95 protein-coding genes, 1 pseudogene and 1 riboswitch (2 of these 97 cut by a window edge) are annotated in these 115,343 nt (G+C 37.8%); of the genes and pseudogenes, 81 read left to right on the top strand and 15 right to left on the bottom strand.

Features of this window, described 5'->3' with window-relative positions; all coding sequences use genetic code 11:
* The 3 genes in view from JKP73_RS23025 to JKP73_RS03650 are tightly spaced (at most 19 nt apart) and all read left to right on the top strand, a layout consistent with a single transcriptional unit that may run on beyond the window.
* A protein-coding gene (locus JKP73_RS23025; protein WP_231378656.1) for a BglG family transcription antiterminator crosses the window boundary here: on the top strand, window positions 1-753 show its final stretch. 1,356 nt of this gene lie to the left of the window's left edge; the window shows 753 of its 2,109 coding nt (coding positions 1,357-2,109); the start codon falls outside the window, past its left edge; the stop codon is at window positions 751-753.
* Between the two features lie 19 nt (window positions 754-772).
* A complete protein-coding gene (locus JKP73_RS03655; protein ID WP_021289596.1) occupies window positions 773-1,210 on the top strand; it encodes a PTS mannitol transporter subunit IIA in 438 nt (145 codons plus the stop codon).
* Window positions 1,211-2,353, top strand: a complete 1,143-nt coding sequence (locus tag JKP73_RS03650; RefSeq protein ID WP_160806759.1) for a mannitol-1-phosphate 5-dehydrogenase — start codon at window positions 1,211-1,213, stop codon at window positions 2,351-2,353.
* 57 nt (window positions 2,354-2,410) lie between these two features.
* Here JKP73_RS03650 and JKP73_RS03645 read toward each other — a convergent pair whose 3' ends face one another.
* From JKP73_RS03645 to fabF, 4 genes and pseudogenes are all read right to left on the bottom strand, one after another.
* Window positions 2,411-4,621: a collagen-like domain-containing protein gene (locus tag JKP73_RS03645; RefSeq protein WP_234447049.1), complete on the bottom strand. Its 2,211-nt coding sequence runs from the start codon at window positions 4,619-4,621 to the stop codon at window positions 2,411-2,413.
* A gap of 265 nt (window positions 4,622-4,886) precedes the next feature.
* Window positions 4,887-5,366: an acyl-CoA thioesterase gene (locus JKP73_RS03640; protein WP_021289593.1), complete on the bottom strand. Its 480-nt coding sequence runs from the start codon at window positions 5,364-5,366 to the stop codon at window positions 4,887-4,889.
* Window positions 5,367-5,399: 33 nt separating this feature from the next.
* The gene (locus tag JKP73_RS03635; protein WP_200410936.1) at window positions 5,400-7,136 is read right to left on the bottom strand and encodes a class I adenylate-forming enzyme family protein; all 1,737 of its coding nucleotides are present in this window, start codon (window positions 7,134-7,136) and stop codon (window positions 5,400-5,402) included.
* A gap of 30 nt (window positions 7,137-7,166) precedes the next feature.
* Window positions 7,167-8,389 (bottom strand): annotated as a pseudogene (fabF, locus tag JKP73_RS03630) (beta-ketoacyl-ACP synthase II).
* A 510-nt stretch (window positions 8,390-8,899) separates the two neighbouring features.
* Here fabF and JKP73_RS03625 point away from each other — a divergent pair.
* Together JKP73_RS03625 and JKP73_RS23710 are read left to right on the top strand one after the other, a co-directional pair.
* The gene (locus JKP73_RS03625; RefSeq protein WP_021289590.1) at window positions 8,900-9,244 is read left to right on the top strand and encodes a YxeA family protein; all 345 of its coding nucleotides are present in this window, start codon (window positions 8,900-8,902) and stop codon (window positions 9,242-9,244) included.
* Window positions 9,245-9,279: 35 nt separating this feature from the next.
* Window positions 9,280-9,576: a DUF4870 domain-containing protein gene (locus JKP73_RS23710; protein WP_081674609.1), complete on the top strand. Its 297-nt coding sequence runs from the start codon at window positions 9,280-9,282 to the stop codon at window positions 9,574-9,576.
* 312 nt (window positions 9,577-9,888) lie between these two features.
* Here JKP73_RS23710 and JKP73_RS03615 read toward each other — a convergent pair whose 3' ends face one another.
* From JKP73_RS03615 to JKP73_RS03605, 3 genes are all read right to left on the bottom strand, one after another.
* On the bottom strand, window positions 9,889-10,650 hold the full coding sequence (locus tag JKP73_RS03615) for a glucose 1-dehydrogenase (RefSeq protein ID WP_160806755.1): 762 nt from the start codon (window positions 10,648-10,650) through the stop codon (window positions 9,889-9,891).
* Window positions 10,651-11,050: 400 nt separating this feature from the next.
* Window positions 11,051-11,185 carry a PspC domain-containing protein gene (locus JKP73_RS03610; RefSeq protein ID WP_234447048.1) on the bottom strand — a complete coding sequence of 45 codons (135 nt, stop codon included), beginning with the start codon at window positions 11,183-11,185 and terminating at the stop codon, window positions 11,051-11,053.
* Between the two features lie 143 nt (window positions 11,186-11,328).
* Window positions 11,329-12,399, bottom strand: a complete 1,071-nt coding sequence (locus tag JKP73_RS03605) for a C40 family peptidase (protein WP_160806754.1) — start codon at window positions 12,397-12,399, stop codon at window positions 11,329-11,331.
* A gap of 452 nt (window positions 12,400-12,851) precedes the next feature.
* Here JKP73_RS03605 and JKP73_RS03600 point away from each other — a divergent pair, with 452 nt between their 5' ends.
* From JKP73_RS03600 to JKP73_RS03490, 23 genes are all read left to right on the top strand, one after another.
* The gene (locus JKP73_RS03600; RefSeq protein ID WP_160806753.1) at window positions 12,852-13,622 is read left to right on the top strand and encodes a YveK family protein; all 771 of its coding nucleotides are present in this window, start codon (window positions 12,852-12,854) and stop codon (window positions 13,620-13,622) included.
* Entirely contained in the window at window positions 13,597-14,298 is a 702-nt protein-coding gene (locus JKP73_RS03595) for a CpsD/CapB family tyrosine-protein kinase (RefSeq protein WP_200410935.1), read from the top strand. Before JKP73_RS03600 ends, JKP73_RS03595 begins: the two co-directional genes overlap by 26 nt.
* A gap of 231 nt (window positions 14,299-14,529) precedes the next feature.
* A complete protein-coding gene (locus JKP73_RS03590; RefSeq protein WP_160806752.1) occupies window positions 14,530-15,294 on the top strand; it encodes a tyrosine-protein phosphatase in 765 nt (254 codons plus the stop codon).
* Window positions 15,295-15,412: 118 nt separating this feature from the next.
* Window positions 15,413-16,084: a response regulator transcription factor gene (locus JKP73_RS03585; protein ID WP_160806751.1), complete on the top strand. Its 672-nt coding sequence runs from the start codon at window positions 15,413-15,415 to the stop codon at window positions 16,082-16,084.
* A 123-nt stretch (window positions 16,085-16,207) separates the two neighbouring features.
* On the top strand, window positions 16,208-16,876 hold the full coding sequence (locus tag JKP73_RS03580; protein ID WP_160806750.1) for a helix-turn-helix transcriptional regulator: 669 nt from the start codon (window positions 16,208-16,210) through the stop codon (window positions 16,874-16,876).
* Window positions 16,876-18,699 carry a polysaccharide biosynthesis protein gene (locus tag JKP73_RS03575; RefSeq protein WP_160806749.1) on the top strand — a complete coding sequence of 608 codons (1,824 nt, stop codon included), beginning with the start codon at window positions 16,876-16,878 and terminating at the stop codon, window positions 18,697-18,699. Before JKP73_RS03580 ends, JKP73_RS03575 begins: the two co-directional genes overlap by 1 nt.
* A gap of 63 nt (window positions 18,700-18,762) precedes the next feature.
* Window positions 18,763-20,076, top strand: a complete 1,314-nt coding sequence (locus tag JKP73_RS03570) for an O-antigen polymerase (RefSeq protein WP_160806748.1) — start codon at window positions 18,763-18,765, stop codon at window positions 20,074-20,076.
* 15 nt (window positions 20,077-20,091) lie between these two features.
* Window positions 20,092-21,534 carry an oligosaccharide flippase family protein gene (locus tag JKP73_RS03565; protein ID WP_200410934.1) on the top strand — a complete coding sequence of 481 codons (1,443 nt, stop codon included), beginning with the start codon at window positions 20,092-20,094 and terminating at the stop codon, window positions 21,532-21,534.
* An 11-nt stretch (window positions 21,535-21,545) separates the two neighbouring features.
* Window positions 21,546-22,628, top strand: coding sequence for a glycosyltransferase (locus JKP73_RS03560; protein ID WP_160806746.1), 1,083 nt, complete (start codon window positions 21,546-21,548; stop codon window positions 22,626-22,628).
* 5 nt (window positions 22,629-22,633) lie between these two features.
* Window positions 22,634-24,124: an asparagine synthase-related protein gene (locus JKP73_RS03555; protein WP_160806745.1), complete on the top strand. Its 1,491-nt coding sequence runs from the start codon at window positions 22,634-22,636 to the stop codon at window positions 24,122-24,124.
* Window positions 24,125-24,147: 23 nt separating this feature from the next.
* Window positions 24,148-25,266 carry a glycosyltransferase gene (locus tag JKP73_RS03550; protein ID WP_160806744.1) on the top strand — a complete coding sequence of 373 codons (1,119 nt, stop codon included), beginning with the start codon at window positions 24,148-24,150 and terminating at the stop codon, window positions 25,264-25,266.
* Between the two features lie 12 nt (window positions 25,267-25,278).
* Window positions 25,279-26,292: an NAD-dependent epimerase gene (locus tag JKP73_RS03545; protein WP_160806743.1), complete on the top strand. Its 1,014-nt coding sequence runs from the start codon at window positions 25,279-25,281 to the stop codon at window positions 26,290-26,292.
* Entirely contained in the window at window positions 26,292-27,572 is a 1,281-nt protein-coding gene (locus JKP73_RS03540) for a nucleotide sugar dehydrogenase (RefSeq protein ID WP_160806742.1), read from the top strand. Before JKP73_RS03545 ends, JKP73_RS03540 begins: the two co-directional genes overlap by 1 nt.
* A gap of 3 nt (window positions 27,573-27,575) precedes the next feature.
* Window positions 27,576-28,727: a glycosyltransferase family 4 protein gene (locus tag JKP73_RS03535; protein ID WP_160806741.1), complete on the top strand. Its 1,152-nt coding sequence runs from the start codon at window positions 27,576-27,578 to the stop codon at window positions 28,725-28,727.
* A 104-nt stretch (window positions 28,728-28,831) separates the two neighbouring features.
* Complete coding sequence (locus JKP73_RS03530; RefSeq protein ID WP_160806740.1) at window positions 28,832-29,842, top strand: NAD(P)-binding domain-containing protein; 1,011 nt, start codon at window positions 28,832-28,834, stop codon at window positions 29,840-29,842.
* Window positions 29,814-30,446: a sugar transferase gene (locus JKP73_RS03525; RefSeq protein ID WP_234447047.1), complete on the top strand. Its 633-nt coding sequence runs from the start codon at window positions 29,814-29,816 to the stop codon at window positions 30,444-30,446. Before JKP73_RS03530 ends, JKP73_RS03525 begins: the two co-directional genes overlap by 29 nt.
* A 293-nt stretch (window positions 30,447-30,739) precedes the next feature.
* Window positions 30,740-32,881 carry a BglG family transcription antiterminator gene (locus JKP73_RS03520; RefSeq protein WP_200416061.1) on the top strand — a complete coding sequence of 714 codons (2,142 nt, stop codon included), beginning with the start codon at window positions 30,740-30,742 and terminating at the stop codon, window positions 32,879-32,881.
* Window positions 32,882-32,886: 5 nt separating this feature from the next.
* Window positions 32,887-33,330 carry a PTS sugar transporter subunit IIA gene (locus JKP73_RS03515; protein WP_160806738.1) on the top strand — a complete coding sequence of 148 codons (444 nt, stop codon included), beginning with the start codon at window positions 32,887-32,889 and terminating at the stop codon, window positions 33,328-33,330.
* Window positions 33,330-33,599 (top strand): PTS sugar transporter subunit IIB, encoded by a 270-nt coding sequence (locus JKP73_RS03510; protein ID WP_021289581.1) that lies wholly within the window; start codon window positions 33,330-33,332, stop codon window positions 33,597-33,599. Before JKP73_RS03515 ends, JKP73_RS03510 begins: the two co-directional genes overlap by 1 nt.
* A 22-nt stretch (window positions 33,600-33,621) precedes the next feature.
* The gene (gene ulaA / locus JKP73_RS03505; protein ID WP_021289580.1) at window positions 33,622-34,917 is read left to right on the top strand and encodes a PTS ascorbate transporter subunit IIC; all 1,296 of its coding nucleotides are present in this window, start codon (window positions 33,622-33,624) and stop codon (window positions 34,915-34,917) included.
* A gap of 75 nt (window positions 34,918-34,992) precedes the next feature.
* Window positions 34,993-35,985, top strand: coding sequence for a phosphotriesterase family protein (locus JKP73_RS03500; protein WP_160806737.1), 993 nt, complete (start codon window positions 34,993-34,995; stop codon window positions 35,983-35,985).
* 110 nt (window positions 35,986-36,095) lie between these two features.
* Entirely contained in the window at window positions 36,096-36,827 is a 732-nt protein-coding gene (locus tag JKP73_RS03495; RefSeq protein ID WP_031335122.1) for a creatininase family protein, read from the top strand.
* A complete protein-coding gene (locus JKP73_RS03490) occupies window positions 36,827-37,555 on the top strand; it encodes an SIS domain-containing protein (protein WP_188944048.1) in 729 nt (242 codons plus the stop codon). The genes JKP73_RS03495 and JKP73_RS03490 overlap by 1 nt, the downstream gene beginning before the upstream one ends.
* 75 nt (window positions 37,556-37,630) lie before the next feature.
* On the opposite strand, the gene JKP73_RS03485 is transcribed toward JKP73_RS03490, so the two are convergent.
* Entirely contained in the window at window positions 37,631-38,488 is an 858-nt protein-coding gene (locus tag JKP73_RS03485; RefSeq protein WP_200410933.1) for an alpha/beta fold hydrolase, read from the bottom strand.
* Between the two features lies 1 nt (window position 38,489).
* Complete coding sequence (locus tag JKP73_RS03480; protein ID WP_200410932.1) at window positions 38,490-40,130, bottom strand: sodium:solute symporter family protein; 1,641 nt, start codon at window positions 40,128-40,130, stop codon at window positions 38,490-38,492.
* A gap of 209 nt (window positions 40,131-40,339) precedes the next feature.
* Between JKP73_RS03480 and JKP73_RS03475 the strand changes: the two genes are divergently transcribed.
* The 9 genes from JKP73_RS03475 to JKP73_RS03435 all read left to right on the top strand — a co-directional run bounded on the left by JKP73_RS03475 (window position 40,340) and on the right by JKP73_RS03435 (window position 53,263).
* Window positions 40,340-41,515 carry a Zn-dependent hydrolase gene (locus tag JKP73_RS03475; protein WP_200410931.1) on the top strand — a complete coding sequence of 392 codons (1,176 nt, stop codon included), beginning with the start codon at window positions 40,340-40,342 and terminating at the stop codon, window positions 41,513-41,515.
* Window positions 41,516-41,660: 145 nt separating this feature from the next.
* Complete coding sequence (locus JKP73_RS03470; protein WP_200410930.1) at window positions 41,661-42,866, top strand: threonine synthase; 1,206 nt, start codon at window positions 41,661-41,663, stop codon at window positions 42,864-42,866.
* Between the two features lie 45 nt (window positions 42,867-42,911).
* Complete coding sequence (locus tag JKP73_RS03465; RefSeq protein ID WP_200410929.1) at window positions 42,912-44,261, top strand: M20/M25/M40 family metallo-hydrolase; 1,350 nt, start codon at window positions 42,912-42,914, stop codon at window positions 44,259-44,261.
* A gap of 265 nt (window positions 44,262-44,526) precedes the next feature.
* The gene (locus JKP73_RS03460; protein WP_200410928.1) at window positions 44,527-45,966 is read left to right on the top strand and encodes a M20 family metallopeptidase; all 1,440 of its coding nucleotides are present in this window, start codon (window positions 44,527-44,529) and stop codon (window positions 45,964-45,966) included.
* Window positions 45,967-46,033: 67 nt separating this feature from the next.
* Window positions 46,034-47,545 (top strand): AbgT family transporter, encoded by a 1,512-nt coding sequence (locus JKP73_RS03455; protein ID WP_200410927.1) that lies wholly within the window; start codon window positions 46,034-46,036, stop codon window positions 47,543-47,545.
* 60 nt (window positions 47,546-47,605) lie between these two features.
* A complete protein-coding gene (locus JKP73_RS03450) occupies window positions 47,606-48,901 on the top strand; it encodes an amidohydrolase (protein WP_200410926.1) in 1,296 nt (431 codons plus the stop codon).
* Between the two features lie 245 nt (window positions 48,902-49,146).
* Window positions 49,147-49,250: riboswitch (purine riboswitch) on the top strand.
* Between the two features lie 233 nt (window positions 49,251-49,483).
* Window positions 49,484-50,800: an NCS2 family permease gene (locus JKP73_RS03445; RefSeq protein ID WP_021289568.1), complete on the top strand. Its 1,317-nt coding sequence runs from the start codon at window positions 49,484-49,486 to the stop codon at window positions 50,798-50,800.
* Window positions 50,801-50,827: 27 nt separating this feature from the next.
* Window positions 50,828-52,594, top strand: a complete 1,767-nt coding sequence (locus tag JKP73_RS03440; protein ID WP_200410925.1) for an adenine deaminase — start codon at window positions 50,828-50,830, stop codon at window positions 52,592-52,594.
* Between the two features lie 279 nt (window positions 52,595-52,873).
* Window positions 52,874-53,263 carry a hypothetical protein gene (locus JKP73_RS03435; RefSeq protein WP_200410924.1) on the top strand — a complete coding sequence of 130 codons (390 nt, stop codon included), beginning with the start codon at window positions 52,874-52,876 and terminating at the stop codon, window positions 53,261-53,263.
* A 651-nt stretch (window positions 53,264-53,914) separates the two neighbouring features.
* On the opposite strand, the gene JKP73_RS03430 is transcribed toward JKP73_RS03435, so the two are convergent.
* Window positions 53,915-54,313: a hypothetical protein gene (locus JKP73_RS03430; protein WP_200410923.1), complete on the bottom strand. Its 399-nt coding sequence runs from the start codon at window positions 54,311-54,313 to the stop codon at window positions 53,915-53,917.
* 340 nt (window positions 54,314-54,653) lie between these two features.
* On the opposite strand from JKP73_RS03430, the gene JKP73_RS03425 reads away from it, so the two are divergent.
* The 9 genes from JKP73_RS03425 to JKP73_RS03385 all read left to right on the top strand — a co-directional run bounded on the left by JKP73_RS03425 (window position 54,654) and on the right by JKP73_RS03385 (window position 64,245).
* Window positions 54,654-55,073: a hypothetical protein gene (locus JKP73_RS03425; RefSeq protein ID WP_200410922.1), complete on the top strand. Its 420-nt coding sequence runs from the start codon at window positions 54,654-54,656 to the stop codon at window positions 55,071-55,073.
* Window positions 55,070-55,348, top strand: coding sequence for a YwqI/YxiC family protein (locus JKP73_RS03420; protein ID WP_200410921.1), 279 nt, complete (start codon window positions 55,070-55,072; stop codon window positions 55,346-55,348). The genes JKP73_RS03425 and JKP73_RS03420 overlap by 4 nt, the downstream gene beginning before the upstream one ends.
* 60 nt (window positions 55,349-55,408) lie before the next feature.
* The gene (locus tag JKP73_RS03415; protein ID WP_188944062.1) at window positions 55,409-56,983 is read left to right on the top strand and encodes a ribonuclease YeeF family protein; all 1,575 of its coding nucleotides are present in this window, start codon (window positions 55,409-55,411) and stop codon (window positions 56,981-56,983) included.
* Between the two features lie 7 nt (window positions 56,984-56,990).
* Entirely contained in the window at window positions 56,991-57,653 is a 663-nt protein-coding gene (locus tag JKP73_RS03410; RefSeq protein ID WP_200410920.1) for a DUF443 family protein, read from the top strand.
* A gap of 27 nt (window positions 57,654-57,680) precedes the next feature.
* The gene (locus JKP73_RS03405; protein WP_188944066.1) at window positions 57,681-57,983 is read left to right on the top strand and encodes a DUF4176 domain-containing protein; all 303 of its coding nucleotides are present in this window, start codon (window positions 57,681-57,683) and stop codon (window positions 57,981-57,983) included.
* Window positions 57,984-60,130: 2,147 nt separating this feature from the next.
* The gene (locus JKP73_RS03400; protein WP_200410919.1) at window positions 60,131-61,144 is read left to right on the top strand and encodes a TRAP transporter substrate-binding protein; all 1,014 of its coding nucleotides are present in this window, start codon (window positions 60,131-60,133) and stop codon (window positions 61,142-61,144) included.
* Window positions 61,145-61,219: 75 nt separating this feature from the next.
* On the top strand, window positions 61,220-61,741 hold the full coding sequence (locus JKP73_RS03395; protein WP_200410918.1) for a TRAP transporter small permease: 522 nt from the start codon (window positions 61,220-61,222) through the stop codon (window positions 61,739-61,741).
* Complete coding sequence (locus JKP73_RS03390) at window positions 61,738-63,000, top strand: TRAP transporter large permease (protein WP_021289553.1); 1,263 nt, start codon at window positions 61,738-61,740, stop codon at window positions 62,998-63,000. Before JKP73_RS03395 ends, JKP73_RS03390 begins: the two co-directional genes overlap by 4 nt.
* Before the next feature lie 300 nt (window positions 63,001-63,300).
* Window positions 63,301-64,245, top strand: coding sequence for a sugar-binding transcriptional regulator (locus tag JKP73_RS03385; protein ID WP_200410917.1), 945 nt, complete (start codon window positions 63,301-63,303; stop codon window positions 64,243-64,245).
* A 92-nt stretch (window positions 64,246-64,337) separates the two neighbouring features.
* Here the strand turns inward: JKP73_RS03385 and JKP73_RS03380 are convergent, their stop codons facing one another.
* Together JKP73_RS03380 and JKP73_RS03375 are read right to left on the bottom strand one after the other, a co-directional pair.
* A complete protein-coding gene (locus tag JKP73_RS03380) occupies window positions 64,338-65,375 on the bottom strand; it encodes a zinc-dependent alcohol dehydrogenase (RefSeq protein ID WP_021289551.1) in 1,038 nt (345 codons plus the stop codon).
* A gap of 16 nt (window positions 65,376-65,391) precedes the next feature.
* A complete protein-coding gene (locus JKP73_RS03375) occupies window positions 65,392-67,044 on the bottom strand; it encodes a glycerol-3-phosphate dehydrogenase/oxidase (RefSeq protein WP_200410916.1) in 1,653 nt (550 codons plus the stop codon).
* Window positions 67,045-67,249: 205 nt separating this feature from the next.
* On the opposite strand from JKP73_RS03375, the gene JKP73_RS03370 reads away from it, so the two are divergent.
* The 10 genes from JKP73_RS03370 (at window position 67,250) to lpdA (ending at window position 77,006) form a co-directional block, all read left to right on the top strand.
* The gene (locus tag JKP73_RS03370; protein ID WP_200410915.1) at window positions 67,250-68,197 is read left to right on the top strand and encodes a sugar-binding transcriptional regulator; all 948 of its coding nucleotides are present in this window, start codon (window positions 67,250-67,252) and stop codon (window positions 68,195-68,197) included.
* 94 nt (window positions 68,198-68,291) lie between these two features.
* Window positions 68,292-68,690: a transcriptional regulator GutM gene (locus tag JKP73_RS03365; protein ID WP_021289548.1), complete on the top strand. Its 399-nt coding sequence runs from the start codon at window positions 68,292-68,294 to the stop codon at window positions 68,688-68,690.
* Complete coding sequence (gene srlA, locus JKP73_RS03360; RefSeq protein ID WP_021289547.1) at window positions 68,678-69,223, top strand: PTS glucitol/sorbitol transporter subunit IIC; 546 nt, start codon at window positions 68,678-68,680, stop codon at window positions 69,221-69,223. The genes JKP73_RS03365 and srlA overlap by 13 nt, the downstream gene beginning before the upstream one ends.
* Before the next feature lie 27 nt (window positions 69,224-69,250).
* Window positions 69,251-70,303, top strand: coding sequence for a PTS glucitol/sorbitol transporter subunit IIB (srlE, locus tag JKP73_RS03355; protein WP_021289546.1), 1,053 nt, complete (start codon window positions 69,251-69,253; stop codon window positions 70,301-70,303).
* A 146-nt stretch (window positions 70,304-70,449) separates the two neighbouring features.
* A complete protein-coding gene (locus JKP73_RS03350; RefSeq protein WP_234447046.1) occupies window positions 70,450-70,821 on the top strand; it encodes a PTS glucitol/sorbitol transporter subunit IIA in 372 nt (123 codons plus the stop codon).
* Between the two features lie 30 nt (window positions 70,822-70,851).
* Window positions 70,852-72,144, top strand: a complete 1,293-nt coding sequence (locus JKP73_RS03345) for an NAD(P)H-dependent oxidoreductase (protein ID WP_200410914.1) — start codon at window positions 70,852-70,854, stop codon at window positions 72,142-72,144.
* A gap of 154 nt (window positions 72,145-72,298) precedes the next feature.
* On the top strand, window positions 72,299-73,279 hold the full coding sequence (locus tag JKP73_RS03340) for a thiamine pyrophosphate-dependent dehydrogenase E1 component subunit alpha (RefSeq protein ID WP_021289543.1): 981 nt from the start codon (window positions 72,299-72,301) through the stop codon (window positions 73,277-73,279).
* A gap of 12 nt (window positions 73,280-73,291) precedes the next feature.
* The gene (locus JKP73_RS03335) at window positions 73,292-74,275 is read left to right on the top strand and encodes an alpha-ketoacid dehydrogenase subunit beta (protein ID WP_021289542.1); all 984 of its coding nucleotides are present in this window, start codon (window positions 73,292-73,294) and stop codon (window positions 74,273-74,275) included.
* 12 nt (window positions 74,276-74,287) lie between these two features.
* A complete protein-coding gene (locus JKP73_RS03330; protein WP_200410913.1) occupies window positions 74,288-75,622 on the top strand; it encodes a dihydrolipoamide acetyltransferase family protein in 1,335 nt (444 codons plus the stop codon).
* A 10-nt stretch (window positions 75,623-75,632) separates the two neighbouring features.
* Window positions 75,633-77,006: a dihydrolipoyl dehydrogenase gene (lpdA, locus tag JKP73_RS03325; RefSeq protein WP_200410912.1), complete on the top strand. Its 1,374-nt coding sequence runs from the start codon at window positions 75,633-75,635 to the stop codon at window positions 77,004-77,006.
* A 257-nt stretch (window positions 77,007-77,263) separates the two neighbouring features.
* Here the strand turns inward: lpdA and JKP73_RS03320 are convergent, their stop codons facing one another.
* Window positions 77,264-78,283, bottom strand: coding sequence for a DUF3231 family protein (locus tag JKP73_RS03320; RefSeq protein WP_200410911.1), 1,020 nt, complete (start codon window positions 78,281-78,283; stop codon window positions 77,264-77,266).
* A 335-nt stretch (window positions 78,284-78,618) separates the two neighbouring features.
* Here JKP73_RS03320 and JKP73_RS03315 point away from each other — a divergent pair, with 335 nt between their 5' ends.
* The 3 genes from JKP73_RS03315 (at window position 78,619) to JKP73_RS03305 (ending at window position 83,194) form a co-directional block, all read left to right on the top strand.
* Complete coding sequence (locus tag JKP73_RS03315; protein ID WP_200410910.1) at window positions 78,619-80,028, top strand: Na+/H+ antiporter NhaC family protein; 1,410 nt, start codon at window positions 78,619-78,621, stop codon at window positions 80,026-80,028.
* Window positions 80,029-80,049: 21 nt separating this feature from the next.
* Complete coding sequence (locus JKP73_RS03310; protein ID WP_200410909.1) at window positions 80,050-81,228, top strand: saccharopine dehydrogenase family protein; 1,179 nt, start codon at window positions 80,050-80,052, stop codon at window positions 81,226-81,228.
* A 553-nt stretch (window positions 81,229-81,781) separates the two neighbouring features.
* Window positions 81,782-83,194 (top strand): Na+/H+ antiporter NhaC family protein, encoded by a 1,413-nt coding sequence (locus tag JKP73_RS03305; RefSeq protein WP_160806720.1) that lies wholly within the window; start codon window positions 81,782-81,784, stop codon window positions 83,192-83,194.
* Between the two features lie 372 nt (window positions 83,195-83,566).
* Here the strand turns inward: JKP73_RS03305 and JKP73_RS03300 are convergent, their stop codons facing one another.
* Window positions 83,567-85,684 (bottom strand): sigma 54-interacting transcriptional regulator, encoded by a 2,118-nt coding sequence (locus JKP73_RS03300; protein WP_038242548.1) that lies wholly within the window; start codon window positions 85,682-85,684, stop codon window positions 83,567-83,569.
* An 814-nt stretch (window positions 85,685-86,498) separates the two neighbouring features.
* On the opposite strand from JKP73_RS03300, the gene JKP73_RS03295 reads away from it, so the two are divergent.
* The 22 genes from JKP73_RS03295 to JKP73_RS03195 all read left to right on the top strand — a co-directional run bounded on the left by JKP73_RS03295 (window position 86,499) and on the right by JKP73_RS03195 (window position 114,411).
* A complete protein-coding gene (locus tag JKP73_RS03295; RefSeq protein ID WP_038242550.1) occupies window positions 86,499-87,590 on the top strand; it encodes an ABC transporter ATP-binding protein in 1,092 nt (363 codons plus the stop codon).
* Window positions 87,591-87,620: 30 nt separating this feature from the next.
* Window positions 87,621-88,697 (top strand): ABC transporter substrate-binding protein, encoded by a 1,077-nt coding sequence (locus tag JKP73_RS03290; RefSeq protein WP_021289533.1) that lies wholly within the window; start codon window positions 87,621-87,623, stop codon window positions 88,695-88,697.
* A 168-nt stretch (window positions 88,698-88,865) separates the two neighbouring features.
* Complete coding sequence (locus tag JKP73_RS03285; RefSeq protein ID WP_038242552.1) at window positions 88,866-89,660, top strand: ABC transporter permease; 795 nt, start codon at window positions 88,866-88,868, stop codon at window positions 89,658-89,660.
* A 1-nt stretch (window position 89,661) separates the two neighbouring features.
* Window positions 89,662-90,513, top strand: a complete 852-nt coding sequence (locus tag JKP73_RS03280; RefSeq protein ID WP_038242562.1) for an ABC transporter permease — start codon at window positions 89,662-89,664, stop codon at window positions 90,511-90,513.
* Between the two features lie 45 nt (window positions 90,514-90,558).
* On the top strand, window positions 90,559-91,842 hold the full coding sequence (locus JKP73_RS03275; RefSeq protein WP_051739013.1) for an NAD(P)/FAD-dependent oxidoreductase: 1,284 nt from the start codon (window positions 90,559-90,561) through the stop codon (window positions 91,840-91,842).
* Window positions 91,843-91,901: 59 nt separating this feature from the next.
* The gene (locus tag JKP73_RS03270; RefSeq protein WP_438874662.1) at window positions 91,902-93,431 is read left to right on the top strand and encodes a GNAT family N-acetyltransferase; all 1,530 of its coding nucleotides are present in this window, start codon (window positions 91,902-91,904) and stop codon (window positions 93,429-93,431) included.
* Window positions 93,432-93,741: 310 nt separating this feature from the next.
* Window positions 93,742-94,818, top strand: a complete 1,077-nt coding sequence (locus JKP73_RS03265; RefSeq protein WP_021289528.1) for an ABC transporter substrate-binding protein — start codon at window positions 93,742-93,744, stop codon at window positions 94,816-94,818.
* Window positions 94,819-95,987: 1,169 nt separating this feature from the next.
* Window positions 95,988-96,746 (top strand): amidohydrolase, encoded by a 759-nt coding sequence (locus JKP73_RS23470; protein ID WP_308436478.1) that lies wholly within the window; start codon window positions 95,988-95,990, stop codon window positions 96,744-96,746.
* Window positions 96,747-96,763: 17 nt separating this feature from the next.
* Window positions 96,764-97,633: an amidohydrolase gene (locus tag JKP73_RS23465; protein ID WP_308436477.1), complete on the top strand. Its 870-nt coding sequence runs from the start codon at window positions 96,764-96,766 to the stop codon at window positions 97,631-97,633.
* A gap of 1,022 nt (window positions 97,634-98,655) precedes the next feature.
* Complete coding sequence (locus JKP73_RS03255) at window positions 98,656-100,017, top strand: aminotransferase family protein (protein ID WP_021289523.1); 1,362 nt, start codon at window positions 98,656-98,658, stop codon at window positions 100,015-100,017.
* A 32-nt stretch (window positions 100,018-100,049) separates the two neighbouring features.
* Window positions 100,050-101,159: a C45 family autoproteolytic acyltransferase/hydrolase gene (locus JKP73_RS03250; protein WP_021289522.1), complete on the top strand. Its 1,110-nt coding sequence runs from the start codon at window positions 100,050-100,052 to the stop codon at window positions 101,157-101,159.
* A gap of 51 nt (window positions 101,160-101,210) precedes the next feature.
* Window positions 101,211-102,629 carry an NAD-dependent succinate-semialdehyde dehydrogenase gene (locus JKP73_RS03245; protein ID WP_234447045.1) on the top strand — a complete coding sequence of 473 codons (1,419 nt, stop codon included), beginning with the start codon at window positions 101,211-101,213 and terminating at the stop codon, window positions 102,627-102,629.
* Between the two features lie 74 nt (window positions 102,630-102,703).
* Window positions 102,704-103,354 carry a GNAT family N-acetyltransferase gene (locus JKP73_RS03240; protein WP_200410908.1) on the top strand — a complete coding sequence of 217 codons (651 nt, stop codon included), beginning with the start codon at window positions 102,704-102,706 and terminating at the stop codon, window positions 103,352-103,354.
* Window positions 103,355-103,488: 134 nt separating this feature from the next.
* Window positions 103,489-104,946, top strand: a complete 1,458-nt coding sequence (gene nhaC / locus JKP73_RS03235; RefSeq protein WP_021289519.1) for a Na+/H+ antiporter NhaC — start codon at window positions 103,489-103,491, stop codon at window positions 104,944-104,946.
* 351 nt (window positions 104,947-105,297) lie between these two features.
* Entirely contained in the window at window positions 105,298-106,026 is a 729-nt protein-coding gene (locus JKP73_RS03230; RefSeq protein WP_200410907.1) for an HAD-IA family hydrolase, read from the top strand.
* Window positions 106,027-106,254: 228 nt separating this feature from the next.
* Window positions 106,255-106,578, top strand: a complete 324-nt coding sequence (locus JKP73_RS03225; protein WP_200410906.1) for a DUF3870 domain-containing protein — start codon at window positions 106,255-106,257, stop codon at window positions 106,576-106,578.
* A gap of 204 nt (window positions 106,579-106,782) precedes the next feature.
* Window positions 106,783-107,943 (top strand): DUF819 family protein, encoded by a 1,161-nt coding sequence (locus JKP73_RS03220; RefSeq protein WP_200410905.1) that lies wholly within the window; start codon window positions 106,783-106,785, stop codon window positions 107,941-107,943.
* An 81-nt stretch (window positions 107,944-108,024) separates the two neighbouring features.
* Complete coding sequence (locus JKP73_RS03215) at window positions 108,025-109,095, top strand: dipeptide epimerase (RefSeq protein ID WP_200410904.1); 1,071 nt, start codon at window positions 108,025-108,027, stop codon at window positions 109,093-109,095.
* Between the two features lie 45 nt (window positions 109,096-109,140).
* Window positions 109,141-110,166 (top strand): C40 family peptidase, encoded by a 1,026-nt coding sequence (locus JKP73_RS03210; RefSeq protein WP_038244877.1) that lies wholly within the window; start codon window positions 109,141-109,143, stop codon window positions 110,164-110,166.
* 244 nt (window positions 110,167-110,410) lie between these two features.
* Window positions 110,411-110,842 (top strand): MarR family winged helix-turn-helix transcriptional regulator, encoded by a 432-nt coding sequence (locus JKP73_RS03205; RefSeq protein WP_021289513.1) that lies wholly within the window; start codon window positions 110,411-110,413, stop codon window positions 110,840-110,842.
* Between the two features lie 7 nt (window positions 110,843-110,849).
* Complete coding sequence (locus JKP73_RS03200; RefSeq protein ID WP_021289512.1) at window positions 110,850-112,049, top strand: MFS transporter; 1,200 nt, start codon at window positions 110,850-110,852, stop codon at window positions 112,047-112,049.
* Between the two features lie 88 nt (window positions 112,050-112,137).
* Window positions 112,138-114,411 (top strand): glycoside hydrolase family 84 protein, encoded by a 2,274-nt coding sequence (locus JKP73_RS03195; protein ID WP_200410903.1) that lies wholly within the window; start codon window positions 112,138-112,140, stop codon window positions 114,409-114,411.
* A gap of 58 nt (window positions 114,412-114,469) precedes the next feature.
* On the opposite strand, the gene JKP73_RS03190 is transcribed toward JKP73_RS03195, so the two are convergent.
* A protein-coding gene (locus JKP73_RS03190; RefSeq protein ID WP_200410902.1) for an endonuclease/exonuclease/phosphatase family protein crosses the window boundary here: on the bottom strand, window positions 114,470-115,343 show its 3' portion. The gene runs 35 nt beyond the window's last position; only the last 874 of its 909 coding nucleotides appear in the window; its start codon lies beyond the right edge, outside the window; it ends in the stop codon at window positions 114,470-114,472.

The following is a 115,343-nucleotide window of genomic DNA, read 5'->3' as shown; positions in this document are numbered from 1 at the left end:
GTGGATAATAAATCGATTTTTGACTTATCAAATACGGATTTAGCTGCGTATGACGTGATCGTATCGACCGTACCGTTAAAAGGGTATGATGTAGATTATGTGCTTGCTTCCCCAATGTTATCGCAAGCTGAAGCAGATCGAGTGAAGAAGAAAATAAGGCAGAAAAAAGTGACTTACACACCTTCCAGAGCTCGTCAGCCATCACAGCAAACGGGAATAGATTTTATTACAAAATTAGAGTCAAGACAAATTTACACAACAACAGTTTTACAACTGTTGCAATCCTTCCATATCGAACAGGTGGATGATAACTTAACCCTTGAACAAGTGCTAGATGCGATATGTACGGATTTAGAAAAGCAAGGTTATGTCACCGATAAGCAAACAGTTTACCAGAAATTAATAGAGCGGGCAAAACAAAGTGGTCTAGGTATTCCGAATACAGCTTTAGCCCTGTATCATACCCGTTCAAATGATGTGAGTGACGCCGTTTTCTTTATCTATGAGCTTGCTCATCCAGTGACCGTACAAGGAATGGATGGCGAAGATATGCAAATCACGCGTCTTCTGTTAATGGCAGCGCCACAGGTAACCCATAAGGAAGTCTTAGAAGTATTAAGCTTTTTGAGTAGTTTAATTATTATTCAAGGACAAGAAAGTATCGATCGCTTTGAATTAGGCAAAGAAATAGAGCTGAAGAACTTCTTATCGGAGCAGTTTCAGCAGTTCTTACAGGATAAAAATATACATTAAAAAGGGAGTGCATCACGTTATGACAAAACAAATATTAAGCCCAGCAACAATTGATTTACATGCGCAACTTACAAGTAAGGAAGCAGCCATCCGTCATACGGGGCAAATTTTGGTCGATCAAGGTTACGTTAATGCTGGTTATATAGATAAAATGCTGGAAAGAGAAGCGGTTACCTCCACTTTTATGGGCAATTATGTTGCTATTCCCCATGGTACAGAAGAAGGCAAGAAAGAAATTAAAGAGACAGGTATTTCTGTTGTTACGGTACCAGATGGTGTGGACTTCGGCGGCGGTAATATCGTTAAAGTATTAATTGGCATTGCCGGAAAAGGAGACGAACACTTAGAAATTCTTTCAAAAATAGCTATCATCCTTTCTGAAGAAGTGAATATTGATAATATCTTAGAAGCAACCTCGAAGGATGAGATTATCAGCCTATTTAATGAGGTGAATTAAATGTTAGCCGTCCATTTTGGAGCAGGAAACATTGGTCGAGGATTTATCGGAGCATTGCTCTATGAAGCAAAGTATCGAACCATCTTCGTGGACGTGAACCAGGAAGTTATCGACCGATTAAATAAGGAAAATCAATATGAAGTCATTCTTGCTGGAGCAACCAAGAAAAAGCAAGTGGTGAAGCAAGTATCGGGGATTAACAGTGTAACCAACCCTGTAGATGTTGTTGCTGCCATTGAAAAGGCAGATATCGTCACAACAGCTGTTGGACCAACCATATTAAAGGTAATTGCCAAGTTGATAGCTACTGGATTAGAAGCAAGAGTTGCAAAAAATGCTCAACCATTAAATATTATTGCTTGTGAGAATATGCTTGGTGGAAGCACGTTATTAAAAGAAGAAGTTCTTTCACATGTAACGGAAGAAATAAAGCATACAATTGAACAATATGTAGGTTTTCCAGATGCAGCTGTCGATCGGATTGTCCCAAATCAAGTGAATGATGATCGATTACAAGTCGCTGTTGAGCCGTATTATGAATGGGTTGTTGAAAAACCTGCATTAAAAGGAAAAACGCCAGTAATTGATGGTGTTACCTATGTAGAGGATTTGAAGCCATATATTGAACGAAAATTATTTACCGTAAATACAGGACATGCTGTTCCAGCTTATATTGGGCATCAAAAAGGGTATCCTACGATTTATGAAGCGATGCAGGATGAAGAAATTCAAGCCATCATTGACGGTGCTTTACAAGAATCCGGTGAAGCGTTGATTCAATTTTATGGATTTAACCGTCACGAGCATGCTGCCTATCGTTCGAAGATTATCGAACGATTTAAGAATCCACATATTTCTGATGAAGTGACTAGAGTAGGTAGAGGTCCGATCCGAAAGCTTGGAGCTAGGGATCGATTGATACGACCAGCTATACTTTATATGAAAAAAACTGGAAAAATTCCAAGCTATCTTGTAAAAACCATTGCAGCTGCTCTCACCTATGTTAATAATCAAGACAAAGAAGCAGTGAAGTTACAAGCTTTAGTGAATAAAGAAGGATATGCTAATGCATTGCAAATAGTTGCAGAACTATCGGCAGAACATCCGTTAGTGGATGCAGTAATAAAGGAAATCAATAAGTAAAAGAAATCCCGGCTTATTGGCCGGGATTTCTTTTACTAAGCTATTAGCATGGCATGGTTAACTAATTCGAGTTAAGCGAAAGGAAGCATTAACTATCGTTTGACCATCGGCTGTTGTACCAAGTGTGTCAGCAGTTGTACCTACATTCCGAAGCGTTATAGTAGCACCACTAGGAATTGTCAAAATAGCAGATCCTACTATTAACCTTGTTGTATTATTTGATCCACCAGCTTGCCCATAAATGGTAGAACTTTGAACGGTACCATTTAAAAAAGTTGCATAAGCTACAGCATTATTTGATCCTGAAAGTAATACCGTAACTTCATATGAAATTTTATACGTTCCACTGTTTGCAACAGTAATAGCTGCAGTTCCTGGAGTATGGGCAATTCCGCCAGCTAACGGACCACTTGTACTGAATACAACGCTACCGCCAGAAGCTACCGTTTGAGATCCAGTATTATAAACATAGCCATAACCTGTAGAGAAAGTGCCGGTAGGACCTGTAGATCCAGTACTTCCGGTAGCGCCAGTAGGCCCAGTCGCACCGGTCGGCCCAGTCGCACCGGTCGGCCCAGTCGCACCGGTCGGCCCAGTCGCACCGGTGGGCCCTGTGTCGCCAGCGGGTCCCGTTGCGCCGGTGGTACCAGTCTCGCCAGTAGGTCCCGTTGCGCCAGCAGGTCCGGTAGCACCTGTGGATCCAGTAGCACCGGTGGTTCCGGTTGTACCGGTAGTTCCAGTACCGCCAGTGGACCCTGTTGCGCCAGTAGGTCCAGTACCCCCAGTAGATCCCGTTGCGCCAGTAGGCCCAGTTTCCCCGGTGATTCCGGTTATGCCAGTAGGCCCTGTTACGCCGGTAGGTCCAGTTGAGCCAATAGATCCAGTCGCACCAGTGGCACCGGTCTCGCCCGTAGTGCCAGTGGTTCCCGTAGCACCCGTAGATCCGGTCGCACCGGTCGGTCCGGTCTCGCTGGTAGTCCCTGTTGCACCGGTGGGCCCAGTTGAGCCAGCAGGTCCGGTAGCACCTGTGAATCCAGTAGCACCTGTGGTTCCGGTTGTACCGGTCGGTCCAGTAGCGCCAGTGGACCCTGTGTCGCCAGTAGGTCCAGTAGCGCCAGTGGGCCCCGTTGCACCAGTAGGCCCTGTTACGCCGGTAGGTCCGGTCTCGCCGGTAGCACCAGTAACACCGGTGGAACCTGTGTCGCCAGTAGCTCCGATTGCACCAGTAGGCCCGGTAGCCCCTGTTGCACCTGTGGTTCCGGTTATGCCAGTAGTCCCAGTAGCTCCAGTGGTCCCCGTTGCACCAGTAGGCCCTGTTACGCCGGTAGGTCCGGTCTCGCCGGTAGCACCAGTAACACCGGTGGACCCTGTGTCGCCAGTAGCTCCGATTGCACCAGTAGGCCCGGTAGCCCCTGTTGCGCCAGTGGGACCAATTGTGCCAGTAGGCCCGGTAGCACCTGTGAATCCAGTAGCACCTGTGGTTCCGGTTGTACCGGTAGTTCCAGTACCGCCAGTGGGCCCTGTGTCGCCAGTAGGCCCTGTTACGCCGGTAGGTCCAGTTGAGCCAATAGATCCAGTCGCACCAGTGGCACCGGTCTCGCCCGTAGTGCCAGTGGTTCCCATTGCACCAGTAGATCCGGTTGCACCGGTCGGCCCAGTAACACCAGTGGGACCAGTTGAGCCAGCAGGTCCGGTAGCACCTGTGGTTCCGGTTGTACCGGTAGTTCCAGTACCCCCAGTAGATCCCGTTGCGCCAGTAGGCCCAGTAGCGCCAGTGGTCCCCGTTGCACCAGTAGGCCCAGTTACGCCGGTAGGTCCAGTTACGCCGGTAGGTCCAGTTGAGCCAGCAGGCCCGGTAGCACCTGTGGATCCAGTAGCACCTGTGGTTCCGGTTGTACCGGTAGTTCCAGTACCGCCAGTGGACCCTGTTGCGCCAGTAGGCCCAGTTACGCCGGTAGGTCCAGTTGAGCCAATAGATCCAGTCGCACCAGTGGCACCGGTCTCGCCAGTAGTGCCAGTGGTTCCCGTCGCACCCGTAGCTCCGGTAGCACCGGTCGGTCCGGTCTCGCCCGTAGCACCAGTAACACCGGTCGGCCCCGTCGGACCAGTAGCTCCTATGGGATCAATAATTGGCTCAATGATATCTTCGATCGGCTCTACTATAACCCTAAATAGTAGTTCTAGTAACAACTCAATAAGATTCGTGTTTAATTGCCTATATAAATTTTTGGTTTCTTCATAAGCCTCCTTATTTTTTCTCCGTACCAATAAAACCACACATCCTTCATTCTTAAATCCTTTAAACATAAACTATTCATTTATAAAAGGTAAAGTGTGGACAAAGAAACAGAGTTTGAAATATATTATAAAAAATCGAAAAGAAATAAGAAAAGATACATATACAGTAGCTGAGTTATCCGAAGATGATGATTGGTTCAAGCAGTTGTTAAGAAATTAAGACCTTATAACAGGATAACAATAGTGTTTAAAGAAAGAAGGCGACGAGTTACATACCTCGTCGCTTTTTCTAAATCTATGAATACATCATTTGTTCAATCTTTTGATATAAAGTGGGGTGGGTTTTAGTAAGCTTGGCAGGTTTCCAATTCTTATTCACCCACATATGTGTAGTGGAGCCTTTGGTTAATAATTTGCCATAAGGTTCGTTTACCATACTTACTTTATTGTTTTGCATGGAAGTAAATTCTACTTCCGTTATTTTTCTAGCTTCATAGTCAAATTCCATACGGATCGGTGAGAAATTGGCTAATTTGCTGAAAATAACCACGGGCTCATCAAAATGAGCAGATTGTTTATAAGATGCTTGTACATCAACGACAGGGAGCAGCAGCCCAATTGCCTCCATATCATGATAGGAGATGTCAAAATAGCGCATCCACTCGGTTCTGCCAACTTCAAACCAAGTAATATAATTACCATGATGTACGACTCCCATCTGATCCGTATCTTTGTATTGTACACGCATGCTATGCTGATGCCATTGTGTCGTCATAACTTCTACTCCTTTTTCCTACTTGCTATTATATTACAATTGCTGCAACTTTTCTTTCGCAATATCCTGCAGTTTGAATTTTTGAACCTTGCCGGTACTGGTTAATGGCCAATCATCCGTGGTTATAAACCATACATGTCGAGGGATTTTAAATCGAGCTAATTTCTCCGAACACCAGTGAATGACCTCTTTTCTGGTCATAGATTCTCCATCATTTAACTCAATAAAGGCACCGCCAATTTCAGTGGTAAGTTTATCGGGTACACCAATCACACTTACTTGTGCCACCACCGGATGTTCTGAAATAACGGTTTCTACTTCTCTTGGTGATACTAATTCCCCTGAAACTTTATACATTTCTTTACTTCGTCCAAGTAATTGAATGTAACCAAGTTCATCAATTCTCCCGACATCCCCTGTACGTAGCCAGCCGTCCTTATCAATCGTCTTTGCAGTTTCTTCTGGTTTCTTATAATAACCATGTGTTACAGTTACTCCTCTCACAGCAAGTTCACCAACTGAACCTTTGTTTAAAGCTGTACCTGTTTCTGGATCAATGGTTTTGTATTCTACAGCATGGTAATTGAATTCTGGCATGCCGCTAATACCTGCTAACTTCGGTCTGCCTACCCTTGTAGAAATGCGTTCTAATGGATCACCAATTTCTGTTGTTACTCCAGAGGATGCTACTTCTGTCTGGCCATATCCTGTAATGATTTCAGTGAGTCCAAGGGTGTCCACAGCGCGCTGCCATACCGGGATAGGGGCTGGAGCTGCACCACACCACATGGCAAATAAGTGTGATAAATCAAATTCATGAACTTTGGGATGATTTAATAACGGTACAAGTGTAGAAGGAACACATAGATAGTCATTTACCTGGTATTTCTCCATCAATTCTAATGAACGGAGTGGAGAAGCACCCAAGGCAGAAACGAAAGATCCCCCAACAAAGGACATCGCTAACATTGCTTCGATAATAGCAAAGCAATGGTAAAAAGGTAAGGGGGCAAAGGTAATCCGCTCTTTTTCTATTGCTCGACTAATACAAGTTCCATAAGCACATCGAAGTAGCATATCATGGGTAAGCATAACACCCTTTGGTCTCCCCGTTGACCCAGATGTATACATGATAATTGCTACTTCATCTGGATAATCCGAAGCATCCCATACGTTCATCACTCGTTCATATGGAATGTTTTCAGCACCTTGTACAAATCTCTCCCAAGAAATAAAATGGGAATCCATTTTTATTTTGTTTTCTGTTGGGATTAAGATAACTTGTTCAAGCTGCCTATTTTGCTGGAATTCATCCGATTGCAGTAATTCAGACACTGCTTTCCCATGCTGTTTTTCTTTTACAGACTCATGGATAAAGAGAAATTGACTGTCTGACTGCGATAGAATATACCCCAATTCATTTTTGGAAAGCATTGCATTAATTGGGATAAATACTGCTCCAAGCATGGAAGCAGCAATTAACAATGATGGATAGGTTGCATCATTATCCATTACTGTAGCGATGTGATCTCTTCGCTTTACTCCTAATTGGACCAATGCTTTTGCATATATAAGCGCTTGATCCCAAATGGTTTGATAGGTGTAGGTTTCCCCATGAATGTATAGATACGGTAATGTCCCATATTGATCAACCGCCTTGGAAAAGTGACGGGAAATCGTATTTCTTGGCCACGCTGGATAGCTGGATTCTAGTTCTTTTCTTCTTTCTGCAGCGGTTGGAAATGGAAGTTCAGGTTTGCTCTGGTACATGTTGATCTTCTCCTTTCGATGGTTTCTTCCCTAGTAGACTTTTTTAAATGCGAGCACGGCGTTATGACCACCGAATCCAAAGCCATTTGATAAGGCATAAGGAATAGCCCCTGCCGTAGCTTGATTAGCGACATAGTCTAAGTCAAGTTTAGGGTCTGGATTTTCCAAGTTGGTGGTAGGCAAAAAGATGTTTTCCTGCATACTTTTGATGGTAAGAATGGCTTCGACTGCGCCAGCGGCACCAAATAAATGACCGAGCATGGACTTGGTTGAACTAACTTTTAATTGTTTATAGGCATGCTTGCCAAATATGTGCTTGATTGCTTTGTTTCTGAGACGTCACCTGTTGGCGTACTTGTTCCGTGGGCGTTTATATAAGCAATATCTTCTTTGTTAATACCTGCGCGTTCAATCGCCAATTGCATGGCTTTTGCTGCTCCTCGATAATCTGGAGCGGTGATATGGTAGGCATCTGTCGTGCTTCCGTAACCGACGATTTCACCGAGTATCACAGCATCGCGTTGTTTCGCATGTTCGTATTCCTCTAAGAATAGTACCCCTGCACCTTCTGACATGACAAAACCATCACGGTCCTGGTCAAATGGTCGGGAAGCTTTTTCTGGCCTCTCGTTTTGTGTGGACATGGCACGCATCTTAGAAAAACCAGCGAAATAGAGTGGCGTAATCGTTGCCTCTGTACCACCAGCTAAAATGACATCGGAATAGCCGTGAGCAATATTTGTATAGGCTTCGCCGATTGTAGCATATGCGGAAACAGCGGCATAACTTGGTCCGCGGAAACCTGTCTGAATAGCTATGTAGCCGCTCGCCATATTATGGATCATTGCTGGGATAAGAAAAGGGGATACTCTTCTTTTTCCTTTTTCTAACATGGTCTGATGATTATCTAAGACGGTTTGTAAGCCGCCTGTTCCAGAACCAATATAGACACCTGCTCGATCTTTATCTAACGTTTCAAAATCGACATTCGCTTGCTCTAATGCTTGGATTGCTGCACTATAGGCGAACTGGGTAAATCGATCATATTTTTTCTGTTCTTTTGGCTCCATATATTGATCGATTGCTAAATCATCTACATACCCGGCAATTCTAGTAGAAATATCTTGAAACTCAGCTGCTTTTAATGTCTTGATGCCAGACTTTCCGTTTTTTGTACGTTTCCATAGTGTATTAACATCATTACCTAATGGTGAGACGACCCCCATACCAGTTACTACTACTCTGCGTTTCATATAATACTCCTTTCGATTATAGATGAATGCTGTTTGATTCCCAGTTATCCATATACGTAATTTATAGATCAAACTTTCTGAAGGCAACAAGTAATCAATTATCGTTATCTATTCCAAAATCATAACGTTTCCTATATAAAGAATGTTTTATATAAACTACCATTAGGATGATTTTTCTAAAAGTGTATCTTGGTTCGAAAAAACCCATCTGAATCTACCATTTTATCAAGCTAGCGATTTTTTAAAGTATATCATTATTGATGTCTAGATTTCATCCTCCTAGGAAGTGTTTCCTTCGATAGTTTCGGTACTCAGATTGATCTACAGTCATGATAGAACATGACAAAATTGTAATTTTTTATATGAAGGTTGAAAGAATAATCGATTTTCGTCTATGTGATTTCCCATCATAATAAAGTTATTGTCAGATTAGACGGGAATCTAGCATAGATGATGCTGATCATACACTACTAGCTTCTTTTCTAATAATCTAGGAAAGGTGGGTTTGTATTGAAACAATTCCGTATCGTATGCATAGCTATCAGCTTAACTTTACTGACTGCCTGTGGGTCAGAGATTCAAACAATTGGTTCGAGTGAATATTATGTGAAAATCTCAAATAAAGGTGAGAAGTATACGGAGCAAGAACATACTAGATACAAGTATCAACTGAAAGGTTTTAATGAAGAGGGCAACGATGAAAAACTCACCTTTACGAGTAATCATCGTTTAACAAGAGAAGCCTATTTACGGGTCTATTTCAAAAAAGGTGAAGTTATCACATATGAAGAGGTTGAACGTGATGACATTCCAAAAAAGCCTCAACAGTTGTTGGGCGTCGGTAACGATTCCTAAGAAAGTACGTTTAAATTCATCGAGAGGTGATTCATATGAAGGCAGAAAAACTTTTATCATCTTTATGTTATTTTAGTATCTTCTTTGCGCCATTTTTATTTCCAATTATTATATACGTTTTAACATCTGGAATTGTTAGACACCATGCAGGAAAATCATTATGGATACACTTGGTTCCTTATTTATCTTTCTTTATTGGTATAGGGGTTTTGGTATTGAATGGTGGGAACCAAATGTCATCGTTGATCATCATTTGTATTTTCACCGTGATTGGGGTCTATTATCTTATTTTGAACTTTGTAAGAGGAATAAAGGTATTAATAGTGAATTAACTGAGGAATTACAATGAAATAGCCCTCGAGTGGAGTACCATGTCATCATATCAATAATGATATATTTTCATATTACTCCTTTCAAGGACCCTATCAATTAATCCTGTTCTAGTTTGCTGGGAAAGTTTGAAAAATAGTTCAGTTGTTTGATCAATTTCCCCTTAAATATAAATATTCTAATAGGATGCGTTTCTTTCATGAAATGGAAAGGGATTTATCCTGAAGATAAACCAATACGTCTAGAAGACATAAAAAAAGCCTTAGCATCTTTTAAACAAAGCTAAAGCTTTAGATATATTATATACAATTAGTTTAATAAGCACTCCATCCAGCATCGGCAGCTAAAGCTACTCCATTAATATAGGCTGATTCTTCAGAGGCTAAAAATAGAGCAATATTTGCTATATCTTGTACTTGTCCAGCTTTAGGCATTAGGTTTACCCCGCGGGTAGCTATTTCCAGACCAAATGGATCAACATTGGTCATCCGTGCGGAAAACTCAGTTTCCACTTGTGCAGGGGCAATGGCGTTACAACGAATATGCTCTGGTCCATACTGTGATGCCACGTTTTTCGTCATGCCAACAACTGCGTGTTTGGATGCGGTATAAGCAAGTCCACCACGACCTCCAGTCAGTCCTGTAATGGAAGCCATATTAACAATGGTACCGCCTCCATTTTTGATAAATATAGGAATAATTGCACGTAAGGTATGCATCACCCCATTCACGTTTACATTCATGACACGTTCCCATGTTGCATCTTCTACATGAGCAGCAGCCTGCATATTGTCACCAACCCCAGCGTTGTTTACCAGGATATCAATCCTGCCAAAAGCTTCAACAGTATCATCAATCATTGCTTGAACCTCACTAGCTTCTGCCACATTCACTTTGACGCCTAGAGCATCATAACCTTGTTCTTGAAGTGCATTGACAGTTGTTTGCAGTGCTTTTTCATCAAAATCAGCAATAACCACTTTCGCGCCCTCTTGGGCATACGTACGGGAAATTTGCTTTCCAATACCGGCGCCACTTCCTGTAATAATTGCTATTTTATCTTCTAAGCGTTTCATGCGAATCACCTTTCTTTTTAAATATCGGGATATTTTTACTATAAACCACCTCATGATAGAACACAACTATTTTAATGATAGTATAACTATCATTAAATAAACAGAGGAGTAAAGCATCTTGTTGTTGAAAGTATTCTAGAGTTGAAGGAGGGGTAACTGATGGCAGGAACTTATTAATCCAGTATCCTTATGTGAAGCATTTGGAAGTCTAAATGAAGCAAGTATTGGTTGGGCTAGACAGCCAATTATGGATTGCAACTTATTCGGAAATATTGTCGTAGCTGATAATGGAGAGAAATTCGAATTCACCAATTATAGGACTGGCTGAAGATCACCAAGCAAAATGGTGGCTAAATAGAAGGTGGTTTACGCGGGTTTTCTGGAATAGCTATAGTGAGAATTACATAGAGGAATATTGATGCCGGTGTAAATAGGAAGAGGAGTCGTGTGAAAAAGGAAAAAACCCTGTGATTTCAGCAATCCCACCGCATACACCTGTGATCGATTTATCTGGGGATGATCGCAACTTTTTCATTTGTAAGTACTCCTTAAACATAAAAATTTACAAACCACCGTCCGCCAAGTTATTAGATTTGGCATAACATTTCTATAAACCATTGTAAAAAATCTAATATGAAAGCCTTAGCCCATATATAGAGCTAAGGCTTATTTAATTGATTAATAGAAGCGTTTATAACTATCGAAGTGTTTGCTCCAATAAGGGTTACTTAAACTACTTATTTGTACACCACTTGATCCGGCATGGATGAATTGATTATTTCCTAAGTAGATACCTAGATGTGAGATTCCTGGACGATAGGTACCTGCGAAGAAGACGAGGTCACCTACTTTAGGTTTACTTACATGATAAGATCGGTTATAGTAACCATCGCTTGAAGTTCGACTTATGCTCATTCCAGCTTTTTTATAGACATAATAGATAAACCCACTACAGTCGAAGCCAGATGGAGAGGAACCGCCCCATACATAACCTACGCCTTCATAACTTTTAGCCGTTTGAATAAGTTTATCGACATTATAGCTAACATTAGAAGGCTTTTCACTAGAGCTACCGCCTGATCCCGAACTTGAACTAGATCCTGAACTACTACCGATACTTAGTTTTTGGCCAATTAGAATTAAATCAGATGATAGGTTATTCCATTTTTTCAAATTAGCAACTGTCACACCATGTTTCGCTGCAATCACGGATAAGGAATCCCCAGATTTAACCACATAGGTTTTCGAAGCGCTGTTACCAGAACCTGATGAACCGGATCCTGAATTAGAGCTTGAATTATTTGAGCTATTCGAACTTGATCCGTTCTTACTTACAACAAACACATTTCCTGGGTAAATTAACGTGGAGTTTAAATTATTCCATTTCATTAAGTTACTTAAGGAGATATTATGTTTGGATGCAATTCCGCTTAACGTGTCCCCACGCTTTACGGTATATGTACTAGAAGAATTACTAGAGTTATTATTAGAAGAATTCGAAGAGCCTGAGTTAGAAGAAGACCCTTTTTTATCTGTCTCAATAATTTGGTTTGGGAAGATTAAGTCACTTGAGAGATGATTAATCGATTTTAATTTTGAAACACTCGTATTATACTTTTGTGCAATCGTCCATAACGAGTCACCACTTTTGACTTTATATGATGCAGCATCTGCTTCCTCAGCTGCAACAATCGATGCGGCAATTGCTGCTCCAGCAGTCACGGTCATAATTATCTTTTTATTCGCCAATGTTTGTTGCTCCCCTCTGTAATATAATTGTCAAAATGTGTTAGGAAATTAATTCCATTATAGCTTTTGTTACAAAAAAATGATAGATTTATAGGATATTTGTAATTGTTTTGTAATATAATGGGTGAAGGCGGTGACTTTTCACCTAAAAAGTCGTATTCTTCGAACTTTTTCACAAGTTTGATGGATCTAGTTACTTATTGGATTCAATGTAAAAGTCCCAAAGAATCATGGATCGAGGAACCAAATTTCTCTAAAAAAATAATTACAAATTATTTAATTGTGTTATAATTCTTAACTAGATTGTCGATATAAGGAGAAGCTGTGTTTAGGAAAAGGCAATTTTCGCTTGTATGCAGCTAATCAAATCAGTCCTCACACCTGTTAGCTTAAAGCGAGTGCGGAGATAAAATGATTCCATTGAAGACTACTATAAAATTGGAGGTACCATCATGGAAGAAACCATTTCCTTAAAGGAAATATTCGGTGTGCTGAAAAACCGGATTTTACTTATCTTGGGGTTTGTATTTGGGGCAGCTATTATCGCTGCTGTAATTAGTTATTTCCTGTTAACCCCCACCTATGAGGCCAATTCTTCATTTATCGTAAACCAGGGACAGCAAGATGCGGACGTGCCATATAATGTCAATGATATTCGAACTAATGTTGAACTAATTAATACATATAACGTAATTATTAAAAGTCCGCGAATACTTGGCGAGGTGGTAGAAGAATTAAATTTAGATCTAACAAGTGAGCAGCTTTCGAATAAAATACAAGTTTCTAGTGAAGAACAATCGCAAGTGGTGTCCGTTACTGCAACAGATGCTAGTCCAGAGTTAGCAGTACAAATAGCTAATACAACTGTAACAACGTTTCAAAATGAAATTCCGAATTTAATGAATGTTGACAATGTAAATGTCTTATCTGAGGCAGAAATGAATGCAAATCCATCCCCTGTCGCTCCTAACCCATTGCTCAATATTGCAATAGCTCTTGTATTAGGTGGTATGGTAGGTGTAGGCTTAGCATTTCTACTCGAATATTTGGATAATACGATTACAACAGAAGAAGATATTGAGAAGCATCTTGACTTGCCGGTACTTGGAATTATCTCGCATATCGATGATGCGGATATAAGTGGAAGTAAATTCATTATGCAAGCGAATAAGTCTAAAAAAGGAAGGGGGAATTACAGTGGCACGCAGAAAAAATCAGTCTAATGTAGGAACAAAAATGCGACATTTGATCGCCAAATTAAATCCAAAGTCTCCAATCTCAGAACAATATCGTACAGTTCGTACGAATATTGATTTTGCTTCTGTTGATCAAGAGCTACATTCAATCGTCGTTAGTTCTTCAGGTCCTGGTGAAGGAAAATCAATGACAACGGCTAATCTTGCCGTTGTCTATGCGCAACAAGGAAAACGCGTATTGCTGATTGATGCGGATTTACGAAAACCAACCGTCCATTACACGTTTCGATTAGATAACTTGAGGGGCCTAAGCAATATCTTAGTTGGTGAAAACACGGTTGAAGAAGTCATCAATCGCAGTGATGTAGACCACTTAGATGTCATGCCCTGCGGGCCAATTCCACCAAATCCAGCTGAATTGTTAGCTTCTAGAAAAATGAAGACATTACTAAATGAATTAAAAATGAGTTATGACATGGTTATCTTTGACTCCCCTCCTGTACTTGCAGTAACCGATGCCCAAATCTTAGCGAATATTGTGGATGGCTCCTTACTCGTTGTAAGAAGTAACCATACGGAAAAGGAAGCAGCACAAAAAGCAACCGATTCTTTAAAACCTGCCAAAGCAAAATTGTTAGGAACGGTGTTAAATGATCGAGAAAAGAAACAATCCAATTATTATTACTATTACGGTACAAAATAGGTAAAACTCCTTATTCCTCGGGATAAGGAGTTTTGACAATTGGAAGTAAAAATACCAAAAATGGAAATATTTATATACAGTAAATAAGGGTTTTGTTATACTAAATAGTACTTTATACCTGTTTAATTGAGAATAGGTCAGTAGGTGGTGCAAAATTTAGTTAATTTTGTTACAATTGATCTAATTATTTGAAAATATTATCTATTTAAACCGAATTAGGATGTGAATGGAATGATCGATATTCATAGTCATATTTTACCTGGTATCGATGATGGAGCAAACAATGAAGAAGACAGCCTAGCATTAGGAAGAGCTGCTATTGATCAGGGGATTCAAGTAATTGTTGCAACACCTCATCATCAGAATGGTGCTTTTAACAATTACCGTTGGGAAATTGAACGAAGTGTCGAGATTCTTAACAAGTTATTTTTGCGTGAAGGATTAGACTTAACTGTCCTACCTGGTCAAGAAGTGCGCATTCACGGGGAAATGGTAGAAGGGGTTCGAAAGAAAGAGTTACTTCCGATCAATTATAGCAAGTATTTATTCGTTGAATTTCCTTCTGCAGATGTTCCACGTTACACGACGCAATTGTTATTTGACTTGCAGGTAGAAGGCTATACACCCGTAATTGTTCATCCAGAACGAAATCGTGAATTGCTGGAGCATCCGAATAAATTATATGAATTTATTTCTAAAGGAGCCTTGGCACAATTAACAGCCGGTAGTCTGATTGGAAAATTCGGAAAAGATATTCAGAAGTTTTCTCAACAGTTAATTGGTTCCAATTTAATCCACTTTATTGCCTCCGATGCACATAACATTAAATCTCGGAAATACTATATGAGGGAAGCGTTTAACGAGATAAAAAAACAGTACGGAACCGAATATTACTACATGTTCTTAGAGAATAGCAATCTACTTATCGATAATGACAATGTCAATCGGTTTGAACCAATGCGAATCAAAAAAAAGAAATTCCTTGGTTTGTTTTAGATAAAGAGTACAACCAAATTATCAGTGAGTAAACGATTTAGATTCATAACAGCAATAGCCAGTAATATGATTACATTCGAGTAAGGGGAGATATATTTTTTATAAAGGGGAATCTGGAATGATAAGCGTAATGCTGGTAGATGACCAACAGCTATTTATTGACGGAATAAAAGCAATGCTTGATAACGAAGAAGACATGCAAGTAGTGACAACAGCAACAAATGGAAGGCAAGGAATATTACGTTTTATGGAATATCGGCCAGATATGGTATTAATGAATATCCATATGCCTCATACCGATGCAATTAAAGCGATCGTTCAAATGAAAGAGAATCACCCGACAACGAAAGTCATTGTTCTTACTACTTATGCGGATGAGGATCAAATTGTATCAGCTGTCTATGCGGGGGTAGACGGCTTTTTATTAAAGAAATTAGCTGGCAGCCATCTCATAACATGTTTACGTGATGCATGCCAAAATGAGACGGTTTTCTCTGGAGAAGTTTCTCGTATTTTAGCCAAGCGTATTTTGGAGCAACAATTTGATAAACGTGAACTATTAAAGAAAATATTACATAACCGTAACCTACACTTGTCAAATCGAGAGTTAGACATTGCTTATTTACTGGCGGAAGGTATCTCAAACAAACATATTGCCCAACGGCTATTTTTAAGTGAAGGAACGGTAAAAAACTATATTAGCGGCATCTATCAAATCTTTCAAATTCATAACCGAAAGCAGCTGATTGCCTACTTTCGACAACTACTAGATAAAAAAAATGCGATGTGAATTTTCCGATCTTTGAAATTATGACTTTTAATGTCAAAAGTAACTATAAATATGACTAGGTATTTAGTATGATTTATCTACCGCTAAAAACCTAGAGTATAGGTAAAGAATGAAGGTCATGACATGAGAAGAATCATTTGTATTTCTGATAGTCGATACTTAGAAGATCTTGCAAAGCATTTACGTTATGAGAAAGAGATTGATCTTTCCACATGGAAACGAAAACCGAAACGGAAATTAAAGAATACTATCGCCTTCCTAGATTTACAAGCTCAACCATTAGCGGAATCATGTGATTTAATAAGAGATTATAGAAAGAAGGATATCAAGGTTTTTGCTTTTACAGATCCTTCTGAACTCTCCGAAATTGGTAAAGTAGCTGAAATTGGTGTAAGCAGCATTCTAGATAAGAGTGAAAAAACAGCCGCAACAATTACTATTTTGGTTCAATATGTTATGAATGAACAATTTTTCTTATCAGAAACATTGGTACTCCCATTTTTGCGGGAATTACACACTCGTCAAGAGGAAAACAAACAACTATTTGCAACGTTATTAGATAAAGCTGGATATCCAATGACTTATAGAGAAATAGAAATCGCTTATCTATTAAAGAAGGGGTTGAAGAATAAAGAGATTGCCCATTTACTAAAGATCTCAGAGGGTACTACAAAGGTACATATTAGTAATATTTATGCGAAAATTGGAACAAAACGTCGAAAAAACGTACAAGAAATACTCGGTCGGATCATATCTGAAAAAGGGGTCGTACATGGGGAGGAGTCAAATTAATGGGATACAAACTAAGGCTTGGTCTGCTTATTTTGTTAGATTCCGTTATCGTAACAACAGCAATTTTTGTTGCCTCTTGGATCGTATACCCATATACATCTGTTGTAGATATGGATGCTATTATTATCAGCTCTATCGCATTACTTTTATTTCATCATATCTTTGCTTCCATATTTAATCTATACAACAAGGTTTGGGCTTACGCTAGTGTAGGTGAATTAATTGCAATTGTACAAGCAATCACATTATCTGTAATTGCAGCAGGTGTCGTTCAATACATCTTCAATGATTTTGCATTGTATAAACGGGCATTAATTGTAACGTGGATGCTGCATATTACTTTAATTGGTGGTTCCCGTTTTTTCTGGCGTATTTTCAGAGATCGCTATATCAAACAAGGAAGCAACCAAAAACGAACGCTTATTGTGGGAGCAGGTTCGGCGGGAGCAATGATTGCCAGGCAATTGAAAAATCAGAATCAAGCAGCAGAGTTATGGCCAGTAGCTTTTGTTGATGATGATATAACTAAACAGAAGATGCAATTATTTAATTTACCTGTTGCTGGTAAAGTAAAAGACATTCCAGAGGTTGTGAAAGAAAATGATATCGAGCATATTGTCATTGCTATACCATCACTGCGTAACGGCGAATTAAATAAAATTATCGATGCATGTAACAGGACGAATGCAAAGGTGCAGATGATTCCAAAGATTGAAGATCTAATGACTGGAAGAGTATCGGTCAGCCATTTAAAAAACGTCGAGGTAGAGGATTTACTTGGACGGGATCCTGTGAAATTAGATATTGCAGCTATCTCGGAATATGTAACAGGGAATACAGTAATGGTTACCGGCGCAGGAGGATCGATTGGATCGGAAATCTGTCGTCAGGTCATGCGTTTCAACCCTTCTAAAATTGTCTTGGTCGGTCATGGAGAATTCAGCATTTATAGTATTGATATGGAATTACGAGACACATTTGGAAGTGCAGGCGTAGAGATTATCCCGATCATTGGGGATGTTCAAGATCGAGATCGGATGTTTGAAATCATGGAAATGTATCGTCCTACTATTATTTATCACGCAGCCGCTCATAAACATGTGCCACTTATGGAACATAATCCTCATGAGGCTGTTAAGAACAATATTGTTGGTACGAAAAATGTCGCAGAGGCTGCAGATACATTCGGCATCCATACTTTCGTGATGGTATCCACCGATAAAGCAGTGAATCCAACGAATGTGATGGGTGCCACGAAACGGGTTGCTGAAATGGTCGTGCAAGATTTAGCCGCTCGCAGCAAGACGAAATTCGTTGCGGTTCGATTCGGTAATGTGCTTGGCAGCAGAGGAAGTGTTATTCCGTTATTTAAAAAGCAAATTGAACGCGGTGGCCCAGTTACCGTCACTGATCCAGAAATGACTCGCTACTTTATGACAATCCCTGAAGCTTCTCGGTTAGTCATCCAAGCGGGAACCCTAGCAAATGGCGGAGAAATCTTCGTTTTAGATATGGGCCAACCAGTGAAAATTGTAGAGCTAGCCCGCAATCTGATTCGATTATCTGGCTATAGCGAGGAAGAAATGCCTATCGAATTCTCGGGAATCCGACCAGGTGAAAAAATGTATGAAGAACTATTAGGCGAAGATGAGGTTCATCCTGATGAAGTTTATGAAAAGATTTATGTCGGAAGGACGGTTGAGGTGGATTACTCTATGTTGAATAATTTAATTGGTAAGTTCGAAGATTATACAATTGTTCAGTTGAAAGAAGCATTAATGTCAGTAGTTTATCCAAGAGAAGTTTTTTGGGAAAAGGTATAAAATAGTTAAAAAATAATTATTTAAGGTACTAGTAATAATGTTAATAAAAAAGTGGTGTGTAAAATGGGAATATACTCGACAATTTTTGCTGTAATTTTAGGTTTCTGTATTTTAATAAATGAATTTACAAGAAAAAAGGATTCAAAGCCATTCGATTTACTATCAGGAGTAAACCTTTTATTTTTTTTAAGCTTTGTTGTTACTCCTTTAAGTATATACTTTTTCAATCTAGAATTTTCATCTTGGACTTTTATAGTAGATGTTGAAAGCGGCTCATCTTTTAAAGCTCTATTTTATGTACTTGTTGGTTATTTATCTATGTTATTCGGTTTATCATTTTCTAAAAGATGGAAATTAGTAAAAAACTTACCATCTAAGTTTGAAGAGAACAACTGTATGGTTGAAAAATTTGCACATATAATTGGTGTTTTAGGTATAAGCTTCTTACTTGTCTTTATTTTTTCAGTTGGTGGAGTGGAAGCTTTTCTAAGTACTAATACTTTATATAGAAGTGGTTCAATAGATCCTACTCCATTAGCATTTGTGAGAAATTTAGCATTATTCATTCCAATATCCTGCTTTATTTTTTATGGGTTATCAAAAAACAGTAAAAGTAAATTTTTTAATAGATATCAATTATTTTTTATTATTTATTTTGTTGCTTCTCTACTATTATACTTTAATCGAGCAAGTAGGATGGGAGTATTAGTTTTTTTAATTAGTTTCTTTATATTAAATGTTATGTATTATAGAAAAAATATATTAAAATATATTCCTTTAATTATTGTAGTTTTTTTATTCTTAGTATACTTTGGAAAAAGTGTTTTTAATTATTTTTTTGTAGGTGATGTATCATTACAGGTTAGCGGTATAAAATTCAGTCAGATTATTGGAGAGTTTTCGTTTCCATTTTACACTCTAACACACGCAATGGAAAATTCCTTTTTCAACGGTGTTCCAAGGTTATTTTTTGACTTTCTCCTTGGTTTTTTTAACTTATTACCTTCTGCCATATTACCTTTTAGTGTTCCTATGAATGCAACCCAATTAAATACAGAATCTTTTTTAAATATGTCTGGTATTCCAATAGACCTTGTAAGTCTAGGTTTTTATAGTTTTGGTATAAGTGGAGTAATATTAATTACTTTTTTCTTTGGTATTACTATAGGTTGCGTAGAAAAGATATTGTCAGATAAGAATAATCTTCTAGTAGTTATATTCTATATACAGTTCATTTTCTTCTTTAGTCTAATAGTTCCTTATGCAAGTCCTACAAATGTGTACAAAAGTGATTTTTGTTTACTTTTTGCTTTTCTTATATTTATCTATTTTTTTAAGAGAAAAAAGAATGCTACTAACTTGCTATATAAAATATAAAGTCCAGGTGAAAAAATGATTAAATACTTACTGCATTATGCTCCAGCAAAAATAATTCCAGGTATAGTGAACTTTCTTGGATTGATGATATATGCACGGATCTTTACAAAAGAAGAATTTGGAAGATATGCATATGTATTTGCAATACTTGGACTAATTCAATCTATATTATTTCCATGGATAAGAATGAGCTGTTCTCGTTTTTATCAAAAATATTACAAAAAGAATAAAGAATATGAGTTTGAAAATTTCACGTTGTTTATATTCCTACTGGTAAGTATAGGTCTCTCGTTCTTATGGGTATTATTTCTCTGTATATACAATATTGAGAGTCAATTAAGGGATTTATATAGTTTAGGTTTAATTGTTATAATCTCACAAGCTTTATATGAGCAATTAATGGCTTTAGCGCGAGCTAAACTTCTATCAAAAGTATTTGCTTATAGTATGGTAACAAGAGCAATTCTAAAAATTACCTTTATAACAGCTTTGGTACTAATTTTTAATTTGAATGAAGAAGCAATTTTTATAGGTATAATAATTGCACAGACTATCCCAATAGCAATATATTTTAAGAAATATTTTAAATTTAACATACAGTATTTAAGCTTAAATAGAAGTTTTTTAAAAGAAACCTTTCAATATGGGTTTCCCTTAACCTTTTCATTTTTATTAGTATTTATTGTAAGTTCATCTGATAGAATTTTAATTGATTATTTTTTGGACGCTGAATCAGTAGGATTATATACTCTACCATATGAATTTTCTACCTTCACATTGACAAATGTGTTCATGGTATTTAGCATGGCTTTCTTTCCTATTTTTGTAAGAGAATTAGAGCACAATAGGATTAAAAAAATGAATCAGAGAATAAGACAATACGCAGAAGTTTTATTATCTATTACTTTACCATTTACTATTGCCATGTACATGTTGGCACCGTTTATAGCAGGTTTATTTTTAGGAAGTAATTATAATAGCCCTGAGGCTATAAGAATAATTCAGTTGATTTCAATTGCTTCTTTTCTAGCAGGTTTAAAAGCATATTTTTTTGATTACGCTTTTCAGTTAGGTAAAAGCACTTCCTCTCAAATTATCCCAGTGGCATTTGGTGCTCTATCAAATATTATTATCAATATAATATTAATACCTATATTAGGAGTCATAGGAGCAGTTGTTGCAACAATAGTATCTTATTTAATAGGAATTGTACTAAGTATATTAATTGGTTTTAAAATATTCCCAATGAGTATTCCGGGGAAACAAATAATTAAAATTATATTCTCTAACTTTATGCTATTTATTCTTTTAAGCTTTTTACCTATAAATAATGTCAGTTGGTTAAATTTAATTATTATAGTTCTTACTGGGGGCATTACCTATTTTATGTTTATGTTTATTCTGAATATTATTGGTGTTAGGGATTTAATTCTTTATAGATTAAAATTAAAAAGCTAGGAGGATATGTTATGAGAAGAAAGGTTTTTTTTATGATTCCTAGCCTAGCAGGTGGAGGAGCAGAAAGAGTATTTGTAAATTTAGTAAATGGAATTGATAAATCCGTTTTTGATGTTACGCTTATATATTTATCCGATGAAAGGAATGTGTATAACGTAACAGATAATATAAATGTTATAAATTTAAATAAAAAACGTTTAAGAAATTCACTATTTAAAATAATAAAGTTAATCCGTAATGAAAAACCTGAGTTAATTGTTTCAACGCACGGACATATGAACATTATATTACTCATATTAAAATATTTTTTTCCAATAAAAACTAAAATAATAGTGAGACAAACTAATATAATCTCTAAAAATACAAGTTCTAATCCTTTAATAAAATCATTAAAAAGTAGAATAACAAAATATTACAATAAAGCAGATAAAATAATATGTCAATCAGAATTGATGAAAGATGATTTCGTTGAATTTACGGGTGTAGATATTTCAAAAGTTATTAAAATCTATAATCCAATTGATATAAATTCAATTCTTTTGGATACTAGCGAAAATGTAAAAAATAAAATTAATTCACAATATAATAACATTTTTTTTGTAGGTAGATTAACTGAAGTTAAAGGAATTCCAAAGATTATAGATGCATTTTATGAATACTATAAACAAAATTCAAAGACTAATCTTTACATAATAGGGAAAGGTCCAAAAGAAAATAAATTGAAAGAATATGTTGAACAAAAGAGGTTATCCAAAAACGTGATCTTTTTAGGGTTTCAGATGAATCCATATAAATGGATTAAGCATGCTGATTTGTTTATTATGGCATCCAAACATGAAGGCATGCCTAATACACTTATTGAAGCACTGGCTTTGGAAGTACCTGTATTAATTCTAAAGCATCCTGGTGGAACCATAGACATATTGAAAAGCCTAAATTTAGAAAATAGATTTGTTGACAAGTTGATAATAAATGAAGATTCTTTTAAACAATATGATGACAAAGTTCTTCCTAAATTAATAGAACACTTTGGAATTGAAAGCGTAGTTAAGAAATATGAAAATGTATTTTTATCAGCTATAAAAGGGGAGTAAAATTTATGAGTAATTGGCCAATTTGGTTAACTACACAGGAATACATTGGGAGTCAATACCCTTACTATTCAATGGATAATGAGGAACCGTTCTTCAGTTTGAATTTTAATGAGGTTTTGAAGAATTCGCCAATAAGAAAACCTGAACTTGAATTACAGTCTGTAATAGAAATATTAATGAGAAGCTATGTAATAGGTGATAAAACTTTAATCAAGTCAATAAAAAGAGCACCCTGGTTGGCAAAATATAATGAACTATTGGCTGAATGGGAATATTTTGAAGTTCCTCCACACGACAAAAAAATTATCGATCCCAAAGAAGCAGCAATAAAGTTGAAAGAAATCGTATATGAAGAGATTTTAGATTATATTGGTGATGCTAAAAGAGTGGGGATTCTTTTATCAGGTGGAATGGATAGTAGAATTCTAGCAGGAGTATTAAGAGAAACTCAAATAAATAAGGATTTTAATGGGGATATAATTGTCTATAATTGGGGAGTTAATGACAGTCGTGACGTTTGGTATGCAAAACGAATTGCTAATATTTTTCATTGGGACTATAAACATTTTCCTTTAGACCCGGATACATTAAAGGAAAATTTCCATCTAGTACATAAAGTAGGGGCAGAGATTATCCCTTATAATTTACATGCCATGAATGCAGTAGCTAAAGATACAGATACTGATATTATATTAGCAGGAAGCTATGGTGATACACTAGGAAGAGCTGAGTACAATGGCACTTCTTTAAGTAACGCTCCTCCTGTCGTCTTTAAAAATGCTAATAAATTAGGTTTACTTAACGAGGAGCTGGTACAGGAATATTATGAAAAAATGAAAAAAGATTCTATGAGTTATAGAAACTCAATAGATAAGCATAACCGCGAAGAATATCAATATAGGGAAACAGAATATCAAAGAAATCACGCTCGAAGATATTTAACTACAGCAATGAGTATTATTGCTATGGAAAAACCCTTGTTTCAATTATTTACCTCACCAAAGGTTGTACGATTTCTATGGGGGTTAGATTTATCTATTAGATCAGATATATTATATGAAAATATATTACCACTGTTACCTGGTGAGATATCGGATATCCCTTGGGCGCGAACAGGTAAGGTTTTTGGTAGTGAAGAGAATGTAAGTGAAGATAATGGTAGACCATCTTCACATCATTATGGTACCTGGTTGAGAAACGATTTGAGGAGTTTTATAGAAAAAGAATTAGATTTTGATTTATTAATGGATTTAGGAATATTTAATGAGAAATCTCTTATAAAGATATATAAAATGTGGCCAAAAGCAACTACTAACAGTGTTAACAAAATTGATTCAACAATAAGTTGGTTAACGGTTTTTTCAATGTTTTTGAAAAAATATCATATAAATACTTATGTCAATTATGAAAATAGTTTTAAAGATAGATTAAATGCTTTAATTATACCTCCAAAAATTAGAGGTTATCAAACCTTGAGAAGTAAGCTTAGAAAATAGCATGGTTAAGAGATGTGATTAAAATGAGAAAATTAAAAATAACCCATATAATTACAGGCCTGAACATGGGTGGGGCAGAAACAATGCTGTATAAATTACTAAAATATACGAATCAAAAGAAATACGAAGTAAACGTAATATCAATGCTGGATGAAGGTATTTATGGTAAAAGAATAAAAGAATTAGGATTTGAAGTTATTAGTCTAAATATGAAACAAGGTATTCCAAGTGTTAGAGGGTTCAGAAAAGCAAAAAAACATATCAAAAATACGGATATAATTCAAACTTGGATGTATCATGCTGATTTGTTTGGATATCTAATGTACAGGTTTTCAAAGGTTAAAAAAATAATATGGGGGATTCGAAGAAGTAATTTAGACTCAAAATTAAATAAATCTACAACTATTATGGTGGCGAAGATTAATTCTAGGCTATCAAAGAGTGTTGATGTAATAGTTAGCTGTTCATATAAAGCAAAAGAAGTACATGAGAGATTCGGGTTCTCTAATAAAAATTTAGTTGTAATTCCGAATGGATTTGAGTTAAGTCAATTTAGCAAGGAAACCGAAGAAAAACAGTGTGCTAATAATACTATTAATAATAATGAGAATGTACCTCACATTGTACATGTTGGTCGGTGGAACATTTTAAAAGATCATGAAAATCTATTAAATGCATTAAAAATAGTTAAACAGAGGGGATTTAAATTTCATGCGTTTTTAATAGGTACGGATATTAATAGAGAAAATAAAGATTTAATGAAAATCCTGAATCAAAATGATCTAAATAATAATATTAACTTACTGGATAGAAGAGAAGATATACCTGCTTTAATGTCAGCTGCAGATATTTTTGTTTCTTCATCAAGAGATGAAGGTTTTCCGAACGTAATAGGAGAAGCTATGGCATGTGAGACACCTTGTGTTGTGACAGATGCAGGTGATTCAGCTTACATCGTTGGAGATACAGGCATTACAGTACCTACTAAAGATCCAATTTCTTTAGCAGATGGAATTACTGAAATGTTAATTAAGTCTAAAGATGAGAGAGAGCATTTAGGGTCTTTAGCTAGAAAAAGAGTAGTTAATAATTTTGATATTATTAAAGTTTCAAAGCAGTTTGAGGAATTATATAAAATTTAAGGTGGTTTCCAAATGAATAAAACAATATTAGTTACAGGTGCAGCAGGTTTCATAGGTTCACATTTATCCAAAAGATTACTTGAAGAAGGTCATCAAGTAATTGGTATTGATAATCTAAACGATTATTACGATCCTCATTTAAAAGAATATAGATTAAGTCAATTAACTAATAACTTTGTTTTTATTAAAGCGCATTTAGAGGACTTGGAAACAGTTAATAAAACGTTTGAAAAGTATAAACCAAATATAGTAATTAATCTTGCAGCACAAGCAGGAGTTCGCTATAGTTTGGAAAATCCGCATGCCTATATAAACTCGAATATAGTTGGCTTTACAAACATTCTTGAAGCGTGTCGTCATAATAATATAAAGCATTTAATTTATGCTTCTTCCAGTTCAGTATATGGTGCCAATTTAACAAAACCATTTTCAACAAGTGATAATATAGATCATCCACTAAGCTTATATGCTGCTACTAAAAAATCAAATGAATTGATGGCACATACATATAGCCATTTGTACGATATACCGACAACTGGTTTACGTTTCTTTACTGTATATGGTCCATGGGGGCGTCCAGATATGGCACTATTTTTATTTACTAAAGCAATTGTAAATGATGAGCCCATAAACGTATTTAACCATGGAAATATGATGCGTGATTTTACGTATGTTGATGACATTGTTGAAAGTATTTCTAGGCTAACGAAAAGACCAGCAAAACCAAATCCGGAATGGTCAGGTGTAAATCCGGATCCAGGATCAAGTTATGCGCCATACAAGGTCTATAATATTGGAAACAATAGCCCGGTTCGATTGATGGATTTTATTGAGGCAATAGAGAATAAGTTAGGTAAAAAAGCTAAGAAGAATTATTTACCTCTTCAAGCAGGAGATGTACCTGAGACATATGCTAACGTTGAAGACTTGTTTAGAGATATTAATTTTAAACCACAGACTTCCATTCAAGAGGGTGTAAATAACTTTATTGATTGGTATTTAGAATATTACGAGGTGAATTTATAATGGAACAAAGAGTAGCTGTAGTCGGATTAGGGTATGTAGGACTTCCCTTGGCAGTAGAATTTGGAAAAAAGCAAAATATTATTGGGTTCGATATAAATCCACAACGGATAGAAGAATTAAAGCAAGGTTATGATCGAACTAATGAAGTTGATGTTAAGGATTTAGAAGAAGCAGCAGTTGAATTTACTTCCAGTTCATCAGATATAAGTAAAGCAAATTTTATAATAGTTGCTGTACCGACACCAATAACAGATAATAAACAGCCAGACTTAATACCATTGGTTAAAGCATCTCAGACAATAGGAGAAAACCTAACAAAGGGAACAATTGTTGTTTACGAGTCCACAGTTTATCCAGGAGCAACGGAAGAAGAATGTGCCCCAGTACTTGAAAAAGCATCGGGATTAAAATGTGGTGAAGATTTCTTTGTAGGTTACTCTCCTGAGAGAATTAACCCTGGTGATAAAGAGCATACATTTACTACAATTACTAAAGTAGTTTCAGGCCAAAATAATGAAGTTCTCGAAACTATTTCTGATGTATATGGAGACGTTGTAAAAGCCGGTGTGCATAAGGCAAGTTCTATTAAAGTAGCTGAAGCAGCTAAAGTTATTGAAAATACACAAAGAGATTTGAATATATCACTTATGAATGAGCTATCCGTTATATTTGAAAAACTAGGTATTGATACAGCAGAAGTTCTAGAAGCAGCTGGTACAAAGTGGAACTTTTTAAATTTTTCACCAGGATTAGTAGGAGGACATTGCATAGGAGTAGATCCATACTATCTTACATATAAAGCGCAAAAAGTAGGTCATCATCCTGAAGTAATTTTAGCAGGTAGAAAGACAAATGATAATGTAGGAAAGTTTATAGCAACATCTTTAGTCAAACAAATGATTAAGAAAAATATGCCCGTTCAAGGTTCCACTGTTACCTTACTTGGTTTTACTTTTAAAGAGAATGTGTCAGACCTACGTAATACTAGAGTGATAGATATAGTAAAAGAACTAGAGGATTTTGATATAAATGTGCAAATAACCGATGCATATGCAGATGCTGAGGAAGCTTATAAAGAATATGAAATTGACTTAAGTCCATATAAAGAGTTAAAACCTGCTGAAGCAGTTGTTTTCGCTGTCCCACATAAGTCTTATTTGGATGAAGGTTGGGGGATGTTTGACCACCTACTAAAGCATGGAAAAGGAATAGTATTTGATGTTAAAAGTAAGTTGGATAAATCAGATTGTCCTGAAAATATAGAACTACGGAGATTATAGTTTATGAGAGGTAAAATTCTCCAGGTTTGCGCTGTATCAACAACGGTAGATAAACAACTTAAGCCATTAATTGATAAATCAATTAGTGAAGGTTATGAAGTCCATATTGCTTGTGCAGAAGATGGTAATTTAGAAGACTTAAGAAATCAAGGGTATATTGTACATGACATTCATATTGATAGAAAGATAAATTTTAATTCAAATATAAAATCGATAAAAGAACTATTTAAATTAATGAGAATTCATAAATATAATATTGTTCATGTTCATACTCCAGTAGCTTCAATCTTAGGTAGAATTGCAGCTAAATTAGCTAGAGTTGATAATATTATATATACAGCACATGGTTTTTATTTTCATGAGGGCATGTCAAAACAAGCGTATAATTTCTATTATAGAATTGAAAAGTATTTTGCCAAAATAGCTACAGATTATTTATTGTTACAAAGTAAAGAAGATTATCAACTAAGTGTAGTAAAAAAGTTCAAAAAGCCTAATGATATCATCCATCTTGGAAATGGTGTAGATATCTATAATAAGTTTAACCAAGAGAAAATAAAAGAAGAAGAAATAATAAATCTTAAAAAAAATCTAGGTATCAATCAAGAAGATTTTGTATTTGCCTTTATTGGTAGGCTTGTAAGAGAAAAAGGAATTTATGAGTTAGTTGAGGCTTTCAATAATGTGATCAAAGTAAATAAAAAAGTAAAATTATTATTGATTGGTGGATTGTCAAATTCTGAGAGGGACCAAGATATAAGTAATTCTATAGCTGATTGGGAGAAAAACGAAAATATTATTTTAACAGGAATTCGTAGTGACATAGATTGCTTATTAGCTGCTTCAGATACTTTTATATTACCTAGTCACAGAGAAGGTTTACCACGATCTATTATTGAAGCAATGGCAATGAGAAAGCCTGTTATCGCTACAAATATAAGAGGTTGCAGGGAAGAAGTTGAGCATGAGGAAACCGGTTATTTATTTGAAAAAGAGAATAAGGAAGAATTATATTCTTACATGCTTAAGATGACTAATAATCAAGGTTTAAGGATCAAGATGGGAAATAAAGCTAGGGAAATTGCTGAAAATGAATATGATGAAGAGAAAATATTAAGTAAGCAATTGGATTTATTTAATTCATTAATAAAATAATTTCGGTACTATATGTATTGGGTGTAATTTTTTAACTGTTTTATATTTTTTTAGTAAGCATCACGTAAAAAGCAAATAAGATAGAAGGATCGGGTGCATAAATAATGAGAATTAAAAAACTTCTTCAAACAGAATTATCTCACCTAAAAATTCATAAACAATCATCTATCATGATTAGTACAACAGCAAAACATGCACTCGACTTTAGAGTTCTACCTAGAAGAACTATTTCAAATACCACTATGTCTTGTTTTATGATTAATAGTGAAGAATATTTGAAGGAAACCATTACTTTTTTTGATGGAGAAGTTGATTACATATATATTGATATTGAACAAAAACAAGATTTAAATATTTTCGAACTTGCAAGAAATATCGTGAAAAAGTCAAAGTTAGTAACAGTTAAGCCAAATGATAATACATTAGAGTCTTGTGATCTATTAATTCGAAATCATTTAAAAGATGATCTATATAATAAAAAAGTGGTAGTAATTGGAACGGGTAACCTAGCTAGCAAAATTACTTTAAGATTGGCTGAGAGACAAGCATACGTTTATATAATGGGGAGAACAAATGAAAAAGAAAAGCGGATCTCTGAAGCTTTAAATTTATTCTTGCCAAAAAACTCACCTACTATTAAGACCATTGAACAAATGCAACTAAATGAAAAGGCTGATGTTGTTGTATCATTCTTATCTGGGCGAATAACTAAAGAGAAAGATTTATTACCATTCATCGGTTTAAATTCTTTTATAATTGATGGTGGAATAAATAATTTTAGCAGTAGTTTCATTCAAAATATGCTATCAAGAAATATCAAAATTACAAGATTGGATACGCGAATTGGTTTTTCTTATCAAATGCTTTTTGATAACGATTATACGCAGGACTTTTTTAATGAAATTTTTGGCCAAGCAAAGATAGGTCATGTAACAATTGCTTCCGGGGGATATATTGGTGCTGAGGGAACAGTTATTGTTGATAATATTACAGAACCAAGTCAAGTAGTTGGCATAGCAGATGGTGGTGGAGGTGTGAAGACAAGTGAACAGCTCAGTGAAACAGACAGATCCAGACTACATAAGGTTGAAGAAGCCATTTCAACTAGCAGTTAAACGCATGTTTGATATTGTATTTAGTTTAGTAGTTTTAATCGTACTTATTCCGTTATTTTTAGTATTGGCAGCGTTAATCGTAAAAGAAGATGGAAGACCAGTGTTTTTTAAGCAGCAGAGAAGTGGTAAGGACGACTTTTATTTTAAAATGTACAAGTTCCGTTCTATGAAAATAAAGCAAACTTCGAATAGCAAGAGTCAAGGAAGAATCTATGATTGGCAAAATGGTGTTCCTGATGACTTTGTTTTTAAAATAGGATCGGTTGATAATCCAAATGTAACAAGGATAGGGAAATTTATTCGGAAATATAGTTTAGATGAATTACCGCAACTTATTAACGTATTAAAAGGTGATATGAGCATTGTAGGGCCAAGACCAGAAATCATTGAAATTACTAGATGTTATAATATAGAGCAGAAAAAACGTTTGATAGTAAAACCTGGTATAACAGGATGGGCTCAAGCTAATGGAAGAAGCGAAATGAATCATGGAGAGAAAATTAAATATGACCTGTATTATGTCGACCATTTTAGTCTTTGGTTAGATATAAAGGTATTTATTAAAACTGTTTTTCAAGTTGTCGGAGGTAAAGGATCGTTTTAGTATCCTTCGATGTTGTACGGAGTACCCTGTAGCACTGTCTACAGGTTTTTTTAGTGTAACTATGTCAAAAATTCTCTACCTCTTTTTGGTAAATATCTAGCCTCAATAGAAGCGCATTTTGATAGATTTGTCTCGCATATTACTATTTGATCCCTTTCCAAACAATTTCCGTTTCTTTTTCAGTACAATTTTGCACATGCCCATGTGGTTCTTTTGGTCTTACCACGTAGATGCCTTCTTAGTATAATACAAGTATAGAACATGCTACTTATGAACTATTGATTAGGGGGATAATGATGGATCAACGTAGTATGGCTGTTTTAAATCAACTTTTGAAACAAGATGCATATATTACTGTTCAAGAACTGGCTGCATTGTTAAATGTGTCGCGCCGTACGATTTATAGTGACCTTGATAAAGTAAATGATTGGCTGCATGAATATCAGTTAGGAGAGATCAAGCAGGTAAGACGGCAAGGGTTATATCTAGAAACTGCGGTTAAAAAAGCAATCATTACGAAGTATCCTTTCTCAGGAATGACGTACTATGCGTATTCCCCTACGGAGAGAAGGGCATGGATTTATATTCATATTGTCGGTCAGAGTGAACCGTATTTTTTAGAGGATGTAAGAAAGCTCTTTCAAGTAAGTAGAAATACCGTTTTAGAAGATATTAAAAAACTGAAGAAGGAAATGAAGACATACCAATTAATTTTCTATTCAGATCGTAAGACAGGATATGCTATAGAGGGAAATGAAAACGATATCAGAAGGTTGTTGATTCATTTCTTAGCTATCGTCACTCCGAAAGAAGGATGGCACAGTTTCTTGTCTCTGGAGGAGACAGCGAACAAAGAAGATAACCAAATGATGGGACCATATTGTATATTCGATATTCCATTAATTCGGTTATTAAGTCAATCCTTACATGCATATGAGCAACGATTTATGGTTGAGTTTACCGATGAATTTTTGAATAATATCATCATTTGGTTTCATTTTTTCCTGAGGAGAATCGAGCAGCAATCATTTGTAGAAGTGGACGCAGTTGAAAGAGAAGTAATCAAAACGATGGATGAATACAAAGGAATACAGTCCCTATGTAATCATGTCGCTGATACATTTGATATGACGATTCCAGAGAATGAAATATATTATTTCGCGAAGTATCTGCTCAGTGCAAAAGTGAATTACAATTTTAGAACACACTTAGAAAGCAAAGAAATGACCACTTTGCTTCATGTGGTGGAAAAGATGGCTGCTGATTTTCAACGCTATGCAGCAATTGAGTTTAGAGAGCCGGAACAAATGATTCAAAACTTGCTGCTTCATTTAAAACCAGCATTCTACCGAATTAAATATGGCATTGAACTAGAAAATGATTTAAGGGATTTGGTTAAGAAAAATTATTCGGAAGTATTTCATTTAACGAAAAAAGTAGTACATCATTTTGAAAATATAATCGGTCAACCAATGAATGAAAATGAAGTTGCTCTGATTACAATGCATTTTGGAGGATGGCTTCGTAAAGAGGGTGTAATGCTTGAACCGACTCGTAAAAGCATGCTTCTTGTTTGTACGAATGGGTTGGGTACTTCAAGACTATTAGAAAGCCAGCTTGAAGGACTATTTTCTGATGTAGAAACCATTGGGGTAACCTCATTAAGGGAATATGAAAAAATGGATTTGCATGTTGATTTTATTGTCTCAACTATTCCACTAATGGATAGGGACGTGCCAGTTTTTGTAGTGAATCCTGTATTAGATAATGAAGATAAAGAGCAGTTATTGAAAAAAGTAAACAGTTTGTTTGAACATTCCTCCAAAAACCAAGTTTATTCTGTTGAAACGGTGATGGATATTGTCCGAAGATACGCAGTAATTCAAGACAAGGAATCCTTATCCAAGGAGCTTCGAAGTTATTTTCATGCACCAATAAATGTAGAAAATGAAGTAAAGAAACCGGGCCTAGCCAAGCTTTTACCATCAGATAGAATTGTGCTTAAAAAGCGGGTGGATCATTGGGAAGAAGCGATAAGCGTTGCTGCTGAATCATTGTTGAAGCAAGGGTATATCCAAGAAAGTTATGTTGTCGAGATGATCGAAAATGTTAAAAGGGTTGGTCCGTATATTGTGATATCTGATCATTTTGCTCTCCCCCATGCTAACCCAGAAGATGGAGTAATAAAAACAGGGATGAGTATGCTGCATTTGGAAGAAGCCACTGACATATTAGGAAAATCTGTAAACGTCCTGGTTGTTTTAGCTTCACGAGATAATGAACAGCATCTAAAAGCATTATCACAACTTACAAGACTATTTTCTAATAAAGAGATGAAGGAAAGTATGCTGAAGACAAAAGACAAACATCAACTAATCAAAATGATTCAATCATATTCAACGGAGATGAAATTACGCAAAGGGACAGGTGAGTGAATGCGATGAGGTTTTTAGAAGAAAGTATTGTGAAGGTTGGGGTGGAAGCAGCAAATGTAGAAGGTGCTATTGAAGCTGCTGGGGAGCTTTTATTAAAAGAAGGGTACATCGAAAAGTCATACATTGAAGCGATGAAGTATTCCTATAAGGAAAACGGACCTTATTTTGTACTAGCTCCAAGTATTGCGATTCCACATGCCAGACCCGAAGATGGAGTGAATGAAGCTTCTGTTTCACTGGTGCAATTAAAGGATCCAATTGTATTTGGTCACGCTTCGAACGATCCAGTTCGTCTTGTATTTGGTTTAGGTGCATCATCCAGTGAGGAGCATATCACCTTGCTTCGAAAATTAACGGGTCTTCTCAATGATCCGATGAATGTAGAAAAGTTAGCAACTGCAGGAACCTATGAAGAAATAAAAAAAATAGTGGAAATGGGGAGATCGTGATGAAAGTATTGACAGTTTGTGGATTAGGACAAGGTACGAGTTTAATTTTAAAAATGAATGTGGAGCAAGCGTTAGCAGACAAAGGGATTAGTGCAGAGGTGGAACATACCGATGTTTCTACAGCTTCAACAATGGAAGCCGATTATATAATAACGAGTAATGAACTAGCAGAAGGTCTGGTAGGTCATCGTGCTAAAGTTTTCATTGTAAATAACTACTTTGATATGGAAGAAATTAATAAGGCAATTGATGAGAACGTTGTGAGTTAAAACGATATAGGGGGGAACTCGAATGGATGTTATTTTTTGGATTGCGACGAATATTTTTGGACAAGCAGCGATTCTACTTGGATTTATCGTCCTTCTAGGGTTATTACTACAGAAAAAAAGCATGAGCCAGGTCATTAGCGGAACCTTCAAGGCAGTTATTGGGTTTCTAATCATTAGTGCAGGTTCAGGGGTAATTACAGATGCGCTGACGGTTTTTGAACCACTGTGGAAAGAAGTATTTAATTTATCCGCAGAACCACTGGGAGAATTCATGGGGCAAGAAACATTTAATGCTAAATATGGCAGTGCGGTTACATTAGCAATGACTCTAGGATTTGTTATTAACGTTTTATTAGCAAGGTTTACTAGATTTAAATATATCTATTTAACTGGTCATATGATGTTCTGGACAACCACCATCTTTGCAGGAATTGTGGTTCAAACTGCAGGTGATGTTTCATTTGGTAAGCTCGTTATCTTCCTAGCAGTATTTATGGGCTTATATTGGACCATTCAGCCTGCATTGACGCAGCCATTCATGCGGAAGATCATGGGGAATGACAATATTGCGCTGGGTCATACCTCGGCATCGGTATCTTTATTAAGTGCGCTGGCTGGTAAATATTTAGGCAATAAAGAAAATGATTCTGAAAAAATCAAGCTTCCGAAAGGCTTGGAATTTCTAAGAGATTCTAACGTTATTACAGCACTAACAATGGGACTATTATTTTTAATTGGTGCGATTATTATCTCCCTTAAGGATACACCAGGAGCGCAAGCGCTAGTGGAAGCTGCTGGAGATCAGAACTTCATCGTATATTCGATTATTCAGTCATTCACGTTTGCTGCTGGTATTGCTGTGGTGCTATTAGGTGTACGGATGTTCATTGGTGAAATGGTTCCAGCATTTAAAGGGATTGCAACCAAGATCGTACCTGGTGCGAAGCCAGCCTTAGATAGTCCAGTTGTATTTCCATTCGCACCAAATGCTGTCATTTTAGGATTTTTAGGCTCCTTTGTTGGGGCACTAATTTGGTTGATTGTTTTAGGAAATACAGTTAGTTATGTATTTGTGCCAACGATGATTGTACTGTTCTTCCATTCTGCAACTGCAGGCGTATTTGGAAATGCAACCGGTGGTGTAAGAGGTGCTGTTCTAGGTGGGTTCATTACCTCCACTGTTGTTGCATGGGGGCAGTTTGTGATGGTGAAAATGCTTCTACCTGACACCGTACCAGATACAGCCATGTGGGCAGCAGATTCAGATATGTTCATTTTAGGCCCGATTATTCGGTTTTTATCGCAACTATTTTTCTAGGTTGGATCCATCAGCGGGGATATAGCATCCCCGTTTTCCAATTGATCTATTAAACTTACATCAGGAGTGATATATATGAGTTTCATTAGAACATTTCATGGTGATATAGCTCCATCAAAATTAGGTTTTACCTATTCACATGAACACATTGTCTGTCGCCCTCCATATTGGGTGGAACAAGAAAACGATGATTTGCTTTTAGATGATAAAGAAAAATCCAAGCAGGATGTGCTAGACTTCAAAAACTTCGGTGGACAAGCAATTGTTGATGCAACTGCAGTGGACTATGGACGTGATGTGCAAGCAGTGAAAGAGATCGCAGAGGAAACGGATGTCACCATTGTGGGTACCGCAGGCTTCAACAAGAGTTTCCTTTGGGACGCGCAAATCCCTGAACACGTAAAAAAAGTAACAGGTGACTATCATACGTATTATGAATGGATAGATGCAACATCTATCAATAAGCTGGCTGATTTTGTTATCTGCGAAATTGAAGAGGGGATGGAAGGTACGAATATACGTGGCGGCCAGGTGAAATTTGGTACAGGCTATAACCGAATAACCCCGTTAGAGGAAAAAACACTACGTGCAGTAGCTCGAGCACATCATGAAACAAAAGCGCCATTGCACTCTCATACAGAAGCGGGGACAATGGCTCTGGAACAAATTGAACTACTGAAAAGTGAAGGCGTACATTTAGAACATATTAGCTTCGGTCATATGGATCGTAATCCAGATCCTTACTACCATGAGAAAGTAGCACAAACTGGTGCACTACTTTCCTTTGATGGTATCTCAAAAATTAAGTATGCCCCAGAAAGCACAAGAATTCAATGTATTTTAGAACTGGTTAGAAAAGGGTATGAGGATCAATTATTGGTGAGTGGCGACACAGCAAGAAAATCCTACTACAAACATTATGATTACGGGTTAGGTTTGGAAAATATTATTGGCAAGTGGGTTCCACGTTTTATTGATGAAGCGAATCAGAATGGTTTTGATGGTCAACGATTAATCGAAAAGTTTTTCATCCATAACCCGGCACGTTGCTTTGCATTTAAAAAATAGATGTGAAGTTGCGAGAGTTTTTGTGTAGACATAATCATCGTTTTGGAATGAACCGTTCGGGGGTTATTTCGATATAAACAATCATTGAAAAATTGGGGGCTTGAGGCATGGTGGAATTCCAAAATGAGAATTCATTTGAAATAAAAGAAAAAATGAATCAATCACAAATTGCTATATTACCAATCGGTGCAGTGGAGGCTCATGGTCCTCACTTACCGCTTGGTACGGATAATTTTCTGGCTGAGCGGTTATCCCAAAAATTGGCGGAACGTGTGAAGGCTTTTGTACTGCCGACATTACCTTATGGTCAGATATGGAGCCTCCGCAACTTTCCGGGAAGTATTAATGTAAGCAACAATTCATTGATCTCCTTTCTCGTTGATATCGGTGAAAGTCTTTATAAACAAGGATTTCGAACATTTGCTATGGTGAATGGGCATTTAGGGAACCAAACAGCATTAAAAGAAGCGGCGCGGGTATTGTACGAATCCTGCCCGGAAATGCGTGTGTTTTATTTCTTTTATCCAGGCATGAACAAGGCGGCAGCTGAAGTCAGAGAGAACAATTCAACCCATAACACTTACTTTCATGCCTGTGAAATCGAAACATCTTACATGCTGTACCTGGCTCCCGAATTCGTTGATATGGACAAGGCGCTTACGGATATTCCAAATATACCAATGCACGCTGATTCCACGCCTACACCTTGGGAGGAGTTTACCGAAACAGCTGTATTAGGAGATGCCAGCCTTGCGACAAAAGAAAAAGGGGAATATATTATCGAAACTGCCTTGGAGAATATGGTTAAGATAATCGAAGCATTCAAAGTGGAGGGGTTATAATGATTCAACAATACTTCAGTGAAATTACTAATTTACTAGCTATTGTCAAAAAAGAAGAACAGGAAGCATTAAATCATGCTGCTAAAAAAGTTGCCGATGTCATTCAAAATGGAGGTATTGTGCATTTATTTGGATGTGGACATTCGCATATCCTAACAGAAGAAGTTTATTATCGAGCAGGGGGATTAGTTCCAATACATCCTATTTTACATGAACCGCTAATGCTTCATGAAGGCGCTGTTCGTTCTTCTATGTTAGAGAGAAAAAATGATTATGCAAAGACATTTATGGAGGAACAGGATATTCGTAAAGGAGACCTTGTAATCGTTATCTCGACATCAGGAAGAAACCCTGTTCCAGTTGATGTGGCTGTTTTGGCTAAAAGCAAAGAGGCCTTTGTTATTGGAATTACCTCCATGGCATATTCATCTAGCCAACCATCACGCCATACAAGTGAACGGCATTTGTTTGATGTAGTGGATCTAGTAATTGATAACCATGCGCCGGTTGGGGATGCACTCTTATCACATGACAAAGTGGAGGTAAACTTTTCTCCTAGCTCCACTGTCATTGGTGCAACCATACTAAATGCCATTTTTGCTGAGTCTATCAAGCAAATGGCAGAAAACGATTATGATCCACCTGTTTTCTTAAGTGGAAATATTGAAGGTGCTGATCAGCATAATCGAATATTGATTGATACGTATAAGCAACGAATACAACTATAAAGGTACCGTTAATAAAATTTCGTAACGTTGATTTCTTTTTATGTATAACCCCCCGCGTGTCGGGGGTTCATTTTCTTATAAATGAGTCTCTATAAATGCTTGAATTAGGGAAATGGTCTTCTCATTCTCATCATTAAATACGCTGTGACTACTGTTTTCAAGTATGTGGAAGGTACTACCAGGGATTCGTTGATGTATTTCTTGACTTTCACTGACAGGGGTTACCCAGTCGTATCTTCCAGCAATAATTAGAGTTGGACAAGTGATGGTATGTAGATCATCTCTAACATCAAAGTTCTTTAAAAATCCACCGAAGCCCTTGTTGAGTGCTTGATATGACCGTTTCACAGACGGTCTGACTTGTTCTTGATTATCGCTTATTTTATGGGAATATAGTGAACTCATCGCTTGATAATATGCTTGTAATTCTTGCTCTGATTGGAAACCTCCTTCCCATAATATATTTGCGTAATATTTCTGTTCTTCATTTCCTTGTTCGTTTATGAATTGTTTTGCTTTCTTTATAAATTGATAAGATGGAGAAGTGGTTGCTAATATAAGGCCATTAAGTGAAGTGCCGTGTTGTAAAGCATATTGCATGGCCACCATCCCACCATAGGAATGGCCTAATATCCAGATGCTTTCGAGTCCAAGATATTCTCGTAATGCCTCGATATCAGCAACATTTTGTGTGAGTGTGTAGGTAGCATTGTCCTCTTCAGCTGAATAGCCACAGCCACGTTGGTCGATATAAACAAGTTGGACTTCTTTGGTTAATGCATCTAAATGTGGTTTGAAATTTGAATGGGATCCGCCAGGTCCACCGTGCAAGACAAATACGACAGGCTTTTCTTTGAACTGTCCGTTTTCTAGTGTTAATTGAGCTCCGTCTACATCGAAATAAAGGGTCGTATCGTTAATATTTGCATACATTTTAAGGCTCCTCTCCGATTTTCCGTTTTCTTGGAAGAATATATATAATTAATAATAGTACACCAATTAATAAGCCGATAAGTGTAATCACAATTAAGATCGGCCATACGTTAACAAAATTCACGCCGACAAGGAAAGCAATGTACCCGACAAGAATAATTGATAAGAACACCATATCCTTCTTATTAATCGTCTTATAAATAAATTGTTTTCCTTTTTCGGTCTCCTCTGTAGAAATCAGGCTAGCTATGATTGTTCCAGCAAGTGAGAAAAGAATGCCGATGATGACAGGGTCGATCGTACTACTAATAATTTGACAATAAATCGTGGCACCAGCTCCAAGTAGTATCCCTGTTGTAGCCCCTTTGGTGTTCGCCCTGCTCCATAATAGCCCCAAGATGATTGGAATGAACGTTGCACCTGCAAATATTTTTTGTGTCAGTAACAATAATTCCATAATAGATGGTGTCCATAGGGCAGCAAAGGTGGATAGAACTCCAATCGTTACTAAGGTCCAACGTGTGATGGAAATGGTATGTTTTTCATTAATCGTTTTTCCTAACCGTTGCTTGTTTTTTTCATAAATATCTCTTGTTACATGAATGCCTGCACCAAGAAGATTCGAGTCGACGGTAGACATACAAGCTCCTAAGATACCCGTTACAATAATGATTCCTATCCATGGGTGAATGACTTCCATTGCTAGTACGGGGAAGATCGTTTCTGCATTACTGATATCAGGAATTAACGCCTTTCCAATCCCCCCTACAAGTGCTAATCCAAACGCCATAAATAATGCTACGAACCAAACCATTAGTAGACTAATACGCTGAATTGTTTTTACGTTTTTCGCCGAATAAACGCGTTGTATTTGCGTTTGACTGATTGTGTTTAAAGGAAGAAAAGTGATGGCCCATGTCATGATCATCATAAATGTTGCACTTTCTGTAAGGCTCATAAAGTTACCACCTAACACTGTTTGCATAACTTCACTACCACTTATGGTTGCGTTCATTAATGTGCTCTCAGGGGAGAGGGCCTGAAGTCCAAATACAATAACAAGGATTAATCCGATAACCATAATAATTGATTGGATCCAATCGGTTAATGCCACCCCCATAAGCCCTCCAAAAGCTGTATACGTAATTGTTACTACAGAAGTAATTAAAATGGCTAATGTCGTATCAATCCCTAAGATAGAATGAAGAATCACTCCTATCCCTAGTATACTTCCTCCTGCTCCGCCAACGAGTGCGACGAGCGAAAATAAGGTGGTAAGAATGGCAACCGAGCTCGAATAACGAAGTGCCATCAAGTCAGGTAGTGTGAAGACTTCAAAGTGCCGGGCTATTTGTCTGATTTTCCCTGATATAAAGAAAAGAACAAAATAGGCTGATCCTGCGGCAACTAATAGCCACATCATCGAAAAACCATCATGATAAACCATTCCACTAAATCCCATATATGTGTTCGCACCTACAACTGTGGAAAAGATTGTACTAAATAGTAATCCTGCATTCATCTTGCCGCCAGCAACGTAGAAGTCTGCTCTAGTTTCCTGTTTTTTAGCCACCAATACACCAACTAGAATCATCGCAATTAAATAGACGATTGGAATAATATAGTAACTGTACCAGACCATTTCGTTCCTCCTTATTTCAAAGTTCTAATCATTTCTATGATCGTCGTTAGAATTATATTACTTGCTTGATTGTAGGTAGAGATAATTGTGGTTAAATTTTACCTATTATTCTTAAATTAAAATTATCTTACTTTTCTTATTTTCATGCTAAACTGATAGGAAGATGTAGTTATGAAGTGAAATTTACTAAAGCATAGGAGATGGATAGAGTGGATGTAAACATCGATAGAATAATGAATCACTTAGATGAAATCGGAAGAATCTCCAGTGGTACAAAAGGCTATACAAGATTGGCATATTCCGAAGAGGAAGATGCAGCTTTACAATGGTTAAAAACGAAGATGGAGGAAAATGGAATACCTACAAAACAGGATAGAGTGGGCAATGTATTTGGGAGAATTGGACAAGCAGACGCTCCTGCATTACTGATGGGTTCTCATTTGGATAGCGTCTTTGAAGGAGGTCTTTATGACGGAGCGCTTGGTGTCGTATTAGGTTTAGAATGTTTATTAAGAATAAAGGAAATGGGAATCAACCTTAACAATCCGATAGAATTAGTTGCATTTCGTGGTGAAGAAGCAAATGTACTCGGAGGAACGTTTGGAAGCAGGGCATTCGCGGGTTTAATAGAAGAAAGTGAAGCTATAAAAGAAAAATTAGAAGGACTATCATTTGATTGGCAGGATGTTGAATCAGTAAGAAACAGAAAAAAATACCTTTCTTATATGGAATTACATATTGAGCAAGGTTCGGTATTAGAAGCTAATGAAAAACAGATCGGTGTCGTTACTTCTATTGCAGGCATTATTCGTTTTCATGTCACCGTAAAAGGAAAAAGCAGCCATTCTGGAACGACTCCGATGGACATGAGAAGAGACGCTTTATTGTATGCTTCGAAGATTATCCAAGAAGTAAACCAGATTGTCTGCAGATTTGGCGGGGACAACGTGGCTACAGTGGGGGAATTAGATGTTCATCCAAATCAAGCAAACGTAGTACCAGGCCTTGTGAATCTTACAGTAGAAATAAGAGGCAGCAAATTAAATGAAATGAAAATGATCGAAGAGGAGATAAAAGCTTATATAAGAAAGCACTTTGAAGCAGAATCGAGGCAGCTTATTGAGAAAGCGCCGAGTGAACTTTCTCGAGATGTACAAAACAAGATAATCGAAGCCTGTAAAAACAATTTCGTTTCATTTATGTCTATACCTAGTGGCGCCAATCATGATGCAAATTCACTCGTGAATAATATGGAAGTGGGCATGGTTTTCGTACCAAGTAAAGATGGGCTGAGTCACCATCCAGAAGAATTCACCTCTGTAGAAGATATTAAAGTAGGATCAGAAATTATGTTAGAAGTGATAGCGAATTTATGTACTGACTAATGATTTGATATAAGTAAGAGACTGTAAGCTATCTATATTACAGTATTTTTATTTGATGGTAAACAAAGTTTTTCTTTTAATATAAAATTATTTAAAATAGATAAATAAATTAAACTATTATTTCTTTTCTATAGGAGTGATTACAATGCCGTATAGTTATGTTTCGTATCTTGATTGCCCAAAATGTGGTGAGACGTATGATGTGAACACAGTCCAGCAGCTTTGTACATGTGGAGCACCACTTCTAGTAAATTATGATCTCGAACAACTAAAAGATAATCTAAAGCCAGATGAATTGAAGGATCGGGAGGATTCCTTATGGAGGTATCATGAACTGCTTCCAGTAGCGAATTGTAAGAATGTCATTTCGCTTGGCGAAGGGATGACCCCGCTTGTTGAAATGTCCAAGCTTGGAAGTGAGCTAGGGATAAAGAACTTGTATATGAAGGATGAAGGGATTATCCCAACTGGCTCGTTTAAAGCTAGGGGAGCGGCAGTTGGTGTGTCGAAAGCAAAAGAATTAGGTGTGACGGAGCTTGCGATGCCTACTAATGGGAATGCTGGTGCAGCATGGGCTTTGTATGCTGCTAGAGCCGGAATAAAGTCAACGATTGCGATGCCGATAGATGCCCCAGAAATTACTCGAAAGGAGACGGCTGTATCAGGTGCTAATCTTTACTTAGTGGATGGTTTAATTAGTGATGCTGGAAAGATCATAGGGAAATATGTGAAAGATAACCAGTTATATGATGTATCTACATTGAAAGAGCCGTACCGAATAGAAGGTAAGAAAACGATGGGATTGGAAATAGCAGAACAGATGGACTGGGAAATTCCTGATGTCATTCTTTACCCGACTGGTGGTGGAGTAGGATTAATAGGTATTTATAAAGCATTAAATGAATTGAAAGAGTTAGGATGGATTAAAGGAAAGTTACCTCGATTAGTAGCAGTTCAAGCAGCAGGCTGTGCTCCGATTGTGAAGGCATGGAAGGAAAATAAAACAGAATCCGATTTTTGGCCGAACTCTCAAACAACTGCATTTGGAATAAATGTACCAAAAGCATTGGGTGATTTCTTAGTTTTGGAGGCTATTTATCAAACTGGCGGATGTGCGATCGCTGTAGAAGATGAAGCAATGCTGGAAGAGCAGGAGAAAATTTCCAGTATGGAGGGTGCTTTTGTGTGTCCCGAAGGTGCAGCAGCCTTTGCTGCTGTGCGTGACCTACGAAATAATGGTTGGTTTCATGATGAAGAGAGCGTCGTCGTTTTAAATACCGGAGCAGGAATAAAATATCCAAATACGGTACAGGTAGAGGTCCCAACGTTAAACAAGGAAGCGAAGATTTGATGTTTTGTATTAGTTAGAGTACTGCCATAAGGAGATGAAATATGTATGTTGGAAATGGAACAATATGTAAACAAGAATCGTCGGGAGTACTTGGATAGTTTATTTACCTTTTTAAGGCAGGAAAGTATTAGTGCCCAAAATATCGGGATGGAAGCATGCTCTGCCATGTTAGTTGAAATGGTAGAAAATATAGGATTAAATACAAGATTAATAGAAACCGATGGTCATCCTGTTGTCTATGGTGAAAAAATAAAAGATCCGAAACTTTTTACATTATTAATCTATGGTCATTATGATGTGCAGCCACCTGATCCAATAGAGGAATGGAATACGCCTCCTTTTGAACCAACTATAAAGGATGGGAAGATTTTCTGTCGTGGAGCGGGGGACAATAAAGGGCAAATAATGGCACAGCTGCTGGCAATTAAAAGTTATCAGGAAGTGATAGGGGAGTTACCAATCAATATTAAGGTTGTAATTGAAGGGGAAGAGGAAAGTGGCAGTCCTAATCTAGCCAGGTTTGTGGAAGAGCATCAAAAATTACTAAAAGCTGACTTAGTGTACACATCAGATGGTCCCATGCATGATAGTGGCGCTCCCTTTGTATTACTTGGAGTAAGAGGAATGCTGTTTATTGAACTTTTAGCTAAAGGTGCAGAGTGGGACAACCATTCGGGTAATAAAGGGAATATCGCTCCAAATCCTGCTTGGAAATTAATCGATTTATTGCAGACCATGAGAGATCAGAATGGCAACGTCCTCATTGAAGGGTTCTATGATGATTTACGTAAACCAACAGAAAACGAATTGGAATTAATATCTACATTGCCATTTGATCCAAAATCGATTGCTGAAAAGATTGGTTATAAAGAATTTGACATGACCAAAGAAGCGTATTATAAAAAACTAACGTTAGAACCTACTTTTAATATAGCTGGTTTTCATAGTGGTTATGGTGGCGAAGGTGCAAAAACGAATATTCCATCTATTGCAAATGTCAAAATAGATTTTCGATTAGTAGTGGATCAAGATCCGGATGATATTTACCGGAAGATTGAAAAGCATGTAAAAAAATATGCTCCAGATGTAGAGGTTATCAGACATGGCTCCATGAAAGCCTCTCGTACACCTGCAGATTCAAAAGAGGTGGCAATTATTAAAAAAGCGGTAGAAAAATCATATCATCAAAAACCAATTTTACAGCCAAGTCTTGGTGGAAGTTTACCAGATTATGTTTGGACGCAACTATTAGGCGTCCCTTCTGTTGTCGTGCCGTATGCCAACTTTGATGAGGCGAATCACTCTCCAAATGAGAATATAAATGTAGAGAATTTTTTTGATGGAATTATGTGTACATGTCATGTTATTCACGAATTAGGAAAGGCGTATGCTTAATTAAATATACAACAAAGTCTTTGAAAAGATTTCCAGGGTTCTTATTTGCATCTTCTTGAATGGTAAATAAGAACTTTTTTGATGCAGAGATAACCTTGCATGATAAAGGGATTACAGTAAAAATGCTTATTTGTCATTCAATTAGAGGAAGATTAAAAATATATTGACTTTTTAAATAGAAGCATGTATTATGTTGAAAAATGTCGAAAAATTACGTTTATCATTTTTTGGCTTTTAATCGAGTTGAAGAGAATGGAGGATATAAATGAAAGATACGCGTAGTTATATTAAACAATACTTAGCAAAAAACAAAGCACTTTTTCAGCGAATTAGTGAATATATCTATCAGCATCCTGAAACAAGATTTGAAGAATATGAATCCTCTAGATTCTTGGCTTCCGAATGTGAGCAAGAAGGATTTATTGTTGAACAAGGAGTAGCTGATATGGAGACTGCTTTTGTTGCAACATACGGGAGCGGCTCGCCAATTATTGGATTCTTAGGTGAATTCGACGCGCTTTCTGGTCTTGGCCAAGAACCAAATGAAACGGAATATAAACCAGTTAAAGTTGATGTAGGCCATGGTTGTGGGCATAATTTGCTTGGTACCGGTTCTTTAGCTGCTGCATTTGCAGTTAAAAGTTACATTGAAGCGAATGGTTTATCTGGTACAGTGAAATTCTTTGGTTGCCCAGGGGAAGAAGGCGGGTCTGGTAAAACATTTATGGTTAGAGAGGGTGTGTTTGATGAGGTAGACGCAGCCTTAACATGGCATCCATCTCCAGCTAACGCAATAATGAGTTTATCGAGTCTTGCTAACTACCAAATAGCATTTAAATTTAAAGGGATCCCATCACACGCAGCTAACTCTCCACATTTAGGAAGAAGTGCATTAGATGCAGTTGAGTTAATGAATGTCGGTGTCAATTATTTGCGTGAGCATATCATACCTGAGGCAAGGCTGCACTATGCCGTGACGAATACAGGGGGAATTTCTCCTAATGTGGTACAGGCTAATGCGGAAGTGTTGTATTTAATTCGTGCCCCTAAAGTTACTCAGGTGGATGAAATTTATCAACGTGTTTGCGAAATCGCTGAAGGTGCAGCTAAAATGACGGGAACAGAGTTGGGAATTGATTTTGATAAAGCTTGTTCTAATTATATTCCCAATCGCAAGCTTGAAAGCCTCCTATATAACCATATGCAGGAGTTAGGAATTGAGCAGCCAACTGATAAGGAGAAGGCATTTGCTGAAAAAATCTGGTCTTCGTTGACAGATGTGGAAAAAGGCGGTTACCTCGAAGTAATAAAAGGATTTGGTTATGGTGGCGATGGCAGTGAATTCGCTGGTAAATATCTCTCCGACTCCATCGCTGAATATGAACCGACGGAAGGAATTCTTCCAGGGTCAACAGATGTTTCGGATGTTAGTTGGGTTGTTCCTACTGCGCAATTAACAGCCTCAACCTCAGCTCTTGGAACACCATTGCATACATGGCAAATGACGAGTCAGGGAATTTCTTCTTATGCTCATAAAGGCATGCTTCGAGCCGCAGGTGCAATGGCATTAACATCTCTTCAGCTTCTGTTAAATCCGGCTGAATTAATTGAAGTGAAGCAAGAATTCCATGCATTTCGAGAAAAACATCCATATCGCTGTCCAATTCCAAACCATGTACAACCTTCCAAACTAGAAGAAGGTTAATAAACAATTAAAAAGATTATCGTTTTTTGAAAGAAATAATGATTTTAAAAGTAAGGAGAGGGGACAGATGAAAACGAGAAAAGGATTTTTTCAGAAATTTTTGAATTATATCGAAATAGTCGGGAATAAATTGCCGGATCCATTTATTTTATTTTCGGTTTTAGCCCTTTTAATTATTATTGCATCTTCTATATTTAGTATGTTTGGTGCATCCGTTATTCATCCGGGTACAGGCGAAGAACTTCAAGTAAAAAACCTGGCGTCTAGTGAAGGTTTGCAATTTATTTTAACATCCATGCTTGAGAATTTTACAGGATTTGCACCCCTTGGTTTAGTCTTAGCGATGATGCTAGGTATTGGTCTCGCAGAAAAAGTTGGAATGCTTGATTATGCCATTAAAAGAACGATTTTAAAATCGCCACCAGCGTTAATTACGTATACCGTAGTGTTTGTTGGTATTCTAGGTAATATCGCTTCAGATGCGGCGATGGTACTCGTTCCGCCGTTAGCTGCTATGGTTTTTAATAAAGTTGGCCGCCACCCTCTTGTAGGTTTAGTTGCTGGTTATGCAGCTGCTGGAGCAGGTTTTACGGCAAACTTATTCATTGCTGGTACGGATGCGCTCTTGTCAGGTATTTCTACAGAAGCTGCGGCGATTATTGATGATAGCGTCGTCGTTACACCCGTCGATAACTGGTACTTCAATATTGTTTCTGTATTTATACTAACCATTGTTGGTGGATTGGTTACCAATAAATTCATTGAACCTAGACTAGGTAAATACAAAGGCGATGCTGTTGAAGCAGACGTTGATGAGGACCCTCCAAAAGCAGGAAAAGCGTTCCGAAATGCGATCATTGCAGCAGTGATCTACTGGGGAATTATTGTCATTGGGATTGCACTTCCAAACAGTCCGCTAAGAAACGAAGAGGGTGGTATCATACCTTCTCCATTTTTAGATGGAATTGTGCCGATTATCTTATTCTTTTTTATAACCATTGGGGTCACGTATGGTATTACCGTTGGCAATATTAAATCCGGTAAGGACATTAGCAAGTACATGGGTGAATCGATGAAAGACATGTCGAGTTATATTGTACTCATCTTTGCTATTGCGCAATTTATTGCGTACTTTAACTGGTCAAATATTGGTACATGGGTAGCTGTCAATGGCGCAGAATTCCTTAAAGACATTGAATTTACCGGTATATGGCTTATTATTGGTTATATTATTTTTACTGCATTAATGAACTTCTTGATTACATCTGGTTCGGCAAAATGGGCACTTGAGGCTCCCGTTTTTGTACCGATGTTCATGCAATTAGGTTATCATCCTGCATTTACCCAAGTGGCATATCGTGTTGCAGACTCCTCAACAAATATTGTCACACCACTGATGCCGTATATGGTTATTGTGTTATCATTTATGCAAAAATACGATAAAAAAGCAGGTATTGGCACATTTATTTCATTAATGCTCCCTTACTCAATCTGTTTCCTTATTACATGGATCATCTTAATTCTTATCTTCTACTTTGTAGGAATCCCGTTTGGTCCAGGGATTACACCTTTTCTTTAATACTTTGTCGTGTAGCGTAATTAAATAGGATTTAATTAAAATGAAAGGGATGATTATAATATGAGTGAACAATTGGTCGAAAAGTTAGTACATTGGCGGCGTGATTTTCATCAATTTCCGGAAGTGGGTTTTTTGGAAATGAGGACGGCTTCAATCGTAGCAACAATTCTTGATGAACTCGGGTTTGAGTTACAAATGGGCCGTGAAGTCATGTCAGAAGCTGAATGTATGGGCAAGCCATCTGCCGAAGTGACAAAGGAACATTATCTCTGGGCGCTTGAAAATGGAGCAAATAAAAATTATATGGAGCACTTTTCAGATGGCTACACAGGAATTGTAGCAACACTGGATACGAAAAAACCAGGGCCGACAATCGCCTTTCGATTTGATATGGATGCGTTGGAAATTAATGAATCAAGCTTAGACAGTCATTATCCGATGAAGGAAGGATTCAAGTCGCAGTTGCCGTATCGGATGCATGCATGTGGACATGATGCTCATACCTCTATTGGACTTGGCTTGGCTACGTTAATTGCAGAGAATAAAGATCACTTAACGGGAAAAATAAAATTGATCTTCCAACCGGCAGAAGAAGGCACACGTGGTGCTAAATCAATGACGGAAGCAAAAGTTGTGGATGATGTTGATTATTTTATTGCTTCGCATATTGGAACAGGGGTGCCGCATCATCATTTTGTAGCAGCTAATAATGGCTTTCTTGCCACAACAAAGCAGAACATATCATTTAGCGGAGTAGCTTCACATGCTGGTGGCCGCCCAGAGGAAGGGAAAAATGCACTGCTGGCAGCAGCGGCGGCAGCATTAAACATACATGCGATTTCCCGTCATTCTGATGGGGTGACTAGAATCAATGTAGGCGAGCTCCACGCAGGGACAGGCAGAAATATTATTGCTGACCAAGCCGATTTAAAAGTGGAAACGCGTGGTGAAAATTCTTCGGTTAATGAATATGTGAAGCAGCAAGTAAAACAGATAGTTGCAGGTGCCGCACAGATGTATGGAGTAGATTATCACATGGAGACAGTCGGCGAAGCTATCAGTTGTATTTCATCAAATGAGTTAGCAAACGTTCTTCATGAATGTGCAGAAGCCAAATCTCTTTTCCAAGCAAGTACAGTAGAGGTAAACGCAGCTGCCGGGTCAGAAGATGCAACCTACTTTATGAAACGTGTTCAAGATAATGGCGGCTTAGCAACGTACTGCATTTTTGGAACCGAGTTAGCTGCTGGCCATCATAATGAAAAATTTGATATTGATGAAAATACTTTACTCCCAGCCGTAGAACTGTTATATGCTTCGATTCTAAGCTTAGAAAAGCATGCACAAATGGTTTAAACCAATTTACAATTAGGAATAACTAAAACGCCATTCCAAAAGAATGGCGTTTTAATCCGGTTCCATATCTTTTTACAGTATAAATTGGTTTAGATGCAAGCGTATCTATGGAAAAATGGTCAGGGAATTTAATGGTAGTGAAAATGATCGGTTTTCGTGAAAAAGCGAACATTAATTTATTTTTTTTGATTAATGTTAAGATTTATTTGCTTAACTTGCATGGATTTGCTATATTATTAGAGTAATAAAAAATTAAATATCATACTCGTATATCCTCAGTAATATGGTCTGAGGGTCTCTACCAGGTTCCCACGGAAAGAACCGGACTACGAGTTAAAGTATAAGATTTGTTCGGCTTTTATGCTATTACTTGATATGTTAAATTGCTATATTTATTGCTGATATATCTTTTCTTTAACTTTTGTAGGTCTGGAAGGTAGAAGTCATTCTATTATTCCGGGCTTTTTTATTGCATCGATTTCGAGTAAATCAAAACAGCGAGGAGAGCGATTTACGATTTATTTCGAGAAAGCAGGACTAATATCAATATAATATTCTATTACACCGAGAGGAGAGACATAATTGAACAGGTCTAATTTAATGGAAAAAATATTTCAATTATCTGCAAATCATACGAATGCAAGAACAGAATTCACTGCAGGATTAACTATTTTCATGACCATGCTTTATGTATTAATTGTTGTACCGGGAATGCTTGAGGGTGCAGGTATACCGAAAGGACCAGTTACAGTAGCTGTTATTCTGATGACGGGTCTAGTAACCATAATAATGGGAGTATACAGTAATCGGCCTTTTGCCTTGGCCCCTGGCCTTGGTTCAGTTGCTTTTCTTTCTGTTACGCTAGTGGTAGCAGAAGGAATACCTTGGCAAGTTGGAATGGGAATGGTATTTATTTCCGGAGTCCTTTTTGTTTTATTTACAATTTTAGGATTAAGACAGCTGATTGTTCGGCTTATACCACCTGCAATTAAACTATCTATCGGTGCAGGAGTAGGATTATTTATTGCACTCATTGGGTTTCGTAATGCAGGATTAGTAACGGCTAGTGAGAGCGCGAATTCTTTGCAGCTTGGAGATATAGGTTCTCCGAACGCAATTTTGGCACTTATCGGATTCTTTATTATGAGTGTATTACTGGCAAGAAATGTTCGGGGTCATCTATTGATTGGAATTATTGCTGTTACCTTAATTGGAATTCCGATGGGGGTTACACAATTGCCTAGTTCTATCTTCTCGCTTCCGGAAAGTGTCGCACCAGTGTTATTCCAATTGGACGTTATGGAAGCGTTGGACGTTTCGTACTTCCCATTTTTGCTTGCTTTTTTTGTACCAGACTTCTTTTCTAGTCTTGGAACAATGCTTGGAGTTGCCGGTAAAGGGAACATGTTAGATAAAAACGGTAATTTACCTCAGATAGATAAACCATTCTCAGTTGATGCGGGTGGCACAGTTTTAGGTTCATTATTTTCAGTTCCTGTGATGACCACCTATGTTGAATCGGCAACTGGTGTTGAGGCTGGAGGACGTACAGGATTAACCGCAGTTTCAACTGGGATTTTATTTTTGCTGACTTTATTTGTTACACCTTTAATCATGATTATTCCAACAGAAGCCACAGCTCCGGCACTAATTCTAGTCGGATTGACAATGCTTTCATCTGTTAGAAACATTAATTTTCAAGATGTGACAGAATCATTACCTGCTTTCATGACAATCGTTATTACCATATTTACCTTTAACTTTGGAAATGGAATTGCTTCTGGGATTATTATATATGTGCTCGTGAAGAGCTTGTCAGGCAGATACAAGGAAGTTCATCCTGGACTATATATTTTACTAATACCACTTATCATTTATTTTATTACATTAGCTGAATGATGAAAAAACCGAAGGGAGAATAATCGTATGTTTTCACGGCAACATATTGTAGCAGCAGCACGTGGTGATGAACGGATGGATACTGTGATTCGAGGAGTTAATCTGGTGAACGTTTTCACGGCAGAGATTTATCCTGCTGATATTGGAATTAAAAAAGACCGTTTTAGTGCAATAGCTCGTTATGAGAATAATAAACCATCCTTTTACATGGAAGGGGATAATGAGGTTGATGCACAAGGCAAATATGCGATACCTGGTTTTATCGATTGTCATGTGCATATTGAAAGCACAATGGTTACACCAGATATGTTTGCGAGAGCAGTACTTCGACATGGCACTACAGTAGCTGTTATTGATCCACATGAAATTGGCAATGTCATGGGTGCTGAAGGGGTAAGCTATATGATAAATGCTAGCAAGGGACTTCCGGTACGAATTCTTACAACAATTCCATCCTGTGTTCCAGCTGTTCCCGGTGTGGAAACAGCTGGGGCAGAATTTGGTCCTGAAGATATTGCAGCATTGTTAGATAATCCTGACGTAGTGGGAATTGCTGAATTAATGGATTATGTAGGTGTTATTAAGCAAAATCCACGAATGGCAGGCATTGTGCAAAAGGGGCTTGATTTTGGTGTACGTAATGAAGGTCATTTGCCAAGGGTTACTGGTCGAGACTTACATGCTTATCTAGCGGCTGGAGTAAACTCTGATCATGAAAGCCGTACAGTAGAAGAAATAGTAGAAAAACTGCGTGCTGGTATGTTGATTTATATTCGGGAATCCAGTGTCAGTCAGTTTGCGGATATAGCGGCAAAGGCATGGGAAATCCTTCCTCACGCTTCTAACATTGCAATGTGCACGGATGATGTAGAACCGAATGATATGTTGAAAAATGGACAAATGAATCGAGTGGTTCGTCGTTGTATTGAAGAAGGAATACCAGCACCACTTGCTATTCGTTATGCCTCGCTAAATGGAGCGATGCGATATGGACTTCATGACCGTGGCGCAATAGCATCCGGATATGTAGCGGATTTTTCTTTGGTAGATTCATTAGAGACAATGCAGATCAATGATGTTTATGTACAAGGGGAACAAATGGTAAAAGATAGAAGAATCATCACGGATATTACCACTCGTACGCCACCGCTTCGTAAAAATACCGTCCGTCTACCGGAACTTAATGAAAAGGATTTTATTATTCATTCACCAGTGGAAAACGGAACGATAACACTAAATACAATGGAGATGACACCAATTGGAACAACGAAAATAGGTTCTTTAGAGATACAGGTTACAGATGGGGAAATACGTCATTTACCTGAAGAATATGTTTTTGCAACTGTAACTGGACGCCATGGTCAAAATCGCAAACCATTTGTAGGTGTTTTAAAAAATTCAGGGATACGCAGTGGTGCATATGCAACGACCGTAGCTCATGACAGTCATAATTTAGTCGTTGCAGGCAAAAATGCTAGAGACATGCTGATGGCGGCAAAACAACTACAGAAATCTGGCGGAGGACTATGCTTAGTGGAAGATGGAAATGTTATGGCTCAAGTAGATCTGCCAATAGCTGGATTAATGGCAGCGGAACCTATCGAGGAACTGTCTCCAAAAGTAGAGAAATTCAATGAGGTGGCTCAGTCTATGGGAGTGAAGGTGGGCAGACGTTCTCCATCAATGGCGCTATCATCCCTGACATTAACCGTTATCCCTGAAATTCGCATAAGTGATCTAGGCTTAGTAGATGTCAACACCCAACAACTAATTCCGTTATTTAGAGAGGAGTGATGGAAGAGGCCGAAGACTCCCTCTTTTTAATCCTATCCATTAATGGAAATATATCTTTGATACTAGAGGATAGTGTTATATGCTATCCTTTTTTTCTCATAGGTGTAGGTGGTTCAATGTTGTTTGATTGGACTTATGATAATGCAGATAATATAGTCGACACTGTAAGTCATATTGGTGAAGATATAGTCAATACAGTCGGTATGCTGTAGAAGGATTGTTTGGAATCTAGGTTCTGTATTCAGCTCGTTAAATAAGAAAAGTTTAGGTGATAAATGCATGAGTAATAAATTAATTCCTTTTTATACGGAATATAAAAATACAGATCAGAATCATACTTTATTTTTAGATCATAAATCTAATCGTGTATATAAGGCTTATCATCAAAGGTCAAATAATTTAATTTATATATTAATGTTTGTATTGGTCTTAGCTGTATTGAGGGCAATACAATACTTTCAATTACCTGTAGGAAATCCTATTCTTTTATTAATTGTTGGTTTTTTAATAAGTATTTTTATTGGCATATATTCCTATAAGAAATTTACTTATGAAGCATTCCAAGAGATATTTATTACGCAAAATACGATAGATAATTATATTCAACGAGGCAAGAAAGTTCTAAAAACGGAATTATGGGTTGTGATTATCATAGGTTTTTTTCAGTAATATTATCCTTTTTTTTGATAACTCAATCTCTTATATTGTTTGTTTTTATAATGGCGTGCTACTAATAAATGCATTAATGTGTAGATTTCCAAAAGAAAGGTTTAAATTATAAATAAGGTGGTTAATTACATACATATAGTATACTAAAATGTGTTGCCCAATCTATACATGAATTTGTCAGACAAGCAGTTACCAAACCAAACCTTTCACTTTATCACAACCTACACCGCCGTTAATATATGCAGAACTTCTTAATTGTAAGAAGGGAACAGCTGCGATGAAGATTGTGAATCGGGGGATTTTACGTGATGAGGGGCGTCTTTGAATATAGTGAAATGGATCAGCCTTGAATACTCTGTCTCGTACTTTACACTCTATCCTAAGAGCCACCAATATAGAAGGTTATAAGCGAAAGAAGATTCAAGAACAGATTCTTGAATCTTCTTTTACGCCATCGGGTATTTACAGGACTGTTCATTACGTATTAATGGGAAGTGGAATCTACTAAAACTATCATTCCTCTGTAAAATAGGCAATGGTTGCACGCTCTATTTCTTGAAAATAACTCCTGACAGGGATCGGCTGTAAGGTAACTCGTCTTGCGCTTTCAATTTCCTGATAGTCTAGATGCCCAAATGTAGTCTTCTTCCTCTACTGGTAAAAAGAAATGAATATCATCAAATGCAGATTATCTTTGACGTAACTAGATTTCATAAAAGAAATATTATCGAATTCTTGCCGATTTGCTAACAATGCAGAGACAAATTCGCGTATCGGTTTTGGTTGTTTTTGATCCGCTGCCATTGCTTGTAAAGCAGGGGCAGGGGAGGTATGGAACTCATCAAATAGCTCCTCCGGAAGCTGAATAGGCTGCCATCCATCCACAGAAATCTCTGTATCCTCCATTCGAGCATGCTCTCGAAGCAATTGGCCAATGCCGTCTTTTACACCTAGGAAAGAGAAGTGATGATTGCTTCCATCAATAGACTGAACCAATGTATCTTTTTTGTTGGTCAATAAATGGATAATAAGTACGTTATGATTACGCATATTGATCGTGCGAATCTTCTTCTTGGAATGTACAAGCAGGTACAATAAATCTTCTAATCCTCTTGCAATCCCCGTTTCTTGATTATCATCCCAATATCCCTTATATCCTTTAATTTCTAGGTAAGAGGATGAAGAAAACAGTCTTACGCTGCTTGTTTTATGGGCATATTTTCCTAAATAACATTTCTTAACTCATATAATCACCCATAAAATGGTACTTACTACTCTACAAGCAATCCATCTTTTTAAGTACCATATTACTATATGGAAATTTCTTTATTTCCACTCTAATAAGCAATACGGATTACGTATTTAGAAATAGTAGGTGATCAATGTGGAATTGAATTTACATAAGTTAAACTCGGAGCTTTTGGAGCTTCAACGTCTCATCGGTATAGCCAACTTAAGTTTAGAAGAAAAAAATGAAGAATTAAGACGGTTAAATAGTGCTTTATCCCAATTACAACTGAATAAAAGTGATTTTAATAGGACAAAAAGCATCTGTATAGAACCAGAATTCACAACGAAAACGCTTCATGGTAATAATGCCGCTAAAATACATAACTTCAGAGAAAATGAATTACAAGTGAGCTTCTCAGCGATTTCCGATAAAGATATTAGTGATGCGGAGAATCGAATCATAGAACAAATCAATCAGATAAAACAAGAGATTTATGTAATAGAAAGCAATATCTCATCGATGGAAACACAGCACACAAATGTAAACAGACAAAAGCGTGAGGTGGAAAATCAATCATGAGTGAAGAAATTAAACTCCAACAAACCCCTGTGGAGAATGGAATTGCAGAATTACGAGCTTCTATCCAAGAGCTGAATACATCTTTCGCACGGGAAATTGATGGAGAAAATCAGCTTCGGATGCTACGATCGTTTAATGAAATAAAAAGGGAATATGAGAAACTGTTAAATCAATTTGAGGCATTATTTGTTGCTAATGTAAATGCGACTGAAAAAGCCATCACAAAACTTCAAGAGACTGAACAACAAGTGGCGAATGATATTAAGCTGAAATAAGCGTCAGATCGCATAGCTAACAGCATTGGCATGAGGTATAATTAGAAAGGAGGTTCTCTCTTGAAAGTTTTAGATGTTCATCGTGTGCAGTCTGGAATTGATTATGCTGTAAAAGATATTGAATCCCTTTATGGCCGAATATCTTCTATTCAACGTGCAGTCAGGGATTTCTATTGTCTCGATGATGCATTAAAGGGAAAAGCAGGAGATGCAATGCGGACATTCTATAATGAGTGTCATCAGCCTTTCCTTATCTTCTTGTATCAATCTTTGGTAGACTATCAGAATACATTAGTAGATATGAAACAAGCGATTGGTACATATGAATCTAATACAAATGGCTTTATTGATCAGGGATTTCTAGAAAATGAAGTGGACCCAAGCTTGGATATAGTGAAGACAAAAACGATCGAGTTAACCAATGAAGCGAACCATATTCTAGGAAGTGTGCAGGATATAGTCGCTATTCCTAAAATTGATGAATCTCGAGTGGTTGAAGATGTTCAACGCGAAAAACAAATGATTCAAGATGTAGTGGAAGAGTTGCATCGATTAGATGACTATGAAACCTCTCAGCTTGAACAAACAAAAGTAGATTTACATAAAATGAGAAATTACATATCTGAGCTTAGTTCCAAATTCGACAGTGGCGATTTGTCGGTACAAGAATTCAATATAAATGCCGTCAATGGCATTACTGCTTATCAATCTATCAAGAATAGTAATTCAAAAAATGGAAAAGAAACAGCAGAAGTTATAAACTTGTATTCTATTAAGAACTTGCCACTATATGAAATTGAAAAAGCGAAGAATGAATCGTTGAAAGATATGGATGAGTTATCACAAGCAATCTTGAATAACTCGTATAAGGACTTAGAAAATGGAGTAATTGATAGAGAACAATATTACACAAATTTATCTGTACTTGAAAAATTAAAAGGTGATTTAAGTGAAGATGAATTAAAAGAAGATGTACCTGATAGCTTTCTTGGCTATTTAAAAGGTAATGTTGAAAAAATAGGTACGAATTTAGGTGTAGATATTACTGCTACGACTCTTCAACAAGTAGGCTATGGAACAACTAAATTTGGTGGTTTGATAAACATAATTAGTGGTATACATGGACCTTCAGGAAGTAATTCCTTTGTAATGATCAATAAAAGAACAGCAAGATTATCCAACTCTTTTATTAAAAACGGCGAGAATATACGTACGGCAGGAAAAGTTTTAGGTCGTGGTTTTATGGCAGCTGGTTTTGGTGTTGGTATCTATGTGGATTTAGCGCATAAGGATAAGACTGTAGGAGAAGCGATTTCTCATAACTCAGCGGCTTTAGGAGTGGGGGTAGTTGCGAATATAGGAGGAACAGCTGCAACGGCCTTCTTACTTGGTTCAAATCCAGCTGGTTGGGCTGTACTAGGTGGTATAGCTGCGGGTACATTTGCTACAACTGCGTTTAATTTTGTTTATGATAATAATTTTTTGGGGCTTCAAGATGGTTTAGATACAGTGGGGAAAAAGTTAGATGATATGGGAGAAAAAATTAACGAAACATTTGATAGTACAATGGAAAGCGCAGGTGAGGCTATACAGAGTGGTCTAAATGCTTTAAATCCAATGAACTGGGGATGGTGATCATTCTATGAAATGTGAGATTCAACGTGTAAATAAAAACATAAGATATAGAATTCTATCAATTAATAATAATGGTTATTACCTTGTAGATATGGGGCAATCATTATGGAAAATATTATTTCCTTTTTTGTTTTGGATTTTCCCACATACCGTATATAAAATTGACGATGAAGATATGTTGAGAAATATACAAGCTCCTGAATTAAAACAAGCAAAAACCAATTATTTTAGTATATTAGGAGCAGGTATTTCCATAATATTAGCTAATCTTTTACGACCTTTAATGGATTATTTTAATATTCAAAGTTCCACATTAGTGAACTCTATTATTCTTATCGTTGTGTTAATAATAGCTTTTTTACTCCGTTTTTATATAAGTAATATGAATAAGAAAAATCTATATAAAGTTGCTAAAACCGAGCAGTTATCAACTGATAGATTATGGATCAGACCAAAATCAACGAAGTATTGTTTTCAATATTTATTTTTTTATCTATTCTTCTTAGGATTTACACTAATAAGTTTTGTTGCATTTATTGAATACGGGAATGTAATGATGCTATTCTTTGCAACCGTTTTTTTGTTTCTTTTATTCATTGGTAGTGGCATGACAGTAATAGATGGAAATACAACAGTGAAATTTAAAGATGATAAAAAGGCAGTTGGATAGCATTATAATAAAAGGAGGAAGCACATAGTGTTACCAATAGGATCCATTGTGTACTTAAAAGAAGGAACAAGTAAACTTATGATTCTAAATAGAGGACCGATCTTAGAAGTGGAAAACGAAAAGAAGATGTTTGAATACTCAGGATGCTTTTATCCTCAAGGGTTGGTGCCCGATAATGTTTTTTATTTTAATCATGAAAATATCGATAGGGTAGTATTTGAAGGATTTAAAGATAACGAAGAAGAACGTTTCCAGAAACTTTTTAACGATTGGAAACAAGAAAATAATGAAAGTATAGAAAAGGGAATAGTTACATACCCATTGAAATAGTAAATGCTAGACCATTTTTAGAAGTTGAGCGTAAGGGTTCTATCTAAATAAGGTAGAACCCTTACGCTCAATAAAATATAGATTATAGTAATTATTCTAAGTTTGTATTTTGTTGATTGAGTGCATCGTAACTCTCTTCTTAGTTCACCTAGTTTATCTGCAACTGCTTAAAGATAAATGATTCTGTAATCTTTTAAAAAGAGATAACCTTTTTGCTTAAATAATAGTTATAGGTTTTAATATAAGCTTAAATTTCAAAATAGTTGATTATTCCTGCTATATCAATTCAGACTAGCGTAAGTATGGACGTCAATTCGTCTCCTCCCCAATCTCTAAAATGTAAAAAAAAGGTAAGAGTAGTGCAAAAAAGTAAATGTGCTTTTAGATAGAAAGCTGCTCCTGCTTTGAAAGAAGGAGCAGTAACAGTGTTTCGATAACCTTGTATCATCATTTTCCCCTTTCTTTCTATAAAACGCCGTATTTCTATTAATTTTGTAAAGGTTTACTTTTGATAATATGTGGCTTATATAAATTTAGAGAAGTACACTATTATACTTTAAATTCTGCATCTAGAACTGAACGCTTATCTATTATTTAATTACTAAAAAAAATGGAAATAACGCCAAATAACTGCCAGAGTAAAACAATAACAAACAGTATAGCTAATAACTTATTCCACAAAAGCGGCAAAACGGTTGTAATAACTTTTGTATATGATAGTTAATACCTGAAGTAAAAATAACAATATATTTAAATACAAAATCTATTTTTGTCTGGCATTCTAAAAACATTTGCTCCATAGACATAGACTCCTATAGTAAATGGATGAAAGATAATTGAAAAAGCTGCAACCATAAAACTCGTGGTAATAATCAAAAACAAAATTGTACTAGGGAAAGGAAGTTCTGCCCCCAGGAAAATTAGGGAAAAGAGGAATATAAAAAATAATGGCATGTACAGAGCCAACCCATGAATTTTTTGTTTGTTCGAATGAATACAAATGTTTATTGCTCCTTTTTCGAAAAGCTGCAGCGAATGCTAATAAAACTAGAAAAGGTTGGGGAAAAAGCAAAAAACCAATAGATCATGGTGCCAATCCCAATTCCAAGAAGGATAATTAATTAGAAATAGAAAGACGGTAAGAATAACAATACAGTTAGCCTTTAAAAAGAAATGAATCCTTCTGTAAGAACATATGTATTTTTCTTTTCAGTTATAGGATTATTAATTATCTTAATCCATTTCGTGTTTTATCTCCTGCACCATCTCTTGACTCCGTATATTATAGCAGATAAGAAATTTTGTTAGCTTATGATATATTCTTTCCCCTATTATACTCACTATGATTAAAGCAAATATGATGAGGTAACAACACCATTATAAGCCTGAATAAAGACTGGATATAGGTATTACTGCGAAGTCAGTTACACCATCTACAACAACTTTTATTCCACCTATGACACCATTAATAGTACCATCTACGACTTCTCCTATATTGAATCGCCTTTTTGTTTTGCCTTACATCAGTGTGCTTTGATTTCTTAATTTCTTAAAATCTGTAATGCTTTCATCATCAAACAAACCTGACCCTCCAGAATTGGATATAATTACCTGTTTTTGTTATAGAACAAAAAGATTTCATAAAGCGAATAAAATTTAAAGAGAGAAGTTGAATACTATACGAAGTGAGTCATACATTTGTAAATGATGGACAAGTAGTTTTTACTTTTGTATTTTATTTGATTTCCGAAATTGAGAATTTAATTCTTGGATTAATAAGACGTGTAAAGATGAACGCTCTATGATTAGGGTAATAAATGATTCACGGCGGCGATCAATTGATGGATTTAGGAATAAAAGACGGATCGCATTAGTTTTCAGCTTGTAATTATTTTTACGTTTACACTAAACGAAGCAGAAAAATGAATGCGCTTACAAAATATGTCGAAGAATGGTTTAAAGAAAACTATTTCCTTACCACTGCTCAGTCGTTGCTAGTTACAACAATCAATTTCTATTCAACAGGATAACAGGACAACAGGATAAAATTGATGGAGGATTTTCGCGGATCGTCGGGATTCATGAAATCATGCGCGATTACAATTGTGGATGTTCATGATTAATAATGAAAATGGGGGAGGATGCATATGAAAAAAATTGCTTTTAATTGGGTGATTGGTAGCTTAATGATTGTTTTGCTATTGGCTGGGTGCAGCAATGGGGAATCGGCTTCGGGTGAAGGGGATGGTCAAGAATATACTATCAAATTCGCTCATGTGGTAAGTCCATCTACTGCAAAAGGGAAAGCGGCAGAAAAATTTGGTGAACTTATTGAAGAAAGAACCGATGGGCAAATAAAAGTAGAAGTCTATCCAGATTCTCAACTCGGAAGTGATCGTGAAATAATTGAACAGATGCAGTCTGGTACTGTGCAAATGAACGCACCATTTACAGGTGTTTTACCTACCTTTGTAAAAGAATTTGAAGTGTTTGATCTTCCTTTTTTATTTGAGAATCGAGATCATGCCTTTAAAGCTACGAATGGTAAATTAGGGGATATTCTAGGAAAAAAATTAGAATCGCAAGGCATGCATTTATTAGGTTTCTGGGACGGTGGATTCAAGCATTTGACGAATTCCATACATCCAATTGAAACACCGAAGGACATGAATCAGCTAAAAATGAGAGTTTCACAAAGTCCGCTTCTAATCTCCCAGTTTCAGGCAGTTCATGCAGGTGGAGTGTCCATTGATTTTTCTGAGTTATATACTGCTTTGCAAACTGGTACAGTAGATGGTCAGGAAAATCCACTATCCAATATTGTTAGTAAGAAGTTTTATGAGGTGCAGGATTATCTTACGCTAAGTAGTCATGGTTATATGGCGTATCCACTTGTAATCAGCAGTAAATTTTATCAAAAGCTGCCTGAGGAACTACAAGCAGCTGTAGATGAAGTTTCAAAGGAAGTGACGGAATGGCAGTGGGAAGAATCGAAGCGTGATGAAGAGGCCTATCTAAAAAAATTAAATAAAACAGATATTCAAATCAACGAACTGAGTCCGGAGCAGAAGGCATCCTTTAAGGATGCAATGTCAAGCGTATATAACGAATTTAATAAGTTGGATGGTAGTAAGGAATTGCTAAATGCGGTCGATCAATAATTGCCAAACTAAAATTAGAGCGGTTGAGGCCATTCTTTCCCTTTTTTCTTTAATTGATTCAAAAGGAGCATGTAAATGAGAATAAATAAATTATTAGATCACTTGGAGGAGTACGTGGCAGTGCTTTCTCTTCTCATTGCTTCTTTACTGGTCTTCCTTCAAGTAGTACTTCGATATGCTTTTAATATATCCTTAGTCTGGTCTGAAGAGGTTTCAAGGTATATTATTATTTGGTTTATTTTAGTGGGGAGCAGTATAGCAGTAAGAGAGAAGGCACATGCGACAGTTGATGCGGTGGTTACATATCTGCCGTACATACTAAAGAGGCTATGTTCGATATTAGCGAGCGTGATAGGAATGATCTTTAGTGTCATTCTTATCTGGTCTGGATCGATTACGGTTTCCAATGTAATCGAATTTGGGAATGTAACACCTGCTGTAGGTATTCCGATGTTTATCCCATATTTGGCGCTTCCTGTAGGCGGTTCATTAATGTTCATTCGTTTTCTACAATTACTAATAAAAGATGCTACCAATGCTAAAAAAAATAATTCCAATGGAAATCCTCCAGTTACAGAAGGGGGAACGAAGGAATGATTATCGTTATTTTTGTTCTTCTATTAATTATTGGAGCACCGATTGCCGTAGCAATAGGCTTAGCGAGTTTTGTAGCCATGATGCAACAGGGAGTTTCGATTGATGTATTCTCTAGAACCATTTTTGCGGGAATAGATTCCTTTACTCTGATGGCCATTCCTTTTTTTATCTTTGCTGGAGATTTGATGCTTGCTGGCGGAACGTCGAGGAGATTAATTGATTTTGCTAAAAAGCTAGTAGGCTGGACGACGGGTGGATTACCAATTGCAGGGGTTATGTCTTCTATGCTATTTGCCGCACTTTCAGGTTCTAGCCCTGCTACGGTAGCTGCCATCGGTGGATTAATGATTCCTTCGTTAAATGATGCTGGATATTCAAGGAAATTCGCAATCGGTTTAATGACAACTGCTGGAACATTGGGTATTATCATTCCGCCTAGTATCACGCTGTTGGTCTATGGCTCTTCTGCAGAGGTTTCCATTAGTGATTTATTCCTTGCTGGAATCGCTCCGGGAATTTTTATTGGTTTGGTCCTGATCATTGTCAGTTATATCATTTCAAAAAGGGAAGGATTTAAACCAGAAGGAAGGGCGAGTCTTGGAGCGGTTGGAAAATCATTTATCTCAGCCATTTGGGGAATATTGCTTCCTGTTATTGTTTTAGGAGGCATCTATTTTGGGATTTTTACTCCGACAGAGGCTGCCGCTGTTGCAATTTTTTACAGTCTAATCATTGGGTTGTTTGTCTATAAGGAATTGACAGTGCGAAGGATCATCGATGTTACGAAGAAATCGGTTATAACTTCTTCGATGATCATGCTTGTTATTGCGGCATCTAATGTGTTTAGTTGGTATCTAACCTATGAGCAAATACCTGCCAATCTCGCATCTGTTTTTCTTGAGTATGCCAACACTGAGGTGGTTTTCTTATTACTTGTTATAGTCATTTTGCTGCTGGTAGGAATGTTTATGGATACGAGTGCGGCAGTATTAATTTTTGTTCCGTTATTTTTGCCAATGGTTTTCGAACTTGGGATTGATCCGATCCATTTTGGAATTATTATGATTGTTGCTCTTTCTATTGGCATGATCACACCTCCGTTTGGGCTAAATTTATTTGTAGCTTCGGGGATTAGTAAAGTATCATTAACCGAGGTAATTAAAAGTACCGTTCCGTTTATTCTTGTTATGATATTTACCTTGCTTGTTATAGCGTATATACCTGAAATATCACTATTCTTATTGAATGTATTTGATTAAGCAGCTGAAGGTTTGCCACACCGAATTGATTAAAAAAAACTAACCCAACAGGATTTCAAGCTGACACATCTACTATGTCTTATACCTTGCAAGTGCCATTGAATGAAACATTTCACGGAGTTACCTTACTAGGAGCGGATAAAGAAGGAAACGACAGGAGAAAGAACAGGCTTTTCTGGGTGGAATAGTCAGCGTTATACTTTCCTTGAGTATCCCTTGACAGTTTTTAAGAGTAAGTTTATGATACATACATATGTATAATTAGTGAACATATGTAATATAAAAGGGAAGAGAGATTTTATGCTGAATTGGGAAGATAGAAGATTAATGGTGAAAGTAGCAAAGCTATATTATTTTGATAGTTGGACACAACAACAAATTGCAAATAAACATAACGTTTCCAGACCGGTAATTTCTAAACTGTTAAACACAGCAAAAAAAGAAGGAATTGTGGAGATTTATATTAAAGATGAAACATCCCATACGGTGGATTTAGAGCAGCAACTCGAAAAAAAGTATGGTTTAAATGAAGTGATTGTTGTTTCTACAGCAGGATTCGCACCTGAAATGGCCAAACGACAACTTGGTCAAACTGCTGCCTCTTATGTATCCAATCATCTCACGAATGTTAAAAGTTTAGGGATTTCCTGGGGATCAACCCTATTATCCCTTGTAGAGGAATACCCATATGAGCGTCGCAACGATATTCATATTGTGCCAATTGTTGGTGGAATGGGAAGTGACTATGTTTATTTACATTCCAACCAGCTGTCCTTTAACTTAGCGCAAAAAATGAATGCTTCTTGCTCCTATCTTTATGCACCAGCTATGGTAGAAAGTCAGGATTTAAGAGAACGTCTTGTTAATTCTAAGGATATTGCCTATGTGCTTGAAGAAGGAAGAAATGTAGATATGGCCATAGTTGGTCTAGGGAATCCTTACAAAACATCTACGATGGAAAAAATTGGTTATCTTAATGAACACGATTTAACATCCTTAAGAAAAGCAGGTGCGGTAGGCGATATTAGTTCGAAGTTTTTTGACGCTGTGGGTGAGGAAGTAGACCATCCCCTGAATAATCAGGTCATCGGTCTTACCTTAGAGGAGATACGCAAAATACCAGAGGTTGTCGGAATAGTAGAGGGCTCTTATAAGCTTGAAAGTATAGAATCTGCACTGCAGGGCGGATACTTAAATGTCCTCATTACAGATGATCGAACTGCACAGGAATTGGTAGAAGACTAGAAACAAATGCAATGATAAAGAATTTTGTTAATAGAAAAGCCGGGCGAATCGAATGCTATGCAATAGTAAATGGTTCGTCCGGCATTTTTATTTTAGGTAGGAATAACAATAGATTTTAATCCTTCTTTGCTCAATGCTGTTTCAAATGCATTCTGTGTTTCTTCTAATGGGAAGGTGTGTGTAATAAAAAAGGAAAAATCAATAAAGCCTTCATCAATCCATTTTACTGCTTCCATGTGTAGATGTCTCGGAGCACCATGAGTTCCCACTACTTTTAGCTGTTTATAAATAATTGGGTTTGTATTTACTGGCATATCGGTAACACCTTTAATTCCTGCAAAGTACAGCACACGCCCTGTTGTTCTGGCAAGCATTAATGCTTCATTTTGAACTACTGGCGAGGGAGCTGTTACAATTACAGCATGTGCACCGAGTCCTCCTGTTTCAGATATCACCCTATCCATCGTGTTTTCATTATTTGGATCAATGACAATATCCGCTCCTATTTCTAGTGCCTTCTTCTGCCTTTCTTTTGAGCGCTGGACTGCGATTACTTTAGCAGCACCCATTCGTTTTAATGCGGCAATGTACATACAACCGATTGCTCCCGCTCCGTAAACAACTGCTGTTTCCCCCGCATGTACTTCTATTTCCTGTAGCCCGCTTAACACACAGGAAAACGGTTCGGAAAGACAGGCAAGCTGGTAAGATGTCGTATCAGCGATGCGCTGAACAGATCCATTTTGAATAAATAGGCTTGGCAAAACAATATATTCAGCGAAACCACCATCAACTTGATAGCCCATGGACCGACCTTCTACGCAATGGTGGCCCTCATTTGCCTGGCAATAATGACATGTGCCACAAGGCATGTGCGCGCCAAGTGTTACTCGATCCCCGAATTGAAAGCGGGAAACTCTAGGTCCAATATCTACAATTTCTCCTGCAATTTCATGTCCGGTGATCCGTGGATAGTCTACTCGATCATCCCCATTTTGATAAATTCGCAGATCAGATCCACATACACCTACAGCATGAACCTTTAGTAATATTTCATCTTCCTGAATACCGGGAAGATCACGTTCCGTCAGTGTTAAACGCTTTTTCCCGGTAAGTTCGACTGCTTTCATTTTGTGTCCCCCCCTTTTACACATCTTTAAATGTCACTGCCTTTGTAATGAAGTAATTCATTTCACGTCTTTCTTCCTCTTCCCTTTCTTTATCCCAATGAAGTATTGTTGCCATCTCTTGTGTAACATAAGGTAGTGACCTTTTTACTTTTTCTAGATCAAAAAGGAGGTAGCTTGTGCGACGATCATAAAAATCTGCTAACGATGCTACCATCTCAAACTGAAGGGTATAATGGAGCTCAGCAAGGACATCCCGTTCTTCCTTCTTAACATAAATAGAATCGAGCTCACTTATTAGCTTTAATAGTTTCTCCGTATTAGATCCATAACGTAGAACATAGTCCATGATTTCTTTTTCAGTTAACTTAAGATCATGATACATTCCGTGTAGCTTTCTCGCATATTGATTTATCTCTTCACTAGAGTCAAATTTGCCTCCTGAAAGTTTAACAGAAGTTGTATTCGTTCCATTTGATTTAGTGGTGGTTTTGGCTTCAATATGGGCTAAAACCCTTTCAGCCATCTTACGGTAACCAGTTAGTTTTCCCCCGGCGATTGTAACGAGTCCTGTATCAGATTCAAAAATCTCATCATGCCTTGAGAGCTCTGAAGGAGATTTCTCTTGTTCTCCGATAAGCGGACGAATTCCAGCCCAGCTTGACGTAATATCTTCTTCTTTTAAGTTCACATCTGGGAACATATCGTGAAGACATCCTAACAAATAGGTTACTTCTGACTTGTTGACATGAATATCATCCATATCCTGGCTATAGATAGATTCAGTTGACCCTACATAGGTCCTGTCTCCCACTGGAATAACTGCAATCATTCTACCTTTATGTTGAAAATAAATGGAGGAAGAAACAGGTAGATCGCGATATTGGAAAACAAGATGGATACCCTTTGCAAGCACCATATATTTTCCCTCAATTGGTCGATCTTTTTTTCTTATTTCATCCACCCAAGGTCCAGCAGCATTTACAACATGTTTTGCTCTAACAGTGAAGGTCCGCGCTCCAATATAATCTCTGGCAACGATTCCTTTTACCTGGTTGTGTTCATCCTTCAAAAATTCTGTCATTTCTGTATAATTCAAAACTAAGGCACCAGCTTCGGCGGCTGTTTTTGCTACTTCCATTGTCAGTCTACTGTCATCTGTTCGATACTCTACATACTCCCCGCTACCCTGCACAGTATCTTTATTAAATAAGGGTTCTCTCTTTAACGTATTTTTCTTGGAATAGATGGTATGTCTTTCCTCTTTTTTTACGCCTGCAAGTCGATCGTATAGAGTCAGACCTGCTTTTAATGTTACGAGATTATAAGATTCTTTCTTTACTAATGGAAAATTCATTTTAATTGGGTATACAAGATGTCGAGCATTGTTATAAACGATCGCTCTTTCGCGTCCTGTTTCTTTTACAACAGTGAAATCAAAGTTTTGTAAGTATTTTAGTCCCCCGTGGATTAACTTTCCAGAACGACTGCTTGTGCCTGAAGCAAAATCTTTTCTTTCGATAAGCGCAACTTTTAATCCCCTTGTTACGGCATCTAACGCAATTCCACTCCCAGTTATACCGCCACCGATAACCAATACATCGAAATGATCTTCTTCCATTCTTTTTACTATGGCATCACGAGACATAGTTGAGAAGGTTTCTGTTTTCATTCGTGCATCTCCTTTTTATCTTTTTTACAATTGTTCAATATGGTATCATACGTAAAATCACTCAATTTAGTATAACGTTGTTGAAATTTTTAGTCAATAAAGGGCTTACAAAGATATGGTGATAAAATTTGAGTAGCTTCCAATATATAGAATTTGTGGTAATCTAGTAGCATCATGGATTAAAGACGTTTAAGGGGGACAAAAGGTGGATACGAAAGAACGTAAATTCATTGTGAAAATTGCAAAGTTATATTATTTAGAAGGATGGACGCAAAATCAAATTGCTAAAAAAGTAGGTCTATCACGGCCTATTATTTCGAAAGCCCTTAAGCAGGCAAGGGAGAAAAATATAGTAGAAATCTATATAAAAGATGAAACAGCTCTTACAGTAGAATTAGAAATGAAACTAGAGAAAAGGTATGGTCTGAAGGAAGTCTTAATTATCGCTGGAAAAAAAGGAAATAAAGAGAAAACACAAAGCCAACTTGGTAAAGCAGCTGCGAATTATTTATCCAAAAGGTTAGACGAAGTTAAGACAGTCGGGATTTCCTGGGGGAAGTCTATGCAAGCTATGGTCGAAGCTTTTCCTCACATGGAAAAGAACCACATCCATATTATTCCATTGATCGGAGGAATGGGGCAATCCTTTATCCATTATCATTCTAACCATTTAACATTCGAGTTGGCGCAAAAATTAAACACGCGTTCCTCCTATCTGTACGCACCAGCGGTCGCAGAAACCACAGAATTTAAGAAAGAAATTGTTGCTTCTAAAGATGTTGCAGAAGTCTTAGATGAGGGGAAGAAAGTGGATATTGCAGTCGTAGGAGTTGGACATCCTATTTATCAGGCAACGATGAAAGAGATGGGCTATTTAAATGAATATGATATCCAGACATTGCAGGAAACAGAGGCAGTCGGGGATATAAATTCCAATTTTTACAATGCAGCAGGTGAACTGATTAAACATTCTCTAAATGATAGACAGATTGGGCTTTGTCTTGAGGATTTAAAAAATATTCCGGAAGTAATTACCATTGTACAAGGTGCACACAAAGTGGAGAGCCTAAGAGTGGCTTTGGAAGCAGGGATATTGACGACATTAGTTATGGATGATCAGACAGCAGAATTACTTTTAGAAAACGGATCTTAAAATAAATTGTCTAAAATTATTGACAATAATATGTAAGCGTTTTATTATGTTTACAAACGTCATAATAATTTACAAGTGTAAAGGCGGGGTTAACGTGTGGGGGACATTTATATTAGTGTTTGCCGGAATTTGGGCATTACAGTTTTTGTTAACACAGCTACAGGTGAAGCATTACAGAGCAAATATAAAAGAATTTGCCAAGCGGAAAGTAGGCTATCTCGGTACAGGTTACTACAAAAAAACGCTAGGCACAGGTGCTCTTATGCTGATTGTGTGTGATGAAGAAATGAATATTGTAGAAGCACAGGTGATGAAAGGGCTTACTGTTTTTGCTAGATTCCGTAATATGAGCAAACTTATTGGAATGCAGTTAGATTCAAGCAAGGAAGCAGAATTTTTGTCCATAAAAGAAAGAAATGCATTACAAGGTGCAATTGATATGATTAAAAAAGAAGTGAACAAAGGAGATGGGAATAAAGCATGGATTTCTTAATTTCATTAGCTGAAGGATTTATTGGAATGTTTGAGGCTGGCGGGAAACAATTTGTAGACCTAGTGACAGGGATTATTCCATTATTGGTAGTTCTTATTACAGCTGTAAATGCTGTAATAAAATTCGTTGGGGAAGAGAGGGTTAATGCTTTTGCTCAAAAGTGTACGAAGTATTTTATTTTAAGGTATACCGTTTTTCCGTTTATCGCCGTTTTCTTCTTAACTAACCCAATGTGCTATACGTTTGGTCGCTTTTTACCTGAAAAACAGAAGCCCGCTTTTTATGATTCCGCTGTTTCTTTTGTTCATCCAGTAACAGGGCTTTTCCCACATGCTAATCCAGCTGAGTTGTTTGTATATATGGGTGTTTCGGCAGGAATCACGTCGCTTGGTTTATCCTTAGGACCGTTGGCATTACGCTTTCTACTTGTTGGTATTGTTGTAATGCTGCTTAGAGGTTTAGTAACAGAGATTATTACAGACCGTATGATCAAAAACAAAGCGAAGAATGCAGAAGCAAATGTTGCATCTTAACTTAGTTGGGAAAGGAGCGTATTATCAATGAGTGAATATAAAGCTGTTAAAATATCAAAAGGGCCGTCTGGATGGGGAGGACCTTTGATCATTGCACCTACAGATAATCAAAAATATATTTTATCGGTGACCGGTGGAGGAATCCACCCAGTAGCACAAGAGATAGCAGATCGTACTGGCGGGATAGCTGTTGATGGTTTTGAAAAGTCTATTCCAAATGAAGAAGTGGCTGCCGCTGTTATCAATTGTGGTGGAACGGCAAGAAGTGGTGTCTATCCTCGACTGGGGATTAAAACAGTGAACACATTTAGTAATTCCCCATCTGGCCCGCTTATGAAATTTATAAATGAAGATAACTTTGTTTCTGGTGTGGAAGTTGCGCAAATAGCGTCCACAGATAACTCAGATGCAGCAGCTGCAATAGACAAATCGCAAGATCCAACACCACAAGAAAGCTCTCTACTTGATAAGGATGTTGCCCAGCAAAAAAAACAACAAGCAAAAGAGACAGTGGCCCAGCAGAAGCTGCACAAGGGCAAAAAGAATCCTATTATGAGGTTCATCGAAGTGCTTGGAAATAAAGTAGGAAATGTTGTTAGTATCTTTTTCCAATCTGGTCGAGATACGATTGATACGATTATAAAAAATATTTTACCATTTATGGCATTTGTAAGTGCGCTTATTGGGATTATTAACTATACCGGTATTGGTGATATTATTGCTGAATTTGTTGCTCCGATGGCGACTAGTTTAATAGGGATGTTAATTCTATCATTAATTGCTTCCATACCGGTTATCTCTCCGTTGCTTGCGCCTGGAGCTGTTATCGCACAGGTTGTTGGTGTGTTAATAGGTGTGGAAATTGGAAATGGAAATATCCCTCCACAAATGGCTCTGCCAGCATTGTTTGCAATTAACCCTCAAGTAGGAACGGATTTTGTACCAGTTGGTTTGACGCTTGGAGAAGCAGATCCAGAAACAGTAGAAGTAGGCGTACCTGCAGTTCTTTTTTCAAGGCTGATTACAGGACCAGCAGCAGTCGTAATCGCATATTTTGCTAGTTTTGGTTTATATAGCTAAAAACACAATTTTCATTCATTTAAGATATATCTGTTGACCTGAAAAAGAAAACGCCTTATAATTACAAATGTTACTAATTGTTACATTTGTAATTATATTTCTAAGATGTAGTTAAGATAATAGACTAGAAATTAAGGAGAGAGAAAATGGAAATGACCAAACCTTCTGTAGACGTAAACGTTGTTCAGGTCGGTCCAGACGCCGAATTAATGTTTGAGGAAAACATGATCATTCTTTTTAACACCAGTGTTCCCAATGATCTAAAAGAAATTGCTATTGTTCATGATGGAGGAGGCCTGGCGATAGCATTACAAGCAGGGGATGAAATGGTGATTGATAAGGAAGTCTTTCAGGTGTTGTTTGTAGGAGATAAAGTAAATGAAACATTGGCAGATTTAGGCCACGCAACCTTTCACTTTAATGGTGAGTCTCATTCAGACATGCCAGGAACGGTTTGTTTAGAAAATAAAACGATCCCTCCGATTAATGAAAATACTGTTATATCATTTAGAAGATAGATAGAATTCAAATGTGAGGAGTGGAGAAAGATGCTTGGCTTAAATAGAAAACTGCAAAGACTAGAAAATAAAGGTTCATATATAAAAGTAGGGCTTATAGGTGCAGGACAGATGGGGAGAGGGATGATTTCCCAGATAGAGGGTATGAAAGGGATGCGCGTTGTTGTTACAGCTGATTTGCGAGTAGATAACATAAAGAATGCCTATACTCATGCAGGAATTAAATCATCAAATGTCATAGTTACAGATGACAAGGATAAAGCCACTATAGCTTTAAAACATAATCAAGTTATTGCGACAGCTGATATGAAGCTTGTAACATCGCTAGAAGAAGTTGATGTTGTCGTAGATGCAACCGGTGTACCAAATATAGGAGCAGAAATCGCATGGGATTCTATTTTAAACCGGAAGCATATTGTCATGCTAAATGTTGAAGCAGATGTAACAATAGGACCCTTATTGAAGAAAATGGCGGATGCTTCAGGCGTTGTGTATACAGGTTCTGCAGGAGATGAGCCTGGCGCCATTATGGAGCTTTATGACTTTGCCGATGCAATGGGATTTGAAATAGTCGCATTAGGAAAAGGCAAAAACAACCCGCTCAATTTGGAGGCGAACCCAGCTACTGCTGAGGAAGAGGCATTATCCAAAGGTTCTAGTCCAAAAATGTTAGCGTCCTTCCAAGACGGCACCAAAACAATGGTGGAGATGAATGCGATTGCAAACGCTACAGGGTTCCTTCCAGACAAGCCTGGAATGCATGGATTTAGTGGATCTGTCTCTGAGCTTCCTGAATTATTTCTTGAAGAGAGCAAAGGCGGTAAAGTAAGTAGTAAAAAAGTGGTTGATTTTGTTAACGGGATTGCACCAGGTGTATTTGCAATCATTGCTTCAGATAAAGACGAAGTGAATGCGGAAATGAAGTATCTTAAAATGGGGGATGGGCCAAACTACGTGCTTTATCGGCCATACCATTTAACAAGCTTAGAGACGCCTCTTTCTATTGCAAAAGCTTATTTTGATCATGAGCCAACAATTGCACCATATCATGGATTGCAGGGCGAAACGGTAACAGTAGCGAAAAAGGATTTGGAAGAAGGAGAGTACCTAGATAACATTGGCGGATTTACCGTTTACGGAAAGCTGTTAAAAGCCTCTGAAGCCAAAGAAATGAACGCTTTACCATTAGGATTAATTGATCAGAACGTGCAACTGAAGAAATCGATTAAAAAAGGAGATATCATCACGTATGATGATATTTTACAAACAAAAGAAACAACAATTTGGAAGCTTCGTGCTATCCAGGATAAAGATTTTTTTTAGAAAAGAAAAGCCTCTCCACAACTATATACTGTGTAGAGGCTTTTCTTTTATTAGGTAAGAAAACGCTTTTATTTTTTCTTGACGTTTTTATTACTTATTGGTATTCTTGTTACAAATGTAACTATTAAGAACAAATGTAAAAGGGGCTGTGCATATGACAAAGCTATCTTTACCAGAGAATGTTACAAACGAAAAGTTAATAGGTCTATATAAACAAATGTGGCTCATTCGCTTTTTTGATGAAAAGGTAGATGAGTTTTTCGCAAAAGGACTAATACACGGTACAACCCATTTAGCGGTTGGACAAGAAGCAAGTGCATCAGGTCCGTGTGCAGTGCTTAGAGATGAAGATAAAATTACAAGTACACATAGAGGGCATGGTCACTGTATTGCTAAGGGTGCAGACATTAACAGAATGATGGCAGAGCTTTTTGGTAGAGCAACAGGCTATTGTAAAGGAAAAGGTGGCTCTATGCATATTGCCGATGTAGAAAAAGGGAACCTTGGTGCAAATGGAATTGTTGGTGGAGGTATCCCTTTGGCAGTTGGTTCTGCTTTAACATCCTCTATGAAAAAATTAAACTATGTGACGGTTTGTTATTTTGGAGATGGTGCAACGAATGAAGGAAGTTTCCATGAAGCATTAAACCTAGCTGCCGTTTGGAATTTGCCAGTCGTCTTTATTTGTGAAAATAACCAGTACGGAATGTCTGGTGCGGTAAAGGATATGGTGAAAATCCCTGATATTGCCACACGTGCTGATTCTTATGGCTTTCCTGGAGTTGTTGTTGATGGTACAGATATGATTGAACTTATGAATGTAAGCAATGTAGCGGTAGAACGGGCACGTAGCGGACAGGGTCCGACATTGATTGAAGCAAAAACATATAGATGGAAAGGTCACTCAAAAAGTGATGCTAAGAAATATCGTACACGTGAAGAAGAGAAGGAATGGAGAGCAAAGGATTCCATTAAACGATTTAAAGACGTTCTAATTGACGAAGGGTTTATTACCGAAGAAAAGGCAGAGGAACTTAAGCAAGAAGCTAAGAAAGAAATTGAAAATGCTGTAGCATTCGCAAAAGAAGGTCCAATGCCTGGTAAAGAAGATCTATTAACAGATGTCTATGCATAAGGAGTGGGACAAATGAGGGAAATAACGTATTTAGAAGCAGTAAGAGAAGCAATGAGTCAGGAAATGCGGAAAAATGAAGATGTCTTTATTTTAGGAGAAGATATTGGGATTTATGGCGGCGCGTTCGGTGTAACAAGAGGAATGCTTGAAGAATTTGGACCAGAGCGAATACGTAATACCCCGATCAGTGAGTCAGCAATTGCTGGAACAGCAGTAGGATCGGCATTAACAGGGATGCGACCAATTATGGAACTTCAGTTCTCTGACTTCATTACAATTGCCATGGACCAGATTGTGAACCAAGCAGCGAAATTACGATATATGTATGGTGGGAAAGGAAAAGTACCAATGGTGCTTCGTACTCCCAGTGGTTCAGGGACAGGGGCAGCTGCCCAGCACTCGCAAAGCTTAGAGGCATGGGTAACACATATTCCTGGATTAAAGGTTGTGCAGCCATCGACAGCTTATGATGTAAAAGGGTTATTAAAAGCATCGATGGATGATGACAATCCTGTTATTTTCTATGAACATAAATTACTTTATAAAACAAAAGGTGATGTTCCAGAAGAAGAGTATCATATTCCACTTGGGCAGGCGGATGTGAAGCGTGAAGGAAAAGATGTGACAATAGTAGCTACTGCTATCATGGTGCATAGAGCACAAGAAGCAGCAGAGGAATTAGAAAGGGAAGGGATTAACGTAGAGGTCATTGACCCGCGTACCCTTGTACCACTAGATACAGAAACCATTATTAAATCAGTGACAAAAACTGGCCGCCTTGTGGTTGTTCATGAAGCCGTAAAACGCGGTGGTTATGGTGGGGAGATTGCAAGTATGATCGCAGAAAGTGAAGCGTTTGATTACTTGGATGCTCCAATTAAGCGACTTGGTGGTGCACCATCCCCTGTACCATATAACCCAGAGCTAGAAAGAATGCATGTTCCACAAAAAGAGGACATTGTGCAGGCAGTCAAAGAAACACTAAATAGAGCATAAGGGGGGAGACAGATGGCAAAGGAAATTTTTATGCCGAAGTTAAGTAGTACCATGGAAGTTGGTACCTTGCTTCAATGGTTTAAAGAAGAGGGCGAAGAAGTAGAAGTCGGGGAACCGTTATTTGAAATCATGACAGACAAAATAAATATAGAAGTAGAATCCTATGAAGAAGGAACTTTACTAAAAAAATACAATGAAGTGGATGATGAAGTACCGGTTAACACTATCATCGGCTATATTGGGGAAGCGGACGAAAATGTCCCGAATTCCGCACCTGTTCCTGAATCAGAAGAAAACGAAACCGATAAGCAAGAGGAGAAAGATACTTCCTCTGTGATTGGGGAGAAAAAAGAAGCAGACTGTGAAAACGGTGAGAAAGTGAGAGCAACACCTGCAGCAAGGAGAGTTTCCCGTGAGCAGGGAATTATGCTTGAAGAAGTAGAAGGAAGTGGGCCTAAGGGGCGAATCCATGCAATGGATGTCATATCATCTAAAGAATTAGCGCAGTCTATTCGCCACACTCCGCTTGCTGGAAAAGTTGCAGATAAAGAAGGTGTGTCACTGGAAAATGTTCAAGGTACCGGTTCAAATGGAAAGATTACGAAGTCGGATGTACTTTCAGCTTCTAGTATGCAGGTAGAGACCACCACGCAGGAACCACTAGAACACGTAAAACTGAAAGGGCTTCGTAAAGCAGTCGCAGATAAAATGCTGGAAAGTGCGCGATCTATCCCTCATGTTACTCTTACAGCTGAGGTAGATATGTCAGCTGTGGTGGAGGTTCGAAAATCTTTGCTGCCAATTATTGAAAAACAAACGGGTTATCGTCTTTCCTATACAGAGATTATTATGACAGCGACAGCACATGTGCTTGGTAATCATAGGAAATTAAATGCTGCATTAATAGATAACGAGATTGTCTATAATAAGTCCGTTAATCTAGGTTTGGCCGTGGCAGTAGATAACGGTTTAATCGTCCCCTCTGTTCCAAATGTACAAGATAAAGGACTGGCCGAACTTACAGTTGCATGTAAGGAACTTGGAGCAAAAGCGAGAAAAAATAAATTGGACCCAGTTGAAATGTCTGGAAGCACGTTTACGATAAGCAATTTAGGCATGTATGCAATTGAAGGCTTTACTCCAATCATCAACCCACCTGAAACAGCAATTTTGGGTGTGGGGCAAATGACAGACAAGCCGGTTGTTAGAGATAAATCGATTGAAATAAGACCAATGATGGTTCTAAGCTTATCATTTGATCACAGAGCCATTGACGGAGCCCCTGCTGCAGCTTTCCTAACAGAATTGAAAGAAAGATTAGAAAACCCATTTGGGTTGTTAGTTTAGGGGGGAGACAATGGAAAAATTTGATTTAGCGATCGTTGGAGCTGGTCCTGGAGGCTATGTCGCAGCAATACGAGCCGCAAAAGAAGGGAAAAAAGTGGCCATCATAGAAGGAAGGGATCTTGGTGGCACTTGCTTAAATCGTGGTTGTATCCCATCAAAAACGATGCTGAAACACGCTGAAGTTTTAAACCAAATTAAGGAAGCCGATAAATATGCTATACAGGTCTCCTCCTTTTCCTATTCATTGGAACAAATGGTGTCACGGAAAAACAAGGTGATTAACCAACTAAAAAGCGGAATACAACGGTTACTAAAACAAAGTAAGATAACCTTTTATCAAGGTTATGGCTTTGTAAAAGAGGATAAATCAATTACGGTAAAATCTGAACAAGAAGAATCGAAACTATCTGCAGAATATATTATTCTAGCCAATGGTTCAAAACCCTTTGTACCAGAATTACCAGGGCTTGGAGATATTGACTATTATACAAGTGATACCATCTTTGATATAAAAGAATTACCCGAACACCTAGTGATCGTTGGAGGTGGTGTGATTGGATTAGAAATTGCCTGTATCTTTAATAGTATGGGTACAAAAATAGAAATTATAGAAATGGCTGATCGCATTTTGCCAACTGAAGATCAAGATGCGAGTGCTTTCTTAGCGAAGCAACTTAAAAAATCTGGGGTCAAAATTCATACGGAAACTCAAATTAGTTCTTTTGCTAAAGAAGATGGTGGGACGAAAGTTGAATTGAAGCATAAAGGCAAAGTACAAAGCACTACAACACAACACGTGCTTATGTGTGTAGGAAGAATACCGAATATAACTGGAATTGAAGCATTATCGCTAGAGATGAATGGAAAGTTTGTAAAAACAGATTCCAACCTGCAGACATCTGTTAATGGAATTTATGCCATTGGAGATTTAATTGGTGGCTACCAGTTAGCTCATGCTGCAAGTAACGAAGGGATTAAAGCAGTAGATCATCTTGTAGGGAACCCCGTTGTAGATGCAACGGTTCCTCGATGTGTCTATACATTTCCAGAAATATCGAGTATTGGTCTTTCGGAAGCAAAGGCAATTGAAATGGGTTATGACGTTAAGACGAAAAAAGTGGATCTGGCAGGAAACGGAAAAGCAATTGCTGCTGGAGAGAATACAGGATTTATGAAGTTAATTGCTGAAAAAAAATACGGTGAAGTAATAGGTGTCGTGATGGTGGGCACACATGTGACAGAAATGATCAGTCAAGCAACCTCCTTTATACATTTAGAGGGAACAGTAGAAGAGGTGGATTCCATGATCTTTCCACATCCTACTATTTCTGAAGGGTTGTCAGAAGCTGCAGCATCCTGGCTAGGAAAGGGCATTCATTATTAGTAGTTTAAAATATAGAAGTTACTGGTTCCTTCTGCTAATGTCTATTTTTGTTAACTCTATATAAATGGAACTGTTTTAAGAATTCTTCATATTGGGGACTTTTGTAAGATTAGTCATTTTGAACGGTAGAAAAAGGTTCTAATTATAAATTAAGGTCTTTTGTTTAGATACCCATAACCTGTAAACAATATTTTTAATACTAGTGGCGATCCCTAAGTTAAGAGTGAAAATCTAAGTTTTGGGATCGCCACGTATGATCAGCTTTTTTCTTCACTTCTTGCTAACTTCTCACGATCTTTAACCCCTGGTGGTTGTTCCAGCCAGTTGTTCTGAATCATAATATCTGCACCACTCTTGGCAAGCCTTGCAACTTCAAATGATAATCGTTCATAATTGACCATTAAGTCACTTCGTTGACTTGCAGAACCAGCTGTGGAATAATTGCCAATTCCCGAGGATATGAGTAAGCTCATATGAAACATCATTAATTTATCGGAAAAGGTGGAGGCTGTCGATTCACTCACTCCTACATCCGGTACATGAGGGGCTTCAATATCATCTTTCAGTAGGGTATCTACAAAGATTTTAATATGTTTTTGAGAGATATCTTTTCCCCGAATCATAAAATCTTGGACGTCCTTTGTTGGGGAGGTTTGAGCAAAGGCAAGGCATAGTTTAATCCCAGTTGAGTTTGTTATGATATTCATATATAAATGAGAAATCTCAACAGAGTTTAACGGTCGCTTATTGCTTAACGGGTTTAAACCACTTAGGTATTTTTTGCTGTCTACATATTCTGCTCTTTTCGGAACTTCAATATAAGGATGTCTTGCGTTTGTGCCTTTTTGCAGCGCTATTTTAAGGGAGTCCTGAAAAAGCTGATTGGTCTCGGCCAGCCCTTTTGAAAAGTAAGAAGTTATATCCTGCCGAGCACTCATGGAGACAAACCCACTATATGCAAGCATTCCTACCTTCGCCATATGATTTACATAAGTGAGACAGAAGACATCTGTAAATAGCCATGGGGCATTCATATTTACATCCTGTTCGGTAAAGCCATTCGGTATGGCAAATTGCTCACTTTCAAATATAGCTGTTAATTGTTCCATATGTTTCATGGATATATCATGGGCTTGTTGAATAATCGGCTTTATATCTTGATCCTCTATATGTTTAAGCATAAAATCTAAAATACATTTTGACATACTATCATTCATATACGCTGTCCAGAGTGATGCAATTTCTCCAGACGTTAAATGGACGTTATTTTCATTCATATTACTACCTCCTGAAAAACAGCCGTTTACGTTTACTATTTCCAAAATGAGGTATTTTATGTAGTGACTTAAGAAGAACTTTTAAGTGAATAGAGAGCTCTGTACAATATACAGGGCATTTTTTTGAGAAGTGAAATTGTATTTCGTACTAGATATGATATATCAAAACGAATAGTAGAACTCGATCATTCATTTCGAAAATTTACTAGATCCCAATAATTACGGCATTTTTGAGAAGCGATGTTTTCTCGTTTTTTAGCAAGGTAACTATTCCGTTCTACATCTTTCCTATCAAACATATGATTATGTAAACGCATACTTTGGGGGGTGGTAGGATGGATGGTGCTTCAACGTTAGGATTTATTTCGGTATTGCCTCCGTTAATTGCAATTGTGCTTGCTTTTTGGACAAGGGATACCATCTTATCTTTAGGTATTGCCTGTCTGGTTGGGGTATTTTTGGCGGGGGAAGGATTGCTTGGTTTTCCAAATCTAATGAAGGAAGCATTGGGTAACGAAAGTTTTTCTTGGATCTTTCTGTTAGAGATTTTTATTGGTATTTTAATTGCTTTTTTTCAACGTACAGGTGCGATCCAAAGCTTTGCTGATTTGGTGGGACGAAGGCAAGCATCAAAAAAGAGGATTGGGATAACAACGTGGTTTATGGGATTATTTGTGTTTTTTAGCGATTACTTTAGCCCAGTATTTGTTGGATCAACGATGAGAAAGGTGACCGATAAGGTAAAAATGTCTCGCGAGAAACTTGCTTATATTTGTGATTCTACGTCAGCGCCAGTTAGCGTCATTGTTCCAATTACCGGTTGGGCGGTATTTATTTCTGGGTTATTAATTGGGTTAGGACCGATACAGAATGAAGCTGATGCTCTGGATGTATTTACAAAGTCGATTCCGTTTAATTTTTATGCTGTATTGTCAGTGCTACTGGTTGGATTAATCGCTTCAGGAATTATTAAAGACTTTGGTCCAATGAGAAAGGCAGAAGAGCGTGCGCACAAGGAAGGAAAGCTAGTTCGAGACGGTTCAACACCATTAGTATCAAAGGAACTTACAAATATTAAGCCTTACTTTAATGATCGGTTACTTAGTATTGCTTGGAATTTCTTTTTACCGGTTTTACTGATTATAACGATTGCAGTTGGTACGTATATTGGGCTTGGTTCGGCAAAAACGATGGAGGCATTTCTTGCTGCCGTGATATTTCTAGGGATTATCATGCGCATTCAAGGAATACCTGTGAAAGATATTATGGATACCGCCTTAAATGGCATCAAGGGAATCATGCCTGCTGTGATGATATTAGTTTTTGCTTATACGATTAATGCCTTAAGTGAACAGATGGGTACGGCCAATTACTTAATTCAGACAACCGAAACGTGGCTTAATCCGGGGTTGTTACCTGCAATTACATTTTTATTGGCAGCTGTGATCGCTTTTTCCACTGGTACGTCCTGGGGGACATTTGGGATTATGATTCCGATTGCTGTTCCACTTGCTATTGGTTTTGCAGGAGGAGAGATTGATACAGTAGTATTAGCTACGATAGCGGCAGTAGCTGGCGGGGGAGTTTTCGGTGATCATTGTTCCCCACTATCGGATACAACGATACTTGCTTCTACTGGAGCGGCAGTTGATCATATTGATCATGTTCGCACACAAATTCCATATTCTATGGTAGTAGGAATCATTGGATTAGCAATCTATTTAGGACTTGGAATAATCGGATAATTTTTGACTGGAGGTTCTTAGATGAAGGTAATTGTACTAGGTGGATCGGGTTTACAAGGGAGAGCCGCTTTGCAGGACTTGGGAAAATGCAGTCAAGTCACTGAGATTGTTTGTGCAGATGTTTCATTCGACGGGCTGGAAAGCTTTCGCAGTCACCTTAACATGGAGAAGATGAATACTAGAAAAATAGACGCGACTTCCCAGAAAAACTTGGAATCCTTATTCACAGAAGATGCAGATGTTGTCATTGATCTTTTGCCAAAGCAATTCAACGATACCGTTGCAAGGGCGGCAATCAATACAAGGGTTTCATTGGTCAATTGTTCCTATGCAGCAGGTCTTTCCAAAGAGGTCTTTGAAAAAGCGTTGGAAAAAGAAGTGGCGATAATGCCGGAGGCAGGCTTGGATCCAGGGATTGATTTGGTGTTGTGTGGATATGGTGTGAGTCAATTAGATGAGGTCTATGATCTTTTTTCGTATTGTGGGGGTATACCAACCGCGGAAGCAGCTGATAATCCATTAAAGTACAAAATTGCATGGAACTTTGATAGTACGCTCATGTCTTACAAACGCCCAGCCTTGATGTTAAGGGAGGGAGAGGTTATTGATATACCAGCAGATCGTCAACATCACGAGGAATGGGTCACGGATATTACCTTATCCGGTATCGAGGGCTTGGAATCCATGCCAAATGGAAATGCGCTTAATTTTGCAAGATTACTAGGTATTGATACGGAAATTGTCAATACGGAACGAAGAACGATCAGATGGTCAGGTCATGCGAAGTTTTGGAAGAGCATGGTTGAGTTAGGATTCTTAACGAAAGAGCCCGTTCAAGGATTTGAATCCGATGTAACACCTCATCATTTTCTATTAAAACACTTAGAGCCTCGTCTTCAATATAAAGCGAATGAGAAAGATCTTGTATTAATGAAGAATATAATAAGAGGAAAGAAAGACGGGGAAAATATAGAAATTATTTATGAAATGATGGATGAAAGAGATTTAGAAACTGGCTTATTTGCCATGAATCGAACTGTTGGTTACACAGCAAGCATTATTGCACAAATGCTTGGAAACCATACGATTACAAAAAAGGGTGTCCTTTCACCGACAACAGATATCCCTTACCAATTGTTTATTGACGAAATTGGTTCACGTGGCATTAACATAAAGGAGAAGAAGTACCAATTAAGATAACTTGCATATAAATGAGTGGGATTGGGTTTTTGAGCTGTCTGAAAAGATTGCTCTGTAGAAGGTAATTTCTACAGGGCTTTTTTTAGTTCCTATTTATAAAGGCAGAATAGTGCAAGCGTTGATTATTTCAAAATCTTATGGAATGCGATCAAATTTTATATCCATAAAAAGTGCAATATACCTCAAAATTGACTCATCTATTAATACGTATAGCCTTGTTGGATATACCCAACATTTTAGGAGTTTCCCTTGTTTCATATTCGATTCAACTTTGCTTCACATCTGAATTGGTAATGACTCATTTTGGGCTTTATTATTTAGATATTTAGAACAATTCACGGGTTTGTAATAGTTTGTCTGCTTGTTTTAGTTTGGCATGAAATTTGCAATATTATAGTTATCAAAGAACAAGGAGGTAAGAAATATACCCATGTTTTAGTAGATTACTAAATTTGTAATTAATGTATATACAACAATCTTAAAAATGATTTCAAACAACTGTATTACGCTAAAGATGTGATAATATTAAATACTTATTTTAAAGGATGATTTTATGGAGCATTATGGATGGATAAGTATGGTTCCTGCATTATGTGTTTTGTCTGTTGCGCTCATAACGAAAAGAACAATTGAATCGCTTATTTTTGGATCAATTATTGGATTTATTATATTGGAAAAGCAACATTTTTTCTCAGCGTTTGTTGATTCATCTTTATCCGTAATGGGAGATCCAACCATTGGCTGGATTATCCTAGTTATATTATCTTTTGGCGGTCTAATTGCATTACTGGTTAAATCCGGAGGTGCATTGGCGTTTGGGGAGTTTGTTTCTTCCAAAGTAAAGACAAAAAAGGGTGCTTTGCTTATAACTTGGGTAATGGGTATTGTAATTTTCCTCGATGATTATTTAAATGCATTAACAGTCAGTACCTCAATGCAGAAAATTACGGATAAACACCGAACTTCTAGAGAATTCTTAGCCTATGTAGTAGATTCAACTGCAGCTCCGGTATGTGTGTTAATACCTTTATCTACATGGACATTTTATGTATCTGGCTTGTTTGAAGATCTTGGGCTTGCTGCGTCAGGGAATGGTTCAGTGACATATGTTACAGTTATACCGTTTATACTGTATGGTTGGGTAGCATTATTCATTGTTTTGCTAGCAATTTTTGGTATTATTCCTAAACTGGGTCCAATGAAGATAGCAGAAAAAAGAGCGGAAGAGATGGGGATTTGTCTTCCAGAAGGTTCTAAAGACTCCTCAATAGTAGATGTTGATGTGGCTGCCTCCGTTGAAACTGATGCTCAAGATTCATCACTCAACGGCAATCAGCAAAAGAAAGTGAAGCCGAAATTAATAAATTTTTTTGTCCCTATTGGTGTTTTAATCTTTTATACATGGTACTCCGGTATTGATGTATTACAGGGTGTTCTTGTTGCATTGATTGTCATGATTATTATGCTGGTTTTCCAACGATTAATGAGCTTAGGAGATTTGTTTGATACTTTTTTTGAAGGGTTTAAACCGATGATTTACCCGCTAGGAATTGTTGTATCCTCCTTTATTTTAGTAGATGTCAATAACTCTTTAGGTCTTACAGAATATGTGATTGAAACAATAAAACCATTCATGAGTCCTGGTTTGCTTCCAGTTGTATCGTTTTTAGCCATGGCTTTAGTTGCTTTTGCAACAGGCTCATTCTGGGGAGTATATGCAATCACACTTCCGATTATTATACCGCTGGCTGAAGCAATGGGAACAAATATATGGTTGGCAGTTGGTGCCGTTCTCTCAGCAGGTGCTTTTGGAAGCCATGCTTGTCCGTATGGTGATACAACAGTATTATCTGCATCAGGTTCGGGAATTGACGCTATCACACATGTTATAACCCAAGCACCATATGTTTTATTAAGTGGATGTATAACAGCAATTGGATATTTGGTTTTAGGTTTTATCATTTGATAGCCTTCGATTTCTAAGTAGTAATACATCGTTGCGTTGTAATAATTAACTGCAGTTCATAGTAAAGTTTGTTTTTATATTCTAAGTTGGTGTACCTATCGTCAGGCTGGGAAGTCCAAAGAGAGGCTTACCAAGGTATCCTGTCATTAAGTTATGAGGGAATTTCGTCAGCAGTCCTATGTATAATCCAGTAATTGAACCAACTGGCACAGCAACCAGCTTCTATGATACCTATCTAGAAGCCAGAAAATGAACTTGCCAAGGTTAATCACGAATAGTTAACGTAAAGAAATAAAAAGGCAGTTGTTGAGTTGATTTTCAACAGCTGCCTTAAGTATCTCTGACAGGCTTTAAATCACATGATGCTTGCCCCTAGTATTGTGTTTGTTTAGTTAAGATTTTTTTATATTTACGGCTGACAGCAGATTGACTAATTTTTAATGCTCGTGCGGCCTCTGTTGTAGTTTTGTATTTTTTCATCGCAAGCAAAATCAGCTGTTCCTCGGTGGATTCCTGTGCCTCGTTGAAAGGTATAATGTCGGTGATAATCGGCTTATGTTTGCCACTCTCCCCTAATCTCAATAGTGGTCTGACAGAGTCAGCAGATATCACTTGCTCCTCGGCAGTTACGACTAGACGCTCAATGATGTTTTGGAGTTCACGAATATTTCCTGGCCATGAGTAAACCTCTAATAAGTTTAATGCTTCTTGTGAAAAATAGTATTCTTTCCCGTATTTTAAATTTAATTGTTGCAAAAAATGGTAAGCTAAAAGTGGAATATCTTCCGTGCGATCGCGTAATGGCGGTACAACTATCGGGATGACATTAATTCGATAATAAAGATCTTCTCTAAATGTGCCTTCCCTCACCATTTTTTCTAGATCCTTATTTGTAGAAGCAATAATTTGAACATCAATAGGGATCGGTTTGGAGCTCCCCACAGGAAATATTTCACCTTCCTGTAGAACACGTAGCAGTTTCACTTGCAACTGTTGTGAAATCTCGCCGATTTCATCCAATACTAAAATGCCTTGATCTGCTTGCTGAAAATAGCCAATTTTTCCTTGGTTAATTGCTCCGGTAAAAGCGCCTTTTATATAGCCAAACAGTTCACTTTCCAATAAGTTTTCTGGGATCGCTCCACAATTGACTGATAGAAATGGTTTGTTTTGGCGAAGACCATTTTTGTGTATCGATTGAGCAATAACTTCTTTGCCAACCCCAGATTCTCCTAAAATTAAGACTGTAGAATGAAACTCGCCTAACTTTTTTACCTTTGTCATCACGTTATCCATTGCAGTACTGCAATAGATGACTTTATTATTTGCATTTTCAAGGTTTCGCAGATTTTGAAGTTCTTTTTCGTAACGTTTTGTTAATTCTTTCGTCTCGTTAAGCTCTGTTTTCAGTTTCGTTGTTTCCGTGATATCCCGCAGTGCAATAACAATACGATGAATATGGCCAGCCTCATCAAACACAGGATTACCGACAGCTAAAATATTTTTACCCTGTTCTGTTTCTTGAACGATCGATACTTTTTCATGTTTATCTAATACTAACCGTAAGATAGTAGGGTTGAAGTATCCTTGGTCTTCTAATTCGAAAAGATTTTGCCCGACAAGATTTTTAAATTCTTCGTTCCAAAGTCCAGAAATAAAGTTATCATTGAAGCGAAGGATATCCCCCTTATCATTTACTACTAATATCTCATCGTACATCGATGAGAGAATTGCGTTTAAATCAGCATTGAGATTTTTGACGTACGCAATTTCCATCGCCATCTCTTCTACTTTAGGCAAATCTTGAACGACAATCATGATACCGTCCAAATTATCTTTGGAATCCGAAATGGGTATATAATCAACTAAAACCCCTGCTTCATCCTCAATCTGAATCTGGTTTAGAATTTTCTTTTTGGTACGGAATACTTTCTTAAGGTTATCGCCATTAAACCATTGAGAAGCTGCAGTACCCTCTAACTTCTTTAAAGAAGATTTAATCATTCTTAGTCCAGCTTCATTCGAGTTTACGATCTTTCCTTCGTTATCTGTGATAAAAATCCCCATAGGGATCGAGGAAAGCATGAATTTTAACAAGTTCGTGTTGTCATCTTCTATACGTAAAAGCTCAACTAGTAAATCTTCTCGCCGGATATATCCAATATATTCGTCATTTTCACCTTTAACAAGAGCAATCGGCTCCCCTAAAAGTTGAAAAATAAAGGTAGATGGTATTTCTGACTGATCTTGATGGATAACTCCCACATTTTCCAGAGAATGTGCGCTTTCATACAAATTATCTATTGTAATATCCTCCATTTGCTCCCAATTCGTATCACGTAGATGAATATAAGCATTTATTTGATTATTTGCCTTAAGAAAGAGAAATGCATTGGGATTATTCTTTAAACGGCTTTGCCAGCTTTCTTCCTCAGGTGCTATTGAAATAGTGAATAGGGGATGAAGTTTATTTTTAATTACAACAGTCATGTAATGACCTCCACGATAAATTTCATTTATTATCAGATTATCACAAAATATGCAAAAATGCATAATAGTTAAAAAATAAAGGGTGCTAATATTGTGAAATCAGTTTTCTGAAAAATTGTAACTTATTTTAATTATTGTCGCAGGTTAACAGGAAGCCAACCATGGAGTGAACTTCGCCTATTAGGATGAAAATAGGTAAAGATTGTCTGCATTTTCATGGGGGGTAAAACAAATAGGATAAGTGGGGACGAAAGAAAATCCCCACTGATTGAAGATTTACTTTATAGAAGTGATTGGGTGAAATAAAGCATAGATAAAAAATTACTTGTAATTGATATGTATCACATCCGTATTTTAATGCTGTATTGCATAGATCTATGCAATACAGCATACGCTTGGCTGGATAACTAGAGACTGAAATTAATGTTTTAGTTTTGTATGAAATTTTGCGTTATTTAAGTGATTTGCAGAGCTAAACACATCCGGTACAAACACTCATTGCTTAATGACTGCTTCCAGACGCTCTTACGATAAATCAACATTGATTCGTTGCACTCTGGTCTACAGATAGAATATCAGTGAGGTATTACATTGCTTTTGCGCCGAGGGCCCAGATCATACATAGAAACGTTTGCTTGCTCCATTGTTTAAAAACCAAGGTAGCCTTAGTGAATTTATTTTTTTGGTAAAATTTAAAATAAACTAAAAATTGGCATAATAATTGCATGGAAAGTATAGAAAGTCTAAAATTTCATGGCTTTTTATATTCTTCGTTTTTCACAGGGAGACAAATATTAAATTGGAGGAGATGAAAATGGCGGAAGGTATGGTGCGATTAGAGAATATTTCTAAAAAGTTTGCTAATACTTACGCAGTTAAAGAGTTAAATCTAGATATTAAAACAGGAGAGTTTTTGACATTACTAGGACCATCTGGTTGTGGAAAGACTTCAACGTTACGAGTGATTGCCGGGTTTGAAAAACCGACTTCGGGAAATATTTGGATTGATGGAAAAAAAGTAGACAAGATTGAACCGTACAACCGAGAAGTTAATACTGTTTTCCAAAGTTATTCATTGTTTCCACATATGACGGTTGCTGATAATGTAGCATTTGGTTTAAAAATGAAAAAAGTATCAAAACAGGATATTAAAAACAAAGTTAAGGAAGCTTTGAATCTTGTACAACTAGAAAATTTTGCTGCTAGAAAACCAAAAAATCTCAGCGGAGGTCAACAGCAACGGATTGCTATTGCTCGTGCGATTGTAAATAACCCGAAAGTACTCCTGCTAGATGAACCGTTGGGAGCACTGGATTTAAAACTTCGTAAGCAGATGCAACTCGAACTAAAACAGCTGCAACAAGAGTTAGGCATGACTTTTATCTATGTTACTCATGATCAAGAAGAAGCTTTAACGATGTCGGATCGGATTGTCATTATGAATCAAGGGAAAATTGAACAGACGGGGTTGCCGGATGAAATCTATGAAAAACCTGCAACAAAATTTGTGGCTGATTTTATCGGTGAGACAAACCTATTTGAAGGAAAGGTTATGCAAACAAATGACACATACGCAACAATGGAGTGTGCTGGACAGTATATAATCATCCCAAACAACCAGAATTTTCTGGAAAATGAAAGTGTTTATATGTCTATTCGTCCAGAAAAAATTAAGGTTTCTGCGCACGCTAATGATAAAGTCAAGCAGTTAAAAGTAATCATGAAAGACGAAATTTATATAGGTTCGGTCACAAAGATTATCGCTGCGTTTCCAGACGGGCAGGAGGTTGTGGCTCATGGGTCGCGCGATATTTTTAAGCGTTGTTCTCAAGGCTCCCAGCTTTACCTAAGCTGGGAGCCGGCTGATAGTATAGTGTTCAAAATGAAGGAGAAATTGGAAGTATAGCTCAAAACTAGGAAAGAGGGGGATATGAATTTGAAGAAAAAGATATTACCGTTGTTGGCGGTTGTGGTTCTTGCGCTAGCCGCTTGCTCAAAAGCTGGCAGTGAGTCGTCGGGAGGAAGCGATGCCAATGCAGGAGAAGAGTTGTCTGATGAATTAGTTGTTTTTAACTGGAGTGAATATATGCCGCAAGAAATTTTAAATGGCTTTGAAGAAGAATTCGGCGTAGATGTTATTTATTCAACGTTCAGTTCAAATCAGGAAATGCTTGCAAAGGTAAGTGCTGGTACTGTTGCTTATGATATTGTCGTCCCATCTGATTTTTTCGTAAATCAGCTACAAGAAAAAGACCTACTTCAGGAGATCAATTTCGAAAATATACCAAATTATAAAAATATTGCAGACGAATGGAAAGGTCTTCCGTTTGATCCGGATGAAAAGTACTCCGTTCCTTACATGTTTGGGTATGACGGTATTGCGTACAACAAAGAAAAAATAAAAGAGCCACCCACCAGCTGGGAAGATTTGTGGAATCCTAAATATAAAGGGCATGTCATTACCATGGAAGAGCCGAAAGAAAATTTTAACATGGTTCTTCAATATTTAGGATACGACCACAATGATCCAACAGAAGAGCAGCTTAAAGAAGGTGCGGAAAAATTGAAAGAATTAGTACCAAACTTATTAGCATTCAAATCTACTCCAGAAGCAGAGTTTGTTAGTGAAGAAGCGTGGATTGGGTATGCGTATTCAGGAGCAGCAGCTGTAGCTTGGAAAGAAAACAAAAACGTAGGATTCGTGCTTCCAGAAGAAGGTGGAATTAGATGGACGGATACCATGGTAATCCCAAAGAATGCTGAACACAAATATACGGCAGAGGTTTTCATGAACTATCTATTAAGGCCGGAAGTGAGTAAGAAATTGTCAGAAGCGTATCCTTACGGCAATCCAAATAAAGCTGCAGTTGAAATACTTGATGACAAAATAAAGAAAAGTCCTGGCCTTATCATGCCGAACGAAAAAGTTGAGAAAGCAGGTTGGGGAAAGCCGCTTGCCCCCGATAAAAATCAATTGATGAATCGTTATTTCCAAAAAGCAAAAGTGAATTAACAGGATGAAAAAAGCGACGATGCTTTTCATCCGGATATTTCAGAGAAATCATGATAATCAATAAACCATTGATTTTTATGTGTATTGCACATCGTGAGTGTATGGGACTGAAGTAATTTCGGTTTAAAGCTTGCTACTATTTTTTTATTGCTGAAGGCAGGTGCAAATATGAGAGAAGGTACGAAGAAAACATTATTTGTCTTTACTATACTCGTTTTTGCTTTCTTTTATATACCTATCCTTGTCTTAATGGTTTTTTCATTTAATGACTCTAAGATAGGGACGGTATGGACAGGATTTACGTTTGATTGGTATATTCGATTATTTTCAAATTCGCAAATTATCGATGCAGCATTTAATAGTTTGTTTATCGCAATAGTGACGACTGTTATTTCCACAGTACTGGGAACATTAGCCGCTCTTACTCTCCATCGATATGGATTTCCGGGAAAGAGAACGGTTGGTTTCGTTTTCTATATTCCAGTTGTTATACCTGATATTGTCTTAGCGGTTGCTCTGTTAGTACTATATAGTTTTCTGAACGTTAAATTAGGTCTAGCTACTGTAATCCCCGGTCATGTTGTGTTCGCGACCTCATTTGTTATTCTCGTGCTCTTAGCGAGGTTAGCTGGCTTAGATAAAGCACTAGAAGAGGCAGCTAAAGACCTTGGGGCTAATGAGTGGCATACATTTTGGAAAGTTACGTTTCCGTTAATTTATCCTGGAATTCTAGCAGGCGCTTTGTTGGCATTTACTATTTCCCTAGACGAATTTGTTGTTGCATTTTTCACGACGGGACCAGGTTCTAATACGCTACCTGTTCTTGTCTATTCGATGGTACGGCGAGGGGTATCCCCGGAAATTAATGCTTTATCTACCATTCTGATTTTAGCGGTCGTACTTGTCATTGTAATCGTTGGCTGGAGAATGAACAGGATGAATAAACAGCAGGGAGGGATTTGATATGATACGTAACATTAGAACAGCATATTTGATGTTATCTCCATCTTTAGTTTGGCTTCTTGTCTTTTTAGTCGTTCCAGTTGGAATGATTACTGTAATTAGTTTTACCACGAATCTTGGATTTGGTGGCATCCTTTATGAATTCAGCATGGAAGCGTATCGTTTAGCATTTAGTTCTTTATATGCAAAGGCGATTTGGCAGTCTCTTTGGTGGTCTGTGATTGCAACAGTTATTTGCGGAATTATTGCTTATCCATTTGCTTATTTTATCGCTCATGCAGGGAAATGGAAAAACTTTTTGTTGTTGCTAGTAATGGTGCCATTTTGGACAAATTTGCTGATCCGGCTTTATTCCTGGATTATATTAATGAATAACCAAGGTGTTATTAATAATTTACTTCTTAAGATCGGTATTATTGACGAACCAATTACGATGCTTTATACACCATTTGCCATCATTGTAGGATTAGTGTACGGCTTTCTGCCGTTTATGATTCTTCCTATCTATGCTTCTATCGAACAGTTAGATAAAACATATTTAGAAGCGGCTGAAGATTTAGGTGCGAATCCCGTCAAAACATTTCTGACTGTGACGTTGCCGCTGACGTTTCCAGGTGTGCTTACAGGAACAATTATTACCTTTGTACCGGCTATCAGTGTTTTTGTCGTAACCGATTTATTGACCGGCGGACGTTTATTGATGATTGGAAATGTGATTCGTGATGCATTTTTAGTAGAGATGAACTGGCAGCTAGGTTCTGCGATTTCACTCTTATTAATGATTTTGGTTCTATTATCTATTGTGGTATTAATCAAGTTTACATCATCTGATGATGATAGCTCTTTATTATAGGAATGGAATGTTAAATAAACATAATTTTAAATAGAAGGTGAAAGTATGGATCTATTATCAATGTGGGAAGGTACAGCGAATAACAGTATGAATCGTTCGCTATTGGAAGGAGAGGAGTGTTGTGATGTGGTCATTATTGGCGGCGGTTTTACAGGACTCTCCACAGCCTATCACTTACAAGAAAAACAATGCAGCACAATTGTTCTTGAACAGGGAAAAGTTGGATGCGGAGCAAGCGGCAGGAATGGAGGAGAAGTACTGACTGGTTATCTTGGATCTATGGAATATTGGACGGAGAAAAAAGGATTACATGCAGCGAAAAAGATGTGGCAGCTTTCGTTAGACTCGATCGATCTGATTGAAAATATTATTAATAAACATGATATTTCTTGTGATTTTAAGCGGAATGGAGACTTTTTGGCAGCATATAAACCATCACATTTAGAGTCTATGAAAAAAGATCAAGAATTTATGGCTAGTAAACTGAATTATTATGGGATTGATATTGTAGAAAAGAATGAGATAAAGAATGAACTGGAAACTTCTTTCTATTCCGGAGGGCGTGTTGATTATAAAAGTGCTCATTTTCATCCACTTAACTACACATTAGGTTTGGCAAAGGCAGCTGAAAAACTGGGTGCGAAAATATACGAACGCTCAGAAGCTACAGGTGTAAAAAGAAATTCAAAAAACAAATTCATTGTTCGGACCGACAAAGGCAAAGTGATTGCGGATAATCTAGTGATTGCTACAAATGCCTATTCTGGTGATTTAAACAAAATAGTTAAAAAATCCGTTGTTCCGGTGGAAAGTATTATGATAGCAACCGAGTCTCTTCCAGAAGATGTAGTAGAAGCGCTAATTAAAAATAATCGTGCGGTCTCGGATACAAAGAACCTTCTTTATTATTTCCGAAGGACCGGGGACAATCGTTTGGCGTTTGGCGGTTCAGGAAGAGCATCAAGTAAACGCGATCAAAACCGAATTTATGAAAATCTTTTAGAAGGGATGTTGAGCGTTTTCCCACAATTAAAGGGAACACGTATCGAATATCGGTGGGGAGGAAAAGTAGGATTCACGCAGAACATGCTTCCTTGTATTGGCCAATTAAAGGATGGAGCACATTTTGCATTTGGTTATGGGGGGCATGGTGCTGCAATGGCCTCTTTACTAGGGAAGACAATGGCGGAAGATATTTTGGAGGAAGGAGATCCGGACAACCCACTTCGTATTAAAAAATTGCGGTCTATCCCATTCCACAACCAACATTCCAAAGCAGTTGGAGTAATGAAGTTTTACAAACAGTTTCAAGATCGGTTTTTTGGTTAGAATTTAAGGCCTAATAAATGTAAAGTTAAAAATTCACAGATAGTAAGAAGGGACATGAGATGATGACGGAAACGAAAATAGATGTTTCGACTTTTGAAAAAAAGATAGTTATCCGTGAAATAGAATCACAGGATATTGATGAAATTGTACGGATTGCTCAAATCGGATTCGATAATCCCGACATCGCGTTTGAAAAAAAGCACTATGAAAGTCATATTCGAATTTTCCCTGAGGGACAGGTATGCGTTTTATATAACGGCCAAATTATTGGATCGAGCTCGAGCCTTATTGTTAATTACGAAGATTATGGGGATGATCATTCAATAGATGATATTTCTGGAGGAGGGTATATTACAAATCATAACCCGAATGGAAATCATTTGTATGGGATTGATGTGGTGGTGCATCCTGACTTCAGACACTTGAAAATCGGAAGGCGTCTTTATAAGGAACGACGGAAGCTATGCAAAAAATTAAATCTGAAAAGTATTATCTTCGGTGGAAGGATTCCCAATTACCACAAATATGCAGATGTACTGACTGCTGAAGAATATGTTGAACAAGTGAGGGACCAGCAGATTTACGATCCAGTGTTAATTTTTCAATTAATGAATGGATTTGAAATCAGAGGGGTGAAAGCGAATTATTTGTTAGAGGATGAAGCTTCATTAAAGTATGCGACGATACTGGAGTGGAAAAACATCGATCATGTCCCAGCAGACCGTCAGTATTATCAACATGCCATGCCGGTAAGGATCTCCATGATACAATATGGATTAAGGAACATGCAGTATTTTGAAGAATTTGCTTCGCAGTGTGAGTATTTCATTAGCCTTGCTTCTAAAAAGCGCTCAGACTTTGCGGTGCTTCCAGAAGCATTGACTCTTCAGCTATTGTCTTTCTTGGGAGAGAAGGTCCCAAGTAAACAAATTCGAAGCTTGACCAGATATACAGAGGCATATGTGAAACTTTTTTCGGATCTTGCTATACGTTACAGTATAAATATTATTGCAGGTTCTCACTTTATCGAAGAAACCGATTCTATTTATAATGTATCTTTCTTATTTCATCGAAACGGAAAAATTGATAAACAATATAAGCTGCATATTACAGCTGACGAGCGAAAATGGTGGGGTATTAAGCCAGGTAGTACGATGGACGTATTTGATACAGATTGCGGAAAAATTGCGATCCTAATCGGGTATGATATTCTCTTTCCAGAACTAGCACGAAAAGTAGTAGAAAATGGAGCGGACATTTTATTTACTCCTTATACAGTTGAAGATCAGCAAGGGTATGCGCGTATTCGCTGCTGTGCTCAGGCACGTGCTATTGAAAATCAAGTATATACCGTCACCACTGGTATGACCGGACATTTATCTAGGGTGTATCGCATGAATGCACAATACACGCAATCGAGTATTTTCTCCCCGTCTGACTTAGGTTTTGGACATAACGGTGTGGTTACTGAATCAGATTTTAATGTGGAAATGACGATTTATGGTGAACTGGATTTGGAACTCATCCGCCGGAATCGTGAGGTTGGTACCGTCACCCCTTTGAAAGATAGACGTACAACGATTTACTAAAGAATAGATGTAAGTAGATATAACGAGGACTTTTCTGAATCTTTATTCCGGACAGGCTCATTTCCGAAGAGTACAGGCTATAAATATATAACTGAGGTTTTCATTAACTTGATACAGCATAAAGAATAATCCCGACATTATTATGCAAAAGAAAAAATGAAAAAACAGGCTGGGGAAAGCTGCTTGACCCATAGATGAACCAGTTAATTAACCGTTATTTTCAAAAAGCTAAACTGGGTTATAACAAGGAATAAATAAAAGATTGTTTCAGATTATCGATTATGAGGATTATGAGGAGTGAGGTATATTTATGAAACACTTAAGATTAGCAGTCGGTTTAGTCTTTTTCCTTGTTTTATTAACTGCTTGCAGTGATTCTAATGATGATACTACGAAGGCAAAACAAAATAATAGTTCAGGGGAGCAAGCATTGTCTGAAGAGTTATATTTCTTTAACTGGGGCGAGAATATTGATCCGGAAATTCTCAAAGACTTTGAAAAAGAGTATGGTGTGAAGGTGGTTTATGACACATACTCATCGAATCAGGAAATGATAACAAAACTAAGTAGTGGGACAGTTGCCTATGATATTGTTGTGCCGACCGATTATTTCGTACAGCAAATGATCCAAGAGGGTATGCTGCAGGAGTTGAACTTGGAAAACATTCCGAATCTTGAAAACATTGAAGAGGAATTTCGGGATCCTTCGTTTGACCCTGGGAATAAATATTCCGTTCCATATTTATATGGAAGCATCGGGATTGTTTACAATAAAGAAAAAGTAGAAACACCGACAAGTTGGGATGATCTTTGGAATCCGAAGTATAAAAATCACGTAACTATTCAGGAAACTCCGCGTGAGGGGATATCGATGGCATTACAGAAACACTACTATGATATTAACCAGCCAACAGAAGAAACGTTAAGTGAGGCAAAGAAAAGTCTTTTGAAAATTAAACAAAATATACTCGCTTATGATTCAACGCCAGCAGGAAAACTGGTTAATGAAGAAGTATGGATATCACAAGTCTATTCAGATCAGGCAGGTACTGCTATGGAAGAAAATAATAATTTGGATTATGTACTTCCAGAAGAGGGTGGGATGTTGTGGATGGATAACTTTGTAATCCCTAAAACATCGAAAAATAAATATACAGCGGAAGTATTTATTAACTATATGCTGGAAGCAGAAGTGAGTAAAAAACTGACAGATGCTATTCCGAGCAGTAATCCAAATGCTGCAGCTAAAGATTTAATGAGCGAAGAAGAGAAAAGTAATCATGCCTCTTACCCAGAGATCCCGGAAAAAGCGGTTTTCTTTGAATATTTAGAGCCAGATGAATTAGCGAAAATGAATCAACTATATAAAAATATTAAAGTAGAATGAATAAACAACTTAACTTTCGCAGTTAAAAATAATCCTGCAACTATTGGTATGATAAGGTTTATCCCGCATGTAACTGGCAGTAAGCCCCCCACTTCAATCCTACGAGGTGAAATTAAGGAAGATAAGTGGGGAATCCGACTGCCAGTAAATGTCCGATTTTGTTCAGAGGCCTTTAGGTCATACCCTTGCGGTACTAACAATCAGAGGGGGATAAAAGAAAACCCCCACTGATTGAAGATTCACTTTATATGAAACTTGTTATGATATTTGACAAGCGTTAGATAGGAGGGTGTTCCTAACACCGCTGCCTTCCACGAAAGGTGACATGCTTTCCGCGGGCACGGCTTTAGCCTCCTCACTCGCAAAGACCGCTCATTGCGGGGTTTTCAGACACGTGCTTTTCCCGTAGGAGTCAGTCACCTTTCGTTCCAGGAAGCTAATGAAGTGGTTCAACATCGCATGTGCTTTGCTCGCTAAATGAATAATGAAATCAACAAGTTTTTTTAAAACATCAAATCATTGGCTTAACAACATTTGATATGCTTTTTGTAAGAAATCCAACTATGTCACTGAAAAGAATTCGTTGCTGATAATGACAATAACTACTAGTATTAGCAGATTGAAAATATGTAGACTCCAGTGGGAAGTAAGAGATCGGCGAGACCCGCAGGACGGCAGTCCGAGGAGTCTCGACACTCGCCTACGGAAAGCGAAGTATATTCAATCTGCGGTGTTTAGAAAGATTTGTTCTATTATTAGGATAGCCTTTTCAGCGGTTAACTAACGTTAAAGAACCCTAATATCAAAGATAGTATCTTATTGCTTTAAGGCCTTGTCATATACGGAGGTTATCTTGTTTTTTAATGCGAAAGTTGAGTAATAATATAATAAAAAGAAGTATTCTGAAAAGTTGGAGGTTCTAGGATTAGAAGTATTACTTCTGGTGAAGAACTTGCGGATAGTTTTATCTTGCCATTAAGGCGGATAATGCGGTGATACTAACAATGATTATGCTGTAACGTGGAGTTCTATATTTAGAAGAAATGTAACTGAATATTTTTTTCGAAAAACGGAATACCGCCCCAAAGCTATTGTGAAAAATCGCTCAGCGCAAGTACTATTTCATAGTGTTTCGTGCCTTAAGCGAAGTGAAAGGAATGGCCATAGCTATGAGTATTTTTAAACAAGCTGATTTGGTATTGTCCAGTCATGCCCTATTTACAGGTTTGGAGGATACTACGTTTTCCGGCTCCGTCGCAATTAAAGATAAGCACATCATTGCGGTGGGTTCAGAAGAAGAAGTTAAATCATACATTGGTCCCAATACAAAAGTCAATGTTTATGAGAATCAGCTTATCATGCCTGGTTTTCAAGATTTCCACCTTCATCTGTTCCTTGGAAGTTTATCGCAGGACAGTGTTTGGTTGATAGATGCAAAGTCAGAACAAGAAACGGCGGAAATGGTTAAAACCTTTGCGGACAGTCGACCGAATGATCCGTGGGTGATTGGTTTTAGGTGGTATCATGTGTTTTGGGATGAAAAAAAATTGCCGCATCGTTCTACACTTGACCAGCTGATCCCGGATCGTCCTGTCTTCCTATTTAATGCCGAATGTCACGGGGCATGGTTAAATAGTAAAGCCCTTGAGTTCGCAGGTATTGATAGGAACACACCTGATCCGCCATTTGGTGAGATTGCACGAGATGAGAATGGGGGACCGACAGGGTTTTTATCTGAGACAGCAATGGGATTGGCACACATGGCATTCAGTACCATTCCAAGGGAACGACAAACTGAATTAATTCAAAAGTTTTTGGATCGTGCGTCGAGGTTAGGGATTACAACAGTGAGTGACATGCTGCCGCTTCCAAATCTTGAACTAGGGGATCTTGATTCTTATCATGAGTTTGAAAAAAAGATAAATTAACGACTCGCATTCAATTTTTGACGGCGTTAAATGGTGATTTGGAACGACCCAAGATGTTAAGAGAGAAATTCAAATCGGATAAGCTCATGTTTTCGGGTTTAAAACAATTTCTGGACGGAGTGCCAACCACGTACACTGCTTATCTTGTGGATCCTTATTCAGACCGGCCGGATACGCAGGGCGATACGCTTATTCCGATTGACCGTGTGAAAGAATGGGCGCTAGATGCCGATAATGAAGGCTTTCGTATCCGTTTTCATGCTTGCGGTGACGGTGCTGTCCGATTGGGATTGGATATCTTTGAAGAAGCGCAGAAAGCCAATGGAGTACGGGATTCTCGTCATACGATAGAGCATATTGAAGTCATTCATCCCGAGGATATTGATCGTTTTTCAGAACTAGGTATCATCGCTTCCATGCAGCCGGAACATATGGCAGCGGCTGAAAAATTCAAAGATAATGACTATCTTGTTCGACTAGGAAAAAAACGTGAACATTTGACATGGCCCATTCGGACATTGCAAGATAGAGGGGCACGAATGGCGTTTGGTACGGACTTCCCTGTTGTTGGGCTTGAACCGATGACGGAGATTTACCGTGCGGTTACCCGGGTTCATAATGACGGGAATCCGGCGGGAGGCTGGAATCCCAATGAAAAAATCACCTTGGCTGAGGCGTTACGGAATTATACATTAGGCTCCGCTTATGGGGGATTCTGTGAAAATGAGTTGGGTACACTCGAAAAAGGAAAATTGGCCGACGTTATTGTACTCGATCGAAATTTGTTTGATGTGCCTGTAGAAGAAATCAGAGAGACCAAGGTGAAATTAACCGTTATGGACGGAAAGGTTGTATTTGAAGATGAAGGGAAGGGGAAACCAAATTGACAAAAATCCTTTTGACGCAAATCGAACCGGCTTTATGTGATAAACAAGAGAATTTCAATAAGATGCTTGATTTTATCCAATAAACGAAGGAAAAGAAGGCAGAACTGGTTCTATTTCCTGAAATGGCTTTGACGGGTTATTTCACACGGAAGATCCTAGAGTATTCAGTAACTTCAAAAATCGGCAACATACTATCAATTAGTTTTGACAATAAAAGGAGCCGGGATTATATTGGCTCCCACAATGGCATCCGTGTTTTTAGGGTGTCTTTTTATTCGACGGGTCGTTACAAGATGCTTAGTGTTTAGCGGCTGTTCTATTTATTTTAGGGTAGAGACGACATTTCGATAAAACGACAGGATAAAAGTAAAGAAGTATAATTTCCATATAGTGGAATATTGTACTTAAAGAGACTAGTTCTAGTGAGTTATGCTAAAATGCATAATTTGAGGTAAGAAAGTATAAAATGTGGACCCGTGGCGAAAGTCATCATTGATTGAGTTGAATGATGTCCGACTAAATCGGGCTTTGCACCCAACGTCGGCATACCCCTATGAAGGGGCATGATTCCTTTATCTCCTACGGTAGGATGATCGGCTAATTTCGCCACTTTGCGTGGCAATGCCGACCCACCCTGCTTGGCAGGGCGCAGTTCGTACGTCGCTAAACGGGCGCTTGCGCCTTTGTTCTGAGAAATATCGATTCATATGTTTGGTCCTATGTTTTTTCATTTATAAATATCCATGGAAATTTGGATTGTATAGGTTTTGGTCTTTTGGTTATTGAGAATAGTTTATTTAGTATGCGTGTATGTATAGATTATGCAGAAATGCATAGAATATAAAGCTTATGATTTTAGAAAAATAAATAGTGAAATGCAAAAGCATAAAAAAACAAAATGTATAATCTTGTTTTGAAAGCGTTTTAAATATGGTGGATGAACATTTCATAAATGTTGGCATGACATTTGCATGTATATGGTTGAAGGACTGATTTTCATAAAAGAAATGGAGGAATTATATATGAAACATGCACCTGTTAAAAGCAAGCTAACTGAAGAGCTGGAACAAATGGACGTTCAACATTATCTGCATCCAACAAGTATTCCGGGGCAGGTTCCGAAAATGGTTTTTGAAAGCGGGAATGGCATTCATGTAAGAAATACAGAAGGTGAATCATTTATTGACGGCATCTCTATGTTGTGGAATGTAAATTTAGGGCACGGCAACAAAGAATTGGGCAAAGCAGCTCAATCACAAATGGAGAAAATTGCGTTTGCCTCCTCTTTTGCCGGTTATTCGAATGAACCAGCTATTCGTTTGACAAAAAAGCTAGCGGACTGGTCTCCAGATGGATTGAATACGGCGTTTTATACTTCTGGCGGGTCGGAATCTAATGATACCGCCTTCAAATTAGCCCGTTTATATTATCAGATAAAAGATCAGCCGAAGAAAACGAAATTCATTTCCTTTGTAAATGGGTACCATGGGGTAACGATTGGTGCTGGAACGGCGACAAAAATCGCTGGATTCCATCGGTTTGCTGGTACTGAAATGGTAGATGTGCTTCATGCAACCCCACATTTAACAGAATGTGAAAAAGGGGAGCGCGCTCATCCTGATTTTGAAAAATCAGCTCGCCATCTCATTGAAACAGAAGGAGCAGAAACCATTGCTGGACTGATTATAGAACCGATTCAAGGATCCGGCGGGGTATATATGCCACCGGAAGGATATATGAAGGCGCTGCGAGATTTGTGTGATGAGTTTGATATTTTGTTAATTGCAGATGAAGTTATTAATGGCTTCTGTCGGACGGGTGAGAAATTTGCGGTAGATCATTGGAACGTGGTTCCTGACCTAATGTCACTTGCTAAAGGGATTACAAGCGGATATGCACAATTAGGTGCTGTGATGATTCATGACAACGTAAAAGAAGTTATCAACACATTCGGAAACGTAATGGCTCATGGATTTACGTATAGTGGGCACCCCATGGCTTGTGCAGTCGGTATTCGAAACATGGAAATTATGGAAGAAATGAATCTTGTAAAACATGTGAAAGCAATGGAAAAAGTACTGAATGATGGGCTTGCTTATTTGAACGACAAACACGAAACGGTAGGTCTTTGTCGTAATAAAGGTTTAATGGGAGCATTTGAACTCTTTGAAAACAGTGCGTCTGGCAAACGTTTTGCGGCTGAGAAGAAAGCAGGCCTTCAATATGTAGAAGATTGTTTTCAACATCATTTGATTTTACGAGCACTCGGAATGGCCGATGGAAAATCAATTATTGCATTGGCGCCTCCTCTAGTTATTAGTAAGTCAGAGGTGGAAAGTATGGTCGCAATTATGGACGATGCGCTTACCAACTTTTCTGTGTAAAAAAACTAGTTTAATAGAATAGGGTGTAAATAATGAAAATATTGAATCTTGAGGGGACTGCGAAGGAAATCGGGCGTCAGCATGGTGAGCAAGGTAAGAAAGAAATCGATAAAAGTATGGAAACGTATGAACGGCTTTTTTATGAGTACCAGGGTATTGATTGGAAGACGGTAAGAGAGCGTGCGCTGATTCATGTTCCCGCAATCGAAGCCTTTGATTCCGTTTTGCTTGATGAAATAGAAGGGGTTGCTGAAGGGTCTGGGCTTGCATTTGAAGATATTTTGGCTCTAAATGCACGGAGCGAAATTGCACTTACTGGCGATGCTCATACGTCATTTAGCGATGGCTGTACAAGTATTTGCACGAGCAGTCCACTAACTGCCGATACGATTATCGGGCAAAATTGGGACTGGAAAGCTACGCAAAAAGACAGTTTGCTGATGATGAATATCGAGAGGAAAGATAGACCGAATATCCTTATGGTTACAGAAGGTGGCATTATTGGAAAGATTGGTTGTAATGAACACGCAGTTGGTGTTGGACTAAATGCACTTCATTCCAGCAAGAAGTCTGATGGGGTGCCAATTCACTTAGGTCTTCGCTCGATTTTGGATTCTGCTTCCCTTCATGAAGCAATGGGGAAAATCCAAGAAGGTCAAATGGCTTCGGCGGCGAACTTTATGATTGGTTATAGTGAAGGTGCACATCATGGCATGACCTTTCATGTTGAGGTATCTCCCTTTGGAATAGCGATTACAAATAAAGAAGCATCCCATGGGGTACACACCAATCATATATGTTCCCAAGAGATCCAAATGCAGGTAGGAGAAGGAAATAATTTACGTTACAGTGATTCTGAAATTAGAAAGCGTAGAGCGGAGCAGCTGCTTGCTCAAGCGATTCAAAATAAAACAGAGATTACAGAAGAAACGTTTAAAATATGGCTTAGCGATACATTTAATGCACCAAACTCGATCAATCACTTTGTAAACAAGCAGGCTCCGGTACATCGACGGATGGAGACAATTTTTGGTATTGTCATGAATTTAACGAAGAATCGTATTTATATTTGTGATGGGATGCCTGTAGACCATCCCTTTCAAAAATATACGGTAAAACGCGAGAAAGAGAAACAGGTTTAAATTATAGATGTTCGACTATCGTTTTTATTTTTATAAAGGAGGATTTGTCAGGTGTATATCAACGGTAAATGGATAGAGACGAGTCAAAAAGAAGTTATTATTAACCCAGCAACAGAAGAAGAAGTGGGTGAAGTATATGTAGGTGGGCAAAAAGAAGCGGAAGAGGCGATTCAATCTGCCCACCATGCTTTTAAATCATGGCGCATGTTGTCAGGAAATGACCGAGGTAAAATTCTTGTGAAAATTGCCAATGAAATAATGAAAGTGCAATCTCAGATCGCAGAGACCATTACGAAGGAAATGGGAAAGCCGATTACTGATGCTCGGCGTGAAGTGGCTTCCGCCGCTGCTTACCTCGAATGGTATGGAGAAGAGGCGAAACGCGTATATGGGGATGTGCTTCCAGCGCTTGACACGAAAAAACAATTAATGGTCCTGCGTCAGCCTGTTGGCGTTATTGGTGCCATTACACCTTGGAATTTCCCGGTATCCATGATTACTCGAAAGTTAGGACCAGCATTGGCTGCAGGATGTACTGCTGTTTTGAAGCCAGCCCCATCAACTCCAGCATGTGCAATGGAAGTATTCAAGTGTTTTGAACGTGGTGGTTTGCCGCAAGGAGTTGCGAATCTAGTTATTGGAGACGCGGATTCCATTGGAAGTGAAATGACAAGTAATTCAATAGTAAAAAAGATTACATTTACAGGTTCAACAAAGGTCGGAAAGCTATTAATGCGTAACGCTGCAGAGAATGTTCAAAAAGTATCCATGGAATTAGGAGGCCATGCACCATTTATTGTATTTGAAGATGCTAATTTAGATGATGCTGTTGCCTCAGTGATCGGTACAAAGTTTAAGAATGCTGGTCAGACGTGTATCAGCACAAATCGAATTTACGTACAGGAGTCCATAAAGGATGAATTCAGCAATCGTCTTGCAAGAGAAGTTCATACACTGAAAGTTGGTAATGGTATGGAAGAAGATATAGAAATGGGTCCATTGATAAATGCTGCAGCATTAGAAAAAGTGGAAGATCAAGTAACAAAAGCTACGGAGTCAGGGGCAAGCGTAGTGACAGGTGGATCGCGGATTAAAGGGACAAAGGGGTATTTTTATGCGCCGACAGTACTTGCTGACACAACGGACGATATGAAAATTGCAAAAGAAGAAACATTTGGCCCAGTTGCACCGATATTTACTTTTCGTACAGAAAATGAAGTGATCGATCGAGCGAACAATACCCCATATGGGCTAATGAGCTACTGTTTCACGAATGATTTAAGTCGCAGTATACGGATGATGCACCAGCTTGACTATGGAATGGTTGGAATTAACGACCCAGCACCAATTGTTCCGCATGCACCTTTTGGAGGAATGAAAGAGAGTGGAATTGGCAGGGAAGGTGGTACATCAGGACTTTATGAGTTTATGGAAGAAAAATTTGTATCCATTCGTACTGCTGAAAAATGAATGTGGTTTCTAGAGATATGGGAAGAATCTGCTATCACGAAATAATAATTAATTAAAAGAGAGGAAGTCGAACCATGTATGAGGCAGAAGTAACGGAACGTGATGAGCGATTAATTGTTCGTAACATAAGATATGAGGATTTGGAGGAGATCGCAGCATTATCGAATAAGTGCTTCGGTCCAGATATATCACTCCAAAGGGAGCATTTTGCAAGTCAATTGGAGGTTTTTCCTGAAGGTCAAATTTGTATTGAATACGAAGGTGAAATTGTCGGGAATGCATCGAGCTTAATTATTAACTACCATGACTATGATGAGGACCATTCCTATAAAGTATTATCTGATGAAGGGTATATTCGTAATCATAATCCGCATGGGGTACATCTGTATGGAATTGAAGTTGGCGTTCACCCTGATTATAGAGGGATGAAAATTGGTCAACGTTTGTATGATGCCCGAAGAGCCATTTGTAAAGAATTTAATCTAAAAAGTATCTTCATTGGAGGGCGGATTCCTTTTTACTATAAATATGCAGAGCAAATGTCTGCGAAAGATTATGCATTAAAAGTAATTCATGGTGAATTATATGATCCTGTTCTTACCTTTCAATCCAAGAAAGGGTTTGTATTACATGAGGTGGTCGCAAACTACTTGCCCGATGATCATGAATCACTGAAGTATGCAACAACGATGGAATGGAGTAATCCCGACTACGTGGAAAAGTAAATAAAAAGAAGATGAGTTTCAAACGAAATATAATTAACTGAAAAGACAATTTTTTAAAATTGTAAGGAGTATAAAATAACAAGTGAAATTACAGATCGGACAATAGTATAAAAATAGAGGGAGGATGGGTTAGTTTGAAGAAAACGGGTAAAAGACCATCATTAAAGGTGGCTATGATTCCGATTATCTTCATGATAATTGCGCTTTACGTAGGTATATCTATACTTGAGCTTGATCCTCATATACCTCTGTTGTTTAGTGGAATTGTTGCTGCAATTGTTGCCCTTTGTTTAGGTTATTCTTGGCAAGAATTGGAGAGTAGTTTTTTAGATACGATTAGACTGTCTCTACAAGCGGTTGTCATTTTATTAATAATTGGGACGATCATAGGTTCATGGATAGCAGCTGGTATAGTTCCTACAATGATTTACTATGGTATGGACCTGTTATCACCGAGTTATTTTTTAGCATCTGCATGTATAATTTCCTGTGTTGTAGCTTTAGCATCTGGAAATGCATGGACAGCCGCAGGAACGATAGGTATAGCAATTATGGGGATTGGCCAAGGGCTGGGCGTTGATTTACCAATGGTTGCAGGGGCCGTTATATCTGGGGTATATTTCGGAGATAAAGTATCGCCGCTTTCAGAAACAACGAATATGGCGCCTGGTATTACAGGAGCGGAGTTATTCGAACATATCAAACATATGATGTATACGACGATTCCAGCATTAGTGATTGCATTAGTCATTTATACGTTTTTAGGCCTTCAATTTTCAGAAACGCAATCAAGTATTGCACAAGTACAAGCATTACAAGATCAGTTAAGCGGAATATTCGAGATTTCACCGTGGCTGCTTATACCGCCTGCAGCAGTAATCGTTATGATGTTATTTAAGATGCCGGCAATTCCAGGTCTTACAATCGGTTCTTTGTTGGGAGTGGCATTTGCTATTCTATTTCAGGGAATGGATCCGGGCAATGCTTTAAGTGTTATGTACTATGGGTTTTCACAAGATGTCGGAATCGAAGTAGTAGATAATCTACTTAATAATGGCGGGATTGAAAGTATGATGTATACTATTACATTAATTATCATCGCTCTATCGTTTGGTGGTTTATTAGAAAAATCCGGCTGCTTGGAAGTAATTGTAGAAGCCATCATTTCGATTGCCAAATCAACAGGAAGTTTAATTGCTTCCACAGTTGCGACTTGTATTTCAGCGAACGTTGTTGCTTGTGATCAATATTTATCTATCATCATTCCAGGAAGGATGTATTCGAAGGTATATAAAGATAGGAATCTTCACCCTAAAAACCTATCGAGAACATTGGAGGATGCAGGTACCATGACTTCACCGCTCGTTCCTTGGAATACGTGTGGGGTGTTTATGTTTGCTACGTTAGGTGTTTCCGCATTCAGTTATGCTCCGTATGCTTTTTTAAATATAATCAGTCCAATGATTGCAGTGATATATGGTTATACGAATTTCAAACTAGCATATTTGACAAATATATCAGACCCTGTTCAGCATGTGGATTTTAAAAGCGATGCAGATATACAAACAGAAAAAAGTCAGAATGTTAAGTGATTTGGGGTTGATAACTGCTTTAGTAGTATAAAAAGGCATGATTCTTAGGCTATAAATTACAGAATCATTGGTTTGAAAATCATGCATAGGTGGCAGGCAAATGACAAAAGTTCATAGAAGAGTGAAATCCGTTCCATGCTGGAACATTCAATGGTAACAATAGACCAACCCCATCAAGGGGGAAGGAGCTATATTAGGAATAATCCCTCAACAGGTCTTGTGAACTAATGAGGGATTATTTTTGTTTTTTGTTGGACACGATAAACAAGATTAACATTTTTCGAACGCTATCATTAATGTTAACACGGAATTTCCTTAAATATTTGTTTATAAAGAGGGAGGAATGCTTCGATGGACATCAATAACGTTAATCAAAAAACTACCTTTAATAATGTGAATACAATCATATTCGATATTGTTGGAACGCTTGTGGACTATGTTGGTACCACTAATCAGGAAATAACACGCGTGTTTTTAAGCAGTGGATTTGATGAAGAACGAGCGCAGGAAGTGGTCAATACATGGGAAAAGAGACAACAATCGTTTCAAGATAAAATTATAAAAGGAGAAGTTCCTTTTATGCTTCAAGATGATATTCGACGCCAAGTACTATCCACTGTTTTGGAAGAACAAGAAATTTCATTAACGCGTGACAACTTCGAACACCTAGTCAATGTTGGAAGGTACTTTACACCATGGCCAGAAGCGGTAAGGCAGCTAAGTGAACTAGGAAATTTAGTTAAAACAGTGGGGTTAACAAACGCAAGCTTAACACAGATCACGGAGGTATGTTCTCGCGGCGCTTTACGTTGGCATGTCCTACTTTCAACTCAACTTGCGCAAACGTACAAGCCAACACCTGAAGCATATCAACTGCCCATTGATTTACTAGGGATCGATCCAGCTCATACGCTGTTTATTTCTGCGCATCCTTGGGATTTACGTGCTGCAGCTACTCATGGCTTCCTTACCGTTTATTTGCCACGTGAATATACGGAAACTCCGCTTCCTAACGATCAATTCGATCTAACGCTTCATTCACTAGATGATCTTATCGCTATGTTCCAGCGTGCTAATTAACCTAATGCATGTTTATATTAGATAAAACTTCTCATGTCATACTATATGGAGCTATGTGCGGGTATAGTTATCTAATTAAGTAATTTGCTGAGAGTATTTGACGTAAATTTTCAAAAATATTATAATGTTACTATATTTAATAGAAAGCGTATGCATGGTATAAGTCACTGCAAGTTTCCCTTGTAGTTCCCTTATATTATCTGCAGCATCCTAAAGGGGATTCTTTCATTGTATAATGACAGCTCCATCTATGTAATTGGGGATGCCAAGGCACCACAGAATAACCCAATTACGAAAAAGTACAATCAATTTTTTCTGGCACTGGTAATTGATGCGACCACCGATGACATTGTCGATTGTGAGTGTTCTTCAACAATTCAATTAACGAATCAATTTGTCAAATCCTTATTTATTGGAAGGAAGATTGATGATTCGTTAATCGAGGAAGCAATTCGCAAGCGATATCATGGTTCATCACAAAAAGCGTTGGTCGTCGCCTATCAAGACGCGAAATATAAATATAACCAAGCAAAAGGTGCTTTGACTACATAAACCTAGTCGAAATCCAGCCTGACAATGACTTGTTAGGTTGGATTTTTATTTGTTCAGAAAATAATTAAGATTGTGTGATAAGGGATTCTACAGCTGCAGCATACGCGAGTACTTTTTATATATAAAGGGGGAGAGGCTTCGTTCCAATCATGAAATAGATTAGAAATCGTAAGACAGGTTGATTGATATAAAGGGGGAAACAACATGATTACAGATGGTTTTGTTTATATTGCCGTCTTAGTAGCGTTAGCAGCATTGATGGTAGGAATAGAGAATAAATTTAGCTCGAAACGCTTTTTTAAATTCATTCCAGGTATTGTACTAATTTATATTGGGGCTGCCTTTTTACAAACAATTGGATTATTTGATAATGAAGCAACAGCACCTGCATATTCGAGTGTGAAGAATGCGCTGCTTCCAGCGATGCTAATGATTATGCTATTGAAATGTGATATTCGCAGTATCATCAAACTTGGACCGCGCATGCTCGGTGGCTATTTTGTTGCGGTAATCAGTATTATTCTTGGTTTTGCCATTGTATATCTTATATTTAATCACTTCTATGCAGCGGATACATGGCGCGCATTTGGTGCACTTGCAGGCAGCTGGACGGGTGGAAGTGCCAATATGGTTGCTTTGCAAGACATACTACAGGTTCCAGAGAATATTTTTGGTTATGTGTTAATGATGGATACGATTAATTATGCTGTGTGGGTCATGTTCATGTTCTGGCTGGTTCCGTTCGCTGGTGCATTTAATCGTTGGACGAAAGCAGATACGACAATTATGGACAGTGGATTGGCAGAGGATGCTGACAACGTGAATGATGTGCAAGGCACGGAATTCAAGCATATGATGTACTTACTTGGAATTGGTCTACTTGTCTCTGCACTCGCAACGTTAGCAGGAGATCATTTACCAGCATTAGGGGATGTGTTCAGTTCAACAACCTGGACGATTCTAATTGCTTCTGTTGTAGGGTTGATTCTTGGACAAACACGGGTGTCTAGAATTCCGGGGGCATTAGATGTTTCGAACGTGATGTTGTATATCATCGTAGCCTTAATCGCTTCGCAATCCGATTTTTCACAAATTGCCCAAGCGCCAATTTATTTAATTTCTGGATTCCTAATTATGTTGATTCACTTAGTCATTATGCTGTTACTAGGAAAGTTGTTCAAATACGATTTATTCACCCTGGGGATTGCCAGCTTAGCTAATATTGGGGGAATGGCATCAGCACCAATGCTTGCAGCTGCTTATAGCCGGAGCTTAATTCCAGTCGGTGTTGTAATGGCATTGATCGGTTCTTTCCTTGGTACGTATTTTGGGATGTTTGTAGGAAAAATTCTCGAAATACTTTAATGAGCATAAGATGACAATAGATTTTTAGATATAAAAGTGTGGATTCCTATATTACGAGGTTGGAAGAAGGAGGAAATCGTGTTGCTTATAGAGGATATAAAGGTTTCATACCGAGAGATTCCGCTGCATACGCCGTTCAAAACAGCATTGCGAACGGCAACGGAAATTGAAAGTATTACCGTAACGATTCATTTAGCGAATGGCGTGATTGGGAAAGGAGAAGCAGCACCGACTTGGGTGATAACTGGTGATTCGGCGCAGAGTATTCAGGCTGCACTTGAAGGACCGATTAAAACGGCGCTCTTTCATCAAGATATTCGTCATTTCCAAACGTTGCTTACCGCAATTCAAAATAGTTGCGTCGGAAATACGAGTGCAAAGGCAGCCGCAGATATGGCACTTTATGATGCATACAGCAAATGGCTGGCTATTCCTCTATATCAATTGTTAGGGGATCATCAACCAATTTATACATCCATGACCGTTGGGGTGGATGACCCAGCGAAGATGGCAGCTGATGCGAAGAAATGGGTGGAAGCTGGTTATTCCCGTTTAAAAATTAAAGTTGGTGCTAAGCCGGAGCTCGATATTACACGGATTACTGCGATAAGAGAAGCGATCCCTGCTGATGTGTTGCTTAGGCTTGATGCGAACCAAGGCTGGCAGCCCAAGCAGGCAGTCCAATTAATCCAAAAGATGGAGAAAATCGGTGCGGGAATCGAGTTTATTGAACAGCCGGTAAAAGCAAAGGATCTGGATGGATTGAAATTTGTTACCGATCATGTGCATACACCAATCATGGCAGATGAGAGCGTCTTTTCTCCACAGGATGCATTTACAATTGTCAGTGGCCATTACGCCGATCTTTTAAATATTAAATTAATGAAATGTGGTGGGATTCAAAATGCGCTAAGTATCGCTAATTTAGCAATGGTCCACCGCATGCCATGCATGATAGGAAGCATGATGGAATCCAGCTTTTCCGTTGGAGCAGCAGCACATTTTGCTGCTGCACATCCGAATGTCATTTATTACGACTTAGATGCACCATTATGGCTGGTAGAGGAAGCAGAAGTGATTGACTATCAAGGAGAGAAGCTTTATCTATCATCCAGTGCCGGTATTGGTGCAGTGAATGAATCAGAAAAATAGAATCAAAGAATCAGAGAAGGAGGATGTTCGATGTTGATCAAGTGGATGAAAATAGTAGGCTTAGCACTAATTGGGTGTTTACTCGTTAGCCCAGTTGAATCTCATGCTGCAGACAAGTCTTTGGAGAAAGCATTTGAAGCGGAAGAAGGGGAGACTGCTTATGTGGAAGTCGCAGTCGCCACCCTTTGGACTGGTCCGAATATTTTGCGGGAAGTCGATCAGCCGTCGGCTAGTAATCCGGTTGATATTTGGAAATGGAAAGAAAATATGACGTATGAACAAGAATTGCAGCTGTCTGGTGATGGGATGTTGGAGACCCAGGCACTGTATGGAAATAAGGTTACTATTTTAGAAAAAGAAGGGGACTGGGTAAAGGTTGCTGTTGATGGACAACCTACGCCGAAAGAGGAATTAGGTTATAGTGGATGGATGCCAGTTTCACAGTTGACGTATTCAAAAAGATTTGCATATGAAGCAGATGACGCATTTGTCATGGTAGATGCACCGACTAGTCATTTATATCATACCCCATCATTCCGACATCAGGGTATGGAGGTCAGCTACAATACACGCTTACCCTATCTAGGAGAAACCAAGCATGCATATCGGGTGATGCTGCCAAATGGAAGCCATGCGTGGGTGAAGAAAGCAGATGCGAAAACCTTTGAATCTCAAGAAGCCATCCCGACACCGACTGGACAAGCATTGGTAGAGACGGGGAAGCAATTCTTAGGCTTGCATTATTTATGGGCAGGCATGAGTGGCTTCGGATTTGACTGTTCTGGATTTACCTTTACGATGTATCAATCTCATGGAATTACGATTCCGCGTGATTCCAGTGTCCAAGCAACACATGGTGAACCTGTAGCGTATGAAGATATGCAGCCTGGAGACCTGTTATTTTTTGCTCATGATCAAGGCAAGGGGAGTGTGCATCACGTTGCCATGTATGCTGGCGATGGCATGATGATCCATTCACCAAACTCGAAAAAAGATGTAGAGATCATACCAGTGACAACAGAGGGGTATTATGAAGAGCTTTCTGGTATTCGTAGGTACATTGAAGAATAATCAATGACACTCCCTTTTTTGTAATAGCTGTTTTAACGCGCGCAGATGAAGAAGATATTTGCTCTTACATGAGGTTAGTCAATAGAACGGTGAACTGAGCGAAGCATGAACGTCCCCTTGGCAGAAGCTGAGGGGTTTTTTATATTTACGTCGACCATGCTATAGACATTTCCAAAACTACTATGTATAATAGAATTCGTTAGTTAGTTTGCCTAACTAATTAAATGTGTAAAGGTGGTAAAGAATGAAACCTTATAAGCAGTTTTTTCATGAATACAACTTAACTTATCGACCGTATGTAAACCAATTAAATCAAGAGTTGGCAGAATTTCAATTATATAGTTCACAATGGCGGATTATGCACTTCATTTTACACAATGGAGAGCAAACGCTTAGTGATATAGCTAGTTATCAGAAAGTGGAGAAGCCAACGACGACTAAAATGGTGCAACGTTTAATCGAACTTGACTATCTTCAGTCTATTTCTGGGGCGGATAAACGAACGAAGTTGATCCAATTAACAGAGAAAGGACTGGAACGTTGTGATCAAATTCAAGCGAAGATTAGCCAATTTCAACAGTACTTATTAGAAGACATACCTGAAGAAGAACAAGTAGCAGCTGCTCGTCTGTTAAATCATATTTCAGGTAAGATTTCAGATTATCGGAAAGGATGAACTGTTTTTGACAAAAGAAAAATTATGGACGAAAGATTTTGTGTTTGTATCGATTGTTAACTTTGTTTTAATGCTATCGATGTATTTATTATTAGTAACGATGGCAACCTACTCTATGGAAACGTATGGCGCTTCTGTGAGTTTGGGTGGATTGGTTGCTAGTATTTTTGTTATTGGTTCATTAATTGGTCGATTATTTTCGGGGAAAAAGATTCAGGAAACTGGAAGTAAGAAAATCTTAATTATTGGGAGTTCGCTTTTTCTTTTTTTGACCTTTTTTTATTTTTTTCCAATAGGCATCTACCCACTAATTATCCTCCGGCTGTTACAAGGTATTTGCTTAGGAATGGCGACAACGGCAACAGGTACAATTGTTGCACAGGTCATTCCTCCAACTAGAAATGGGGAGGGAATTGGTTATTTCAGTATGAGTGTTGTATTAGCAACAGCAATTGGACCATTGATTGGCGTGGCACTTGTTGCCTCCAGTGGGTATTCAAGTATCTTTGTGTTTTCACTCGTAATGGCGGTTATCAGCTTTCTACTTGGACTTATGGTGAAAGTACCAATGGTGCAAGAACCTGTGGAAACAGAAAGTAAAGGGTTCAAGCTGTCTAATTTCTTTGAATTAAATGCATTACCGGTTTCCATTGCCATGTTTGTTGCAGCTTTTGCGTATTCTGGTATTCTATCATTTATTACTGGTTATGCTGCAGATATCGATTTGGTCGAGGCGGGTAGTTTTTATTTCCTTGTATATGCTGTTATTATCCTGTTAACACGTCCAATCACTGGACCATTAATGGATCGTAAGGGAGGAAACAGTGTAGCATATCCTGGACTCCTTTTATTTGCAATTGGAATGCTTGTTCTTAGTCAGGCAACAACAGGTTGGGCTCTACTACTCGCTGCAGCAATTATAGGGCTTGGTTATGGTAATTTCCAATCAACGGCGCAAGCCCTTGCTATAAAAGTAACACCGAAGCATCGCATGGGATTGGCAAATTCCACGTATTTTATCGGTTTGGACCTTGGTTTAGGTGTTGGTCCTTTTGTATTAGGTTATTTAGTTCCGATATCTGGATACAGGGGAATGTATGTGACGCTTACTGGACTAGTGATCGTAGGCTTGATGGTCTATTACTTTGCGCATGGTAGAAAGGATAAAGGACTGTTGCAAGCACATACTGCAGCTGCAAGGGAGTAAGATCTATCTTATCAGGGGAGACGCCTTCATGGGCGTCTCTTATTGTTTAGAAATAATATGTTGAAAATTGTAAAAAATCAAACCATGGATGCATAGACAGGAGAATAAAGAGAGTGCTAGCATAAATGAAAGCGTTTTAATATTGGGGGAAGGTGATGAATTGTATTCTCATTCGAAAAGTAGAAGTGCTAGTGTATGGAAAAACTGGTTGATGATGTTTGTACTGATGATGTTCGTTGTCGCGTCGATGATGCTTAACAAGTCAAATGTTGTTCAAGCTGAAGAAGAAAGTGAAATAACCGTTAACCCGAAGCCACAGCATCTACAGGTAACAGGTAATGGCTTTCCATTGACGCCGGTTGTGGGAATCGTAGTTGGGGACGATACAGATGAAAAAGCATTACAGCATTTGAAGAAAACATTAAAAAATAATGATGTGAAGCGTATTGTGATAAAAGAACATATAGGAGACAAGCCACATACACCAACAACCATTTTTCTTGGTGGACCTTCTGAAAATGAAAACTCGAGTCAAATACTGAAAAACTTGGATATGAAACAACCAACAACCATAAAGGATGACGGTTATGTCCTTGCTACAAATGCAGATAAGAAATTAATGGTGTTAGCAGGGAAAGACAAAACAGGCACGTATTATGCAACACAAACATTTGAACAGCTTATCCAAGAGCGGCCAGGGAGAAATTGGGTTCCTAGTGTAGCAATTATTGACTGGCCGGAAATGCCGTTACGTGGGTCCATTGAAGGATTTTATGGACCTCCATGGTCTCATGAAGATCGTTTGAGTCAAATTGAATTTTATGGAGATAACAAGTTGAATTCTTATATTTATGCTCCGAAGGATGACCCATACCATCGAGAAGATTGGCGTGAACCTTATCCAGAAGAGAAGTTGAAGGAACTACAAGAATTGGTGGATCAATCGAAGGAAAATCATGTTGATTTTACCTTTTCCTTATCTCCAGGAAATACCGTATGCTACTCTGGAGACGAAGATTTTGAATTGCTTATGAATAAAATGGAAACGGTATGGGATTTAGGTGTTCGTTCCTATGCTATTTTTTTAGATGATATTAGTTATGAACTTCACTGTGATCAGGATAAGGAAATGTTCGGTGATGACCCGAATCCAACTGCAGCTGCTCAAGCTTATTTATTAAATCGTTTTGAAGAAGCGTTTATTGATACACATGAAGGTGCCAATGCGTTAATAACGGTGCCAACAGATTATGCCGGTACACACACAAATACGTACAGGGAACGATTCGCTGCATTAACGAATGAAGATATTGTTGTTATGTGGACAGGCCCAAATGTTGTATCTGAATCAATTACATCTGAAGGGGCAAGCCAAGTATCTGAAATTTTTGGTCATGAGCTATTACTATGGGACAACTATCCAGTAAATGATTTTGATCGTAATCGCTTATTTCTAGGACCACTAGTTAATAGAGATAGCGATCTAACAGAAAATGGTGTCACTGGATTAATCGCAAATCCGATGAATGAAGCGGAAGCATCCAAAATACCACTATATACGATCGCTGATTATACGTGGAATCCGTATCATTATGACCCAGAGACATCTTGGGAAAACAGTGTTCAGGATTTCGGAGGGGATGCTGCTGCTTATGTGAAGACTTTCGCCGAGAATGCTTATTCCTCTCGCCTTAGTGATAAGGAATCACTTACGATTAAACCGCTTATTAAACGGTTTTGGGATGTCTACGAATCAGACGGAGATATAAGTAAAGTAGCGAGCACATTGATACATGAGTTTCAGAAGCTGCAAACAACACCTGAAAACCTAAGAAATCATCTCAATAATCAGCAATTCTTAGGAGAAATTAGTCCCTATTTAGATAAACTAGCATTGTATGGAGAAGCAGGTGTGGAGGCAGTACATCTACTTTTAAATGAGAGAGAAGGCAATGAGGAAGAGGCAGCGAAGCACCGAGAAAAATTACAATCATTGTTAGATAGATTGGAAGAAATTCCTCAAAAAATGGGAGAGTTTGTATTTGATCCATTTCTAATCCAAGCATTGTATGGGGAATATGTTCTTTCAAGACCATTAGATGGTGTGAATCAAAGTCGTGGTGCTAATCAATTAATCCAATATACACCCGACCATGGTGATACTACAGGCACGAATATATACGGTTATGAGGTAACGGTTGTAGATGGAGAAGTGGTAAAAAGGGGTGGAAATAATTCAGACATCCCTGATAACGGTTATGTTCTTAGTATCCATGGGAGTGACTGGTTAAGGGAAAATGCATTAATGGGAGCTGAAGTTGAGATTAAGGATGATCGAGTGATGATTACGATACCGAAATAGGTTGTTGCTAAAGAGAGGTGCAGTCCCTTTTTAAACAAGGACTGCACCTCTTGCTAGTTTAGTAGGATAAAATGACATCCGCCATTACTGGGTAATGATCACTTGGGAATTGTCCATTTTTACTGTCATCGAAAATCTTAATTTTATGTGTATAAATATTTCCTTTTCCAAGTATCCAGTCAATTCGATTATCTGGACCGCCACCAGTTGGATCATCGAATCCATTAAAAGTACCAAGCTTTTCATTAAATCTAAATTTTGCAGTATCCCACAAGTCACTAAATGCTCCCTCACTTGTTAGTGTCTGGTGTGGAATGCTATCAGGGCTTGTATTAAAATCTCCTGTTAAGAAAATAGGTAGAGATTCATCAAAATTATTGATTTTCTTCATGATTAACGCTGCACTCTTCTCTCTAGCATTTGCAGATTCATGATCGAAATGCGTATTGACCACATAGAGGCTTTGCTTGCTCTTTTTATCAACAAATTTTGCCCAAGTTACCATCCGTGGAATATTATTCCCCCAAGTTTTGGAACCGATCACCTCTGGTGTATCTGATAACCAGAAGTGATCATATTCGATAGGAGAATATTGCTTTTTGTCATAAAATATAGCTGCGTATTCTCCATTGCTTCCACCTTCACGTCCCAAACCAATCCAGTCGTAATGTTTTAGACTTTGTTCAAGATCAGTAAGCTGCTGATATAAAACTTCTTGCGTCCCAATGATATCCGGTCTTTCTCTACGAATAAGTTTTTTAATGGCAGGGAGTCTCTCCTCCCAGGTATGTGGGGAAGGATCGCTGTCATTTAAATACCTTAAATTATAGGTCATAATCTTTAAATCTACCTTCGTGGATTGTCCAGATTTTTCAGATGCTAACACATTTGAAGGTCCTATTAAGGTACTATCTACCAACATAATTACAATC

It is taken from the genome of Virgibacillus salexigens (assembly GCF_014905415.1).
Lineage (GTDB): Bacteria > Bacillota > Bacilli > Bacillales > Amphibacillaceae > Virgibacillus > Virgibacillus salexigens.
Note: the sequence above shows the minus strand (reverse complement) of the source record. Positions and strands in the feature narration are given on the sequence as shown.

Coding starts and splice junctions, on each gene's coding strand:
- JKP73_RS03435 (WP_200410924.1), top strand. CDS start 52,874: ATGAGTAATAAATTAATTCCTTTTTATACGGAATATAAAAATACAGAT.
- JKP73_RS03570 (WP_160806748.1), top strand. CDS start 18,763: ATGGGAATATACTCGACAATTTTTGCTGTAATTTTAGGTTTCTGTATT.
- JKP73_RS03420 (WP_200410921.1), top strand. CDS start 55,070: ATGAGTGAAGAAATTAAACTCCAACAAACCCCTGTGGAGAATGGAATT.
- JKP73_RS03500 (WP_160806737.1), top strand. CDS start 34,993: ATGAGTTTCATTAGAACATTTCATGGTGATATAGCTCCATCAAAATTA.
- JKP73_RS03465 (WP_200410929.1), top strand. CDS start 42,912: ATGTTGGAAATGGAACAATATGTAAACAAGAATCGTCGGGAGTACTTG.
- JKP73_RS03480 (WP_200410932.1), bottom strand. CDS start 40,130: ATGGTCTGGTACAGTTACTATATTATTCCAATCGTCTATTTAATTGCG.
- JKP73_RS03410 (WP_200410920.1), top strand. CDS start 56,991: ATGAAATGTGAGATTCAACGTGTAAATAAAAACATAAGATATAGAATT.
- ulaA (WP_021289580.1), top strand. CDS start 33,622: ATGGATGTTATTTTTTGGATTGCGACGAATATTTTTGGACAAGCAGCG.
- JKP73_RS03585 (WP_160806751.1), top strand. CDS start 15,413: ATGATAAGCGTAATGCTGGTAGATGACCAACAGCTATTTATTGACGGA.
- JKP73_RS03470 (WP_200410930.1), top strand. CDS start 41,661: ATGCCGTATAGTTATGTTTCGTATCTTGATTGCCCAAAATGTGGTGAG.
- JKP73_RS03590 (WP_160806752.1), top strand. CDS start 14,530: ATGATCGATATTCATAGTCATATTTTACCTGGTATCGATGATGGAGCA.
- JKP73_RS03345 (WP_200410914.1), top strand. CDS start 70,852: ATGCTTGGCTTAAATAGAAAACTGCAAAGACTAGAAAATAAAGGTTCA.
- JKP73_RS03195 (WP_200410903.1), top strand. CDS start 112,138: ATGCATAGACAGGAGAATAAAGAGAGTGCTAGCATAAATGAAAGCGTT.
- JKP73_RS03285 (WP_038242552.1), top strand. CDS start 88,866: ATGAGAGAAGGTACGAAGAAAACATTATTTGTCTTTACTATACTCGTT.
- JKP73_RS03330 (WP_200410913.1), top strand. CDS start 74,288: ATGGCAAAGGAAATTTTTATGCCGAAGTTAAGTAGTACCATGGAAGTT.
- JKP73_RS03520 (WP_200416061.1), top strand. CDS start 30,740: ATGATGGATCAACGTAGTATGGCTGTTTTAAATCAACTTTTGAAACAA.
- JKP73_RS03455 (WP_200410927.1), top strand. CDS start 46,034: ATGAAAACGAGAAAAGGATTTTTTCAGAAATTTTTGAATTATATCGAA.
- JKP73_RS03335 (WP_021289542.1), top strand. CDS start 73,292: ATGAGGGAAATAACGTATTTAGAAGCAGTAAGAGAAGCAATGAGTCAG.
- JKP73_RS03375 (WP_200410916.1), bottom strand. CDS start 67,044: ATGAAAACAGAAACCTTCTCAACTATGTCTCGTGATGCCATAGTAAAA.
- JKP73_RS23710 (WP_081674609.1), top strand. CDS start 9,280: ATGAAGGCAGAAAAACTTTTATCATCTTTATGTTATTTTAGTATCTTC.
- lpdA (WP_200410912.1), top strand. CDS start 75,633: ATGGAAAAATTTGATTTAGCGATCGTTGGAGCTGGTCCTGGAGGCTAT.
- JKP73_RS03305 (WP_160806720.1), top strand. CDS start 81,782: ATGGAGCATTATGGATGGATAAGTATGGTTCCTGCATTATGTGTTTTG.
- JKP73_RS03600 (WP_160806753.1), top strand. CDS start 12,852: ATGGAAGAAACCATTTCCTTAAAGGAAATATTCGGTGTGCTGAAAAAC.
- JKP73_RS03220 (WP_200410905.1), top strand. CDS start 106,783: ATGATTACAGATGGTTTTGTTTATATTGCCGTCTTAGTAGCGTTAGCA.
- JKP73_RS03485 (WP_200410933.1), bottom strand. CDS start 38,488: ATGTATGCAAATATTAACGATACGACCCTTTATTTCGATGTAGACGGA.
- JKP73_RS03400 (WP_200410919.1), top strand. CDS start 60,131: ATGAAAAAAATTGCTTTTAATTGGGTGATTGGTAGCTTAATGATTGTT.
- JKP73_RS03655 (WP_021289596.1), top strand. CDS start 773: ATGACAAAACAAATATTAAGCCCAGCAACAATTGATTTACATGCGCAA.
- JKP73_RS03230 (WP_200410907.1), top strand. CDS start 105,298: ATGGACATCAATAACGTTAATCAAAAAACTACCTTTAATAATGTGAAT.
- JKP73_RS03510 (WP_021289581.1), top strand. CDS start 33,330: ATGAAAGTATTGACAGTTTGTGGATTAGGACAAGGTACGAGTTTAATT.
- JKP73_RS03240 (WP_200410908.1), top strand. CDS start 102,704: ATGTATGAGGCAGAAGTAACGGAACGTGATGAGCGATTAATTGTTCGT.
- JKP73_RS03275 (WP_051739013.1), top strand. CDS start 90,559: ATGGATCTATTATCAATGTGGGAAGGTACAGCGAATAACAGTATGAAT.
- JKP73_RS03490 (WP_188944048.1), top strand. CDS start 36,827: ATGATTCAACAATACTTCAGTGAAATTACTAATTTACTAGCTATTGTC.
- JKP73_RS03550 (WP_160806744.1), top strand. CDS start 24,148: ATGAGAAAATTAAAAATAACCCATATAATTACAGGCCTGAACATGGGT.
- JKP73_RS03430 (WP_200410923.1), bottom strand. CDS start 54,313: ATGCGTAATCATAACGTACTTATTATCCATTTATTGACCAACAAAAAA.
- JKP73_RS03295 (WP_038242550.1), top strand. CDS start 86,499: ATGGCGGAAGGTATGGTGCGATTAGAGAATATTTCTAAAAAGTTTGCT.
- JKP73_RS03540 (WP_160806742.1), top strand. CDS start 26,292: ATGGAACAAAGAGTAGCTGTAGTCGGATTAGGGTATGTAGGACTTCCC.
- JKP73_RS03640 (WP_021289593.1), bottom strand. CDS start 5,366: ATGACGACACAATGGCATCAGCATAGCATGCGTGTACAATACAAAGAT.
- JKP73_RS03460 (WP_200410928.1), top strand. CDS start 44,527: ATGAAAGATACGCGTAGTTATATTAAACAATACTTAGCAAAAAACAAA.
- JKP73_RS03390 (WP_021289553.1), top strand. CDS start 61,738: ATGATTATCGTTATTTTTGTTCTTCTATTAATTATTGGAGCACCGATT.
- JKP73_RS03350 (WP_234447046.1), top strand. CDS start 70,450: ATGGAAATGACCAAACCTTCTGTAGACGTAAACGTTGTTCAGGTCGGT.
- JKP73_RS03450 (WP_200410926.1), top strand. CDS start 47,606: ATGAGTGAACAATTGGTCGAAAAGTTAGTACATTGGCGGCGTGATTTT.
- JKP73_RS03280 (WP_038242562.1), top strand. CDS start 89,662: ATGATACGTAACATTAGAACAGCATATTTGATGTTATCTCCATCTTTA.
- JKP73_RS03560 (WP_160806746.1), top strand. CDS start 21,546: ATGAGAAGAAAGGTTTTTTTTATGATTCCTAGCCTAGCAGGTGGAGGA.
- JKP73_RS03300 (WP_038242548.1), bottom strand. CDS start 85,684: ATGACTGTTGTAATTAAAAATAAACTTCATCCCCTATTCACTATTTCA.
- JKP73_RS03315 (WP_200410910.1), top strand. CDS start 78,619: ATGGATGGTGCTTCAACGTTAGGATTTATTTCGGTATTGCCTCCGTTA.
- JKP73_RS03210 (WP_038244877.1), top strand. CDS start 109,141: ATGAAAATAGTAGGCTTAGCACTAATTGGGTGTTTACTCGTTAGCCCA.
- JKP73_RS03205 (WP_021289513.1), top strand. CDS start 110,411: ATGAAACCTTATAAGCAGTTTTTTCATGAATACAACTTAACTTATCGA.
- srlA (WP_021289547.1), top strand. CDS start 68,678: ATGGATTTCTTAATTTCATTAGCTGAAGGATTTATTGGAATGTTTGAG.
- JKP73_RS03440 (WP_200410925.1), top strand. CDS start 50,828: ATGTTTTCACGGCAACATATTGTAGCAGCAGCACGTGGTGATGAACGG.
- JKP73_RS03380 (WP_021289551.1), bottom strand. CDS start 65,375: ATGAAAGCAGTCGAACTTACCGGGAAAAAGCGTTTAACACTGACGGAA.
- JKP73_RS03580 (WP_160806750.1), top strand. CDS start 16,208: ATGAGAAGAATCATTTGTATTTCTGATAGTCGATACTTAGAAGATCTT.
- JKP73_RS03515 (WP_160806738.1), top strand. CDS start 32,887: ATGAGGTTTTTAGAAGAAAGTATTGTGAAGGTTGGGGTGGAAGCAGCA.
- JKP73_RS03530 (WP_160806740.1), top strand. CDS start 28,832: ATGAGAATTAAAAAACTTCTTCAAACAGAATTATCTCACCTAAAAATT.
- JKP73_RS03320 (WP_200410911.1), bottom strand. CDS start 78,283: ATGAATGAAAATAACGTCCATTTAACGTCTGGAGAAATTGCATCACTC.
- JKP73_RS03250 (WP_021289522.1), top strand. CDS start 100,050: ATGAAAATATTGAATCTTGAGGGGACTGCGAAGGAAATCGGGCGTCAG.
- JKP73_RS03555 (WP_160806745.1), top strand. CDS start 22,634: ATGAGTAATTGGCCAATTTGGTTAACTACACAGGAATACATTGGGAGT.
- JKP73_RS03575 (WP_160806749.1), top strand. CDS start 16,876: ATGGGATACAAACTAAGGCTTGGTCTGCTTATTTTGTTAGATTCCGTT.
- JKP73_RS03545 (WP_160806743.1), top strand. CDS start 25,279: ATGAATAAAACAATATTAGTTACAGGTGCAGCAGGTTTCATAGGTTCA.
- JKP73_RS03310 (WP_200410909.1), top strand. CDS start 80,050: ATGAAGGTAATTGTACTAGGTGGATCGGGTTTACAAGGGAGAGCCGCT.
- JKP73_RS03535 (WP_160806741.1), top strand. CDS start 27,576: ATGAGAGGTAAAATTCTCCAGGTTTGCGCTGTATCAACAACGGTAGAT.
- JKP73_RS03395 (WP_200410918.1), top strand. CDS start 61,220: ATGAGAATAAATAAATTATTAGATCACTTGGAGGAGTACGTGGCAGTG.
- JKP73_RS03610 (WP_234447048.1), bottom strand. CDS start 11,185: ATGAAAAAGTTGCGATCATCCCCAGATAAATCGATCACAGGTGTATGC.
- JKP73_RS03340 (WP_021289543.1), top strand. CDS start 72,299: ATGACAAAGCTATCTTTACCAGAGAATGTTACAAACGAAAAGTTAATA.
- srlE (WP_021289546.1), top strand. CDS start 69,251: ATGAGTGAATATAAAGCTGTTAAAATATCAAAAGGGCCGTCTGGATGG.
- JKP73_RS03650 (WP_160806759.1), top strand. CDS start 1,211: ATGTTAGCCGTCCATTTTGGAGCAGGAAACATTGGTCGAGGATTTATC.
- JKP73_RS03565 (WP_200410934.1), top strand. CDS start 20,092: ATGATTAAATACTTACTGCATTATGCTCCAGCAAAAATAATTCCAGGT.
- JKP73_RS03255 (WP_021289523.1), top strand. CDS start 98,656: ATGAAACATGCACCTGTTAAAAGCAAGCTAACTGAAGAGCTGGAACAA.
- JKP73_RS03635 (WP_200410936.1), bottom strand. CDS start 7,136: ATGTACCAGAGCAAACCTGAACTTCCATTTCCAACCGCTGCAGAAAGA.
- JKP73_RS03265 (WP_021289528.1), top strand. CDS start 93,742: ATGAAACACTTAAGATTAGCAGTCGGTTTAGTCTTTTTCCTTGTTTTA.
- JKP73_RS03615 (WP_160806755.1), bottom strand. CDS start 10,650: ATGAAACGCTTAGAAGATAAAATAGCAATTATTACAGGAAGTGGCGCC.
- JKP73_RS23470 (WP_308436478.1), top strand. CDS start 95,988: ATGAGTATTTTTAAACAAGCTGATTTGGTATTGTCCAGTCATGCCCTA.
- JKP73_RS03270 (WP_438874662.1), top strand. CDS start 91,902: ATGATGACGGAAACGAAAATAGATGTTTCGACTTTTGAAAAAAAGATA.
- JKP73_RS03385 (WP_200410917.1), top strand. CDS start 63,301: ATGCTGAATTGGGAAGATAGAAGATTAATGGTGAAAGTAGCAAAGCTA.